This window comes from Nocardioides sp. LML1-1-1.1 (assembly GCF_040676175.1).
In the GTDB taxonomy this organism is placed as follows: Bacteria; Actinomycetota; Actinomycetes; order Propionibacteriales; family Nocardioidaceae; genus Nocardioides.
This window is the reverse complement of sequence record NZ_JBEGHK010000005.1, coordinates 221,066-334,785: the sequence shown is the minus strand read 5'-3', so window position 1 is coordinate 334,785 and position 113,720 is coordinate 221,066. Positions and strand designations below refer to the sequence as shown.

General features: G+C 72.1%; 107 protein-coding genes (2 of these 107 running past the window's edge). 34 read left to right on the top strand and 73 right to left on the bottom strand.

The genetic code is table 11. The features are described from left to right. The 15 genes in view from MRBLML1_RS18880 to MRBLML1_RS18810 are tightly spaced (at most 39 nt apart) and all read right to left on the bottom strand, a layout consistent with a single transcriptional unit that may run on beyond the window. On the bottom strand, positions 1-399 hold the 5' portion of the coding sequence (locus MRBLML1_RS18880) for a glucose 1-dehydrogenase (protein ID WP_364518852.1). It extends 357 nt beyond the left edge of the window; only the first 399 of its 756 coding nucleotides appear in the window; its start codon is at positions 397-399; the stop codon falls past the left edge of the window. Beyond that, positions 399-1,301 carry a 3-oxoacyl-ACP reductase gene (locus tag MRBLML1_RS18875; protein WP_364518850.1) on the bottom strand — a complete coding sequence of 301 codons (903 nt, stop codon included), beginning with the start codon at positions 1,299-1,301 and terminating at the stop codon, positions 399-401. The genes MRBLML1_RS18880 and MRBLML1_RS18875 overlap by 1 nt, the downstream gene beginning before the upstream one ends. Before the next feature lie 2 nt (positions 1,302-1,303). Further along, positions 1,304-1,498, bottom strand: coding sequence for a ferredoxin (locus MRBLML1_RS18870; RefSeq protein ID WP_364518848.1), 195 nt, complete (start codon positions 1,496-1,498; stop codon positions 1,304-1,306). A 10-nt stretch (positions 1,499-1,508) separates the two neighbouring features. After that, positions 1,509-1,976 (bottom strand): pyridoxamine 5'-phosphate oxidase family protein, encoded by a 468-nt coding sequence (locus MRBLML1_RS18865; protein WP_364518846.1) that lies wholly within the window; start codon positions 1,974-1,976, stop codon positions 1,509-1,511. A 2-nt stretch (positions 1,977-1,978) separates the two neighbouring features. Continuing rightward, entirely contained in the window at positions 1,979-2,971 is a 993-nt protein-coding gene (locus MRBLML1_RS18860) for an NAD(P)/FAD-dependent oxidoreductase (protein ID WP_364518843.1), read from the bottom strand. A gap of 39 nt (positions 2,972-3,010) precedes the next feature. Further along, entirely contained in the window at positions 3,011-3,865 is an 855-nt protein-coding gene (locus tag MRBLML1_RS18855; RefSeq protein ID WP_364518841.1) for a hypothetical protein, read from the bottom strand. Between the two features lie 10 nt (positions 3,866-3,875). Beyond that, complete coding sequence (locus MRBLML1_RS18850; protein WP_364518839.1) at positions 3,876-4,478, bottom strand: hypothetical protein; 603 nt, start codon at positions 4,476-4,478, stop codon at positions 3,876-3,878. Further along, positions 4,475-5,746: an MlaD family protein gene (locus tag MRBLML1_RS18845; protein WP_364518837.1), complete on the bottom strand. Its 1,272-nt coding sequence runs from the start codon at positions 5,744-5,746 to the stop codon at positions 4,475-4,477. Before MRBLML1_RS18845 ends, MRBLML1_RS18850 begins: the two co-directional genes overlap by 4 nt. Further along, on the bottom strand, positions 5,743-7,083 hold the full coding sequence (locus MRBLML1_RS18840) for an MCE family protein (RefSeq protein ID WP_364518835.1): 1,341 nt from the start codon (positions 7,081-7,083) through the stop codon (positions 5,743-5,745). The genes MRBLML1_RS18845 and MRBLML1_RS18840 overlap by 4 nt, the downstream gene beginning before the upstream one ends. Further along, positions 7,080-8,360, bottom strand: a complete 1,281-nt coding sequence (locus MRBLML1_RS18835) for an MCE family protein (RefSeq protein ID WP_364518833.1) — start codon at positions 8,358-8,360, stop codon at positions 7,080-7,082. Before MRBLML1_RS18835 ends, MRBLML1_RS18840 begins: the two co-directional genes overlap by 4 nt. A gap of 4 nt (positions 8,361-8,364) precedes the next feature. Further along, positions 8,365-9,345: an MlaD family protein gene (locus tag MRBLML1_RS18830; protein ID WP_364518831.1), complete on the bottom strand. Its 981-nt coding sequence runs from the start codon at positions 9,343-9,345 to the stop codon at positions 8,365-8,367. Beyond that, positions 9,345-10,448, bottom strand: coding sequence for an MCE family protein (locus tag MRBLML1_RS18825; RefSeq protein WP_364518829.1), 1,104 nt, complete (start codon positions 10,446-10,448; stop codon positions 9,345-9,347). Before MRBLML1_RS18825 ends, MRBLML1_RS18830 begins: the two co-directional genes overlap by 1 nt. Continuing rightward, a complete protein-coding gene (locus tag MRBLML1_RS18820; RefSeq protein ID WP_364518827.1) occupies positions 10,445-11,761 on the bottom strand; it encodes an MCE family protein in 1,317 nt (438 codons plus the stop codon). The genes MRBLML1_RS18825 and MRBLML1_RS18820 overlap by 4 nt, the downstream gene beginning before the upstream one ends. 6 nt (positions 11,762-11,767) lie before the next feature. Beyond that, positions 11,768-12,607, bottom strand: a complete 840-nt coding sequence (locus tag MRBLML1_RS18815; protein WP_364518825.1) for an MlaE family ABC transporter permease — start codon at positions 12,605-12,607, stop codon at positions 11,768-11,770. Continuing rightward, positions 12,607-13,329 (bottom strand): MlaE family ABC transporter permease, encoded by a 723-nt coding sequence (locus tag MRBLML1_RS18810; RefSeq protein WP_364518966.1) that lies wholly within the window; start codon positions 13,327-13,329, stop codon positions 12,607-12,609. The genes MRBLML1_RS18815 and MRBLML1_RS18810 overlap by 1 nt, the downstream gene beginning before the upstream one ends. Positions 13,330-13,564: 235 nt before the next feature. Between MRBLML1_RS18810 and MRBLML1_RS18805 the strand changes: the two genes are divergently transcribed. After that, complete coding sequence (locus MRBLML1_RS18805; protein ID WP_364518823.1) at positions 13,565-14,251, top strand: ion channel; 687 nt, start codon at positions 13,565-13,567, stop codon at positions 14,249-14,251. On the opposite strand, the gene MRBLML1_RS18800 is transcribed toward MRBLML1_RS18805, so the two are convergent. The 17 genes from MRBLML1_RS18800 to MRBLML1_RS18720 form a co-directional block, all read right to left on the bottom strand. Next, on the bottom strand, positions 14,232-15,554 hold the full coding sequence (locus MRBLML1_RS18800; protein WP_364518821.1) for an MFS transporter: 1,323 nt from the start codon (positions 15,552-15,554) through the stop codon (positions 14,232-14,234). The genes MRBLML1_RS18805 and MRBLML1_RS18800 overlap by 20 nt on opposite strands. A gap of 173 nt (positions 15,555-15,727) precedes the next feature. After that, on the bottom strand, positions 15,728-17,857 hold the full coding sequence (gene uvrB / locus MRBLML1_RS18795) for an excinuclease ABC subunit UvrB (protein ID WP_364518819.1): 2,130 nt from the start codon (positions 17,855-17,857) through the stop codon (positions 15,728-15,730). A 70-nt stretch (positions 17,858-17,927) separates the two neighbouring features. After that, positions 17,928-18,470, bottom strand: coding sequence for a carboxymuconolactone decarboxylase family protein (locus MRBLML1_RS18790; RefSeq protein ID WP_364518817.1), 543 nt, complete (start codon positions 18,468-18,470; stop codon positions 17,928-17,930). Then, positions 18,467-19,354 (bottom strand): SDR family oxidoreductase, encoded by an 888-nt coding sequence (locus MRBLML1_RS18785; protein ID WP_364518815.1) that lies wholly within the window; start codon positions 19,352-19,354, stop codon positions 18,467-18,469. The genes MRBLML1_RS18790 and MRBLML1_RS18785 overlap by 4 nt, the downstream gene beginning before the upstream one ends. Positions 19,355-19,365: 11 nt before the next feature. Next, the gene (locus tag MRBLML1_RS18780; RefSeq protein ID WP_364518813.1) at positions 19,366-19,965 is read right to left on the bottom strand and encodes a TetR/AcrR family transcriptional regulator; all 600 of its coding nucleotides are present in this window, start codon (positions 19,963-19,965) and stop codon (positions 19,366-19,368) included. 42 nt (positions 19,966-20,007) lie between these two features. Further along, positions 20,008-21,270, bottom strand: coding sequence for a phospholipase D-like domain-containing protein (locus MRBLML1_RS18775; protein ID WP_364518811.1), 1,263 nt, complete (start codon positions 21,268-21,270; stop codon positions 20,008-20,010). Positions 21,271-21,301: 31 nt separating this feature from the next. Further along, positions 21,302-21,907: a hypothetical protein gene (locus MRBLML1_RS18770; protein WP_364518809.1), complete on the bottom strand. Its 606-nt coding sequence runs from the start codon at positions 21,905-21,907 to the stop codon at positions 21,302-21,304. Continuing rightward, entirely contained in the window at positions 21,904-22,998 is a 1,095-nt protein-coding gene (locus tag MRBLML1_RS18765; RefSeq protein WP_364518807.1) for an MlaD family protein, read from the bottom strand. The genes MRBLML1_RS18770 and MRBLML1_RS18765 overlap by 4 nt, the downstream gene beginning before the upstream one ends. Before the next feature lies 1 nt (position 22,999). Then, complete coding sequence (locus tag MRBLML1_RS18760) at positions 23,000-24,259, bottom strand: MCE family protein (protein WP_364518805.1); 1,260 nt, start codon at positions 24,257-24,259, stop codon at positions 23,000-23,002. After that, positions 24,256-25,296, bottom strand: coding sequence for an MCE family protein (locus MRBLML1_RS18755; protein WP_364518803.1), 1,041 nt, complete (start codon positions 25,294-25,296; stop codon positions 24,256-24,258). The genes MRBLML1_RS18760 and MRBLML1_RS18755 overlap by 4 nt, the downstream gene beginning before the upstream one ends. Further along, the gene (locus MRBLML1_RS18750) at positions 25,296-26,282 is read right to left on the bottom strand and encodes an MCE family protein (protein ID WP_364518801.1); all 987 of its coding nucleotides are present in this window, start codon (positions 26,280-26,282) and stop codon (positions 25,296-25,298) included. Before MRBLML1_RS18750 ends, MRBLML1_RS18755 begins: the two co-directional genes overlap by 1 nt. After that, the gene (locus MRBLML1_RS18745) at positions 26,279-27,289 is read right to left on the bottom strand and encodes an MlaD family protein (RefSeq protein ID WP_364518799.1); all 1,011 of its coding nucleotides are present in this window, start codon (positions 27,287-27,289) and stop codon (positions 26,279-26,281) included. The genes MRBLML1_RS18750 and MRBLML1_RS18745 overlap by 4 nt, the downstream gene beginning before the upstream one ends. Then, positions 27,289-28,338, bottom strand: a complete 1,050-nt coding sequence (locus MRBLML1_RS18740) for an MlaD family protein (RefSeq protein ID WP_364518797.1) — start codon at positions 28,336-28,338, stop codon at positions 27,289-27,291. The genes MRBLML1_RS18745 and MRBLML1_RS18740 overlap by 1 nt, the downstream gene beginning before the upstream one ends. A gap of 11 nt (positions 28,339-28,349) precedes the next feature. After that, complete coding sequence (locus MRBLML1_RS18735) at positions 28,350-29,219, bottom strand: MlaE family ABC transporter permease (RefSeq protein ID WP_364518795.1); 870 nt, start codon at positions 29,217-29,219, stop codon at positions 28,350-28,352. Continuing rightward, complete coding sequence (locus MRBLML1_RS18730) at positions 29,219-30,043, bottom strand: MlaE family ABC transporter permease (protein WP_364518793.1); 825 nt, start codon at positions 30,041-30,043, stop codon at positions 29,219-29,221. Before MRBLML1_RS18730 ends, MRBLML1_RS18735 begins: the two co-directional genes overlap by 1 nt. Further along, positions 30,040-30,966, bottom strand: a complete 927-nt coding sequence (locus MRBLML1_RS18725) for an SCP2 sterol-binding domain-containing protein (protein ID WP_364518791.1) — start codon at positions 30,964-30,966, stop codon at positions 30,040-30,042. Before MRBLML1_RS18725 ends, MRBLML1_RS18730 begins: the two co-directional genes overlap by 4 nt. A gap of 90 nt (positions 30,967-31,056) precedes the next feature. Continuing rightward, positions 31,057-31,995, bottom strand: a complete 939-nt coding sequence (locus MRBLML1_RS18720; RefSeq protein WP_364518789.1) for a DNA-3-methyladenine glycosylase family protein — start codon at positions 31,993-31,995, stop codon at positions 31,057-31,059. 98 nt (positions 31,996-32,093) lie between these two features. Here MRBLML1_RS18720 and MRBLML1_RS18715 point away from each other — a divergent pair, with 98 nt between their 5' ends. The 5 genes from MRBLML1_RS18715 to MRBLML1_RS18695 all read left to right on the top strand — a co-directional run bounded on the left by MRBLML1_RS18715 (position 32,094) and on the right by MRBLML1_RS18695 (position 36,683). Then, entirely contained in the window at positions 32,094-32,702 is a 609-nt protein-coding gene (locus tag MRBLML1_RS18715; protein ID WP_364518787.1) for a TetR/AcrR family transcriptional regulator, read from the top strand. After that, positions 32,702-34,216 carry an ATP-dependent DNA ligase gene (locus MRBLML1_RS18710; RefSeq protein ID WP_364518785.1) on the top strand — a complete coding sequence of 505 codons (1,515 nt, stop codon included), beginning with the start codon at positions 32,702-32,704 and terminating at the stop codon, positions 34,214-34,216. The genes MRBLML1_RS18715 and MRBLML1_RS18710 overlap by 1 nt, the downstream gene beginning before the upstream one ends. 49 nt (positions 34,217-34,265) lie before the next feature. Continuing rightward, on the top strand, positions 34,266-34,727 hold the full coding sequence (locus tag MRBLML1_RS18705; RefSeq protein ID WP_364518783.1) for a MerR family transcriptional regulator: 462 nt from the start codon (positions 34,266-34,268) through the stop codon (positions 34,725-34,727). A gap of 100 nt (positions 34,728-34,827) precedes the next feature. Beyond that, entirely contained in the window at positions 34,828-35,868 is a 1,041-nt protein-coding gene (locus tag MRBLML1_RS18700) for an NAD(P)-dependent alcohol dehydrogenase (protein WP_364518781.1), read from the top strand. Positions 35,869-35,975: 107 nt separating this feature from the next. After that, positions 35,976-36,683: a TetR/AcrR family transcriptional regulator gene (locus MRBLML1_RS18695; protein WP_364518779.1), complete on the top strand. Its 708-nt coding sequence runs from the start codon at positions 35,976-35,978 to the stop codon at positions 36,681-36,683. Positions 36,684-36,756: 73 nt separating this feature from the next. Here the strand turns inward: MRBLML1_RS18695 and MRBLML1_RS18690 are convergent, their stop codons facing one another. Next, entirely contained in the window at positions 36,757-38,037 is a 1,281-nt protein-coding gene (locus MRBLML1_RS18690) for an acetyl-CoA C-acetyltransferase (protein ID WP_364518777.1), read from the bottom strand. 97 nt (positions 38,038-38,134) lie between these two features. Between MRBLML1_RS18690 and MRBLML1_RS18685 the strand changes: the two genes are divergently transcribed. Together MRBLML1_RS18685 and MRBLML1_RS18680 are read left to right on the top strand one after the other, a co-directional pair. Further along, entirely contained in the window at positions 38,135-39,469 is a 1,335-nt protein-coding gene (locus MRBLML1_RS18685; protein WP_364518775.1) for a 3-oxoacyl-ACP reductase, read from the top strand. A gap of 1 nt (position 39,470) precedes the next feature. Then, the gene (locus MRBLML1_RS18680) at positions 39,471-40,340 is read left to right on the top strand and encodes a MaoC family dehydratase (RefSeq protein ID WP_364518773.1); all 870 of its coding nucleotides are present in this window, start codon (positions 39,471-39,473) and stop codon (positions 40,338-40,340) included. A gap of 108 nt (positions 40,341-40,448) precedes the next feature. Here MRBLML1_RS18680 and MRBLML1_RS18675 read toward each other — a convergent pair whose 3' ends face one another. Together MRBLML1_RS18675 and MRBLML1_RS18670 are read right to left on the bottom strand one after the other, a co-directional pair. Beyond that, entirely contained in the window at positions 40,449-41,321 is an 873-nt protein-coding gene (locus MRBLML1_RS18675; RefSeq protein WP_364518771.1) for an acyl-CoA thioesterase, read from the bottom strand. After that, positions 41,314-42,267 carry a proteasome assembly chaperone family protein gene (locus MRBLML1_RS18670; RefSeq protein ID WP_364518769.1) on the bottom strand — a complete coding sequence of 318 codons (954 nt, stop codon included), beginning with the start codon at positions 42,265-42,267 and terminating at the stop codon, positions 41,314-41,316. The genes MRBLML1_RS18675 and MRBLML1_RS18670 overlap by 8 nt, the downstream gene beginning before the upstream one ends. Positions 42,268-42,436: 169 nt before the next feature. Here MRBLML1_RS18670 and MRBLML1_RS18665 point away from each other — a divergent pair, with 169 nt between their 5' ends. The 3 genes from MRBLML1_RS18665 to MRBLML1_RS18655 are packed head-to-tail and all read left to right on the top strand — an operon-like array spanning position 42,437 to position 44,850. Beyond that, positions 42,437-42,898 (top strand): OsmC family protein, encoded by a 462-nt coding sequence (locus MRBLML1_RS18665; protein ID WP_364518767.1) that lies wholly within the window; start codon positions 42,437-42,439, stop codon positions 42,896-42,898. Next, a complete protein-coding gene (locus MRBLML1_RS18660; RefSeq protein WP_364518765.1) occupies positions 42,895-44,130 on the top strand; it encodes an amidohydrolase family protein in 1,236 nt (411 codons plus the stop codon). The genes MRBLML1_RS18665 and MRBLML1_RS18660 overlap by 4 nt, the downstream gene beginning before the upstream one ends. 9 nt (positions 44,131-44,139) lie before the next feature. Next, complete coding sequence (locus MRBLML1_RS18655) at positions 44,140-44,850, top strand: GntR family transcriptional regulator (protein WP_364518762.1); 711 nt, start codon at positions 44,140-44,142, stop codon at positions 44,848-44,850. 17 nt (positions 44,851-44,867) lie between these two features. Here MRBLML1_RS18655 and MRBLML1_RS18650 read toward each other — a convergent pair whose 3' ends face one another. The 11 genes from MRBLML1_RS18650 to MRBLML1_RS18600 all read right to left on the bottom strand — a co-directional run bounded on the left by MRBLML1_RS18650 (position 44,868) and on the right by MRBLML1_RS18600 (position 60,125). After that, a complete protein-coding gene (locus MRBLML1_RS18650) occupies positions 44,868-46,364 on the bottom strand; it encodes an amino acid permease (protein ID WP_364518760.1) in 1,497 nt (498 codons plus the stop codon). 71 nt (positions 46,365-46,435) lie between these two features. Beyond that, positions 46,436-47,710, bottom strand: a complete 1,275-nt coding sequence (locus tag MRBLML1_RS18645) for a hypothetical protein (protein WP_364518758.1) — start codon at positions 47,708-47,710, stop codon at positions 46,436-46,438. Next, positions 47,691-49,601: a 1-deoxy-D-xylulose-5-phosphate synthase gene (gene dxs / locus MRBLML1_RS18640; RefSeq protein ID WP_364518756.1), complete on the bottom strand. Its 1,911-nt coding sequence runs from the start codon at positions 49,599-49,601 to the stop codon at positions 47,691-47,693. Before dxs ends, MRBLML1_RS18645 begins: the two co-directional genes overlap by 20 nt. 18 nt (positions 49,602-49,619) lie before the next feature. Next, positions 49,620-50,555 (bottom strand): SMP-30/gluconolactonase/LRE family protein, encoded by a 936-nt coding sequence (locus tag MRBLML1_RS18635; protein ID WP_364518754.1) that lies wholly within the window; start codon positions 50,553-50,555, stop codon positions 49,620-49,622. Then, positions 50,552-50,983, bottom strand: coding sequence for an NUDIX hydrolase (locus MRBLML1_RS18630; RefSeq protein ID WP_364518752.1), 432 nt, complete (start codon positions 50,981-50,983; stop codon positions 50,552-50,554). Before MRBLML1_RS18630 ends, MRBLML1_RS18635 begins: the two co-directional genes overlap by 4 nt. Beyond that, entirely contained in the window at positions 50,980-51,654 is a 675-nt protein-coding gene (locus MRBLML1_RS18625) for a DUF3105 domain-containing protein (RefSeq protein WP_364518750.1), read from the bottom strand. Before MRBLML1_RS18625 ends, MRBLML1_RS18630 begins: the two co-directional genes overlap by 4 nt. Then, positions 51,651-51,950: a thiamine-binding protein gene (locus tag MRBLML1_RS18620; protein ID WP_364518749.1), complete on the bottom strand. Its 300-nt coding sequence runs from the start codon at positions 51,948-51,950 to the stop codon at positions 51,651-51,653. Before MRBLML1_RS18620 ends, MRBLML1_RS18625 begins: the two co-directional genes overlap by 4 nt. Positions 51,951-51,976: 26 nt before the next feature. Beyond that, complete coding sequence (locus MRBLML1_RS18615; protein WP_364518747.1) at positions 51,977-54,364, bottom strand: hypothetical protein; 2,388 nt, start codon at positions 54,362-54,364, stop codon at positions 51,977-51,979. A 43-nt stretch (positions 54,365-54,407) separates the two neighbouring features. Next, the gene (locus tag MRBLML1_RS18610) at positions 54,408-55,208 is read right to left on the bottom strand and encodes a nucleotidyltransferase domain-containing protein (protein ID WP_364518745.1); all 801 of its coding nucleotides are present in this window, start codon (positions 55,206-55,208) and stop codon (positions 54,408-54,410) included. Positions 55,209-55,286: 78 nt separating this feature from the next. Then, complete coding sequence (gene acnA / locus MRBLML1_RS18605; RefSeq protein WP_364518743.1) at positions 55,287-58,109, bottom strand: aconitate hydratase AcnA; 2,823 nt, start codon at positions 58,107-58,109, stop codon at positions 55,287-55,289. A gap of 132 nt (positions 58,110-58,241) precedes the next feature. Further along, a complete protein-coding gene (locus tag MRBLML1_RS18600; protein WP_364518741.1) occupies positions 58,242-60,125 on the bottom strand; it encodes an ABC transporter ATP-binding protein in 1,884 nt (627 codons plus the stop codon). Positions 60,126-60,268: 143 nt separating this feature from the next. Between MRBLML1_RS18600 and MRBLML1_RS18595 the strand changes: the two genes are divergently transcribed. Then, the gene (locus tag MRBLML1_RS18595; RefSeq protein WP_364518739.1) at positions 60,269-60,844 is read left to right on the top strand and encodes a dihydrofolate reductase family protein; all 576 of its coding nucleotides are present in this window, start codon (positions 60,269-60,271) and stop codon (positions 60,842-60,844) included. A gap of 4 nt (positions 60,845-60,848) precedes the next feature. Here MRBLML1_RS18595 and MRBLML1_RS18590 read toward each other — a convergent pair whose 3' ends face one another. The 3 genes from MRBLML1_RS18590 to MRBLML1_RS18580 are packed head-to-tail and all read right to left on the bottom strand — an operon-like array spanning position 60,849 to position 64,164. Then, the gene (locus MRBLML1_RS18590; RefSeq protein WP_364518737.1) at positions 60,849-61,019 is read right to left on the bottom strand and encodes a hypothetical protein; all 171 of its coding nucleotides are present in this window, start codon (positions 61,017-61,019) and stop codon (positions 60,849-60,851) included. Next, complete coding sequence (locus MRBLML1_RS18585; RefSeq protein ID WP_364518735.1) at positions 61,016-62,122, bottom strand: class I SAM-dependent RNA methyltransferase; 1,107 nt, start codon at positions 62,120-62,122, stop codon at positions 61,016-61,018. Before MRBLML1_RS18585 ends, MRBLML1_RS18590 begins: the two co-directional genes overlap by 4 nt. Next, positions 62,119-64,164, bottom strand: coding sequence for an APC family permease (locus tag MRBLML1_RS18580; RefSeq protein WP_364518733.1), 2,046 nt, complete (start codon positions 64,162-64,164; stop codon positions 62,119-62,121). Before MRBLML1_RS18580 ends, MRBLML1_RS18585 begins: the two co-directional genes overlap by 4 nt. 64 nt (positions 64,165-64,228) lie before the next feature. Here MRBLML1_RS18580 and MRBLML1_RS18575 point away from each other — a divergent pair, with 64 nt between their 5' ends. Both MRBLML1_RS18575 and MRBLML1_RS18570 read left to right on the top strand, forming a co-directional pair. Then, entirely contained in the window at positions 64,229-64,894 is a 666-nt protein-coding gene (locus tag MRBLML1_RS18575; RefSeq protein WP_364518731.1) for a potassium channel family protein, read from the top strand. Positions 64,895-64,917: 23 nt separating this feature from the next. Then, positions 64,918-65,592: a potassium channel family protein gene (locus tag MRBLML1_RS18570; RefSeq protein ID WP_364518730.1), complete on the top strand. Its 675-nt coding sequence runs from the start codon at positions 64,918-64,920 to the stop codon at positions 65,590-65,592. A gap of 17 nt (positions 65,593-65,609) precedes the next feature. Here the strand turns inward: MRBLML1_RS18570 and MRBLML1_RS18565 are convergent, their stop codons facing one another. From MRBLML1_RS18565 to dut, 4 genes are read right to left on the bottom strand one after another with little or no spacing between them, the layout of a single operon-like run. Then, complete coding sequence (locus tag MRBLML1_RS18565; RefSeq protein WP_364518728.1) at positions 65,610-66,356, bottom strand: DUF3159 domain-containing protein; 747 nt, start codon at positions 66,354-66,356, stop codon at positions 65,610-65,612. Continuing rightward, positions 66,353-66,712, bottom strand: coding sequence for an OB-fold nucleic acid binding domain-containing protein (locus tag MRBLML1_RS18560; protein WP_414691272.1), 360 nt, complete (start codon positions 66,710-66,712; stop codon positions 66,353-66,355). The genes MRBLML1_RS18565 and MRBLML1_RS18560 overlap by 4 nt, the downstream gene beginning before the upstream one ends. 4 nt (positions 66,713-66,716) lie before the next feature. Continuing rightward, the gene (locus MRBLML1_RS18555) at positions 66,717-67,364 is read right to left on the bottom strand and encodes a DUF3710 domain-containing protein (protein ID WP_364518726.1); all 648 of its coding nucleotides are present in this window, start codon (positions 67,362-67,364) and stop codon (positions 66,717-66,719) included. 23 nt (positions 67,365-67,387) lie between these two features. Continuing rightward, positions 67,388-67,858: a dUTP diphosphatase gene (dut, locus tag MRBLML1_RS18550; protein ID WP_364518724.1), complete on the bottom strand. Its 471-nt coding sequence runs from the start codon at positions 67,856-67,858 to the stop codon at positions 67,388-67,390. Between the two features lie 51 nt (positions 67,859-67,909). Here dut and MRBLML1_RS18545 point away from each other — a divergent pair, with 51 nt between their 5' ends. Together MRBLML1_RS18545 and MRBLML1_RS18540 are read left to right on the top strand one after the other, a co-directional pair. After that, the gene (locus MRBLML1_RS18545; RefSeq protein ID WP_364518722.1) at positions 67,910-68,386 is read left to right on the top strand and encodes a DUF3093 domain-containing protein; all 477 of its coding nucleotides are present in this window, start codon (positions 67,910-67,912) and stop codon (positions 68,384-68,386) included. A 21-nt stretch (positions 68,387-68,407) separates the two neighbouring features. Further along, entirely contained in the window at positions 68,408-68,695 is a 288-nt protein-coding gene (locus MRBLML1_RS18540; RefSeq protein WP_364518720.1) for a DUF4235 domain-containing protein, read from the top strand. A 102-nt stretch (positions 68,696-68,797) separates the two neighbouring features. Here the strand turns inward: MRBLML1_RS18540 and MRBLML1_RS18535 are convergent, their stop codons facing one another. From MRBLML1_RS18535 to MRBLML1_RS18525, 3 genes are all read right to left on the bottom strand, one after another. Beyond that, positions 68,798-69,088, bottom strand: coding sequence for a DUF4193 domain-containing protein (locus MRBLML1_RS18535; RefSeq protein ID WP_011756350.1), 291 nt, complete (start codon positions 69,086-69,088; stop codon positions 68,798-68,800). A 138-nt stretch (positions 69,089-69,226) separates the two neighbouring features. Further along, positions 69,227-70,030: an inositol monophosphatase family protein gene (locus MRBLML1_RS18530; protein WP_364518717.1), complete on the bottom strand. Its 804-nt coding sequence runs from the start codon at positions 70,028-70,030 to the stop codon at positions 69,227-69,229. Next, positions 70,027-71,115 (bottom strand): ferrochelatase, encoded by a 1,089-nt coding sequence (locus MRBLML1_RS18525; protein WP_364518715.1) that lies wholly within the window; start codon positions 71,113-71,115, stop codon positions 70,027-70,029. The genes MRBLML1_RS18530 and MRBLML1_RS18525 overlap by 4 nt, the downstream gene beginning before the upstream one ends. Before the next feature lie 32 nt (positions 71,116-71,147). Between MRBLML1_RS18525 and MRBLML1_RS18520 the strand changes: the two genes are divergently transcribed. The 5 genes from MRBLML1_RS18520 (at position 71,148) to MRBLML1_RS18500 (ending at position 77,353) form a co-directional block, all read left to right on the top strand. Next, positions 71,148-72,350: an MFS transporter gene (locus MRBLML1_RS18520; RefSeq protein WP_364518713.1), complete on the top strand. Its 1,203-nt coding sequence runs from the start codon at positions 71,148-71,150 to the stop codon at positions 72,348-72,350. After that, positions 72,334-73,638: a D-arabinono-1,4-lactone oxidase gene (locus MRBLML1_RS18515; protein WP_364518711.1), complete on the top strand. Its 1,305-nt coding sequence runs from the start codon at positions 72,334-72,336 to the stop codon at positions 73,636-73,638. The genes MRBLML1_RS18520 and MRBLML1_RS18515 overlap by 17 nt, the downstream gene beginning before the upstream one ends. Then, positions 73,635-74,024, top strand: coding sequence for a YchJ family protein (locus tag MRBLML1_RS18510; RefSeq protein ID WP_364518709.1), 390 nt, complete (start codon positions 73,635-73,637; stop codon positions 74,022-74,024). Before MRBLML1_RS18515 ends, MRBLML1_RS18510 begins: the two co-directional genes overlap by 4 nt. Before the next feature lie 118 nt (positions 74,025-74,142). Then, positions 74,143-75,162, top strand: coding sequence for a septation protein SepH (sepH, locus tag MRBLML1_RS18505; protein WP_364518707.1), 1,020 nt, complete (start codon positions 74,143-74,145; stop codon positions 75,160-75,162). A 145-nt stretch (positions 75,163-75,307) separates the two neighbouring features. Further along, on the top strand, positions 75,308-77,353 hold the full coding sequence (locus tag MRBLML1_RS18500; RefSeq protein ID WP_364518705.1) for an SDR family oxidoreductase: 2,046 nt from the start codon (positions 75,308-75,310) through the stop codon (positions 77,351-77,353). A 4-nt stretch (positions 77,354-77,357) separates the two neighbouring features. Here the strand turns inward: MRBLML1_RS18500 and MRBLML1_RS18495 are convergent, their stop codons facing one another. Then, positions 77,358-78,179 (bottom strand): sulfurtransferase, encoded by an 822-nt coding sequence (locus tag MRBLML1_RS18495; protein WP_364518703.1) that lies wholly within the window; start codon positions 78,177-78,179, stop codon positions 77,358-77,360. A 78-nt stretch (positions 78,180-78,257) separates the two neighbouring features. Here MRBLML1_RS18495 and MRBLML1_RS18490 point away from each other — a divergent pair, with 78 nt between their 5' ends. Further along, on the top strand, positions 78,258-78,749 hold the full coding sequence (locus MRBLML1_RS18490) for a hypothetical protein (RefSeq protein WP_364518701.1): 492 nt from the start codon (positions 78,258-78,260) through the stop codon (positions 78,747-78,749). Positions 78,750-78,755: 6 nt separating this feature from the next. On the opposite strand, the gene MRBLML1_RS18485 is transcribed toward MRBLML1_RS18490, so the two are convergent. Next, complete coding sequence (locus MRBLML1_RS18485; protein WP_364518699.1) at positions 78,756-80,216, bottom strand: glutamate--cysteine ligase; 1,461 nt, start codon at positions 80,214-80,216, stop codon at positions 78,756-78,758. A gap of 24 nt (positions 80,217-80,240) precedes the next feature. After that, positions 80,241-81,233: a DUF4192 domain-containing protein gene (locus MRBLML1_RS18480; protein WP_364518697.1), complete on the bottom strand. Its 993-nt coding sequence runs from the start codon at positions 81,231-81,233 to the stop codon at positions 80,241-80,243. 132 nt (positions 81,234-81,365) lie between these two features. Here MRBLML1_RS18480 and MRBLML1_RS18475 point away from each other — a divergent pair, with 132 nt between their 5' ends. From MRBLML1_RS18475 to MRBLML1_RS18465, 3 genes are all read left to right on the top strand, one after another. Further along, positions 81,366-82,703 carry a DNA polymerase IV gene (locus MRBLML1_RS18475; RefSeq protein ID WP_364518695.1) on the top strand — a complete coding sequence of 446 codons (1,338 nt, stop codon included), beginning with the start codon at positions 81,366-81,368 and terminating at the stop codon, positions 82,701-82,703. A 10-nt stretch (positions 82,704-82,713) separates the two neighbouring features. Then, positions 82,714-84,888 (top strand): S9 family peptidase, encoded by a 2,175-nt coding sequence (locus MRBLML1_RS18470; RefSeq protein ID WP_364518692.1) that lies wholly within the window; start codon positions 82,714-82,716, stop codon positions 84,886-84,888. Between the two features lie 153 nt (positions 84,889-85,041). Then, on the top strand, positions 85,042-86,007 hold the full coding sequence (locus tag MRBLML1_RS18465; RefSeq protein ID WP_364518690.1) for a sigma-70 family RNA polymerase sigma factor: 966 nt from the start codon (positions 85,042-85,044) through the stop codon (positions 86,005-86,007). A 9-nt stretch (positions 86,008-86,016) separates the two neighbouring features. Here MRBLML1_RS18465 and coaE read toward each other — a convergent pair whose 3' ends face one another. Further along, positions 86,017-86,601: a dephospho-CoA kinase gene (gene coaE / locus MRBLML1_RS18460; protein ID WP_364518688.1), complete on the bottom strand. Its 585-nt coding sequence runs from the start codon at positions 86,599-86,601 to the stop codon at positions 86,017-86,019. Continuing rightward, complete coding sequence (locus MRBLML1_RS18455) at positions 86,598-87,137, bottom strand: DUF937 domain-containing protein (protein ID WP_364518686.1); 540 nt, start codon at positions 87,135-87,137, stop codon at positions 86,598-86,600. The genes coaE and MRBLML1_RS18455 overlap by 4 nt, the downstream gene beginning before the upstream one ends. A gap of 39 nt (positions 87,138-87,176) precedes the next feature. On the opposite strand from MRBLML1_RS18455, the gene MRBLML1_RS18450 reads away from it, so the two are divergent. Beyond that, the gene (locus MRBLML1_RS18450) at positions 87,177-88,415 is read left to right on the top strand and encodes a class I adenylate-forming enzyme family protein (RefSeq protein WP_364518684.1); all 1,239 of its coding nucleotides are present in this window, start codon (positions 87,177-87,179) and stop codon (positions 88,413-88,415) included. Between the two features lie 10 nt (positions 88,416-88,425). Here MRBLML1_RS18450 and MRBLML1_RS18445 read toward each other — a convergent pair whose 3' ends face one another. Beyond that, positions 88,426-89,274, bottom strand: coding sequence for a hypothetical protein (locus MRBLML1_RS18445; protein WP_364518682.1), 849 nt, complete (start codon positions 89,272-89,274; stop codon positions 88,426-88,428). A 38-nt stretch (positions 89,275-89,312) separates the two neighbouring features. Further along, positions 89,313-91,664 carry an AAA family ATPase gene (locus MRBLML1_RS18440; RefSeq protein ID WP_364518679.1) on the bottom strand — a complete coding sequence of 784 codons (2,352 nt, stop codon included), beginning with the start codon at positions 91,662-91,664 and terminating at the stop codon, positions 89,313-89,315. Positions 91,665-91,843: 179 nt separating this feature from the next. Between MRBLML1_RS18440 and MRBLML1_RS18435 the strand changes: the two genes are divergently transcribed. Together MRBLML1_RS18435 and MRBLML1_RS18430 are read left to right on the top strand one after the other, a co-directional pair. Further along, on the top strand, positions 91,844-92,071 hold the full coding sequence (locus MRBLML1_RS18435) for a hypothetical protein (RefSeq protein WP_364518677.1): 228 nt from the start codon (positions 91,844-91,846) through the stop codon (positions 92,069-92,071). Beyond that, complete coding sequence (locus MRBLML1_RS18430; RefSeq protein ID WP_364518675.1) at positions 92,064-92,750, top strand: GNAT family N-acetyltransferase; 687 nt, start codon at positions 92,064-92,066, stop codon at positions 92,748-92,750. Before MRBLML1_RS18435 ends, MRBLML1_RS18430 begins: the two co-directional genes overlap by 8 nt. Here the strand turns inward: MRBLML1_RS18430 and MRBLML1_RS18425 are convergent. The 4 genes from MRBLML1_RS18425 to rpsA all read right to left on the bottom strand — a co-directional run bounded on the left by MRBLML1_RS18425 (position 92,747) and on the right by rpsA (position 97,531). Next, positions 92,747-93,004, bottom strand: a complete 258-nt coding sequence (locus MRBLML1_RS18425; protein ID WP_364518673.1) for a DUF3253 domain-containing protein — start codon at positions 93,002-93,004, stop codon at positions 92,747-92,749. The genes MRBLML1_RS18430 and MRBLML1_RS18425 overlap by 4 nt on opposite strands. 1 nt (position 93,005) lies before the next feature. Continuing rightward, a complete protein-coding gene (locus MRBLML1_RS18420; RefSeq protein WP_364518671.1) occupies positions 93,006-94,796 on the bottom strand; it encodes a M1 family metallopeptidase in 1,791 nt (596 codons plus the stop codon). 24 nt (positions 94,797-94,820) lie between these two features. Next, positions 94,821-95,765, bottom strand: a complete 945-nt coding sequence (locus tag MRBLML1_RS18415; RefSeq protein ID WP_364518669.1) for a helix-turn-helix domain-containing protein — start codon at positions 95,763-95,765, stop codon at positions 94,821-94,823. Between the two features lie 287 nt (positions 95,766-96,052). Next, a complete protein-coding gene (gene rpsA / locus MRBLML1_RS18410) occupies positions 96,053-97,531 on the bottom strand; it encodes a 30S ribosomal protein S1 (protein WP_364518667.1) in 1,479 nt (492 codons plus the stop codon). 149 nt (positions 97,532-97,680) lie between these two features. Here rpsA and MRBLML1_RS18405 point away from each other — a divergent pair, with 149 nt between their 5' ends. Continuing rightward, positions 97,681-98,499 (top strand): class I SAM-dependent methyltransferase, encoded by an 819-nt coding sequence (locus MRBLML1_RS18405; RefSeq protein WP_364518665.1) that lies wholly within the window; start codon positions 97,681-97,683, stop codon positions 98,497-98,499. A gap of 30 nt (positions 98,500-98,529) precedes the next feature. On the opposite strand, the gene MRBLML1_RS18400 is transcribed toward MRBLML1_RS18405, so the two are convergent. Continuing rightward, the gene (locus MRBLML1_RS18400; RefSeq protein ID WP_364518663.1) at positions 98,530-98,826 is read right to left on the bottom strand and encodes an SRPBCC family protein; all 297 of its coding nucleotides are present in this window, start codon (positions 98,824-98,826) and stop codon (positions 98,530-98,532) included. 478 nt (positions 98,827-99,304) lie between these two features. After that, a complete protein-coding gene (locus MRBLML1_RS18395) occupies positions 99,305-100,222 on the bottom strand; it encodes a DUF3068 domain-containing protein (RefSeq protein ID WP_364518661.1) in 918 nt (305 codons plus the stop codon). A 184-nt stretch (positions 100,223-100,406) separates the two neighbouring features. Between MRBLML1_RS18395 and MRBLML1_RS18390 the strand changes: the two genes are divergently transcribed. Together MRBLML1_RS18390 and MRBLML1_RS18385 are read left to right on the top strand one after the other, a co-directional pair. Beyond that, positions 100,407-102,200 (top strand): hypothetical protein, encoded by a 1,794-nt coding sequence (locus tag MRBLML1_RS18390; RefSeq protein ID WP_364518659.1) that lies wholly within the window; start codon positions 100,407-100,409, stop codon positions 102,198-102,200. Beyond that, positions 102,197-103,405: an acyltransferase family protein gene (locus MRBLML1_RS18385; protein WP_364518657.1), complete on the top strand. Its 1,209-nt coding sequence runs from the start codon at positions 102,197-102,199 to the stop codon at positions 103,403-103,405. Before MRBLML1_RS18390 ends, MRBLML1_RS18385 begins: the two co-directional genes overlap by 4 nt. Here the strand turns inward: MRBLML1_RS18385 and MRBLML1_RS18380 are convergent. Continuing rightward, positions 103,300-107,415, bottom strand: coding sequence for an alpha-(1->3)-arabinofuranosyltransferase domain-containing protein (locus MRBLML1_RS18380; RefSeq protein WP_364518655.1), 4,116 nt, complete (start codon positions 107,413-107,415; stop codon positions 103,300-103,302). The genes MRBLML1_RS18385 and MRBLML1_RS18380 overlap by 106 nt on opposite strands. A gap of 68 nt (positions 107,416-107,483) precedes the next feature. Between MRBLML1_RS18380 and MRBLML1_RS18375 the strand changes: the two genes are divergently transcribed. Next, a complete protein-coding gene (locus MRBLML1_RS18375) occupies positions 107,484-108,656 on the top strand; it encodes a glycosyltransferase family 4 protein (protein WP_364518653.1) in 1,173 nt (390 codons plus the stop codon). Positions 108,657-108,732: 76 nt separating this feature from the next. Here MRBLML1_RS18375 and MRBLML1_RS18370 read toward each other — a convergent pair whose 3' ends face one another. Continuing rightward, positions 108,733-108,873, bottom strand: coding sequence for a hypothetical protein (locus MRBLML1_RS18370; protein WP_364518651.1), 141 nt, complete (start codon positions 108,871-108,873; stop codon positions 108,733-108,735). Positions 108,874-108,902: 29 nt separating this feature from the next. Next, positions 108,903-110,576, bottom strand: a complete 1,674-nt coding sequence (locus MRBLML1_RS18365) for a hypothetical protein (RefSeq protein WP_364518649.1) — start codon at positions 110,574-110,576, stop codon at positions 108,903-108,905. A 63-nt stretch (positions 110,577-110,639) separates the two neighbouring features. Between MRBLML1_RS18365 and MRBLML1_RS18360 the strand changes: the two genes are divergently transcribed. Then, positions 110,640-111,932 (top strand): lipopolysaccharide biosynthesis protein, encoded by a 1,293-nt coding sequence (locus MRBLML1_RS18360; protein ID WP_364518647.1) that lies wholly within the window; start codon positions 110,640-110,642, stop codon positions 111,930-111,932. 4 nt (positions 111,933-111,936) lie between these two features. On the opposite strand, the gene MRBLML1_RS18355 is transcribed toward MRBLML1_RS18360, so the two are convergent. Then, the gene (locus MRBLML1_RS18355; RefSeq protein WP_364518645.1) at positions 111,937-112,791 is read right to left on the bottom strand and encodes an alpha/beta fold hydrolase; all 855 of its coding nucleotides are present in this window, start codon (positions 112,789-112,791) and stop codon (positions 111,937-111,939) included. 85 nt (positions 112,792-112,876) lie between these two features. Here MRBLML1_RS18355 and MRBLML1_RS18350 point away from each other — a divergent pair, with 85 nt between their 5' ends. Then, positions 112,877-113,720 carry the 5' portion of a hypothetical protein gene (locus MRBLML1_RS18350; RefSeq protein ID WP_364518643.1) on the top strand. The gene runs 92 nt beyond the window's last position, so 844 of the gene's 936 nt are visible here — the first part of the coding sequence; it begins with the start codon at positions 112,877-112,879; its stop codon lies off the right edge, out of view.

Genomic DNA, 113,720 nt, shown 5'->3' with positions numbered 1-113,720 from the left:
CGAGCCGCCGCCGTTCTTCCGCATCGTGCGGGAGACGGCCTGCATCCCGAGGAAGACGCCGTTCTGGTTGACCCGCCACAGCAGCTCGGCCTCCTCCGGCGGCATCCGCTCGATGTCGCCGAAGCGGAGGATGCCGGCGTTGTTGGCGAGCACGCCGACGGCGCCGAAGCGGCTGTTGGCGTCCTCGACGAGGGTGGCCCAGGAAGCGGCGTCGCTGACGTCGTGGTGCGCGAAGTGGGCCGCGGCGCCCAGCTCGTCGGCGAGCGCCTGGCCCTGCTCCTTGGCGACGTCGGCGATGACCACCTGGGCGCCCTCGGCGACGTAGGCGCGGACGATCGCCTCGCCCTGGCCCATCGCGCCGCCGGTGACGATCGCGACCTTGCTGTCCAGACGTCCCATCACACACTCAGCCTCATGATCGAGTCGGCGGCGAAGCCGACGTGGGGGTCGCGGTCGGCGAAGAAGCCGCCGAGCTGCTTGTCGAGGTCGTCGCCGGTCCACAGGTCGCCGGCGGCGTCGAAGCGCTGCTCGACCACCGGCGCCGCGACCAGGGCCACCATGCCGCCGTAGACGACGAAGACCTGGCCGGTGATCCGCTCGGCGGCCGGCGAGGCGAGGTAGGCGACGAGCGGAGCGACGTGCTCGGCGGAGTACGGGTCGACCGCCTGGCCGGACTCGTCCTCACCGAAGACGGCGGCCGTCATCGCGGTCCGCGCGCGGGGGCAGATCGCGTTGGCGCGCACCCCGATCCTGCCCAGGCCCCGGGCCGTGGAGAGGGTGAGTGCGGCGATGCCGGCCTTCGCGGCGGCGTAGTTGGCCTGGCCCGGCGAGCCGCCGAGGAAGGCCTCGGAGGCGGTGTTGACGATGCTGCCGTAGACCTGGCCGCTCTCCGACTGCTTCGACCGCTCGCGCCAGTACGACGCGGCGTTGCGCGAGAGCAGGAAGTGCCCGCGCAGGTGGACGGCGATGACCGCGTCCCACTCCTCGTCGGAGAGGTTGAAGAGCATCCGGTCGCGGGTCATCCCGGCGTTGTTGACGACGATGTCGAGGCCGCCGAGCTGCTCGACGGCCGCGGCCACCATCGCGTCGGCGGTGGCGCGCTCGCTCACGTCCCCCGGTACGACGAGCGCCTCTCCCCCGAAGGAACGGATCTCCTCGACGGCCTCGTCCCCGGCGCCCGGCAGGTCGTTGACGACCACCCGTGCCCCGGCACGCGCCAGCGCGACGGCCTCGGCGCGGCCGAGCCCGGCACCGGCACCGGTGACGACCGCGACCTTGCCCTCCAGCGAGGTGCTCTCCACGCTCACTCCTCGACCAGCGTGATCGCGGCGCGCGGGCAGGCCGCGACGGCACGCTTGACGTTGTCGATGTTCTCGTCCGTGGTCTCCTCGGTGTGCAGCTGGAGGAAGTCGTCGTCGTCCAGCTCGAACACCTCGGGGGCCATCGCCTCGCAGAGCCCGTTGGACTCGCAGAGGTCGAAGTCGACCTTGATCTTCATGGGTGTCTCCTCAGGTCATCTTCCGGTGGTCCCAGGACGCGACCCGCTCGGGGTGGATGATCACGCCCACCCGCTTGGTCGCCTGCTTCTCGACGGTCTGCGCACCGATGTCACCGAGCGCCTCGAACGAGTCGACGCCGAACATGCGCACCGACACCGCCTTGCCGATCTCCAGGATGGTGTCGCGGTCGCGCACGATCTCGGCGCGCCCCTCGATGGAGACCCCGCGCAGCTCGAAGTAGTCGGTTCCGTCCTCGACCAGCGCGGTCACCCGGTCGTCGCGCTCGAGGTTGACGATCTTCTGGCTGCGGCCGTAGGTCCAGAACGCGATCTTGCCGTCCCGTACGACGTAGAAGAGCGTCGTGAGGTGGGGGTAGCCCTGGTGGCCGTTGGCCGCCACCTGCACCTTGACGTTCTCCTCCAGGAGGGCCTGCACCTCCTCCTCGCTCAGCTTGACCTGGTCGCGTCCGCTGCTCATGCTCAACCGCCTTCGGAGGAGTGGCCCGGGAACACGTGGGCCGTGGGATCGACGACGACGGCGGCGTTGTTGACGGCCGTGGCCGCCTCGCCGAAGCCCACCGCGATGAGGCGGACCTTGCCGTCGTACTCGGTGATGTCGCCGGCGGCGAAGACCCGCGGCAGGTTCGTGCGCATCGCGGGGTCCACGACGAGGTGACGGCGGTGCGTCTCCAGTCCCCACTGTTGCAGCGGCCCGAGGTCGGCGACGAAGCCCAGCGCCGCGACCACGGCCTGGGCCGGGCGGTCCTTGGCATCGCCCTCCACGGTGACCTCGACCTCGGCGAGCGGGCCGGTGCTGCCGCCGTCCGCGTCGCGCAGCGCGGTCACCTCGGCCCGGGTGACGATCTCGACCGAGGAGGACTCCACCTGCTCGACGGTGCGCCGGTGGGCGCGGAAGGCGTCGCGGCGGTGCACCAGCGTCACCGAACGGGCGATCGGCTCGAGGTGCAGCGCCCAGTCGAAGGCGCTGTCGCCGCCGCCGACCACCACGACGTCCTTGCCGGCGTACGGCGCGAAGCTGGGCACGAAGAACTCCACGCCACGCCCGATCCAGTCCGCGGCCGCGGGCAGCGGGCGCGGGCTGAACTTGCCGATGCCGGCGGTGATGATGAGCGCCTTGGCGGCGACCACGGTGCCGTCGTCGAGGGTGAGCTCGACACCGCTCTCCTCGTCGGCGACCAGCCCGGAGGCGGTCCGGCCGAGCAGCTGGACCGGGTCGGCGCTCAGCGCCTGGGCGACCAGGCCGTCGACCAGGTCGCGGCCCTTGACCGTCGGGAAGCCGGCGACGTCGAGGATGGCTTTCTCGGGGTACATCGCGGTGACCTGCCCGCCGAGCTCGGGCAGCGAGTCGACGAGCGCGACGCGCAGGCCCCGGAAGCCGGCGTAGTAGGTCGCGAACAGCCCGGCAGGTCCCGCGCCGACGATGGCGACGTCACAGCTGACGGAGGTGCTCACGACGCAGAACTGTAACGTGTTCTAGTGGACGGGGTGCAACTACTCACCGGTCTCCCCCTGCTCTTTCTCCTTGTCGGTGGCCAGGCCGTCGACCAGCCAGCCGTTGTCCGTGTGCACCATCGTCACCAGCACGCGGTACGGCGTCGCCACCGTCTCGGCCTTGCCGGCACGGGTGCGCTGGACGAACTGGTTGAGGAACACCAGCGCCTGCAACCGGGTGCGGCTCGCCGCGGAGACGCCCTGGGCCACCACTGTGGTCTGCACGATGGTCTTGTTGGCGACGAACGCGCTCTTGATGTCGGCGGTCGTCGCCCGGTAGCTCTCGGCGAAGCGCGCGGTCATCAGGTCCGCGGCCTTCTCCACCTCGTCGTCGAACTTCTGGTAGTCGACGGCGACGATCTCCTGAGCGGCCTTCGCCGCGGCGTCCACCCCGGCCTTGACGTCGAGGTCGTCGGCGAGCACCGGCCGGTCGGCGGGCACGCTCACCACGCCCATCTTGTCGGGCGCGTCGCTGGCCGTGCTGTCGTCGTCACCGATCTTGGCGGCCACCAGGATCGCGCACTCGAGGGTCAGCGCGAGCGCGACCAGCACGAGCGTGGCGATGAGCACCCGGGTCGTCTTGGGCCGGGCGAGCACCCCGCGCCGCGCCGGTACGTCGTCCGCCGGCTCCGGCGCGGGCGCCGCACCGCCGAGGGTCTCCTCCGCCGGTTGCTCCACCTCGGTGGCGTCGGGCTCGGTGGCGTCGGGCTCGGTGGCGTCGGGCTCGGTGGCGTCGGGCTCGGTGGTGTCGGGCGAGGCCGGTGCGGCCGGGACCGGCGCCTGCCCGGCGATCTTGCGCGGGCGCTGCGTGCCACCGCGCGAGGTGGCGGGGCGGCGGGGGGTGGGGCGGGTCATCGGTCCTTCCTCAGGCGACGAACTGGAAGTCCTTGGTGAGCCACGCGCCGTCCACGAGCACGAGCTCGACCTGGACCCGGTAGGGGTTGGCCCGCTTCTTGAACTGGGTCGTCTTGTTGGCGACCGAGCCGGTCGTGGCGGCGATGACGGTCGCGGAGTCCTTGTCGCCGGCGACGAGCGCGGTCCAGATGACCGAGCCCTCCATCGTCGACTGGGCCTGCTGGGCGAGCTTCTTCACGTCGGCCGCGGCCTTGTCGTACTGCTGGCGGAACTCACCGGTCGCCCGGGCCTGCACCGCCTTGATCGCGGCGTCGGCGTCCTTGTAGTCGAGGTTGACCATCGCCTGGACCATCGAGGTGGCGGCCTCGAGCTGGGCGGCCACCCGCTTCTGGTCGGCCTCGTCGGCCGCACCGACGGCAGTGGTGCGGCCGCTGCCCATGTCCTGTCCGGTGCGCGGCGCGGAGACCGAGCGGTCCTTCCACGGCGGCCACGCGTCCTTCTCGTTCACCACGAAGCCCATCCAGATGGCCGTGCAGCCGAGCAGCACCGTCGCGACGTAGAGGACGACGTTGAGCCGGACCCGGCCCGGGTCCTCGGTCTGCTCCGCGCTCACTTGCTGGCCACCGGCCCGATCAGCAACCACTTCCACGCATCCCCTCCCAGGACCGAGAGGTCCTCCGGCTGGTTGAGCCGCACCGGGTTGCCCTGGTCGTCGACCAGCCCCGGCACCGACCCGCTCGACGGGTCGTAGACGCCACTGTAGACGCGCGCCGGCGACGCGTTGCCCTTGCGGTTCGAGGGCGCGTACTTGCTGCCCCGCATGGCGTACGGCGGCCCCGCCGTGCAGCTCACGTCGGCCGGCTCCGTGTCGGTCAGGTCCTGCGTCGAGCGCCACTTCTCCGGCGGCACGTAGCCCTGTGTGCACGGCGGCACGCTGTAGTCGAACTGCAGGTTGACGTGGCCCCAACCGTCGGCGGTGCTGCCCGTCGGACCGCCCGCGATCAGCGCCGGGTAGGTCACCAGCAGCTGCTCCAGACCCGGCAGCTCGCTGAGGAAGACCTGGTTGGTGCTGACCAGGTCCCCGAGCAGGACCGGCAGGGTCGGCTCCAGGTCCTGCAGCAGCCCCTGGACCGCCTTGGCGGCGCCCGGGGTCTCGCTCAGCACGGTGCGCAGGTTGCCGTCCTGGCGCCGCAGCGCGCTGGTGACCGTGTCGAGGTCGCGGGCGAGCTTGCGGATGTTCTCCTTCTGCCCCTGCTGGGTGCGCAGCACGGTCAGGCTGTTGTCGAGCAGCGCGATCGTCTCGTCGGTGTGCGCGTTGGCCTCCTCGATGAAGGCCGACCCGCCGTCGAGCAGGCGCTGCAGGTCCCGGCCGGTGTCGCCGAACATGACGCCCAGCTCCTTGACGACCTTCTGCAGGCTGTCCTTGTCGACGGAGTTGACGAAGCGGCTGAGGTCGACCAGCAGGTCGCCCTCGTCGACGGGCAGCGACGACGCGTCTCCCTGGTAGCGGGCGCCGTCGGCGGCGTACGGGCCGTCCTTGCCCTCCGGGACGAAGTCGACGTACTGCTCCCCCACGGCCGACAGGTTGTGCACCGAGACCTTGGCGTCCAGCGGCAGCTTCGTGTCGTGGCGCAGGTCGAGGGTGAGGTCCACGCCCTCCTCGGTGGCGGTCATCTTGGTGACCTTGCCGATCTTCACGCCGCGGTAGGTCACCTCGCTGCCCTCGAAGGCGCCACCGGAGCCCGGCAGGCTCGCGGTCACGGTGATGTTGCGGCCGGTGACCTTGTCGACCACGCCGAGATAGCTCGCCGTGACGTAGGTGATGCCGATCGCGCTGAGGGCGACGAAGGCCATCAACCGGATCCGGACCCCGCGGCTCATGCGGTCGCTCCCAACAGCTGGTCGGTGTCGCCGTACGACGCCCCGGGCTGCACCAGCCCCTGGGTCAGCCCGGAGAGCGCGCCGTTCGGCCCGATCAGGCCGCCCTGCAGCAGCTTGCCCAGGTCGAGGCTGGGCAGCGAGGTCAGCAGCTTGCAGACGGGGCTGTTCTTGAGGTCCGGCAGCTTGCACTGGGCCTTGAGGTCCTTGAGCAGGTCCAGGCTGCTGAGCACCTTGGCGCAGGCGGTGCCGAACAGGTCACCGCTCTGCAGGCAGCGCGCCACCTGGTCGAGCACCTCGCCCACGTCGGGCAGCTGGAGCATCGGGATGCCCAGCGTTCGGAACAGGTTGGTGAAGTCGAGGTCGACGCGGGCGATGGTGTTGGCGAAGTCGCCCTTCACGATCTTGTTGGCCGACTGCGGGAACGGGAAGCTCACCAGCAGGTTGAGCCCGGGCGCCAGCTGCTCGTCGGCCTCGCGCAGCTTGCGCAGGATCGGGCTGAGGTCCTTCAGGATCCGCAGCACGTCGTCCTTGCTGGCGTTGATGACCCGGGTGCCGACCTTGCCGAGCCGGTCCAGCGCGCCGAGCATCTCGACGAGCTCGTCGTGCTGGCCGGCGAGCACCCGGACCGCCGGACCGGTGGCGTCGAGCGCGTCGCCGATCGTGTCCTTCTCCTCGTTGAGCGTGGAGGTGAGGTTGTTGAGCGACTGCAGCGCGTTGATGATCTGGACCTTCTGCTGGTCCAGGGTGCCGACGACCCCGTCGAGCGAGCCGAGCAGCGCCTTCAACCGGTCCTCGCGGCCCGACATCACCAGGTTGGCCTCGCGGGTGATCGTGCCGAGCTGGGCGACGCCGCCGCCGGTGAGCAGGAAGGACAGCGCGCCGAGCACCTCCTCGACCTCCGGGTTGCGCCCGGTGGCGGCGAGCTCGATGGTGTCGCCCTCGGACAGCCGGCCGGTCGCCGGCTGCTCGGTGGGTGCCTCCAGGGCGACGTACTTCTCACCGAGGAGGGAGACCTGGCGGATGTCGGCGATCGCGTTGTCGGGCAGCTCCACGTCCTTGCGGACCAGCAGCTTGACCTTGGCGTTCCAGCCCGAGCGCTCGACCTCGGAGACCTCGCCGACGACCACGTCGTCGACCATCACCGGCGAGCGCGGGACGACGTTCAGGACGTCGCGGAAGTAGGCCGTCACCTCGAACGCGTCGTCGCCGTCGACCTCGTGCCCGGGCAGCGGCAGGTCGTAGGCGCCGTCGAAGCTGCTGCACCCGGTCAGCACCACCAGGCCGGCCAGGAGCGCGGTCGCCCTCGTCCGCCAGCGGCGGACCGGTCGGGTGCTCATGAGCCACCTCCCAGGAGGTCCTGGACCGTCGCCCCGTCGCCGGTGGCGTAGGTCACCTGCGTGGACTGCGGCAGCTGGATGCCCTGCGAGGTGTCGGCGCCCACGCCCTGCGTCGTACCGGGGGCGCCCTGGGTCGTGCCGGAGGCGGTCTTGGGCAGGAACTGCTTGTACTCCGGCGGGAGCCACGGCAGCTTGGTCAGCACCGGCTCCAGGACCTTCTTCAGCAGGGCGCAGGTGGTGTCCTTGAGCGCGGCGGGCATGGCGGGGTTCTGCTGGATGACCGCGCAGATGAAGCCGTCGGCGTCCCAGATGTAGCCGCCGATCCCGATCCGGCTGCTCTGCGAGCCGGTGACGTGGTCGAAGCCGACCTGCAGGTTGGCCATCGCCGTCGGGGCGATCCTGATCGCGGTCTCGAGGTTGTCCTTCTCCGAGACGATCGTGTTCATCACCTCGGTGAGCTTGCGGACGTCGGTGACGAACCCGTCGCGGTTCTTGGTGACGAAGCCCTTGACGCTGCCGACCGCCGAGGCGACCGCCGCGACGGCCTTCTCCAGCTCGTCGCTCTCCTCCGAGAGCATCGCCGAGACCCCGGTCAGGTCCTGCATGAAGGCCCGGACCAGGGTGTCGTTGCGGGCCAGGGTCTGGGTGAACTTCGCCAGGTAGGTCACCGTCTCGAACAGCGGCCCGGCGCCGTCGCCGAAGGTCTCCGCGGCCTCGGCGAGGTCGCGGATCATCTGGTTGCCCTTCGCGCCCTGGCCGTCGAAGGCCTTCGTGCCCGCCTCCAGGAGGTGGTCGAGGGTGCCGTCCTTGTTGACGCCGTTGGGGCCGAGCGCCAGCGTCAGCGACTGCAGGCTCTCGTAGATCCGGTCCAGCTCGACCGGCACACCGGTCTCGGGCAGCGCGATGTCGGCGCCGTCGGCCATCACCTTGTCGCCCTCCTTCCACACCGGCGTCAGCTGGACGAAGCGGTCCGCGACGAGGGTGGGGGTGACGATGACGGCCTTCGCGTCCGCCGGGACCTGGTACGCCGCGTCGTACTCCATCTCGACCCGGACCGAGTTGCCCTCCGGGATCACCGCGGTCACCTTCCCGACGTTGACGCCGAGCACGCGCACGTCCGTGCCGGCGTACACGCTGACGGCGCGGGGGAAGTGCGCGGTCACCGTCCGCACCTCCGCGGGCGAGCGGAGGAGGTTGATCGTCACGGCGACGAGCAGGAGCACGCCGAGCACGACCAGCAGGCGCCGGTCGATGCGTTTGAGCACGGTGGTCACCATCGCCTCAGTTCACCGTCCCCGGCACGAACTCACCGGTGGGCAGCGCGAGCAGGTTGGACGCGTAGGCGTCGAACCACGGGCCGGTGCCGATGATGTTGCTGAGGATGGAGACGTAGGGGCCGAGCGCGGCCAGCGTCTCCTTGATCTTCTGCTTCTTCGACACCAGGAAGGACACCAGCCCGTCGACCTCCTGCAGCGCCGGGCCGATCTGCTTCTCGTTGTCCTTCACCAGCCCGCGCAGCTCCTGGGCCAGGGTGCGGGCGTTGACGAGCAGGTCGTGCACGGCGTCGCGGCGCTTGGTCAGCTCCTTGAAGACCAGGTCGCTGTTCTTCATCAGCGACACGATGTCCTGGCTGCGCTCGCTGAGCACCTTGCTGACCGACTTGGAGCTCTCGAAGAGGCTCTGGATCTCGGCGTCCCGCGAGGCCACGCTGCGCGAGAGGCGGGCGATGCCGTCGAAGGAGGCGCGGATCTCCGGGGCGGAGACGTCGAGGGTGTCGGCCACGGTGTCCAGCGCCGTCGAGAGCTGGTCGGTGTCGATCTGCTCGGTGGTGGTGGTCAGGTCGGTGAACACCCCGACGATGTCGTACGCCGACTCGGTGTGCTCCACCGGGATGGTGCCTCCCGAGGCGAGCTGGCCCTCGCCCTCGGGCTGGACGTCGAGGAACTTCTCCCCGAGCAGGTTGAGCACCTTGATCGAGGCCTTGCTCTCCTTGCCGAAGTCGACGTCGCCCTTGAGCTCGAACTTCACCTTCACCCGGTCCCCGGCGAGGGTCACGTCGGTGACCCGGCCGACCCGGATGCCGCCGACCTGGACGATGTTGCCCTTGTGGATGCCGCTGGCGTCGCTGAACTCGGCGTAGTACGTCGTACCGCGGAAACCGGGGAACTTGCCGAGGTTGAAGGTGGCCGCGGACACCAGCGCCATCACCACGAGGGTGATCACGCCGAGGCGGAGGATGCGGGCGTCGGTGGGGCGGGCCATCACTTCTGGCACCTCGGCGCGGTCGACTTGAACGAGAAGTTCTCGATGTACTTCGTGAGCTGCTTGAGCAGCGCCTGCTCGCCGATGATCGGCAGCTTGATGTGTGCGGAGACGCCGCACACGTAGTACTGGTACCACGAGCCGTAGGTGCCGGTCCGGGTCTGGTCGGTCATCGTCTCCGGCATCCGGTCGAGCAGCTCGGCGAGGTTCTTGCGGTTCTCCGGCTTGTTGAGCAGCTGGGACAGCTCGCGCAGCGCGGCGATGTCCTCCTTGAGCAGCGGCCGGCCGCGGCGCAGGAGGTCGGCGACGGTGACCGTGAGCTGGGAGATGTTGTCGAGCGAGGAGCCGATGGTGTCGCGGTCCTTGGCGAGGTCGGTCATCCAGTCCTTGAGCTCGACGACGAGCGTGCTGAGCTGCTGGTGGCGGGCGTCCACGGTCTTCAGCGTGGAGCTGAGGTTGGTGACGACCTGGCCGATCAGCGCGTCCCGGTCGGCGAGCGTGCTGGTCAGCGAGGCGGTGTGGGAGAGCAGGCTCTTGACGGTGCCGCCCTCGCCCTGCAGCACCTGCACCAGGTTCATGCTCAGCTCGTTGACCTGGTCGGGGGTCAGGGCCGCGAAGAGCGGCTTGAAGCCGTCGAAGAGGGTCGTCAGGTCCAGCGACGGCGAGGTGTGGTCGACCGGGATGGTGGCGCCGTCGCGCAGCGGTTCGGCCTCCTTCGCCGTGCTCCCCGGCAGCAGCGCGAGGTAGCGGTCGCCCACCAGGTTGAGGAAGCGGATCTCCGCGCGCGAGGAGGTGGTCATGTCCACCCCGGCGTCGACCTTGAAGGTCACCTTCGCCATCGACCGGCGGTAGTGCTCGACCTTCTTGACCTCGCCGACGTTGACGCCGGCCACCCGGACGTCGTCGCCCTTCTCCAGCATCGTGGCGTTGGTGAAGATCGCCTGGAACTCGTTGCGGTCACCGAAGCCGATGTTGCCCATGATCACCGCGAGCATCCCGGTCACGACGATCGAGATGACGGTGAAGATGCCGAGCTTGACCGCCGCCGCGGTGGTGGCGGCGTTGCGGCGGTTGAGCAGCTGGTGGGCGGTCGCGTTGCTCACGAGGCCGCCTTCCCGGCGCGCACGACCGGTCCGTAGAGCAGGGAGCCGAGGGCGCCGTAGGTGTCCGCCGAGCGCCCGCTCCGGCCGGCCAGCATCGCGTTGACCAGCTTCTGCTCCGCGTTGCTGCCGACCGAGCCGTCGAGGCTGGCCGGGTTGGGGTTGGGCAGCCCGGGGATCGGGAACGGCAGGTAGCCGCCCTTCTCGTCCTGGTCGGTGCCCTGGTCGAAGGTGTACTTCTTGCCCGGGACGGTGAACTTCGGCAGCCCCGCGCACCACGGACCGTGCCCCACCTCGCCGTACGTCGGCAGGTCGCGCTCGTCGTAGACGCGGTACTGCGGAGCGCCGATCTCGATGTACTGCTTCACCACGTCGCCCTCGAAGGTCTTGGACAGGATCGGCTCGTAGTTGGCGGCGCCGCGGATCAGGCAGGGGAACTCGGGCGAGTACCTCGCGAGCAGGCCGACGACAGGCGCGCTCACCTGGCCCATCCGGATCAGGTTCTGCTCGTTCGTGGCCAGCACCCGGGTGGCGGTGTCGGCCAGGCCGGTCAGGTCGGAGAAGAAGGTGTCGAGGTCGCGGGCCTTCTCGGTGATCGTCTTGCTCGTGACCGTGACGTTGTCGAGCACGTCGAGCAGGTCGGGCGCCGCGACGTCGTAGGCGTCGGCGACCTCGGCCAGCGAGATGAGGTCCTGGCGCAGGGTCGGCAGGTGCTCGCCGATCGCGCCGACGTAGGTGCCGAGCTCGTCCATCGTCCGGCCGAGCTGGTCGCCGCGCCCGTCGAGCGCGGTGGCCAGCGCGCTCAGGGTCCGGTTGAGGTCCTGGGGACGCACGGCGCGCAGCAACGGGAAGAGGTCGGCCAGCACCTGGCTGAGCTCGACGTTGGTCTCCACCCGGTCGGCGGGGATCACGTCGCCGTCGCGGAACGCGCGCGCGGGGGCGCTCTCGGGGCGGACCAGCGAGACGAACTTCTGGCCGAACAGGGTCGTCGGCAGGATCTGCACGCTGCTGTTGGAGGGGATCCGCTTCGCGGCGTCCGGCTCCAGGGCGAGCGTGATCACCGCCTGCTCGCCGTCCTGGTCGATCTTGTCGACGCGGCCCACCAGCACGCCGTGGATGCGTACGTCGCCGAACTTCGGCAGCTGCAGGCCGGCCCGGTCCGCCTTGACCGTCACGGTCGTCGTGGAGTCGAAGGCCTTGTTGTAGAGCGAGATCGACAGCCACACCAGCAGGGCGAGCACGGTCAGGAACGCGACACCGGCCACGAGCAGCCGGTTGTGCTCACGCGCGTTGTCGTGGTGGATGTTGACGAGCATCGGCGGCTACCCCGTGATCCGCACGGTGGTCGTGGAGCCCCAGATGGCGAAGCTGAGGAAGAAGTCGGCGACCACGATGGTCACGATGCTGGTCCGGATCGCGGTGCCGACCGCGCGGCCGACCCCGGCCGGTCCGCCCGAGGCGGTGTAGCCGTAGTAGCAGTGGATGAGGATCACCGCCACGGCGAGGAAGAGCAGCTTGAAGAAGGACCACAGGATGTCGATGGGCGGCAGGAACTGCAGGAAGTAGTGGTCGTAGGTGCCCGGCGACTGGCCGTAGATGTAGACCACGATCAGCCGGGGCGAGAGGTACGACGCGCACAGCGCCACGATGTAGAGCGGGATCACCGCGAGGAACGCCGCGATCATCCGGGTGGTCACCAGGAAGGGCAGCGACGGGATGCCCATCACCTCGAGCGCGTCGATCTCCTCCGAGATCCGCATCGCGCCCAGGCGCGCGGTGTAGCCGCAGCCCACGGTCGCGGCGAGCGCGATCGCGGAGACCAGCGGGGCGACCTCGCGGGTGTTGAAGTAGGCGGAGATGAAGGCGCTGAACTTGGCCACGCCGATCTGGCTCACCGAGGCGTAGCCCTGGATGCCGACCTCGGTGCCGGCGAAGAAGGCCATGAAGGCGATGACGCCCGCGGAGCCCGCGATGAGGCTGAGCCCGCCCGCGCCGAAGGCGACCTCGGCGAGGGTGTTGGTGATCTCGCGGCGGTAGCGTCGCACGGCGCGCGGCGCCCAGGCGATCGCCTTGACGTAGAAGAGCAGCTGGTCGCCGTACCCCTCGAGGGTGGCGCGCCCGGACTTGACGGTGCTGGAGGCCAGCTCGGAGACGACGGACATCACAACCCCACCGGCGGAGCGATCTGGAAGTAGATCGCGGTGATCACGGCGTTGAGGAAGAACAGCGCCATGAAGGCGACGATGACCGACTCGTTGACGGCCCGGCCCACGCCGCTGGGGCCGCCGCCGGCGTTGAGGCCCTTGTAGGAGCCGATGATCGCCGCCAGCCAGCCGAAGATCGCGGCCTTGACCATCGCGATGTAGAGGTCGGGCAGCGAGGCGAGGGCGGTGAAGGTGGACAGGAAGGCGCCCGCCGAGCCGCCCTTGACGATGACGGTGAAGAAGTAGCCGCCGCCGATGCCGGTGCCGATCACGATGCCGTTGATCATCACCGCGACGAACATGGTGGCGACCACCCGCGGCGCCACCAGGCGTTCGAGGGGGTCGATGCCGAGCACCTCCATGGCGTCGATCTCCTCGCGGATCTTGCGCGCGCCGAGGTCGGAGCAGATGGCGGAGCCCGCGGCGCCGGCGATGATCATCGCCGCGGCCATCGGCGCCGCCTCACGCACGGTCGCGAGCACCGCGGTGGCGCCGGCGAAGGACTCCGCGCCGAGCTGGCCGGTGAGGTTGGCGACCTGGAGCGAGATGACCGCCCCGAACGGGATGGAGACCATGATCGTCGGCATCAGCGTCACGCTGGTGACGAACCAGGCCTGCTCCAGGAACTCCCGGAGCTGGAAGGGGCGGGTGAAGATCCGCTTGGTCACCTCGACGACCATCAGCGCGATCTCGCCGGGGCCGCGCACGACCGACTGGGCGTTGAACGCCACGACCCCTCCTTCTCCCGCTCCCGTTGCCGGGAATAGTAGAACACGTTCTCGTTTGTGACCAACGCGACACCCAGGACGTGGACCACATCGGATACCGCACTGGGTCAACGCACCCTGCTCCGAACGGGTCACGCTAGGCCATCGCATTCACAGGTTCAGCCGTTCCGGTGCCTAGGATCAGGGCGTGCAGCAGCCCGCGTCCCGCCTCCCGGCGCCCGTGCAGGCGATCGTGGCGCACCCCTCGGCGGTGCTGCTCGTCGCCCAGCTCGTGCTCGTGCTCGCCTACCCGGGCCTGCAGGACTCGACCGTGGGCCGGGCCTTCGCCGGGGTCGCCCAGATGGTGGTCGTGCTGAGCGCGGTGTGGGCCGTGCGCCGTACCGAGGTGCTGACCTGGGTCGCGCTGCTCCTCGGGACACCGGCCGTCGTCCTCGCGGTGGCCGAGGCGGTGCAGCCCGACGTCGGGTGGATCGTGGTCGCCTCGGCGGCCTTCCACGTGCCCTTCTACTTCTTCGTCTCCTACGCGCTGATCCGCTACCTCTTCCACGACGACAAGGTCACCCGTGACGAGCTCTTCGCCACCGGCGCCGCCTTCACCGTGGTCGCCTGGGGCTTCGCCTACCTGTACGCCGCCGCCCAGGTCGTGTGGCCCGGCTCCTTCGTCGGCTACGCCAGCCCCGACGGCTCCGACGCCCTGCCCTGGTTCGAGCTGCTCTACCTCTCCTTCACCACGCTGACCAGCGTCGGGCTCTCCGACGTCTACCCGGTGCTCGCGCACGCGCGCTCGCTGGTGATGATCGAGCAGGTGGCGGGCGTCTTCTACGTGGCGCTCGTGGTGGCGCGGCTCGTGGGGCTCACCGCGAGGCGGGGCTGAACACGACCATGCTGGAGCCGCCGGCGACCTGGTCGCGGGTGGTCAGGGCGCGGATCCGGCGGCGGTAGCGCACGATCTGCGACGCGCCGAGGCCCCAGAGCAGGTACTGCACGGCCATCGCCCAGCGGAACGCCTCCGGTCCGTAGGAGCCGGTGGAGCCGCTCGACAGGGCGTCCAGCACGACGCCGACCGCGACGATCACGATCAGCGAGGCGGTGAAGCCGCCGACGTTGATGATGCCGCTCGCGCTCGCCGTACGGTGGTCGGGGTTGCTGGTGCGGGCCACGTCGAAGCCGACCATCGAGCCCGGTCCCCCGGCGCCGACGACGACCACGAGCACCACGAGCAGCCACAGCGGGGCGTCGCCCGGCCACAGCAGCACGGCACCCCACACCGTCGCCATCGCGGCGACGATGGTCAGCCCGATCGTCGAGCGGTGCCACGGGTGACGGCCGACCAGCCAGCCCATCAGCGGGCCGTAGAACAGGTTGGTCACGAACAGCAGCGAGATCAACGCGCCCGCCGTCGCCTCCGAGCGGTGCTCGGCGCTGACGAGGAACGGGAAGCCCCACAGCAGCCCGAGCAGGGCCGGGCTGAACGGCGTGGAGAAGTGGATCCACAGGCCCAGCCGGGTGCCCGGTTGCTCCCAGGAGGCGGCCAGGCTGGTGGCGAGCGCGCGGGCGCTCATCGGCACGCCGCGCAGGTGGGCCCGGTCCGGCGCGTCGTTCAGCACCAGCCGGAGCACCACCAGCATGACCAGGCCGGCCACCGCGCCCGCGAGGTAGGACCGGGTCCAGCCGAGCTGCCCCAGCGCCCAGGTCATCGGAGCCGCTGCCGCGAGCGCGCCGAGCTGGCCGAGGTTGCCGGTGAGCTGGCTGACCAGCGGCACCTGCCCGCGCGGGAACCACGAGGTGACCAGGCGCAGCACGCAGATGAAGGTCATCGCGTCACCGACCCCGACCAACGCGCGAGCCGCCAGTGCCGTCGGGTAGTCGTGCGCGAAGGCGAAGCCCGCCTGTCCCAGGCTCACCACGGCTACCGCCACCGTCAGCACGGTCCGGGAGCCGTAGCGGTCGACCATCAGGCCGACGGGGATCTGCATGGCGGCGTACACCAGCAGCTGGAGCATCGTGAACGACGCCAGCTGGCTCGCCGAGATGCCGAACCGCTCGGTCGCCGCGAGACCGGCGACGGCCAGGCTGCTGCGGTGGAAGACGGCGAGCGCGTAGACGGTGAGGCCGACGGCCCACACGATCCAGCGCCTCGACGGGGCCGAGCTGCTGCTCGCCGCGTCGCCTGTCACCTGAGCAGGCTAGACCTGCTGCGCCGGACTCACCGAGGCGGTGCGGGAGTGGACTTGCTCACGCTCGCGACGGGCTCCTCACTTCGTCGCTGGCGCTCACTTCGCTCGCGCTGCTCCCGCGCTCGTCGGCCGCGCCGCCCGTGCCTCGTTCCTCGGCACGCGGCGCGGCCTCCTCACTTGGTCGCTTCCATCATCTGGCGGAGCTCCTTCTTGAGCTCGCTGATCTCGTCGCGCAGGCGCGCGGCCAGCTCGAACTGGAGCTCCCCGGCCGCCGCCTTCATCTGCTCGGTGAGGTCCTGGATCAGCTGGGCCAGGTCGGCGCTCGGCATCCCGGCGAGCTCGGCCGCGTGGCCGCCGACGTCGGTGGAGCGCAGCTGCGGGGTCGGCGACTTCTTCGGCTTCACCCCGCCGGCGCGGCCCTTGATGCCGGCATCGGCCCAGGTCTGCAGCAGCTCCTGGGTGGTCTCGTCCTCGCGGGCGAGCATCTCGGTGATGTCGGCGATCTTCTTGCGCAGCGGCTGGGGGTCGATGCCGTGCTCGGTGTTGTAGGCGACCTGGCGCTCGCGCCGCCGGTTGGTCTCCTCGATCGCCGACTCCATCGAGGGGGTGATCTTGTCGGCGTACATGTGCACCTCGCCGGACACGTTGCGCGCCGCGCGGCCGATGGTCTGGATGAGCGACTTGTCCGAGCGCAGGAAGCCCTCCTTGTCGGCGTCCAGGATCGCGACCAGGGACACCTCCGGCAGGTCGAGGCCCTCACGGAGCAGGTTGATGCCGACCAGCACGTCGTAGAGCCCCAGGCGGAGGTCGCGCAGCAGCTCGATCCGCTTGAGCGTGTCGACCTCGGAGTGCAGGTAGCGGGTGCGGATGCCGGCGTCGAGGAGGTAGTCGGTGAGGTCCTCGGACATCTTCTTCGTCAACGTCGTGACGAGGACCCGCTCCTCCTTCTCCGCCCGCAGCCGGATCTCGTGGATCAGGTCGTCGATCTGGCCCTTGGTCGGCTTCACCACGACCTCGGGGTCGACCAGGCCGGTCGGCCGGATGATCTGCTCGACGACGTCGCCCTGCACCTTGTCGAGCTCGTAGTCGCCCGGGGTCGCGGACAGGTAGACGGTCTGCCCGATCCGGTCGAGGAACTCCTCCCAGCGCAGCGGCCGGTTGTCCATCGCGCTCGGCAGCCGGAAGCCGTGCTCGACCAGGTTGCGCTTGCGGGACATGTCGCCCTCGTACATGCCACCGATCTGCGGCACCGCCACGTGCGACTCGTCGACGACGAGCAGGAAGTCCTCGGGGAAGTAGTCGAGCAGCGTGTTGGGGGCGCTGCCGCGGGAGCGGCCGTCCATGTGCATCGAGTAGTTCTCGATGCCCGAGCAGGAGCCGACCTGGCGCATCATCTCGATGTCGTACGTCGTGCGCATCCGCAGTCGCTGCGCCTCGAGCATCTTGCCCTGCCGCTCGAAGGTCTCCAGCTGCTCGGCGAGCTCGGCCTCGATGCCGCGGATCGCCCGCTCCATCCGCTCCGGGCCGGCGATGTAGTGGCTGGCGGGGAAGACGTAGAGCTCGGTGTCCTCGGTGAGCACCTCGCCGGTGACCGGGTGGAGGGTCATCAGCCGCTCGATCTCGTCACCGAAGAACTCGATCCGCACGGCCATCTCCTCGTAGACCGGGAAGATCTCCAGCGTGTCCCCGCGCACCCGGAAGGTGCCGCGGGTGAAGGCGAGGTCGTTGCGGGTGTACTGGATCTCGACCAGGCGTCGCAGCACCGAGTCGCGGTCGTGCTCCTCCCCCACCCGCAGCCGGATCATCCGGTCGACGTACTCCTGCGGGGTGCCGAGACCGTAGATGCACGACACCGTCGAGACCACGATGACGTCGCGTCGGGTCAGCAGGCTGTTGGTGGCCGAGTGCCGCAGCCGCTCGACCTCCTCGTTGATGGAGGAGTCCTTCTCGATGTAGGTGTCGGTCTGCGGGACGTAGGCCTCGGGCTGGTAGTAGTCGTAGTAGGACACGAAGTACTCGACGGCGTTGTCCGGGAACAGCTGGCGCAGCTCGTTGGCGAACTGCGCGGCCAGCGTCTTGTTCGGCTGGAGCACCAGCACCGGACGCTGCACCTGCTCGGCCACCCACGCCACGGTCGCGGTCTTGCCCGTCCCGGTGGCGCCGAGGAGCACGACGTCCTGCACCCCGTCGTCCAGCCGCTTCGAGATCTCCTTGATGGCGGCCGGCTGGTCGCCGGACGGGGAGTACTCGGACTGGACGTGGAAGGGCGCGACGCGACGTTCGAGATCGGTGACCGGACGCATGGTTCCAGCGTACGAGGCAGCGCCGACAGTGCTCCTCGCCCTGGGGTTCTCGACCACTTCTACCCGCGCCTCAGCGCGGGCGGTCAGGCTCCACGCGCAGCACGTGCAGCGCGGTCGCGAGCATCGCGTAGTGCCCGGCGAGCATCACGACCTCGATCCGCTCGCGGTCGTCGAAGTGCTCCCCCAGCGCCGCCCAGAGATCGTCGGCGAGGTCCTGCTCGGCGACCAGCGCGTCGCTGGCGCGCAGCAGCAGCCGCTCCCGCTCGCTCAGGCTCGGCGCGTCGACCGTGCCCGCCTCGATGGCGGCGATCTCCTCCCGGCTCAGGCCCGCCCGGCGGCCCAGCCGCCGGTGCTGCGTCAGCTCGTACGACGAGCCACGGAGCGCCGCGACCCGCAGGATCACCAGCTCCGACTCCCGCCGGGACAGCCGGCCGCCGGGCATCAGCCGCCCGGCGAAGTGCAGCCACCCCCAGAACAGCCGGCGGTGCCGCCCGAGGGTGAGGAAGACCGCCGGCGGTTCCGTGCCCTGGACCCGTCCGGCGAGCCGCGCGAAGAGCGCGACGAAGGGGCCGACCTCGCGCCAGGTGCCGGGCCGGATCCGTGCGCCGCTCACGGGAGCTCCGGGCGCCGGGCCTGCTCGACGGCCGGGAGGACCCGGTTGGCGCCGTAGCTGAAGGCGCGCATGGCCAGCGCGTAGCCGGGCGGGAACCACCGCTGGAGCAGGTGGGCCAGCCGGATGTCGGCGGAGGTGTAGACCCAGTAGCGGTTGCGCAGCGCGCCCCGCCAGATCGCGGCCGCGGCCTGCTCGGGTGAGACCGCGCGCTGCTGGAAGTGCTTGCGCGCCCGCACGAAGGAGCGGCTCTGCTGGTCGATGCCGGCGATCCGGATCGTCTCGACCAGGCCGGTGTCCACCCCACCGGGGCAGACCAGGCTGACCCCGATCCGGTGCCGCCGCAGGTCGTAGCGCAGCACCTCGGAGACGCCACGCACGCCGAACTTCGTGGCGCTGTAGGCCGCGTGCCAGGGCATCGCGATGATCCCGGCCGCCGAGGAGACGTTGACCAGCTGTCCGCCCCGGCCGCCGTCGATCATCGGCGGCACGAACTCCTCGATCACGTGGATCGGGCCCATCAGGTTGACGTCGACCAGGCGCTGCCAGTGCTGGGGCTCCAGGCTGCGGACCGTGCCCCAGATCGCGATGCCGGCGACGTTGAGGACCACGTCCATCGGGCCGTGCCGCTCGGTGACGAGACGGGCCAGGCGTCGTACCTGCTGGTGGTCGGAGACGTCGGCGGCCTCGGCGGTGGCGACCTGACCGCCGCGAGCGCGGATGCCGGCGGCCACCTCGGCGAGCAGCTCGCCCTGCAGGTCGGTGAGGTGCAGGACCGCACCCTGCTCGGCGGCCTGCTCGGCGACCGCGCGGCCGATGCCGCTGGCGGCGCCGGTGACGAGCACCTGCTTGCCGGCCAGGTCGCGGACGGGGGCACGGAACCACATGGCGGTTCTCCTCATCGGTCGGGGAAGAGGGACGCCGCGAACGCGACGAGCCGGGGATGGAGGGCGGCCAGGCCGGCCGGCTCGTCGAGGACGACCTGGGCGGTGACCAGCTGGACGACGGCCGCGAGCAGCGCCTCGCAGGCGAAGCGGTCCTGCTCGTCGCGGGCGCCGAGCACCTCGGCGAGGGCCACGGCCGCCTCGTGCTGCACCGCGAGCCGCCGGCGCAGCACGTCGGCGCCGGCCGCCCAGGTCTCGACGAGGAACAGCCGGGACCGGCTCGGGTCCTCGGCGAGCGCGTCGAGGTAGGTGCGCAGCAGGGTGGCGAAGCGCTCCAGCGGGGCGCCCTCGGCGGCCAGGCCCGCGGCGAAGCCGGTGCGCAGCGCATCGGTGGCCCAGTCGTACGCCGCGAGGAAGCAGTGCTGCTTGGAGTCGAACTGCTGGTAGAAGGTCTCTCGCGAGACGCCCGCCCGGCGCAGGACCTCGGCGACCGGGGTCTCGACGTAGCCCCGCTCGGCCATCGCCTCGGCCATCGCAGTGAAGATCCGCTCCCGCTGGGCCGCCTCGACCTCGGCACGGCTCAGCCCATGGCGGCCTCGCGGCAGGGTCGGCATGGCTGCGAGAGTTTCACGAACACGAGTGTTCGTCAATGGGCGTCAGAGCAGTGGGCGCAGCGGGGCCAGGACCAGCTCGGTGAACTTGCGGTGCATGTCCCGCGCCTCCCACTCCCCGATGGTCAGCTCCAGGCAGTGCGATTGGTCGACCTCGAAGATCGCCTCCAGCTCGCGGGCGAACTCCTCGTCGATCACCTCGACGTTGATCTCGAAGTTGCCCGAGAGGCTGAGCCGGTCGATGTTGGCGGTGCCGACGGTGGCCCAGTTGCCGTCCACGGTGGCGGTCTTGGCGTGCACCATCGCGTCGCGGTAGCGCAGGATGCGCACCCCGGCATCGAGCAGCTGGCTGAAGTAACCACGCGAGATCCAGTCGGCCACGATGTGGTTCGACTTCAACGGCAGCAGCAGGCGGACGTCCACACCGCGCCGCGCCGCGTCCTTGACCGCGGCGATGAAGTCCTCGTCGGGCAGGAAGTAGGCCTGGGTCAGCCACACGTTGCGGCTGGCCCGGGTGATCGCCTCGATGTACATCGCCCGGATCGGGAACATCCACAGCCGCGGCACGTTGCGCTGGACCCGCACCCGCGGCTCCCAGGTCGAGGCGGTCTCCAGCAGCAGCGGCCGTTCGGAGCCGCGCAGCCGCCGGCGGCGGTTGAGGTTCCAGAAGTCGGCGAAGGCCCGCTTGAGGTCCCACACCGCCGGCCCGGTGATCCGGACGTGGGTGTCGCGCCACTCGGTCTCGTACGCCGAGCCGATGTTGTAGCCGCCGACGAAGCCGACGCTGTCGTCGACCACCAGGATCTTGCGGTGGTCGCGGCCGTAGCGGCGCAGGTCGAAGAACCGCCAGCCGGCGGAGTAGACCGGGTAGCGCAGCACCTTCACGTGCGAGGGGAAGTGCTGGAACGCCGGCGAGACGACCAGGTTCGCGAAGGCGTCGTAGATGCAGTAGACCTCCACGCCCCGGTCCGCCGCGGCGATGAGCGCCCTCTTGAACCGCTCCCCCGTCGCGTCGCCCTTCCAGATGTAGGTCTCGAAGAGGATCTGGCGCTGGGCGCCGTCGATCGCGGCGAGCATGTCGTCGTACAGGTCGCGGCCGTAGGTGTACGTCGTCATCTCGCCGTCGCCCACCGCCACCGTCCGCGGCTCCCGGGTCGGGAACGGCTTGGGGCGCTTGCCGCGCCGGCGGTAGGAGTCGACGAGCGACATCGCGATCGCGACCACGAAGGGCACGCCGACCGCCGCGAGCAGGAACCGGCGCAGGAACGTCCTCAGCCCGGCCAGCGGGTCGGAATCGGGGTGCGCCACGGGAGCCAATCTAGTGGCCCGCCGGCGCGGGTCAGGCGCCGACCTTGTTGAGGAAGGTCAGCGTGTCGACCCGCCACTTGCCGTCGACCGACTTCATGACCAGCCGGATGGCCGACTCCTCGACGCTGATCTTGCCGCTCGGGTCGGTGATCGCCTGGTCGACGAAGGCCAGCACCTCGACCTGGGAGGCGTCGACGACGCGGCCCATCGCGTCGACGACCTCGCCCTTCGCGGAGGTCTTGCTCGCCACGATGGCCTTCTGCAGGTCGGCGGAGCGCTGCTCGAGCTGGGTGCGCACCTTCTCGTTGAGCAGCTCCTCGACCCAGGCGAAGTCGTGCTGGCCCGGCTGGAAGGAGTACGTCGTCACCTTGGTCACGAACGCCTTGGCCGCCGAGACCGCCTCCTGGTCGGCCTTCTTCTCCGCGCGGAGCTCGTCGATGACCTTCGCCCGGTCGTGGGCCGCCTTGACGTCGGCGTCCTTGTCGCGGTTGAGCTTGACCAGCCAGCCGCAGCCGACCAGCGCCACCAGCAGCAGCGCGACCAGTGCGATCACGAGCGTGCTCGGGCCGGAGCCGGACCGGCCGGACTTGGCGTCCGGGCCCTTGCTCGTCACGCTCGGCGTACCGTCGCCGCTCATCGGACCGGTCCCGGAGCCTTGTCGGCACCCCGCTGCAGGAAGTCCGCCGAGCAGTGCCGGTCGCGCACCAGCGGCTTGCGCTCGTTGATCCGCGGGTCCAGCGCGATGGCCGAGACCGGGTTGGCGTAGGAGCAGTGCTTGTAGTCGTCGGTGATGATCTTGATCCGCAGCACACCGCCCTGCACCTTCTGCAGCAGCGAGCGCAGGCCCGGCGAGTAGTGCTGGAGCAGGGCGCGCAGGTGCGGCTCGTAGGACAGGAACATGTCGGTGAAAGTTACCCCTGTGGACAAGAAGCCCGGGAGCACCTTGTCCGCGTCGTTGACGAGCTTGATCAGCTCGTTGATCTGGCCCGGGCCGCGCTGGAGCAGCCGGCGCAGCTCCGGGTCGTAGTCACGGAGGAACTCCGCGAGCTGCTTGGACGACGTCGCGAGCTGACGCAGCGAGTCGGCGTTGTCGTTGGGGATCGCGAGCACCGTGCCGGCGTTGCTGATGATCCGGTCGGTCTGCGGCCACACCGCGTCGAGGGTCTCCAGGATCGCGGTGCCCTGGTCGAGGATCTGGCCGAGGTCGTCGCCGGTGCCCTTGAGGCCTGTGCTCAGCTCGCTCAGCACGATCCGCAGCTTCTTGTCGTCGATCTGGCGCAGCACGTTGTTGACCGCGATCACCGTGGAGCTGAGGCTCTTGGGCAGGTCGGTCGACTCGGCCGGGACGACGTCGCCCGTCGCGAGGAACGGACCACCCGACTTGGGCGGCTGGAAGTCGAGGTACTGCTCGCCCACCGGCGAGAGGCTGCGCACCTTGGCCAGCGAGCTCTTCGGGATCTTGGTGCCCGAGGTGATCGCGACGGTCGCCTCCACGCCGTCCTTCGACGGCACGATCTCGCGGACCTTGCCCACCTTGACGCCGCGGTAGGTCACCGCGGAGCCCTCGAAGAGGCCACCGGTCTGGGCGAGCTCGATCTTCACCTCCACCGGACGCGAGGTCAGCGGCTGGTCGAGGACCTGCGCGAAGACGTAGGCCACCGCGAAGATCAGCACCATGATCACGCCGATCAGGCTGAGGTAGAGCTTGTCGGTGAGGATGTTCCTCATGTCAGCGTCCCCCTCCGAGCAGGCCGTTCAGGAGTGATGCGAGCCCCAGCGGGTCGGACCCGGTGGTCGCCGTTCCCGGGGTCGTGCCGGTGCCGGTCTTCGTGCCGGGCGCGCTGCCGGACGTGAGGCCGGAGCGGGTGCCGCTGGTGGTGGTGCGGTTGCCGCCGGTCAGGCCACCGAGCAGACCGCCCAGCCCGAGCGCGTCGAGCAGGTCGCGCACCGGGGTGCCCGGCTTGAGACCGAGCAGGTTGATCAGCCCCTTCAGGGTGCTGCCCACCAGGTCGCCGACCTCGATCCCGTCGAGGTGCAGCGTCAGGCCGATGTTGAGGTAGTCGGTCGCGACGACCTCGTCGGCCGCCGCCGCGGCGGCGATCACCTTCTGCATCGAGGTCTCGAACACGCCGTTGTTCTTGGCGAACTCGGCGAGCACCGGCTCGACCTCCTTCAGGAGGGTGAGCAGCTGCGACCGGGTGGCGTTGACCGTGCCGTTGGCCGTCTGGGCGAACTTCTCGATCTCGGCGAGCAGCGCGGTGAAGTCCGGGGTCTTCTCCCGCAGCACCTTCGCCGCCGGCGCGATCTCGCGCACCGCCCGGTTGATGGTGTCCTTGCGGCCGTTGAGCGTCTTGGACAGCGAGTTCAGCGAGGTGAGCACCGCGTCGATGCTCGAGCTCGTCGCATTCGCCTGGGTGAGGAAGACCGTCGCCCGGTCGAGCAGCGTGCGGTAGTCCGCCTCGTTGCCGTTGAGCGCGGAGTTCAGCTCCTCGGTGACCGTCTGCAGCTGGGCCAGCCCACCACCGTTGATGAGCAGCGAGGCCTGGGCCAGCGCGTTCTCGACGGTCGGCGCGGTGGCGGTGTCCTTCAGCTCCAGCTTCGCACCGTCGCCGAGCACCTTGCCGTCGGCCGGGTTCGTCACGTCGACGAAGAGCTCGCCGAGCGGCGTGGTGTAGCGCAGCCGGGCCCGGGCGCCCTCGCGCAGCTCGGCGTCCGACTTGAGCGTCAAGGTGGCCTCGGCGGTGAAGTCGTCGACCGTGATCTCCTTGACCCGGCCCATGTCGACACCGTTGACCTTGACCGGCGCGCCCTGGGCGAGGTTGAGCGCCTCGGCGAACTCGGCCTTGACCTCGATGGTGTCGCCGGAGACCCCGGTGCCGGGGATCGGCAGGTCGCGCATCGTCGTACCGCAGCCGGTCATGACGCCCAGCGCGAGCGTCAGGACAGCAGCCAGCACGGCCCGTGTCGTCGTCCGCATCGTCGTGCTCATCGGCCGATCCCCGTCCCGTTGAGGAGGTCGCAGATCGGCTTGATCACCGGGCTCGAGCCGCACAGCGGCGTGAGGATGTTGCCGAGCGGCAGGATGTTCAGCGGGTTGAGCCGGACCGGCAGGGCGTTGCCCGGCATCAGCTCGAGGTTCTGCAGGGTGACCGGCAGCGTGCGGAGCAGCTCGGTGAGCTGGTTCTGCTTGCTGAGCAAGGTCTTCATCAGCTGGGTCGTGCCGTTGACGCCCTTGACGATCTCCTCGCGGTTGTCGACCGCGAACTTCGCCACCGTGGTCACCGCAGCGTCGAGCGCGCGGAGCGTGGTCTTGAAGTTCTCCCGCTCGTCGGCGAGCAGCGTCGAGGCCCGGGACACCTGCTGGATGAAGGTGCGCGCGGTGCCCTGGTTGGCGGCGATCGTGGAGAGCAGCACGTCGAGGGACTTCATCGTCGCCGCGACGTTCTCCCGCTGGGCGGCGATCCCGTCGACGCCGTCGGCGAGCGAGTGGATCGTCTGGTTGAAGAGTGGGCCGCGGCCCTGCAGCGCCTTGGTGCCGGCGTCGATGAAACGCTGGACGGCCTTGGTCGTCTCCTTGTTGCCGCCGATGCCGGTGGCGAACTCGTTGAGCGCGGCCAGCACCTGGTCGAAGTCGACCGGTGTCTGCGTCTTCTCGAGGCCGATCGTGGCGCCGTCGGCCATCTTCTTCTCGCCGTCGTGGTAGACCGGCGTCAGCTCGACGTAGCGGTCGGTGGCCACGGAGCGGGCTACCACGACGGCACCGGCGTCGGCCGGCACCGGCTGGTCGCCGTCGATCTCCATGGTCACGAGCACCTTGTCGCCCTTGGGCTCGATCGAGGTGATCTCACCGACGGTGACGCCGAGGATGCCGACGTCGTTGCCGACGAAGAGTCCGGCCGAGTCGGACAGGTAGGCCTTGACCGTCGTCTTGTCCGCGGTGGGGAGCGCCCCGCACCCGGAGGTCAGCAGCACCATGGCGACGGCGACGAGGAGCCCCACCGAGCGGAGCGCGTTGCGGGTACTCATCAGCAGACCCCCAGGAACTTGAGCGCACAGTCGTCCGGCAGCAGGCCGGGTCCGTGCCGGTCGTCGATGTAGAGCGGGATGAACGGGCCGCTGCCCGTGGCGTTCGCGAGGTAGCGCAGCGCCGGTGCCATCACGTCGAGCACGTGCGTGAGCTGCTTGCTCTGCCCGTTCAGCGTGGCGATCACGGTGTTGAGGTTGCGCAGGGCCGGGTTGATCTTGCCCTCCGTCGACTTCACCACGGCGTTGAGCGACTGGGCCAGGTCGGTCGTCGCGAGCAGCAGGCGGTGGATCGCCTCGCGGCGCGCGGTGATCTCGCTGATCACCAGGTTGGTCTGCTTCATCAGCCCGACGATGTCCTGGCTGCTGGCGGACAGCTGGTCGGTCACCTTGCGGGCCGAGGCGAGCAGGTCGCCGACCTGGTCGGAGCGGCGCGAGATGACCTCGGAGAGGCGGGCGACGCCCTGCAGCGCCGGGCCGATCTCCTGCTCGCTCGCCCCGAGGGTGCCGGCCATGGTGGTCAGCGCCTTGGCCAGCAGGTCCGGGTCGAGCTCCTCGATCGCGTCGGTGCCCTCCTCGAGCACGTCCTGGAGGTTGTAGGGCACCGAGGTGCGCTCCATCGGGATCCGGTCGTCGGCCAGGCTGCCGGTGCCGTGCGGGTCGACCTCCAGGTAGTGGGTGCCGAGCAGCGTCGCCACCTTCACCTTGGCGCTGCTGCGCGAGCCGAGGTCGATGCCGGAGTCGAGGGCGAAGGTGACCAGCACGTGGTCGTCCTGCAGCTCGATCCCGGTCACCTTGCCGGACTCCACGCCGTGCACCTGGACGCTCTCACCCTTGCGCAGGCCCGCGGTGTGCTCGAGCTCGGCGGTGTAGGTCTTGGTGCCGAAGTTGGCCACGCTGAGCACCACGACCGCGGCACCGATCAGGCCGATGACGATGATGGTGATGATGCCGATCTTGAGAGGATCGCGCTCGTTCATGGGCTTCATCGGCAGACCTCCCGCCAAGGACCGCCACTCGCCTTGCCGGACAGGTTGAGACCCAGCGGCTGGATGGTCAGCGTGCAGACGTAGACGTTGAGCGCGTTCTCGTACGACGTCGCGCGGCCCAGCGACTCGAAGATGGTGCCGAACGCCGGGATGGTCTTGACCAGCAGGTTGCGCGAGCGCGCGAACATGTCGGCGACCGTCACCAGCCGGTCCGTCGCGTTGACCAGGGGCACCTTGACCTCCTTGAACAGGGAGCTGGTCACGCCGACGAGGCGGCTGACGCCGTCGATCGAGGCGCCGATGGACTTGCGGTCCGCGGCGAGCCCGGTCATCAGCAGCTTGAGCTCGCGGATCGTGTTGGTGATCTGTGCGTCCTGGCCGGAGAGGTTCTCCAGCACCGGCTTGAGGTTGGTCATCACGTCGCCGATGACGCCGTCACGGTCGGCGAGGAAGTTGGTGAGCTGTGCGGTCTGCCCGAGCAGCTGCTCGATGTTGCCGCCCTCGCCCTGGAGCACCTTGACCAGCGAGCTGGCCAGGGTGTTGACGTCGCCGGGCTGCAGCACCTTGAACAGCGGCTTGAAGCCGTTGAGCAGCTCGGTGAGGTCGAAGCCCGGGTCGGTGCGGGCGATCGGGATCTTCGCCTCGTCCGGGAGCTCCTTGCCCCGGGTGGCGGGCTGGACCAGGCCGATGTAGCGCTGGCCGAGCAGGTTCTGGTAGCGCATGACCAGCTTGGTGTTGTCGAGCAGCGGCTGGTCCTTCAGCACGGCGATGGTGATCTCGGCACCGTCGTCGGTGGCCTCGATGTCCTTGACCTGGCCGACCCGGACGCCGGCGGCCTTGACGTCGTCCCCCTTGCGCAGGCCGTTGACGTCGGTGAACTCCGCCTTGTAGGTCTGCGTGTCACCACCCACGCCGTTCTGCATGGTGTTGATGAGCAGGATGCCGAGCAGGCCGCTGACGATGGCGAAGGCGACGAACTTGAGCGCGATCTGACGCAGGCCGGTCATCACTCACCCCCCAGCGCGCCGAAGCCGGCGGGGCTGGTGCCGGACGGCCGGAACCGCGGCGGCGAGGTGTAGTAGTCCGGCGGCGTCAGCGACAGGTTGCCTTCCGACTTCACGAATCCCTCTTTGATGGCCGTCGGCAGGGTGGTGCCGAGCGCGATGTTGATCGCGAAGGCGTCGGTGATGCCCGCCTTGCGGTTGTCGTAGACGGCGTCGAGCAGCGCGGCCGATCCGTTGATGAACCGCACCAGGTTGGCCTGGTTCTTCGCGAGGAAGACCCGGCTGGTCCGCGCGAGGTTCGTGCCGCCGGCGATCAGCGCCGAGAACGACGCCTGCTGGGTCACGATCGTGTTCATCGTGACCAGCACACCGTCGGTCGCGTCGAGCAGGTCCGGCGCGATGTCGTTGACGAGCCTGGTCGTGCGCGCCAGCGCCTGCAGGTCCGAGCGGACCTGCGGCATCCGCGGGTTGATCCGGTCGAGGTAGGAGTTCAGCGTCTTGACCGTCTTGCCGATCCGGTTGCCGCGGCCGTCGAGGGCCTCGGCCGCCGACCCGATCGCGGAGGCCAGCTCGGCCGGGCCGAGGGCGTCGACGAGCCGGTCGATGTCGTCGAGCGCCTGCTGCAGCTCCAGGGTCCCCTGGGAGGAGTCGGGCTTCACCTCGTCGCCGGCCTCGAGCGTGCCGGTCGGCGCACCGTGCACGACCAGGTCCACGAAGGTCGTGCCGAACACCGTGGCCGGCAGGATCCGGGCGACCACGTTGGCCGGGACCGAGTCGAGGTCGGAGGAGGACATCGCCATGTCGACGGTGACGTGCCGCTTGTCGTCGGAACGACGGATGTCGGACACCTTGCCGACGATGACGCCGTTCATCTTGACGTCCGAGCCGGCCCGCAGCGAGCCGCCGGCGTTGGCGACGTCGGCGCTCACGTGCGGCTGGGAGCCGAACGTGCCGTTGCTGCGCAGGGTCACGAAGGCGCCGATGACCGCGAGGGCCACCAGGGTGATCAGGCCCCGGCGGGCGAGCTGGTTGCGAGAGATCTCTCGTGCCATGTCGTCCTCCCCTAGCCCGAGATCCGGAAGCCGGGGTCGCCGCCCCAGAAGATGAGTGTGAGCACCATGTCGAGCACGACGATCGAGACGATGCTCGCGCGGATACCGGTGCCGGTCGCCTCGCCGACGGCCTGCGGACCGCCCGAGACCCGCATGCCGTACCAGCTGTGGATCAAGGCCACGGTCAGCGCGAACACCAGGATCTTGATGACCGAGAAGAAGATGTCGCGGCCTTGGATGAAGGTCGAGAAGTAGTGGTCGTACTGCCCGGGTGACTGCCCGAACAGGATCACGACGGAGGCCTGCGAGGCGACGTAGGAGCCGATCAGGCCGATCATGTAGAGCGGCAGGATCGCGACCATGCAGGCGATGACGCGGGTCGTCACGACGTACCGCATCGCGCTGACCGCCATCACCTCGAGGGCGTCGACCTCCTCGTGCAGCTTCATCGAGCCGATCTGCGCGGTGAACCGGCAGCCCACCTGGGCACCGAGCGCGAGCGCGGCGATCAGCGGCGCCAGCTCACGGGTGTTGGCGCTGGCGGAGATGAAGCCGGTCAGCGGCGCGAGACCGACGATCTCCAGGCCGTTGAAGCCCTCGATGCCGATGGACGTGCCGGCGGCCACCGAGAGCAGGATCATCACGCCGACCGTGCCGCCGCCGACCAGGATCGCGCCGCTGCCCCAGGCGATGTCCTTGATCTGGCGCAGCGTCTCCTTGGGGTAGAGCGTGAGCGTCGCCGGCACCTCGCGGAACACCTTGAGGGCGAAGGAGACGAAGTCGCCGAGGACGGCGAGGTTCTTCATCACCGTGTCGGCGACACCGACCAGGACGTCGGAGAGCCGGGCACCGACGCCGCGTCCGAGCTGGACCTGGGACATCAGGCACCTCCGGGGAAGAGCATGACGTAGGCCTGGGTCAGGCCGACGTTGATCACGGCGAGCAGGATCACGCTGAGGACGACCGCCTGGTTGACCGCGTCCGCGACCCCCTTGGGGCCGCCCCGCGCGGTGAGGCCCTTGTGCGCGGCCACGATGGTGGCGACGAACCCGAAGATGAATGCCTTGAACTCGGCGAGCACGAAGTCAGCGGGTTGCGCGAGGCCGACGAAGGAGTCCATGTAGGTGCCGGAGGAGATCTGGCCCTGGCCGACCACGATGATGAAGGCCGTGGTCATGGCGGTCATCGCGACGATCACGGTCAGCAGGACCGAGACGAGCAGCGCGGCGAGGATCCGCGGCGCCACCAGGCGCTGGATCGGCGAGATGCCCATCACCTTGAGGGCGTCGATCTCCTCCCGGACCGTGCGGGCGCCGAGGTCGGAGCAGATGGCCGAGCCGACCGCGCCCGCGACCATCAGCGAGGTCACCAGCGGCGCGCCCTGGCGCAGCACGCCGATCCCGTTGACCGCACCGATGAACGACTGCGCGCCGATCTGGTTGGCGGCGGCACCGATCTGGACCGAGGTGATGATGCCGAACGGGATCGAGACCAGGATCGTCGGCAGCAGCGCGACCCGGGTCATGAACCAGCACTGCAGCAGGAACTCGCTCCAGGAGAAGCGTCGCGCCACGATGTCGGAGAAGCCCCACTGGATGGACTCCACGGCGAGCTTGATCAGCTCACCGGTGGTGATCACCCCGGCCTTGAACCGGTCGGTGAGGTTGTCGACGATGCCGCGCCCGGCGGACAGGGCCGTGCTCATCCCGCCACCGCCTTCGGTACGTCGAACGCGGAGTTGACCCGCAGCGCCGCCAGCTTGTCGCCGCTGACCCGCAGCTGCCCGCGCAGGAGACCCGAGACGGCACTGAGGTGCCCGGTCACCAGCCGCAGGAAGTCCGCCGCCTCGCAGGTCACGGTCGCCTGGCAGTCCTCGGGACGCACGGCACCGGCCGCCTCGCCCGCGAGGACGGTCGCCTGACCGTCTCTGAGTCGGAGCACGTAACGGTCCACCTCTCCGTCGGGGCGCCCGGTCAGCAGGAAGCCGACCGTGACCTGGACGCCGGCGGCCTTGCGGCCGTTCACGTAGGACGGCATGCGCGCGAAGATCTCGTCGAGCACGACCGGCCGGAAGTCCGACGCCAGCACCGACCGGAGGTGGTCGACGCTGACATCGGTGAGGACCCGGGAGACGTCCACCGGGTCGATGTCGCGGACGTCGACCGGCGTACCCGTGACCGGGGCGGCGCCGTCGACGGCGAAGAGGGCGGCGAGAGCCAGGGCGAGGTCGCTCGCACCGTGGAACCGGATCTGATCACCGAGGTAGGCGACCGCCACGTCGAGCTGGCCGGCGACGAGCCGCAGCAGCTGGCGCGCGCTGCCCTGCACCACCACGTCCGGCGTGCCGCCGGGCGTGCCCGGGTGCAGGTCGACGGTGTGCGCGGCTCCGGACGGCAGCTCCCAGCGCACCCGGCCGTGCGTGCGGGCCAGCTGGCCGGGGACGGCGAGGTCGCCGACACGGCGCAGCACGCCCTCCACCAGCGCCCGCTCCCGCTCGGCGTCGGCCGTGAGCGCGTCGATCTCCGCGTCGGAGGCGCCGCGGAGCGCGGTCACCAGGGCGACCGCATCGGCGTCGTCCAGCAGGGTCGCGAGGTCGTCGGAGGTCGCCGCCCCGAGGGCAGCCAGCATCACCGCCACCATGCCTCACCTCTGTCATTCCCGCCGGGAGCCCACCCGGGGCAGCCTCGACCGGCTGCCTGTTCCACGGTGTAACAGATATCACGCCAATAGGTCACGCGTCCGCAGATGTTCACGCGGTGACATCCGTGGACCCCTCCTCGGGCGGTGCAGTCCGGCCGCCGCGACCAGGAAGGGAACCCGCCCACGGTGCCCCCGCCACGGCTCGAGGTACGACGCCAGGCGGGCGTCGTCGAACGGCTCCCCCGTCAGCGCCCAGCCCACGTCCTTGGCCACGTGGTAGTCGCCGAAGGAGACGGCGTCCGGGTCGCCGAGCGCGCGCTGGCGCACCTCGGCGGCCGTCCAGACGCCGATCCCCGGCAGGCTGCGCAGTCGTACGTCGGCATCGGATCCGGTCACGCCCACGATCCGTTCGAGCGCGTCGGCGTGGCGCGCCGCCGTCACGACCGCCCGCGAGCGGGCCGGGTCGACGTGCAGGCGCAGCCACTCCCAGGACGGGACCGCGCGCAGCGTGGCGGCGTCGGGCGGCACCATCAGCCGGACCCGGGGGCCGGGGCCGGGCGCGGGCTCGCCGTGGCGTCGTACGAGCGCCCGGAACCCGGCGAAGGCCTCCTGGCCGGTCACCTTCTGCTCGATGATCGCCGGCACGATCGCCTCCAGCACCCGGCCGGTGCGGCCCAGGCGCAGGTGCGGGTGGTGCCGCCGGGCCTCGGCGAGGACGGGATGGCGCGGCTCGAAGCCGGACCAGTCGTCCTCCTCGCCGAGCAGCGCCGGCAGCTGGTCGAGCGCCCATCCGGCGCCCGGCCCCCAGGCCTCGGCGAGGACCTCGCCGGCGGCGTCGGGGTTGCGGACGGCGAGCGTGACCGGGCCCTCCGGGGTCCGGCTGGCGCGCCAGTGGCGGCCCTCGACGTCGAGGCGGTGGGTCGGGTCACCGGCGCCGCGGCGGTGCTGGCGCAGCAGCGCGGCGACGGGGACGGGACGGCCGGGCCGCCAGCGTCGTACGCCGTCCGGGGTGCTCACGTCCTCCAGCCTAGGCTCGGGCGCCGACGGTCGCAGTGGACTAGGCTCTGTCGTGCAGGTACGAAGGACTTTCACCACTCCTCGCTCCCGGAGGGCAGTTGACCATCGACTCCACGCGCGTCCGGCGCGGTCGCCTCGACCAGGAGGCCGTGCTGCAGGCCGCCGAGGCCCTCGTCGACCGGGACGGCTACGACGCCCTCACCATGACCTCGCTCGCCGCCGAGCTCGAGGCCCGGGTCTCCTCGCTCTACAACCACGTCGCGAACCTGGAGGACCTGCGCGCGCTGGTCCAGGTCCGCGCCATGCGGATGCTCGGCGAGCACGTCCGGGCGGCCGCGATGGGCCACGCCGGCACCGACGGCCTGCGTGCGCTGAGCCGTGAGCTGCGGGTCTTCGCCCGCACCCACCCGCAGCGCTACGCCGCCCTCACCCGGCCCCCGATCGACCGCGAGGGCTTCTACGCCGCCGCACTGGAGGCGATCGAGGCGCTCGCGGTGATGGTGCGCTCCGCCGGGCTGCCCGAGGAGCGCCTCCTGCAGACCGCGATGGCGCTCTTCGCCTCGCTGCACGGCTTCGTCTCGCTGGAGGTCGCAGGCTACTTCGGCGACCTCGCCGGCACCGGCGCCCAGGTGCTCGACCTCGACGAGGTCTACGAGCAGGTGATCGACGGCGCGGTCAGCGCAGCGGTGCTCGAAGCGACGCACTGATGCTGCTGCGCGAGCTCGTCGACACCTCCGCGGCCGTCGCCGCCACCCGCTCGCGCAAGGAGAAGGTGCGGCTGATCGCCGGACTGCTCTCCGCCGCCGAGCCCGCCGAGCGCTCGCTGGTCGCCCACCTGCTCAGCGGCAAGCTGCGGCAGCGGCGGACCGGGCTGGGCTACCGCTCCCTCGCCACCCTGCCCTCCCCCGCCGACGACGCGTCGCTGTCGGTCGTCGAGGTGGACGCCGCCTTCGCGGCCATGGCCCGGCTGGCGGGACCGGGATCGGCCGGCGCCCGGACGGCCGCGGTGACCGAGCTGTTCGGCCGGGCCACCGCCCCCGAGCAGGCCTGGCTGCGCTCGGTCGCGGTCGGCGAGGTGCGCCAGGGCGCGCTGGAGGCGGTCACCACGGAGGCGCTGGCACAGGCGGCCGACGTCCCCCTGGCCGTCGTACGACGGGCGGCGATGCTGGCCGGCGGGACGACGTACGTCGTGGACGCGGCCTTCGCTGGCGCCGACGCCCTCGCCGAGGTCGGCCTCACCGTCGGCCGCCCGATCCTGCCGATGCTCGCCTCCTCCGCGCCCGACGTCGCCGCCGCCGTCGCCAAGGCCGCCGGTCCCGACGGCCTGGTCGGCGTCGACGCCAAGCTCGACGGGATCCGGGTCCAGGTGCACCGCCACGGCGACGAGGTCGTCGTCGCCACCCGCAGCCTCGACGACGTCACCGCGCGGCTGCCCGAGGTGGTCGCCGTCGCGCGGTCGCTGCCCGTCTCCTCGGTGGTGCTCGACGGCGAGGCCCTCGCCCTCACCGCCGACGGCCGGCCCCGGCCCTTCCAGGAGACCGCCTCGCGCACCTCCTCCGGCGCGGGCGAGGCCGTCGTCGCGCCGTACTTCTTCGACCTGCTGCACGTCGACGGCGAGGACCTCCTCGACGTCCCCGCCGCCGAGCGCTGGGCCCGCCTGGAGGCACTCGTCCCGCCCGAGCACCGGGTCCGGCGCTGGGTCGGCACGTCGGTCGAGGAGGCGTCGGCCTTCGCCGACGCCGCGCTCGCCGAGGGCCACGAGGGCGTCGTGGTGAAGTCCGCCGGGGCGTCGTACGACGCGGGCAGGCGGGGCTCGGCCTGGGTCAAGGTCAAGCCGGTGCACACCCTCGACCTCGTCGTGCTCGCCGTGGAGCACGGCTCCGGGCGGCGGCGCGGGTGGCTGTCGAACATCCACCTCGGTGCGCGCGACGACTCCTCCCCGACGGGCTTCGTGATGCTCGGCAAGACGTTCAAGGGGATGACCGACGAGATGCTCGCCTGGCAGACCTCACGCTTCCGGGACCTGGAGGTCACCGACGACGGGTGGGTCGTCACGGTGCGCCCCGAGCAGGTCGTGGAGATCGCCTTCGACGGGCTGCAGCGCTCGACGCGCTACCCGGGCGGGCTGGCGCTGCGGTTCGCGCGGGTCGTGCGCTACCGGGACGACAAGGGCGCCGACGAGGCCGACACGATCGAGACGGTGCGCGGTCTCGTCCTGTGACGCACCCGACCTTTGACTTCGAGCACTTGAAGTTCCTAACGTCGATGACGTGACCACCTCGACCGCCCGGCGCAGCTACACGATCAAGGAGGTCGCAGCCCTCACCGGCCTCCCGGCCAGCACGCTGCGCTACTACGAGTCGATCGGGGTCATCTCCCCGATCAGCCGGGGCGCCAGCAGCAAGCACCGGGTCTACGACGAGGACGACCTCGACCAGCTGATGTGGGTCGCGTGCCTCGCGGCCACCGGCCTGTCCGTGGCCGACATGCGCACCTACGTCGCCAACGGGCGGTGCGGCCCCGAGGCGGCCGCCGACCAGGTGACGCTGCTGACCGCGCAGCAGGCACGGCTGCGGGCCGAGGCCGAGCACCTCGCCCTGCGGCAGCGCTACGTCGCACTGAAGATCGACTACTGGCGCGCGGTCGAGGCCGGCGCCACCGACCGGGCCCAGGAGATCTCGGTCGAGGCCGACCGGCTCGCCGACGAGCTGCGGCGCGGCCGCACCGACTGATCGCCTGACCACCCAACCGACGAGCGGACGCACCCGTCCGCGAAACCGGCGCGCCCTCGTGCGCCGTGCCACGAGTCCCACCCCACCCACAGGAGGAACCATGAAGGTCGACGCCTACGCCGCACCCGCCGCGGGCGAGCCGCTCGCGCTCACCACCATCGAGCGCCGCGACGTCGGGGCCAACGACGTGCTCATCACGATCGAGTACGCCGGCATCTGCCACTCCGACATCCACACCGTCAACGGCGACTGGGGACCGCAGCCCTTCCCCGTCGTACCGGGCCACGAGATCGTGGGCACCGTCGCCGAGGTCGGCGCCGAGGTCACCCGGCACCGCGTCGGCGACCGCGTCGGCGTGGGCTGCATGGTCAACGCCTGCCGGGAGTGCGAGAGCTGCCTGCGCGGCGACGAGCAGTACTGCCGCAACGGCATGATCGGCACCTACGCCGCCACGGACCGCGACGGCACCACCACCCAGGGCGGCTACTCCACGCACGTGGTCGTGGACGCCGACTTCGTGCTCTCGATCCCCGAGGGCCTGGACCCGGCGGCCGCCGCTCCCCTGCTCTGCGCGGGGATCACGACGTACACCCCGCTCAAGCACTGGGACGCCGGCCCCGGCACCCGGGTCGCGGTCGTCGGCCTCGGCGGCCTGGGCCACATGGCGGTCAAGATCGCGCACGCCCTCGGCGCCGAGGTGACCGTGCTCTCGCAGTCGCTGAAGAAGCAGGAGGACGGGCTCCGGCTCGGCGCGGACCACTACCACGCGACGTCCGACCCGGACACCTTCACCGCCCTCGCCAGCAGCTTCGACCTGATCATCAACACGGTCAGCGCCGGGATCGACGTCAACGCCTACCTCGGCCTGCTGGCGGTGGACGGCACGCTCGTCAACGTCGGCGCCCCGCCGGAGCCGCTGCCGGTGCACGCGATGGCGCTGATCGGTGCCCGCCGCTCGTTCGCGGGCTCGATGATCGGCGGCATCGCGATCACCCAGGAGATGCTCGACTTCTGCGCCGAGCACGGCATCGCCTCCGAGATCGAGGTGATCTCCGCCGACCAGGTCAACGAGGCGTACGAGCGGGTGCTGGCCTCCGACGTGCGCTACCGCTTCGTCATCGACGCGGCGACGATCGGCTGACCCGGGCGGCCCGGCGGAGACCGGCGGCTCGGCCGCCGGTCTCCGTCCGGTGAAGATTCCGTCACAGATGTTGCAACTCGGAGTTGCACGAGCCGTACACTTCTCCCATGGCGACCAACGCACCCGCGGGCAAGGCCCCGGCGACGGACGGGCGGCGCAAGGCCGCGGCCGCGCGCCGGCGGGCCCGCCAGGCCGACATCATCGCGGCGACGCGCCAGATCTTCGACTCCAAGGGCGTCCGCGACGTGCAGATCGAGGAGGTCGCGAGCGCCGTCGGCATCAACCGGGCGATCGTCTACCGGCACTTCACCGGCAAGGAGGAGCTCTTCGCGCTCACCCTGGTGGGCTACCTGGAGGAGCTGCACGCGGCCATGTCCGCGGCTGCCGAGGCGACCGACGTTCCGGGTGAGCAGCTGGAGGCGATCGTGGGCGCCTTCGTCGACTACGGCGTCGCGCACCCGGCCTTCGTCGACTGCGCCCAGGCGCTCATGGTCCGCCCGGGCGAGGAGCTGCTGGACGAGATCGCCGAGGGCCCCCTGTTCCGGCTCGGGCGCGGGATCACGTCGTGCCTCACGGTCCTCTCCGACGCCCTCGCCGGCGGGGTCGAGAAGGGCGCGTTCACGCTCAGCGACGACCCGGTGCTGCTGGCGAACGCGCTCTACGCCTCCGGCCTCGGCGCGCTGCAGCTCGCCCGGCTCGGGATCCTCGTCAGCGAGCTGGCCCCCGGCATCCCCACGGTCGGCGAGATCTCCGCGGCTCAGGTGCGCAACTACATGGTGACCTCCGCGCTGGCGCTGGTGACCCGCCAGCCCTGAGCACCACCCCCGTACGACGAAGCGGCCCGCCCCGGTCTCGGGGCGGGCCGCTGTCGTTGCGGAGCGAGGAGGCTCAGGCCTCCAGGATGGCGACGACGCCCTGGCCACCGGCCGCGCACACCGAGATCAGGGTGCGCCCGCCGCCGTTGGCCTTGAGGACCTTCGCCGCGTTGGCGACGATCCGGCCGCCGGTCGCGGCGAACGGGTGGCCCGCGGCGAGCGAGGAGCCCTTGACGTTGAGCTTGCTGCGGTCGATCGAGCCCAGCGGCGCGTCCAGACCCAGGCGCTCCTTGCAGAACACCGGGCTCTCCCACGCGGCGAGCGTGGAGAGCACCTGCGAGGCGAAGGCCTCGTGGATCTCGTAGTAGTCGAAGTCCTGCAGGGTGAGGCCGTTGCGCTCCAGCATCCGCGGCACGGCGTAGGCGGGGGCCATCAGCAGGCCCTCCTTGCCGTTGACGAAGTCGACGGCCGCGACCTCGGAGTCGACGAAGTAGGCGAGCACCTCGAGGCCGTGCTCGGCGGCCCACTCGTCGGTGCCGAGCAGCACCGCGGAGGCGCCGTCGGTGAGCGGGGTGGAGTTCGCGGCGGTCATCGTCGCGGCCTCGCCCTTGCCGAAGACCGGCTTGAGCTTGGCGAGCTTCTCCAGCGAGGAGTCGGCGCGCAGGTTGTTGTCGCGCTCCAGGCCACGGAACGGCGAGACCAGGTCGTCCTGCCAGCCCTCGTCGTACGACGCGGCGAGGTTGTGGTGCGAGGTGACGGCCAGCTCGTCCTGCGCCTCGCGGGTGATCTGCCACTCCAGCGCGGTCAGCGCTTGGTGCTCGCCCATGGAGAGCTTGGTGCGCGGCTCGCCGTTGGAGGGGATCGCCAGGCCGATGTCGCCGGGGCGGATGGTGGCGAGGATCGCCAGGCGGTCCTTGTTGCTGCGCGCGTTGTTGAGCTGGATGAGCTTCTTGCGCAGCTTCTCCCCGATCGCGATCGGGGCGTCCGAGGTGGTGTCCACGCCGCCGCCGATGCCGGAGTCGATCTGGCCGAGCTTGATCTTGTTGGCGATGTAGTTGATCGCCTGCAGGCCGGTGCCGCACGCCTGCTGCAGGTCGACGGCCGGCGTCTCCGGGGCGAGCCGGGTGCTGAGCACGGACTCGCGCACGAGGTTGAAGTCGCGGCTGTGCTTGAGCACGGCGCCACCGGCGACCTCGCCGAGGCGCTCGCCCTCCAGCCCGAAGCGGGCCACGAGGCCGTCGAGGGCGGCGGTCAGCATCTCCTGGTTGGAGGCGGTGGCGTAGGCCCCGTTGGAGCGGGCGAACGGAATCCGGTTACCGCCGAGTACGGCGGCGCGGCGAACAGTCTCGGTCATGGATCAATCCTCACTCAGCAGCGCCCGCGGGAGAACCCTTTGAGGGCGAGATCACGAAATGTGGACTCAGAGTTACACATCTAGTTACATGGTGCACATGACTGACAAGTACCAGGGCTTTGTGAGCTCCCCGATCGGCAAGCTCCTCGTCAAGAATCTGGGGCTGCCCAACCCGACCAAGCTGGACCGCTACTCCGCCGGTGACCCGCTGGTCGACGGCACCGTGCTCGTCGGCGGCCGCGGCCGCCTGATCGAGTCCCTGCCCGGTCTGCTCGACGTCCTCGGCATCGCCTCGGCGAGCGCCCAGGAGGACGGCGAGAAGTACAAGGGCCTGGTCTTCGACGCCACCGGCATCGGCACGGTCGAGGAGCTCGTCGAGCTCCAGGCGTTCTTCACCCCCGTGCTGCGCAGCCTCAAGAGCTGCGCCCGGGTCGTCGTCATCGGCACGCCGCCGCAGCTGACCGAGGGCAGCGCCCGGATCGCGCAGCGCGCGCTCGAGGGCTTCACCCGCAGCCTCGGCAAGGAGATCGGCAAGGGCGGCACCGTCCAGCTCGTCTACGTCGCCGACGGCTACGAGGACTCCGTGCTCTCGACCCTCGGCTTCCTGCTCAGCCCGAAGTCGGCCTACGTCTCGGGCCAGGTCGTCCGGATCGGCGCCCACGAGGAGAAGCACGGCTCCGCGCTCACCGACTGGACCGCCCCGCTGGCGGGCAAGATCGCCTTCGTCACCGGCGCGAGCCGCGGCATCGGCGAGGAGATCGCCCGGGTGCTGCACCGTGACGGCGCCACCATCGTCGGCCTCGACGTACCGCAGGCCGCCGACGACCTGGTCAAGGTGATGAAGGAGCTGGACGGCGACTGGCTGACCCTCGACATCACCGCGCCGGACGCCCCGCAGCGCATCGCGCACCACCTCAAGGAGAAGCACGGCGGCATCGACATCGTCGTGCACAACGCGGGCGTCACGCTCGACAAGAAGCTCGCCAACCAGACGCCGGAGCGCTTCGGCAAGGTGCTGCAGATCAACCTGGAGGCTCCCGAGCGGATCACCGCCGAGCTGCTCGACCAGGGCGTCATCAACGCCAACGGCCGGATCATCGGCGTCGCCTCGATCGCCGGCATCGCGGGCAACCTGGGCCAGACGTCGTACGCCGCCTCGAAGGCCGGCGTCATCGGCTTCGTCGACTCGCTGACCGAGAAGCTGAAGGACGGCATCACGATCAACGCCGTCGCCCCCGGCTTCATCATCACCCAGATGACCGCGGCCGTGCCGTTCGCGACCCGCGAGGTCGGCCAGCGCCTCAACGCGATGTCGCAGGGCGGACTGCCGGTCGACGTCGCCGAGACCATCGCCTGGTACGCCTCCCCCGCCTCGACCGCCGTCAACGGCAACGTCGTGCGGGTCTGCGGCCAGATGATGCTGGGCGCCTGACATGGTCGTCACGAAGACCCTCGACGGCAGCTCCGGCGTCGGCGACCTGGTCCGGGCCGCGCTGCCCGCGATCCCGGTCCTCGGCTCGCTGCCGGGCATCGCCAAGGTCGGCGGGTACGACGGGTTCGTGTTCACCCGTCCCCCGGTGACCATCACCCGGGAGATGGTCGAGCCCTTCGCGGAGGTCTGCGGCTTCGAGCTCAAGGACACCGTCCCGCTGCCCTACCCGCACATGCTCTCGTTCCCGCTGCAGCTCAAGGCGCTGGCCGACCGCAGCTTCCCGGTGCCCGCGATGGGCATGGTGCACCTGGACAACGCGATCACCCAGCACCGGCGGCTCGCCTTCGGCGAGACGCTGAGCGTCGAGATGAGCGTCGGCGAGGGTGTCCCGCACCCGGCCGGCACGATCTTCCTGTTCAACACGGCCGGCACCGTCGGTGACGAGCTCGTCTGGGAGGAGACCTCGGCGTACCTCAGCCGCGGCCGCCGCAACCCGGACGCCGAGTGGCCCGACACCTACGAGCGGGTGCCCGCCGGTCCGGTCACCTGGCGGCTGCCGGCCAACCTCGGCCGCAAGTACGGCGCCGTGTCGGGTGACATCAACCCGATCCACCTCAGCGCCCCGACGGCCAAGGCGCTCGGCTTCAAGCGCCAGATCGCGCACGGCTACTGGACGATGGCCCGCAGTGTCGCCGCCATCGACAACCGCCTGCCGAGCGCGGTGAAGGTGGAGGCGTCCTTCCGCAAGCCGACCTTCCTGCCCTCCACGGTGGCCTTCGGCTACCAGGAGACCGAGGGCGGCTCGGCGTTCTCCCTCACCAAGGCCGGGTCGGACACGATCCACCTGCTGGGGCGCACCACCACCCTCTAGGCCGAGTGGGGGTTTCCGACCAGCGAGTGGGTGGTTCCGGCCACCGCTCGCGCCGGAAACCCCCACTCGCGGAGCGGAAACCCCCACTCGCGGAGCGGAGGTCCCCAGTCAACGGCGGGGGCGGATCAGGCCCTCCTGCGCGACCGTGGCGACCAGGGTCCCGTCCTGGGTGAAGATCCGGCCCAGCGCGAGCCCGCGCGCGCCGCTGGCCGAGGGCGACCACTGGTCGTAGAGCCACCACTCGTCGGCGCGGAAGGGCCGGTGGAACCAGATGGTGTGGTCGAGCGAGGCCATCTGGACCTTGTCCGGGCCGTCCTCGGGGTGCGCGGCCAGGGTGGCGCCGAGCAGGGAGACGTCGCTGGCGTAGGTGAAGGTCGCCAGGTGCTCCATCGGGTCGTCGGTGAGCCGGCCGTCGACCCGGATCCAGACCTGCGTCTTCGAGGGGTGCATCGGGTCGGGGTCCAGGCCGTAGGCGGAGTTGCCGATCCAGCGCACGTCGAGCGCCGCCCACTCCTTGGAGAGCCCGTCGTCGGAGCCGCGCTCGGTCATCAGCTCCATCAGGTCCAGGCCCTCCTCGGGCGGCTTGACCTCGGGCATGACGTCCTGGTGCTCCAGGCCCTCCTCGGGACGCTGGAAGTTGACCGTCTGGTAGTAGATCGGGCGGCCGTGCTGGCGTGCGAGCACCCGGCGGGTGGTGAAGGACCGGCCGTCGCGGATCCGCTCGACGTCGTAGATGATCGGGATCGTGTAGTCGCCGGGCAGCAGGAAGTACGAGTGCAGCGAGTGCACCTGGAAGCCCTCCTCGACCGTGCGCGAGGCCGCGATCAGCGCCTGCGCGGCGACCTGGCCGCCGTAGACCCGCTGCCGGATGGTCTCCGGCTGCTGGCCCCGGTAGAGGTCGGTGTCGAGACGCTCCAGGTCGAGCAGGTCCACCAGCCGCTGGGTGGCCTCCCCCATCACGCGTCCACCCTCGTCACTCACGTGCGCCTCCGTTGTCGTCCGGGTCGTCCAGGCCGGCCAGGAACTGCTCGAACTGCCGGCCGATCTCCTCGCCGGTCGGCAGCGGCTCGTCCTCGGCGAGCAGGCTGCTGCCCTCGGCCTCGGCCCGGGCGAAGGTGTCGTACTGCTGCTCCAGCGCGGTGACGACCTCCTGCACCTCGTCGTTGGCGGCGAGGTAGCGACCGATCTCCTCCTCGCGGTCCACCGCGAGCTCACCGAGCGCGCTGAGGTCCACGGTCAGCCGGGCCGCGAGCTCGACCTGCTCCAGCAGGGACTGCGAGGCGCGCGGGTAGTCGAGCTGGGCCAGGTAGTGCGGCACGTGGGCGACGAAGCCCTGCGCGTCGTGGCCCCACTCCCCCAGCCGCACCTCCAGCAGCGCCTGCGCGCTGCTCGGCACCCGTAGCTCACCGCGCCAGGGGCTGGTGCCGGTGAGCAGCTCGGCGTTGTTGGCGTGGTGGGTGATCGCGATCGGCCGGGTGTGCGGCACCGCCATCGGCACCGAGCCCATCGACACCACCAGCCGGACCCGGAACCGCTCGACGACCTCCAGCACGGCCCGGCAGAAGGCCTCCCAGTGGATGTCGGGCTCCGGCCCGTGCAGCAGCAGGTACGGCGCGCCGCCGTGGTCGTGCAGCAGCCGTACGACGAGGCGCGGGGCGTCGTAGCCCTCGTAGTGGTCGCGCGCGAAGGTCATCGGGGGCCGCCGCGCGCGGTAGTCGTGCAGCTCGTCGACGTCGAAGGTCGCCACCACCACCCCACCGCCATCGGGCGCCGAGGCGCCGGTGCGGACCAGGTGGCGGGCGGCGAGCGCCCCGGCGTTGCCGGCGTCGAGGAAGCCGTCCAGGGCCACCACCATCGGCAGTGTCTCGATGTCGGCCAGCTCGGGCACCTCGTCGACGATGTGGACGAGGCGGGTCGGCGAGGTCACGGGACAAGCCTATTCCCCAGCGGTTCCGGCGCGCGGGCGCCCGGCCTGTGACCTCTGCCCCCTGCCTCCGCGCGCCCCGGCACCGATTTTCGGCAGACTTCGCCAGTGGCACCTGTCAGACAAGTGAGATACAACCTGTCTGACAGGCAGTCGAGCCAAGGGAGAGACCATGACCGAGCAGAACCTCGCCTCCGCCAACCGGGACGTCGTCGTGCACAGCCTGCAGAACTTCGCCTCGCTGGCCGTGATCGGCGGCGAGCACACCGTGGTGATCGACGAGCCGCGCGAGTTCGAGGGCGACGGGGTGGCGCCGAACCCGTTCGGCCTGGTCCTGTCAGCACTCGGTGGCTGCATCGCCGGGACGCTGCGCGGTGTCGCGCGGCAGCACGACTTCGCCTACGAGCGCGCGACCGTCCGCCTCTCGCTGCGGGTCAACCGGCCCACCGCCGGCCCGCTCGACCCGGGCGAGCGGGACCTGCGGATCGCCCGGATCATCGTGCGGGTGACCGTGCACGGCCCGCTCAACGCCGAGCAGCGGCAGCTCCTCGTCCACGGCGTCGAGACCTGCCCGGTCGGCAACACCCTGCGCCGCGCGGTCAACCTCGACGAGTCGGTGGAGTTCGCGGCGTGAGCGGCCTCGACCTCGTCGTCGACAACGCCCGGCTCGTGGACGGGCGCGTCGTCACCCTCGGCATCCGCGACGGTCGCTACGCCCTCGTCGGCGAGACCAGCGCGGCGGAGGCGGCGACCCGGATCGACGCGGCCGGCCGGCTCGTCACGGAGTCCTTCGTCAACGGGCACATGCACCTCGACAAGGTCTACACGCTGCCGCTGGCCGGCGACGGAGCCCTGACGGCGTACACCTCCGACGACATGGGCGCGGCGATGCGCTCGATCGTGGAGGACGCCTCGGCCGTGAAGCGGCAGTACGACCGGGCCTGGATCGTCCCCAACGTCCGCCGGGCGCTCGACCGGGCGGTGACCAACGGGGTCCTGCACGTGCAGGCCTTCGTCGACGTCGACACCACGGCCGGCCTGGAAGGCATGGAGGCGGTGCTCGCCGTCCGCGAGGAGTACCGCGGCCTGGTCGACCTCCAGGTGGTCGCCTTCCCCCAGGACGGACTGCTGCGCGACGACGGCGCGGCGCGGCTGTGCGAGGAGGCGCTCGGCCTGGGCGCCGACGTGGTCGGCGGCATCCCGTGGATCGAGGCGAGCGACCGCGACGCGCTCCGGCACGTGGAGTGGGCGTGCGCCCTCGCCGCCCGCACCGGCGCCCGGGTCGCGATGCTCGTCGACGATGCCGGCGACCCGTCGCTGCGCACCACGGCGATGCTGGCCGAGGCGATGGTCGAGCACGGCCTGCGTGGCCGCGGGGTCGCCTGCCACGGCCGCGCCATCGGCACCTATCCCCTGCCGTCGGTCATTCGCCTGGTCGACCTGGCCCGCGCCGCCGGGCTGGGCTTCGTGTCCGACCCGCACACCGGCCCCCTGCACCTCCCCGTACGACGCTTTCTCGACGACGGCCTGCCGGTCGCCCTCGGGCAGGACGACATCGAGGACGCCTACTACCCGTTCGGGCGCCACAACCTGCTGGAGATCGCCTTCCTGGCCGCGCACACGCTCGGGTTCCTCACCGACGCCGACCAGGCACGCCTGCTCGACATGGTCACCGTCCGGGCTGCGCGCGTCCTCGGCATCGAGGGTCACGCGATCGCGGAGGGCAACGTGGCGAACCTGTGCGTCCACCACGACGAGCGCCTGGTCGACGTCCTGCGCGAGCACGCGCCGCCACGCTGGGTCGTCCGGGCCGGCCGGGTGGTGGCCGAGTCCGAGGTGACCAGCCGCATCCTGCGACCGCACTAGGGTCGGCACGTGTCCGCTCCCCTCGAACCCTCCCTCGACGACCGCCTGCACCAGGTCTGGCTCGACGCGGCCCGCCACGGCACCACGATGCCGAGCGAGCCCTCCCTCGCGGCCAGCCTCGCCACCAGCCGGCCCGCCGTGCGCGAGGCCCTGGTCCGGCTCGAGGAGCGGGGCTACATCCACCGCCGCAAGGGAGCCGGCACGGTCGTCAACGCCAGCCTGCTGGACATCCCGGCCCGCTTCGACCAGCGGATCGACATCTCGGACCTGATCGCCTCGATGGGGCACACCCCGCGCCTCGACGTGCTCGGGGTGGAGCGCTCGGCGATCACCCTGGACGAGGCCCAGCAGCACGAGCTCGCCCCGGGGACGACGGTCCTGCGCATCCACAAGCGCTGGTCCGCCGACGACCGCCCGGTGACGCTGGCCCGCGACGTCGTACCCGTGCTGGGGACCGACGCCGAGGTGGACCCGACCCGTCCGATGGTCGAGGTCGCGCTCGCGCTCACCGGCGAACGGGTCGGCTGGGAGGTCGTGTGGCCGGGTGCGGACGCGCTCACCACGCAGGACGCCCGGCTCGCCGCCCGCCCCGCCGGGGAGCCGGTGCTCACCTTGGACGTGACCGGCGTGAGCCTCACCGGACGGGTCGTCTACTGGACCTCGGAGGTCCACCTCCGCGGTGCGTTCCGCTACGCGATGGTGCGCCGCGCGGACTGGTAGGCGCCCCGCCACGCGGGTCAGGCGTCCGTGCGCGCGGCCGGCTCCTCGGCGCGGCCCAGGCGGCTGTGCCGCCGGCCGTAGAGGGCGTAGACCACCACGCCGAGCGCCATCCAGACCACGAACCGGATCCAGGTGTCCCCGGTCAGGTTGAGCATCAGGTAGACGCACATCAGCACCGACACGGTCGCCACCACCGGCGCGAGCGGGGTGCGGAAGCCGCGCGGCAGGTCCGGCCGGCTGCGCCGCAGCACGACCACGCCGATGCTGACCAGGGTGAAGGCGAACAGGGTGCCGATGTTGACCAGGTGGGCGAGCGTGCTCAGGTCGACGAAGCCGGCGAGCGCGGCGACCGCGATGCCGGTGATGATCGTGATCCGGTACGGCGTGCCGTAGGTCGGGTGCACCTTGGCCAGCTGGCGCGGGAGCAGCCCGTCGCGGGCCATCGCGAAGGCGACCCGGGACTGCCCGAGCATGAGGATCATCGCCACCACGACGAGGCCGATGCAGGCGCCGATCGAGATCAGGTCGGGCATCCAGTCCACCCCCGCGCCCTTGAAGGCGTCGGCCAGCGGCGCCGCGCTCTCCGGGTCGATGTCCTTGTAGGAGCGCAGGCCGGTGACGACCAGGCTGACCGCGGCGTAGAGGACGGTGACGATCGCCAGCGAGCCGAGGATGCCGATCGGGACGTCGCGCTGGGGGTTCTTGGTCTCCTCCGCGGTGGTGGCGACGATGTCGAAGCCGATGAAGGCGAAGAACACGATCGCCGCACCGGAGATGACGCCGGCGATGCCGAAGACCGCGGGCTCGAGGCCGAGCAGGCTGGTGATCAGGGGCACGTCGGCGAAGCCGCCGCCGGAGTCGGGCGTGGGCTGGGCGTCGGGGATGAAGGGGGTCCAGTTGCTGACGTCGATGTGCGCGATGCCGACGATGATCACGGCCGCGACGACGACCAGCTTGAGCGCGACGACGACCTGGTTGACGCGGCTGGAGAACTTGGTGCCACGGATCAGCATCCAGGTCACCAGCAGCGCGATCACCACGGCCGGGAGGTCGATGAAGCCGCCCGCCGCGGAGCTGATCTGGGCCGGCAGGGTGACCCCGACGATGTCGAGCACTTCCTGCAGGTAGGCCGAGAAGCCGGTCGAGAGCGCCGCCGCGCCGACCGTGAACTCCAGCACCAGGTCCCACCCGATGATCCACGCCACCAGCTCGCCGAGCGTGGCGTAGCTGAAGGTGTAGGCACTCCCGGCGACCGGGACGGTCGAGGCGAGCTCGGCGTAGCACAGCGCCGCGAGCCCGCAGGCGACCGCCGCGATCACGAAGCTCAGCGCCAGCGCGGGCCCGGCGTTGCTCGCCGCGACCGTGCCGGTGAGCACGAAGATGCCGGCGCCGATGATCACCCCGACGCCGAAGACGGTCAGGTCGAGCGCGGACAGGTCCTTGCGCAGCCGGTGGTCCGGCTCGTCGGTGTCCGCGATGGACTGCTCGACGGACTTGGTGCGGAAGAGACTCATCGGTCCTCCTTGCTGATCAGGCGCGAGCGCCCCGAGCACCCGCCCGCCGGACATTACCCGGCGGCCCCGATTCAACCGCGGTAGGTCGTCGTCATCAGCGCGACGCCGCGCTGGACGAGCTGCGGGCCGCTGAGGCCGAGCACCTCCTGGAGCGCCTCGGCCTGGTCGGCGCCACCGGCGAGCCGGTCGAGCAGGGTGAGCAGCACGTCCTCGCCGTAGGTCTTGGCGACGTACTCGCACGCCCACCAGGACACGGCGTACCAGGCCTCGGCGTCGCTGCCGGCGAACTCCGCCTCGCCGGGCAGGTCGGTCGCGCCGCTGCCGACGTCGAGAGCACGCGCGGGCAGCCGGCGCTGGCCCGGGGACATCGGGCGGACCGAGACGTACTCGGCCAGGCCCTCGCTGAGCCACAGCGGGGCACCGCGCCCCCGCGGGCCGAGCAGCGCATGGGTGAGCTCGTGGCGCACCAGCCGGCCGACGACCGAGGACGGCTCGCCGAGCACCCGCGGGTTGACGAAGATCCGGTACGACGCCGCGCCCTTGCCCGGCGTACGGGCGTCCGCCGGCACGGCGATGGTCAGCCCGTCGGCCCGGTCGGGGTCACCGACGGTCTGCCCGGCGAGCCCGTCGAGGAAGGTCGGGTCCTGCACGGAGTAGACGACGACGCCGCTCGTCGCGCCGTTGCCGTCGCCGACCACCGCGCGCACGTCGGAGCGTCCGTTGCTCGCCGCGTCGAGCACGGTGCCGGCGTCGTCGACGGTCCAGCCGTCGAAGATCCCGAGCACGCCCGGCGCTTCGCGCACCCGGATCGCACCCAGGTCCCAGGGCTGGGTGTTGCCCGGGTGGTCGGACTCCCAGTCGTGGTCGGTGGTCGAGCCGACCACCAGCCGCTGGTCCTCGGTCGGCACGAAGAGGTAGCGGTCGCGGGTTCGCACCACCGTGCTGTCGAAGCCCTGCAGCCGCAGGCCGACCACCACCTCGGCCCAGTACTCCTCACCGCCGGCGCCGAGGTCGCTGCCCTCGACCGGGGTGATCGTCTCCTTGTCGACCTTGATCCACAGCTTGCCGACGGGCAGCGCGGAGAGGTTGTCGAAGTAGGTCTGCTGGCTCTCCAGCAGGCCGGCGTCGGAGCGATCGAGGGTACGCCGGAAGCGAGCCGGGTCGTGCCGGGTGAGGGCGGCCGCGCGTTGGGACAGGGTGCGCTGCATGAGGGTGGCGACGTCGTCGTAGGCGCCACCGGAGTAGGTGGGCGGGGGCGGGTCGTCCGAGCACGCCGCGAGGGGCAGGGCGGCCGCGCAGAGCAACGCGGCCAGGGTCGTCCTCAGCTCAGCGGGTCCCGTCCACATCGAGCAGCGACCGGCCCTCCGGCGCCGGCTCCGCGGTGACGTCGTGGACCGCCTGCAGCGCGATCGAGGCGGCCGAGAGCCCGATCCGGTCGAGGATGGCCGCACGCTTGGCGTGGTCGAGGAACTCCTGCGGGATGCCGTGCAGGCGCACCGGGGTGTGCACGCCGGCCTCGGCGAGGGTCTGCAGCAGCACCGCGCCGACGCCGCCGACGACGCCGTTGTCCTCGATCGTGACGACCCGGCGGTGGGTGCGGGCCAGCTCGACGAGCGCGGGGTCGACCGGCTTGACCCAGCGCGGGTCGACGACGGTCACGCCGATGCCCTGGGCGACCAGGCGGGAGGCCACGTCCACCGCGACCGGCGCCATCGCGCCGACCGAGACGACGAGCACGTCACGCTCACCCTCGCGGACCAGCACGTCGCAGCCGCCGGCCGTGCCGACGGCCTCGACGTCCTCGGGCGGCGGGCCCTTGGGGAAGCGCACGACGGTCGGTGCGTCGGCGACCTCGACGGCCTCGTCGAGCAGCTCGCGCATCCGGGTGACGTCGCGGGGCGCGGCCAGGCGCAGGCCCGGCACGACCTGAAGGATCGACATGTCCCACATGCCGTTGTGGCTGGCGCCGTCGTCGCCGGTGACCCCGGAGCGGTCGAGCACGAAGGTCACGCCGCACTTGTGCAGGGCCACGTCCATCAGCACCTGGTCGAAGGCCCGGTTGAGGAAGGTCGCGTAGACCGCGAAGACGGGGTGCAGGCCGCCGAGCGCGAGCCCGGCCGCCGAGGTCGCGGCGTGCTGCTCGGCGATGCCGACGTCGAAGGTCCGCTCGGGGAAGCGCTCCTGGAACCGGTCGAGCCCGACCGGGTGCATCATCGCGGCGGTGATCGCCACGACGTCGGGGCGCCGCTCGCCGATGCGCACGACGTGGTCGGCGAAGTGGTCGGTCCAGATCCGGCCCTTGGGCTTCTCCGCACCGGTCTGCACGTCGAAGGGCCCGGGCGCGTGGAACTGGTCGGCCTCGTGCCGCTCCGCGGGGTCGTAGCCGAAGCCCTTGCGGGTGATGGCGTGCACGATCACCGGACCCCCGAAGCGCTTGGCCTGGGACAGCGCCTGCTCCATGGCGCCGCGGTCGTGACCGTCCACCGGGCCGACGTACTTGAGGCCGAGGTCCTCGAACAGGCCCTGCGGGGCGAGCGCGTCCTTGAGGCCCTTCTTCATGGCGTGCAGGGCGTCGTACGCCGCCGCGCCGACCCCGGGCACCGCGTTGAGCCGGCGCCGCACGATGTCGAGGACGGTCTCGTAGCGCGGGTTGGTGCGCAGGCTCGTCAGCGCGGTCGCGAGGCCGCCGATGGTCGGCGTGTAGGACCGGCCGTTGTCGTTGACGACGATGACCAGCCTGCTGTCGTGCTGGATCGCGATGTTGTTGAGCGCCTCCCAGGCCATCCCGCCGGTGAGCGCGCCGTCGCCGATCACGGCGACCGTGTGCCGGTCCTCGCCGCGCACGGCGTAGGCCTTGGCGAGCCCGTCGGCATAGCTCAGCGCGGTGGAGGCGTGGGAGTTCTCCACGATGTCGTGCTCGGACTCGGCCTGGCTCGGGTAGCCGCTCAGCCCGCCCTCGCGGCGCAGCGTGCCGAAGTCGCCGGCGCGGCCGGTCACGAGCTTGTGCACGTAGGACTGGTGGCCGGTGTCGAAGACGATCTTGTCGCGCGGGGAGTCGAAGACCCGGTGGATCGCCAGGGTCAGCTCGACCACGCCGAGGTTGGGCCCCAGGTGCCCCGAGTTGGTCGCCACGGTCCGGATCATCAGGTCCCGGATCTCGGCCGCCAGCCGGGTGAGCTCGTCCTCGGAGAGGGCCCGCAGGTCGCGCGGCTGGGAGATCTGGTCGAGCACGGACATGGAGCCGAGTCTAGGCCGTCACAGGTCGTACACCGCGATCGCCGGCTCGTGGAGGCTGCCCATCCACAACCGGCCCTCGTGCTCCCGCACACCCGTCACCATGTGGTACGACGCGCCGTGCTCCTCCGGGCGCAGGTCGATGTCGTGCACCAGGCTCCCCCGGTCGTCGTAGGCGACGACGCGGACGGTCTGCTTCGGCTTGGGCTGGAGCGCCTCGGGGAGCTTCGTGGCCAGCTTGCGCAGCAGCAGCGGGCCGGTCTGCAGCCGCTCGACGAGCGGGTCGGTCGGGCTGGCGATGGTGACCCAGATCAGCCCGTCGGAGCCGCGGGCGATGTTGTCGGGATAGCCCGGCAGGTCGCTCGCGAGCAGGTCGCGGGAGCCCGCCCGCTCGCCGGTGGTCCAGTGCCGCACGACAGTGCGCGCGCCGGTCTCGGCGACCGCCACGAAGTCGCCGCCCTGCGAGAGCGCCACGCCGTTGGCGAAGGCCAGCCCGTCGAGGACGACCGTGACCGTGCCGTCGGGGTCGCGGCGCATCAGCCGGCCGGTGCGGGTGTGCTGGACGAAGTCGTCCTTCCACCGCTCGATGCCGAAGCGCGTCGAGGAGTCGGACCACCAGATCGTGCCGTCGGGGGCGATGGCGGCGTTGTTGCAGAACACCATCGCCGTGCCCTCCACCTCGGCCGTGATCAGCTCCACGGCGCCGGTGGCGGGGTCGACCCAGAGCAGCCCGCGCTTGGCGTCGCACACGAGGAGGCGGCCGTCCTCGGCGTGCTCGATGCCGAGCGGGCGCCCACCGGTCTGCGCGACCAGGTCGACCCGCGCGCCGTCCGGGCTGACCCGGAAGATCGAGCCGTCCTCGGTGCCGGTGAAGACCGACCCGGCGTCGGGACCGGAGGTGGCGACGACGACGTCCTCGGCGCCGGGGCCGGGGACGGGGATCACGGTGAAGGTCATCGGAGCAGCTCCTGGTAGCGGTCGGAGGCGAGGAACACCGGCAGGATCTCACCCGCGGCGCGGGTCAGCGGCAGGTCGCCCAGGGTGGCGGGGTCGACGAACACGATCCGCCGGCCCTCCCCGAGCACGATGTCGGCGTCGGTGGCGGTGGTCGCCGCGGCGTGCACGTGGACCGGGTCGTGGGTGCCGTAGGCCGCGTGGAAGACGGTGAACTCCCGCCACTCCGGCAGCCCGGGAGGCGCGATGCGCAGGCCGGTCTCCTCGGTCAGCTCGCGGTAGGCCGCGGCGCCCGGCTCCTCGCCGTCGTCCACGTGCCCGCCGACGAAGCCCCAGCACTCGGGGTCGATCGCGGGGTGCTCGTCGCGCTCCTGGAGGAGCAGCCAGCCACGCCCGTCGACGAGGATCACCGAGGCGAAGGAGTGGCTCACGCGGCGACCCCGGAGTCGGGCACCTGCTCGGGCCGGACTCCCCCGTTGCAGGAGGCGAACGGCTCGGGCGCGGTGTCCCCGGCGCCGTACTCGTCGATGAAGAGCTGGATCCGCGGGTCGTCGGCGCCCTCCAGCGCGAGCTGGCGGCCCCAGACCGTGATCACGACCGGCGCCTCCTGGTCCGGGTATGGCGACAGCAGCCCGTTCGCGGGCAGCAGGCCCTCCAGCCGCTCGACCCCGTCTGCGTCGACGTCGTCGGGGCGGTAGGTCAGCCAGGTGGTGCCGTGCTCGAGGTCGTGCACGACGTTGACCTCCGGCAGCGGCTCGTCGTAGGCGCCGCACTCGATCCAGACCGGCGCGTGGTCACCGCCCACCGGCGGGCTCTGCGGGTAGTCGAGGTCCTCGCCCAGCGGGACGTGCTTGTTGGTCAGGCCGTCGTACGACTTCACGGCGGCCAGGTCGCTCTGCTCGCCGCCGGGCCTGTCGTCGTCGCGGGTGAGCAGCAGCGGCACCAGCACCGCTGCCGTGACCAGCACGAGCGCCACCACCACGGCGAGCACCACGGGCAGCACCCGGCGCCGGCGCGGAGCCGGGGGCGGGAACGACGGGGGGAACGGCGGCGGCGCGAAGGGCGGCGGGGGCGGGAACGGCGGCGGGGGCGGCTGGGTCACCGCTCGAGCGCCCTCTCCACCCGCTCCACCTTCGCCGTCAGCTCGCCGGTGAAGCCGGGCCGGATGTCGGCCTTAAGCACGAGCGAGACCCGCGGCGAGGTGGCGGCGACGACGTCGACGGCCTGCTTGACCACGGCCATCACCTCGTCCCACTCCCCCTCGATCGTGGTGAACATGGCGTCGGTGCGGTTCGGCAGCCCCGAGTCGCGGACCACCCGGACCGCGGCGGCGACCGCCTCGGACACCCCACCGGTGTCGTCGGAGGTGGCGGGGCTGATGCTGAACGCGACGAGCATGCCCCCACCGTAGCCAGGGGCCCGGCTCAGGCGATGGCCACCGTAGACGCCGACGTCTTGGCGGTGGTCAGGTAGCCCGCCAGCGACCGGGTCACCACGACCTTGATCGTCTTGCCCTTGTCGAGCGAGGTGAGCTTGTAGGTCGAGGCCGTGGCGCCGCTGACGAGGACACCCGAGCGGTACCACTTGTAGGTCGTCCCGCTCGGCGTCGGCGACCAGGTGCCGGGCACGGCGGTGAGGGTGGAACCGACCTTCTTCGTGCCGGAGACGGTGGGCACCGGCGCGGTGGTGAACACCTTCAGGACCGCGCTGGTCGCTGCCGAGGTGACGGCCTTGGTGACGTAGCCCGCCTTGGTGCCGGTCACCTTCACCGTGATCGTCTTGCCGGCGTCGGTCGAGGTGAGCTTGTACGTCGACGCGGTGGCCCCCGAGATCGCCGCACCCGAGCGGTACCACTGGTAGGCCGTCGTCGTCGGCACCGGCGACCAGGTCCCGGCCGCCGCGGTGAGCGTGTACCCCACGGCCTTGGTGCCGCTGATCGCCGGCGCCGGCGCGGTGAAGACGCCCTGCACGGCCGCGGTGGCGGCGGAGGTCTTGGCGAGGTCGGTGTAGCCGGTCTTCTTGCCGGTCACCCTCACCGAGATCGCCTTGCCCTGGTCGGCCGCCACGAGCGGGTACGTCGCCGCGGTCGCGCCGGTGATCGCGGTCCCGGACCGCAGCCACTGGTAGGTGAAGGTCGTGCCGGTGGTCCAGGTGCCGGTGCTGGCGGTCAGCGTCGAGCCGACGGCCGTCGTACCGGCGATGGTCGGCGTGGCGCCGGTGAGCGTCGCGGGCACGGTGACCGAGACCCGGTTGAAGTACTCGTTGTCGCCGTGCTCCCAGTCGTAGGCGGTCAGTCGCGCCTCGAGCTTCTTGCCCTGCATCTGCGCGGTGACGGTGATGCTCTCGTTCCAGCCGTCGGCGACCGGCCGGCCGTCGAGGAACCACTGCCAGCTGGTGCTGGTGCTCGCCGGGGTGAACGTGCCGGCCTTCGCGGTCGCGGTCGAGCCCACGGTGAGGGGGCCGGTGATCGACAGGCTGCCGGTCATCGTCGGTGCGGTGCCGCCGACGGTGTTGACGCCCCACGCCTGGACCGCGGGGGCGTAGCCCGGCGCGGTGCCGGTGATGAAGGCGACCGGACGCTTCCCGGTCAGGTCCGCCGTCGGGGTGTACGTCGGAGAGGTGGCCCCGGCGATCGCGACCCACTGCGTGCCGTCCCAGTACTTCCACTGCCACGCCAGGGTGGTCTCCGCGGGGCTCCACGTGCCCGGGTCGACCGTGATCGGCGTACCGACCGCGGTGACGCCGGTGCCGGTCGTCCAGGGGTTGCCCGGCTGCATCGCCTTGCCGGCGACGGGCAGCGAGATGTCCTGCTTGAGCTTGGGCTCGCCCGCGGCGGGCTTCCACACGGTCGCGCCGGCGAGGTCCGGCGAGCCGCCGAGGCAGCGGGTGGCGTAGCGGTCCGGCCGGGTCGGGCCCTCGGGACCGTAGTCGTCGTCGTAGAAGCAGGCGGTGTACTCGCGGTCGTCACGGATCGGGTGCGACATCCGGCCGTCGGCGCCGGTCGCGAGCGGGCCGTACTGCAGCCCGTCGTCCCACGCGCCGCCACCCGCGGGCCGGGAGAAGACGTTCCAGCGCACCTTGTCCAGCGGCGCTCCGCTCGCGTCGACCGCGCGCAGGTAGAAGCCCCGCCAGTCCTGCACCGCCAGGTCGACGTTCGCCGTCTGTCCGGGGGCCACCGTGAAGGTCTGGCCCGGCACGACGGTCAGGAAGCCCTCCTCGCCGTACGGCTCGTTGCCGTTGATCGTGATCGAGCCGGGGGCGACCTTGTCGATCGTGAAGGTGCCGTCGGCGGCGGTGCTCACGCCGGGCCAGCTGCTCCAGTAGTCGCGGGCGTCGTTGTCGGCCGTGATCTGGGCGGTCGTCCAGGCCGTCGCGACCCCGTTCTTCCTGACCGTGCCGTTGATCTTCCCCCACCGGTCGAGGCTCGCGTTCAGCGTCGTCGCCGTGGTGATGCTCCGGGTGACCGGCACCTCCGGGGCGTAGACGTCGGCGCACGCGTAGTCACCCCAGCACTCGATGCTGATCTCGTAGTCCCCAGTCGCGGGGATCGTGATCGAGTAGGTCCCGTCGGCCGCGGTGTAGTCGTAGGCCCGTGGGTCCAGGGTGTTGCCGTTGGTCTGGTTGACCTCGACGAACACGTCCTCGACGGGCACGCTCACTCCGTTGGCGTCGAGCCCGGTGATCTTCCCGCTCAGCACGACCGACACCGCCTGGGCCGGTCCCGCGAGCACGGGGACGGTCGCCAGCGCGAGCAGGGCGCCGAGGAGGACGGTGAGCAGGGCAGCCGGGCGAGACCCCGAGACGAGACGCATGAGCGCCATGCTCTCCCGCTGAAGCCGAGTCAAACCCGAGTTCTCAACCGGGTGCCCATCGCGCGAGCAGTGCTTGGAACCCGGCTTCCGCCTCCGCCCGCAGCCGGGGCGAGCGCGGTACCGACAGGTCGGGTTCGGCGGCGAAGATCCCGTCGACCCAGCGCGCGACGGCCGGGGGCACCGGGGCGCTGCCCAGCTCTCGGGTCCGCGCCTTGCGCTCGCGCAGCTCCCCCACCTCCTCGCGTACGTCGCTGGGGACGTCGGCCTGATCCAACAGCTCGTCGAGGCTCATCGGCGGCACGCCGGCGTGATCGTCGAGCCAACGCAGCGTCACCGCTGGGCGCACCGCGTAGAAGACCCGCTTGAGCACGACCGTGGCCGGACCGTCGGCCGCTCGGTGCCACTGAGCGCGACCCACGTGCAGGTAGTGGCGGCGCAGCCGGGCCGGGTCGACGACGCGGTCCACGAGCGCCAGCAGCTCATCGCGGAAGGCGGGGTCGCCGTCGTAAACCCATGGAGAACGCAGCCACTCGCCCACCGTGGCGTTGCCCGCGGTGGCGAGCCGGATCGCCTTGCCGAGGTCCCAGCCGTTGACGTCAAGGAGGCCTTCCAGTGGCGTCTCGATCACGTCACGAGCCGGCCAGAGCGCCGAGTAGGCAGCCACGGGACGGACGAAGAAGAACCGGCAGTCGTAGTCGCTGTCCGGCGAGGCGAAGCCCCATGCCCGGCTGCCGCTCTCGATCGCCCAGGGCACCCGCACACCGTGGTCGGCCGCCACCCCCGCCAGTCGCGCGTCGATCGCGGCGACCGCGGCGGGGTCGAAGCTGGGCGGGATGGCGCGCATGAGCGGAACCGTACGACAGACGACGAACGGCCCGCCTCTCCGTTTCCGGAGGGACGGGCCGTTCGGGTGGAGCAGGTGTCAGCCGCGCAGCAGGTTGCGCAGGACGTACTGCATGATGCCGCCGTTGCGGTAGTAGTTCGCCTCACCGGGGGTGTCGATGCGGACGACCGCGTCGAACTCCACGCCGGAGTCGGTGGTGACCTTGACCGTCGAGGGCGTGGTGCCGTCGTTGAGGGCGGTGATGCCGGTGATGGAGAAGGTCTCCTCACCGGTCAGGCCCAGCGAGTCGGCGTTCTGGCCCTCGGGGAACTGCAGCGGGATGACGCCCATGCCGATGAGGTTGGAGCGGTGGATCCGCTCGTAGCTCTCGGCGATGACCGCCTTGACGCCCAGCAGCGAGGTGCCCTTGGCCGCCCAGTCGCGCGACGAGCCGGAGCCGTACTCCTTGCCGGCCAGGACGACCAGCGGGGTGCCGGCGGCCTGGTAGTTGACGGAGGCGTCGTAGACGAAGGTCACCGGGCCGTCGGCCTGGGTGAAGTCGCGGGTGAAGCCGCCCTCGGTGCCCGGCGCGATCTGGTTGCGCAGGCGGATGTTGGCGAACGTGCCGCGGATCATGACCTCGTGGTTGCCCCGGCGCGAGCCGTAGGAGTTGAAGTCACGCTGCTCGACGCCGTTCTCGGTGAGGTAGGCACCCGCGGGCGAGTCCTTCTTGATCGCACCGGCCGGCGAGATGTGGTCGGTGGTGACCGAGTCGCCGAGCTTGAGCAGGACGCGGGCACCGTCGATGTCGGTGACCGGGGCCGGCTCGTCGGGCATCCCGTCGAAGTACGGCGCCTTGCGGACGTACGTCGAGCTCTCGTCCCACGTGAAGGTGTTGCCCTCCGGCGTGGGGAGCGAGCGCCAGCGCTCGTCGCCCTTGAAGACGTCGGCGTAGGAGGAGGCGAACATGTCGGAGTTGATCGCCCCGGCGATGGTCTCCTCGACCTCGGACGGCGAGGGCCAGATGTCCTTGAGGAAGACGTCGTTGCCGTCGGTGTCCTGGCCCAGCGGGTCGTTGAACAGGTCGACGTCCATCGAGCCGGCCAGCGCGTACGCGACGACCAGCGGCGGGGAGGCCAGGTAGTTCATCTTGATGTCGGGGCTGATCCGGCCCTCGAAGTTCCGGTTGCCCGACAGCACCGAGACGACCGCGAGGTCGTGCTCGTTGACCGCGGCGGAGACCTCGGGGATGAGCGGGCCGGAGTTGCCGATGCAGGTGACGCAGCCGTAGCCGACGAGGTTGAAGCCCAGCTTGTCGAGGTACGGCGTGAGGCCGGCCTTGTCGTAGTAGTCGCTCACGACCTGCGAGCCCGGCGCCAGCGTGGTCTTGACCCACGGCTTGCGGACCAGGCCCTTCTCGACGGCCTTCTTGGCCAGCAGCGCGGCACCGATCATCACCGACGGGTTGGACGTGTTGGTGCAGGAGGTGATCGAGGCGATCGTCACCGCACCGTGGTCCAGGGTGAAGGTGGTGCCGTCCTCGAGGGTGACCTCGACCGGCTTCGACGTGCGCCCACCGTCGGCCGGAGCCGCCGAGAGGTGCTGCGCGGCCGGGGCGGCCTCGCCGTTGGACTGCGCCGGGTCGTGCGAGGGGGCGTCGGAGCCCGGGAAGGACTCCTCGACGGCCTCGTCGTAGCCGGTGGTCTGCTGGTCGTCGCCGGCGTAGTCGACCAGCGCGGTGCGGAAGGACTCCTTGGCCTCGGAGACCAGCACGCGGTCCTGCGGGCGCTTCGGCCCCGCGATGGACGGTACGACGGTCGCGAGGTCGAGCTCGAGCTTCTCCGAGTAGCGCGGCTCGGCGGCCGGGTCGAGCCAGAGGCCCTGCTCCTTGGCGTACTTCTCGACGAGCGCGATCTGCTCCTCGGAGCGGCCCGTGAGGCGCAGGTAGGTCGTGGTCTCCTCATCGATCGGGAAGACCGCGATGGTCGAGCCGAACTCAGGCGACATGTTGCCGATGGTGGCGCGGTTGGCCAGCGGCAGGGCCGCGACACCGGGACCGTAGAACTCGACGAACTTGCCGACGACGCCGTGCTTGCGCACCATCTCGGTGATCGTGAGCACCAGGTCGGTGGCGGTGGAGCCCTCGGGCAGCTCGCCGGAGAGCTTGAAGCCGACGACCCGCGGGATCAGCATGGAGACCGGCTGGCCGAGCATCGCGGCCTCGGCCTCGATGCCGCCGACGCCCCAGCCGACGACGCCGATGCCGTTGACCATGGTGGTGTGCGAGTCGGTGCCGACGCAGGTGTCGGGGTAGGCCAGCAGCTCGCCGTCGACCTCACGGGTGAAGACGGTGCGCGCGAGGTGCTCGATGTTGACCTGGTGGACGATGCCGGTGCCCGGCGGGACGACCTTGAAGTCGTCGAAGGCGCCCTGGCCCCAGCGCAGGAACTGGTAGCGCTCGCGGTTGCGCTCGTACTCGATCTCGACGTTCTTCTGGAACGCCTCGGGCGAGCCGAAGACGTCGGCCATGACGGAGTGGTCGATGACCATCTCGGCCGGGGCGAGCGGGTTGATCTTGGTGGCGTCGCCGCCGAGCTCGGCCATCGCCTCGCGCATGGTGGCGAGGTCGACGACGCAGGGCACGCCGGTGAAGTCCTGCATGATCACGCGCGCCGGCGTGAACTGGATCTCCTTGTCGGGCTGGGCGTTCTCGTCCCAGCCGGCGAGGGCCTTGATGTCCTCGGCCGTGATGTCCGCGCCGTCCTCGGCACGGAGCAGGTTCTCGAGCAGCACCTTCAGCGAGAACGGCAGGCTCTCGACGTCCAGGCCCTCCCCGGTGACCGCGTCGAGGCGGAAGATCTCGTAGGACTTGCCGTCCACGTCCAGGGTGCTCTTGGCGCCGAAGCTGTTCTTGCTGGCCATCGCGTCTCCGTCCTCATCGACTTCGTCGTTGTCGGTAGGTCTCTCCGGCCATCCTGCCGCCGGTACGCGACGTACGGATAGTGAGGCTGACCTAAGTTGGCAGAGTCTTCGGGGATCCGATATCTCTTGACGTCAAGATACACGATCCGACGGCAGATCACCAGCGAATTGCGTCGTGTAGAGCTCGGCGTAGCGGCCGCCGGCCGCGAGCAGCTCGGCGTGCGTGCCGCGCTCGACGATCCGGCCGTCCTCGACGACCGCGATCAGGTCCGCCGCGCGGATCGTGGAGAGCCGGTGCGCGATCACCAGCGCGGTCCGTCCGGCCAGCGCCTCGGCCAGCGCGGCCTGCACCGCCGCCTCCGAGGTCGAGTCCAGCGAGGCGGTCGCCTCGTCGAGGATCACCACCCGCGGCTGCTTGAGCAGCAGGCGGGCGATCGTGAGCCGCTGCCGCTCTCCGCCGGAGAGCCGGTAGCCGCGCTCCCCCACCACCGTGTCGAGCGCGTCCGGCAGCGAACGGACGAAGTCGGCGAGCCGGGCCCGGGTCAGCGCGTCCCAGAGCTCCTGCTCGTCGGCATCGGGCCGGGCGAGCAGCAGGTTGCCGCGGATCGTGTCGTGGAAGAGGTGGCCGTCCTGGGTGACCATGCCGACCGCGTCGCGGATCGCGGTCGCCGTCAGGTCCCGTACGTCGACGCCGGCCAGCCGCACCGCGCCGGTGTCCACGTCGTAGAGCCGGGAGACGAGCTGGGCCAGCGTGGACTTGCCCGCACCCGAGGAGCCCACCAGCGCGACCACCTGGCCCGGCTCCGCGCGCAACGAGACACCGTGCAGCACCTCCTCGCCACCGCGGGCGTCCAGCACCGCGACCGCCTCCAGCGAGGCGAGCGAGACCTTGTCGGCCGCCGGGTACGAGAAGTGCACGTCGTCCAGCTCGACCGCCACCGGACCCTCCGGCAGCGGGCCGGCTCCCGGGCGCTCCTTGATGAGCGGCTCCAGGTCGAGCACCTCGAAGACCCGTTCGAACGACACCAGCGCGCTCATCACGTCGACGCGGGCGCTTGCCAGGGAGGTGAGCGGGGCGTAGAGCCGGGTCAGCAGCAGGGAGAGCGCGACCACGTCGCCGGCATCGAGGCTGCCGCGGATGGCGGCGAGCCCGCCCACGCCGTAGACGACCGCGACGGCGAGCGCCGAGACCAGGGTGAGCGCGGTGACGAAGGTGGTCTGCACCATCGCCGTACGGACCCCGATCTGGGCGACCCGCTGCGCCCGCGCCGAGAACTCAGCCGACTCCTGGTCGGGGCGGCCGAAGAGCTTGACCAGCGTGGCGCCGGGCGCGGAGAAGCGCTCGGTCATCTGGTTGCCCATCGCGGCGTTGTGGTCGGCGGCCTCGCGCTGGATGCCGGCCAGCCGGCGTCCCATCCGCCGCGCCGGTACGACGAACACCGGCAGCAGCACGAGCGCCAGCAGGGTCACCTGCCAGGAGATCCCCAGCATCACCACGAGCGTCAGGGTGAGCGTGACGAGGTTGCCGACGACCCCGGAGAGGGTCGTGCTGAAGGCCCGCTGGGCACCGATCACGTCGTTGTTGAGCCGGCTGACCAGCGCGCCGGTGCGGGTGCGGTTGAAGAACGCGACCGGCATCCGCTGCACGTGGTCGAAGACCGAGGTGCGCAGGTCGAGGATCAGCCCCTCGCCGATCCGGGCGGAGAGCCAGCGCGCGAGCAGCCCGAACGCCGCGTCGGCGACGGCGAGGCCGGCGATGGCGAGGGCGAGGGTCGTCACCACGTGCTCGCGGCCGCCCTCGACGATCGCGTTCACCACCCGGCCGGCCAGCACCGGCGTGGCCACCGCCAGCGCGGCGGTCACCACGCTGAGCACGACGAAGCCGACCAGCTCACCCCGGTGCGGGCGGGCGAAGGAGAGGATCCGGCGCGCGGTGGCCGTGCTGAACGCACGCTCCTCGTCGGGACCGTGCATGCCCCGGTAGACCTGGTTCCACGCGACCTGTTCCATGCTCATGGCGCGACCGTAGAACCTCAAGTCGGGTTGAGGACAAGCCAGTCTGCCCTCACCTGAGGAAAATCTCCGGCGGGTTGTCGTACGGGGCCCGGGCCGTTCGTGGAGAGGATGAGAAGCACCCCAACCCGACCTCGGAGGTCACCATGCGCACCCTGATCTACACCGCTTTCGTCTCCCTCGACGGCGTCGTCCAGGCCCCCGGCCCGGAGGCCGACTACCCCAACGGCGGCTGGACCTTCCAGGACATCGAGTTCCGCGAGGAGGTCTACGAGCTCAAGGCCCGCGAGCAGGAGGAGGCCAGCGCGATGCTGCTCGGCCGGGTGAGCTACCAGGGCTTCGCGCCGGTGTGGCCCTCGATGACCGAGGAGTTCCCGCGCTACAACGCGATGCCGAAGTTCGTCCTGTCGACCACGCTGCAGGAGGCGGACCTCGTCGACAACTGGGGCGAGACCACGATCCTGCGCTCCCTCGACGACGTCGCCGCGCTCAAGGAGACCGAGGGCGGGCCGATCTCGATCCACGGCTCGGCCAGCCTGGCGCGCAACCTCGCCGACGCGGGCCTGCTCGACCGCTACCACCTGCTGGTCTTCCCGTGGGTGCTCGGCGCGGGCACCCGGATGTGGAGCGAGACGCCCAAGGACCGGCAGAAGCTGGACCTCGTCGAGAGCGAGAGCTACGCCAACGGCGTGCAGAAGCTCTGCTACGCCGTCGTGCGCTGAGCGGCTACAGCTTCATCATCGGGAACGGCCGGGCCGGGTGGCGCACGGCGTGGGCGAGCCGGCCGCCGAGGATCTGGCGGTGGAAGCCGGCGTACGGCGGAGCCTCGCTGTCACCCAGGTCGGCGGCGCAGCGGTCGAGGACGGCGTCGACGACGGGATGCGCGGTGACGGTCACGGTTTCCTCTCGAGCAGGGCGACGCACTCCACGTGGTGGGTCATCGGGAACAGGTCGAAGGCCCGCAGCGAGGTCAGCGCGTAGCCGTGCTCGGCGAAGATGGCCAGGTCCCGGGCCAGCGCCGAGGGGTCGCAGGCGACGTAGGCGAGGGCCCGGGGCGTACGACGCACGACCTGCTCCACGACCGCCCGTCTGGCGCCCACCCGCGGCGGGTCGAGCACGACCAGGTCGACCGGCTCGGGCAGGTCCTCGGCGAGCACCGTGCCGACGTCGCCGGCCCGCACCACGACGCCCGGGCAGTTGCGCGCCGACAGCGCGGAGGCGGCCGCGTCGCCCTCGACCGCGGCGACCCGGCCGTCCGGGCCGACCGCTTCGGCCAGGAACCGGCTGAACAGGCCGACCCCGGCGTAGAGGTCGAGCACCGACTCCCCCGGCCGCGGCCCGAGCGCGGCGAGGACGGCGTCGACCAGGGCCTCGGGGGCACCGGGGTGCACCTGCCAGAAACCGCCGTCGGCGACCTCGAAGAGGTGCCCGTGGACGTCGTACGACGGCCCGGTGGGCGCCTCCAGCAGGCACTCCTCGACCGGGACCACCTCGTGCGAGCGGTGCTTGCGCATCCCCCGGCGGCCGTCCGGCAGCGCGACGTAGCGCTGGCGGGTGCGCCAGCGCAGGCCGTCCACGTCACCGGGCACCGCCTCGACCACGACGTCCACGTCGAGACGGGCGACCCGGCGCAGCTGCTCGCGCACGACGTCGGCCTTGAGCCGGCGCTGGGCGGCGAGGTCGACGTGCTGGAAGTCGCAGCCGCCGCAGAGCCCGGGGCCGGCGTAGGGGCAGGGGGCGGGGACCCGCTCGGGCGCGGCGCCGAGGATCTCCACGGCGTCGGCGCGCCAGAACTTGTCGCCCTCCGACCCGTCGGTGACCTCGACGACCACCCGCTCCCCGGGCAGCGCGTGGCGCACGAAGACGACCCGGTCCTCGGCACGGGCGACGAAGTGACCGCCGTGCGCGACCGGCCCGACCTCGACCTCGAGGCGCCGGCCGACCGCTGAGGCACCGCGCGCCTTGCGGGCGCGGGGGCGTCGTCCGGACGGGCGGCTCACCGCTGGATCTGCCCGGACGGGCGCTCGTCGTCGACCCGGCCCCGGCGCAGGTCGCCGGGCCGCACCCGGTGCTCCTCGCGCTCCTCGCGCTCCAGGGCGATGCCGGAGGAGCGCAGCTGGTAGGGCACCGAGGTGACCATGACGCCGGGTGTGAAGAGCAGGCGGCCCTTGAGCCGCAGGGCGGTCTGGTTGTGCAGCAGCTGCTCCCACCAGCGCCCGACGACGTACTCGGGGATGTAGACCGCGACGACGGCGCGCGGGTTGGCACCGCGGATGGCCGTGGCGTACTCGATGATCGGCCGCACCACCTCGCGGTACGGCGAGTGCAGGACCTTGAGCGGGACGCCGGTGTTGCGCTCGTCCCACTCGGTGAGCAGGCGGGCGGTGTCCTTCTCGTCGACCGAGACGTAGACGCCCTCCAGCGAGTTGGGCCGGGTGGCCTTGGCGAAGGCCAGCGCCCGCAGCGTCGGCTTGTGCAGCTTGGAGACGAGCACGATGGCGTGCACCCGGGTCGGGAGCGCCTTGTCGGTCTCGTCGGCGGCCAGCTCGCGCTCGACGTTGTCGTAGTGCTTCTTGATGCCCTTCATGACCGCGAAGAAGAAGGCCATCGCGAGGATCGTGATCCAGGCACCGGCGAGGAACTTCGTCAGCAGCACCACGACGAGGACCACGGCGGTGAACGACAGGCCGACGGCGTTGATCGTGCGCGAGCGCACCATCCGCCGTCGCTCGGCCGGGTCGCGCTCGGTCGCCAGGTGGCGGGTCCAGTGCCGGATCATGCCGAGCTGGCTGAGGTTGAAGGAGACGAAGACCCCGACGATGTAGAGCTGGATCAGCTTCGTGGTCTCGGCGTCGAAGGCGATGATCAGCACGATCGCCATCAGCGCGAGGAACACGATGCCGTTGCTGTAGGCGAGCCGGTCGCCGCGGGCGCCCAGCGCGCGCGGCGCGAGGCCGTCCTTGGCGAGGATCGAGCCGAGCACCGGGAAGCCGTTGAAGGCGGTGTTGGCGGCGAGCACCAGGATGATGCCGGTGACCGTCACGACGAAGTAGAAGCCCGGGCTGAAGTCGTGGAAGACCGCCTGGGCGATCTGCGCGATCACCGCGTGCTGGTCGTAGCCGTCGGGCAACGGCCGGCCGTCGAGCGTGAGCCGCTCCAGCTCGTGCGGGTCGACGTACTTGAGGCCCATCTGCTTGGCCAGCACGATGACGCTGAGCATCATCGAGATCGCGATCAGGCCGAGCAGCAGCAGCGTGGTGGCGGCGTTCTTGCTCTTGGGCCGCTTGAACGCCGGCACGCCGTTGGAGATCGCCTCGACCCCGGTCAGCGCCGCACAGCCGGAGGAGAACGCCCGGGCGAGCAGCACGATCAGCCCGAAGGTGGTCAGCGGGTCCTCCCAGCCGTCCTTCGGGGTGATGTCGAGCTCGGAGCTCTCCGCCATGGGCAGATCACCGAGGGTCATCTCGAAGAAGCCGTAGGCGCACATGCCGAGGATCGCGAACATGAACAGGTACGTCGGCACCGCGAAGAAGGAGCCCGACTCCCGGATCCCGCGCAGGTTCATCGCCATCAGCAGCAGCACCATGACGATCGCGACGCTCGCCTCGTGGTCCTGGAAGACGGGGATCGCCGAGGAGGCGTAGTTGGCGCCGGAGGAGATCGACACCGCCACGGTCAGCACGTAGTCGACCAGCAGCGCGCTGGCGACCGTCATGCCCGCCGTACGGCCCAGGTTGACGGTGGCCACCTCGTAGTCGCCGCCGCCGGAGGGGTAGGCGTGCACGGTCTGGCGGTAGGACGCGATGACCGCCGCCATGACGATGGCGACCGCGATCGCGATCTTCCACGACCAGACGTACTGCGACGCGCCGGCGATGGCCAGCATGATGAAGACCTCGTCGGGGGCGTAGGCCACCGAGGAGAGGGCGTCGCTGGCGAAAACGGGAAGCGCGATGCGCTTGGGGAGCAGCGTCTCCCCCAGTTGTGCGCTGCGTAGCTTGCGTCCGAGCAGGATCCGCTTCGAGACGTCACCGACACCCACGAGCGACAACGGTAGGGCATCGGGAACGCTGCCCCGTGATCTGCGGTGCTATAGCGTTTCCGTCGTGCACGTCGTGATCATGGGATGCGGTCGAGTCGGCTCGACCCTGGCCCGCAGCCTCGAGGACCGCAACCACACGGTGTCGGTCATCGACTCCGAGCCCGACGCCTTCCGGCGTCTCGGGCCGGGCTTCAACGGGGACAAGATCCCCGGGATGGGCTTCGACCAGGAGGTGCTGGAGAAGGCCGGCATCCGCCGAGCCGACGCCTTCGCCGCCGTCTCGAGCGGCGACAACTCCAACATCATCGCCGCCCGGGTGGCGCGCGAGACCTTCGGGATCCAGCAGGTCGTGGCCCGGATCTACGACCCCGGCCGGGCCGAGGTCTACCAGCGGCTCGGGATCACCACCGTCGCCACCGTGAAGTGGACCGCGGACCAGGTGCTGCGCCGGATCCTGCCGGCCGGCGCCGAGCCCGACTTCCGCGACCCCTCCGGCACCATCCGGGTCGACCACGTGCCCGCCCCCGAGGTCTGGGTGGGTGCCCGGGTGGGCCAGCTGCAGGAGCAGGGCCGCTGCCGGGTGGCCTGGATCGACCGGCTCGGCGAGGGCGTGCTGCCCGACCGCGACAGCGTGATCCAGGAGGGCGACATGCTGCACCTGATCACCCGCGAGGAGACCGCGGAGCTTTCGTACGACGTGCTGGGCCGCGGCCCCGAGCACGGCGATTGAGCAGCCTGAGGAGACGACAGGACATGAGAGTCGCTATCGCCGGTGCCGGCGCCGTGGGTCGCTCGATCGCCCGGGAGCTGATCGAGAACGGCCACGAGGTGCTCCTCATCGACAAGTCCCCCGGATCGATCCGCCCCGAGCGGGTCCCGGACGCGGAGTGGCTGCTGGCCGACTCCTGCGAGCTGTCCTCGCTGGAGGAGGCCCGCCTCGACAAGTGCGACGTGGTCATCGCCGCCACCGGCGACGACAAGGCCAACCTGGTCACCTCGCTGCTGGCGAAGACCGAGTTCGGCGTGCCGCGCACGGTCGGCCGGGTCAACCACCCCAACAACGAGTGGCTGTTCACCGAGGCCTGGGGCGTCGACGTCAACGTGTCGACCCCGCGGATCATGTCCGCGCTGGTCGAGGAGGCGGTGACCGTCGGCGACCTGGTCCGGCTGTTCACCTTCCGCCAGGGCAACGCCAACCTGGTCGAGATGACCCTGCCCGCCGACTCGCCGTACGTCGGCAAGGCCTCCGGCCTGATCCCGCTGCCGGACAACTGCGCGCTGGTGACCATCCTGCGCGACAGCCAGGTCTACGCCCCGACGCCGGAGCAGCCGGTGGAGGCGGGCGACGAGCTGCTGTTCGTCGTGCCGGCCGAGGCGGAGGACGCCCTGGAGCGCCTGCTGGCGCCCGGCTCGCACCCGGAGAAGTAGCCCGGAGAACAGCCGGGCTACGCCGCCTCGGGCTCGGCCTCGAGCGGCGTGGCGTTGCGGGCGAGCAGCCAGATCATCAGCGCCCAGGAGCCGATGCGCAGCACCCACCCCAGGCCGGTCCGCAACGCGAAGATGAGGACCACCGCGAGGTTGGTGCTGATCACCCCGCGGTCCCCCATCAGCCAGATCGGGCCCTGGATGAGCACCCCGACCGCGCCCGGCAGCAGCATCACCCAGGTGAGCCGGCTGCACAGCCGGACGACCTGGCGGTTGGCGTGCCAGCCGATCGGGTCCTCGGCGACCGCGCCGAGCATGAACCCCAGCGCCGGCCAGCCCGCGAGGCAGGACCCGCCGAGCACGACCGTGTAGGCGAGGCTGATCAGGATGCCGGGCAGGAAGAAGGCGAGCTTCTTCTCGTCCTCGGTCGCGCCCGCGCTGTCGGCCCACTGCACGAACACCCAGCCGATCCCGATGCCGAAGATGGCGTTGAAGACGTACTGCATGGTGCTGCGCTGCAGCGCCCGCAGGAGCAGGGCGATGCCGGCCACGCCGAGGCTCGCGATGAGCGCCCAGCGCAGGTTGTCCGTGGGCAGCCACACGGCCGTGAACACCAGCCCCGGTACGGCGGCCTCGACCATCCCGCGCCGGCCACCGAGCGCCGCGGCCAGCTGGTGGCGCACCAGCGCCTCGACGGTGTCGACGCCGATCCGCTTGCCGGCATCGGCGGAGAGGGTGTGCTCCTCGTGCTCGTCGGTGCCGCTCACAGCAGCTCGTAACGCGGGTTGTAGAGGATCCGGCCGTCCTCGTGCAGCCCGATCCGGCCGCTGACCTCGATCGCCCGGCCCGGGCCGATCCCGGCGATCCGCCGGCGGCCCAGCCAGATCACGGTGATGGTGCCGGTGCCGTCGTACAGCTCGGCCTCGAGGGCGGGCACCCCGCCCCGCGGGCGCAGGGTCACCGTGCGCAGCGTGCCGCGCAGCCGGACCGGCTCCCGGTCGGGCGCCTCGGCGATGCTGACGACGCCCTCACGGGTGAACGTCTTGCGCAGCTCGCGCGCGTCCGCCTCGGCGTTGTTCGCCCACTTGCTGATGGTCCGCCGCAGGCGGCTCTTGGTGGCCACGGGCTCAGTCCGCGGTGGGCCTCGGCTGCGCCCCGTCGGGGAGGTTCAGCGGCAGCTGCTCGCCCACCGGCATCGCGTGGTTGCCGCGGCGCACCGCGAGCTGCGCGATGGCGGCCTCCCACTCGGCGGCCGCCTCCGGCTCACGGGCCGGCTCGCCGAGGAAGGTCGCCCGCAGCAGCCAGCGCGGGCCGTTGACGCCGATCACGCGGGAGGTCTGGGTGCCGGTCTGGCCGTCGGGCCGCGCCAGCTGCACCTCGCACACCAGCTCGGTGCCGAACCGGCCCTCGCGCTCGGTGGCGGTGCCACCCCGGCGGGCCGCGTCGGCGGCGATCTGCGGGCGGATGTCGCTCCACAGGTCACCGTGCCGCGGGGCCGCGAAGGCGCGCAGCTCCAGCGCGCCCTCCTCGGTCGCCAGCAGCACCGCGCGCACCTCGCCGGACTGCTCGTCCACCTGCACCCGCAGCTCACGGTCCGGCAGCGGCGCCACCAGCAGCGAGCCCAGGTCCAGACGGGGGACGTCGTCCTCGGGCAGCTCGTCGACGTCGTAGGGCCCCTCCGCCGCCGCCTCGGCGTCGGTCCGGTCCTCCCCTGCGGTCTCGTCCGTGGTGACCTCGTCGGTCTCCTCGGGCGCGCCCTTGCGCCGCAACCTCACGTTGCTCTCCTCCTCAGGGCTCGTCAGCGAGCCAGCTCGTCGGGGTTCGAGAACCCACCGGTAGAACCGTAGCCGCCACTGCCACGCACGCTCTCCGGAAGGCTCGCGACGGGGACGAAGGCGGCCCGCTCGTAGCGCTGCACCACCAGCTGGGCGACCCGGTCGCCCCGCTTCAAGGTGATCGGCTCGACCGGGTCGTGGTTGATCAGCAGCACCTTGATCTCGCCACGGTAGCCCGAGTCGACCGTGCCGGGGGTGTTGACGATGGACAGGCCGTGGCGCGCCGCCAGGCCCGAGCGCGGGTGCACCAGGGCGACGTACCCCTCCGGCAGGGCGATCGCGATCCCGGTCGGCACCAGGGCCCGCTCCCCCGGCGCCAGGCTCACGTCGACCGTGGTGAGCAGGTCGGCGCCCGCGTCACCCGGGTGGGCGTACGCCGGCAGGGGCAGGTCGGGGTCGAGCTGCTGGACGGCGATCTCGAGGTCGGCAGGCACGGGGAGACCCTAGGGGATGGCCGGAAAGGGTGAGGTGGGATCATCCTCCGCGTGACATCGTCGAAGCCCGCCTACGCCGAGCGGCTGCGCGTCCCGCTGCGCTGGTGGGCCCAGGGCACGATGTTCATCGCCACCTTCTGGCTGGCCATGATCGTGGCCCTCGTCGAGAAGGCGCCGCTCCTGCCGTGGGCGATCACCGGGCTCCTGCTGGCCGGCCTCGCGCTCTTCCTGCGCTCCTACGGCGGCGCCCGGCTCGTCCTCGACGACGACTGGTTCCTCGCCGGCCGGGCCCGGATCGAGCTGGAGCACCTCGGGCCCGCCGAGGCGCTCGACGCCGACGCCACCCGCCACGTCTCCGGCCCCGGGGCCGACGCCCGTGCCTACCTGCTGCTGCGGCCCTACCTCAAGCAGTCGGTCAAGGTCGCCATCACCGACCCGGCCGACCCGGCGCCGTACTGGCTCCTCAGCTCGCGGCACCCCCAGGCGCTCGCCGGGGCGCTGAACGCCGCCCGGAACGCGCCCAGGTAGCCCTCCCGCTAGGCTCGGTCCATGGCAAAGGACAGCTCGAAGGTCTGGTCGGCGTTCTCGCTCGTCGCCGCGCTCGGCGCGGCCTCGGTGGCGAAGAAGGCACTCGACGCCGGCTGGAAGGCCGCGACCGGCAAGCAGCCGCCCGCCAACCCCGCCGATCCGGACGTCGAGTTCCGCGAGGCGGTCGCGTGGGCCGCGATCAGCGGCACGCTCGTCGCGCTGGCCAAGATGTTCGCCCAGCGCCGGGCCGCCGGCTACTACCTGAAGTCCACCGGCGAGCTGCCGCCGCCGCTGCGCAAGGACGCCTGAGCGCCCCGCACGAAAAGGCGACGCCCGGACCCGGTCTCCCTCAGGAGCCCGGTCCGGGCGTAGTCGCACCGGTCGGCCGGCCGCGATGGCCGGCTGTCGCGCTCAGGCGCAGTCGCGGCAGATCATCTTCTTCGGGTCCGCCAGCTGGCTGCGGTGGTGGACCAGGAAGCAGCTCATGCAGGTGAACTCGTCGTCCTGCTTGGGCTTCACCTCGACAGCGAGCTCCTCGTGCGAGAGGTCCGCACCCGGCAGCTCGAACGACTCGGCAGCCTCCGCCTCGTCCTCGTCGACCTTGCCCGAGTTCTTGTCGTGGCGGCGCGCCTTGAGCTCTTCGATGCTCTCCTCGGACTGCTCGTCCTCGTTCTTGCGCGGTGCGTCGTAGTCAGTCGCCATGACGTGTCCTCTCCCCTGAAGTGAACCGGCCCCCCAGCACGTGGTTCGTACTGATCAGCGCGGCAGATTGTGCACCATCGGTGTCGGTTTGCGACACCCGGGTGGATGCGAGCCGCCACAACGGCGGCCCGGTACCCGTTATTCCCCGGTGAAACCGGCGTCACGTACGGCGGCGAGAAGCTCCCCGAAGCCGTGATCGGGACCACACACGACGAGGTCCTTGCCACCCGCCCCGGGGAGGTGCTCCAGGCGGGCCCCGGCGCGACGGGCGACCAGTCCCGCGGCGGCGTGGTCCCACAGCTCGACGCCCTCCTCGACGTACCCGTCGAGGGAGCCGGCGGCGACCCGGCACAGGTCGAGCGCGCACGATCCCGAGCGGCGGATGTCGCGGACCTGGGGCAGCAGCCGGGCGACCGCGGCTCCCTGGACCGCGCGCACCTCGCGGACGTAGCTGAACCCGGTCGCGACCAGCCGCTGGCCGAGCGGGGCCGGGCCGCGGACCGACAGCGGGCGACCGTCGCGGGTGGCGGGGCCGTCGGCGGTGGCGGCGTACACCTCGCCAGCGGCGACGGCCACCACGACGCCGGCCACCACCTCGCCGTCGACCTCCGCCGCCAGCGAGACGGCGTGCTCGGGCAGGCCGTAGAGGAAGTTCACGGTGCCGTCGATCGGGTCGGCGATCCAGCGCACCCCGGACGTCCCGGCGACGTCGTCGCCCTCCTCACCGAGGAAGGCGTCGTCGGGCCGGGCCGCCAGGATCCGGGCCCGGATCAGCTCCTCCGAGGCCCGGTCGGCGGCGGTGACGACGTCGATGTCGCTGGACTTGGTGGCCGCCACCTCGACGGTGCCGGCGCCGCGCTCGCGGACCAGCGCGGCGGCCTCCTGGGCCACGTCGAGGGCGAGCTCGAGCAGCGCGGCCGATGTCGCAGCGGCGGTGCTCACCGGCGCGCCGCCAGCCGGTCCTCCTGGCCCTCGCCGAGGCAGCAGCCCATCGGGCACCGGTCGTGGGAGGGCCCGCGCACGCCGAGCGCGGGCCGGTCCACCTCCTCGCCCCGCGCGGCGGCCGCCCGCTCCACGACGAGCTCGCGGATCGCGCTGACGAAGGACGGGGCGACACCGGCCGAGGCGGCGCGACGGGCGGGCAGGCCGAGCTTCTCCGCCGTCGCGAGGGCCTCGGTGTCGAGGTCGTAGACGACCTCCATGTGGTCGGAGACGAAGCCCACCGGGATCAGCACGACGCCGGCCGCGCCCTCCCCGGCCAGCTCCTCCAGCCGGTCGTTGACGTCCGGCTCCAGCCAGGGCGTGCGGGGCGAGCCCGAGCGCGAGCAGTAGACGAGCTCGTGGGCCCGCTCGACCCCGGTCGCGTCCCTGACGGCGTCCGCGACGACCTGGGCGACGTCGAGGTGCTGGGCGACGTAGGCACCGCCCTCGGGCCCGCTGCTGTCGCTCATGGCGGTGGGGATCGAGTGGGTGACGAACACCAGCCGGGCGTCGTCGCGGACCTCCGCGGGCAGGTCGGCCAGCGCGGCGAGCACGCCGTCGACGTTCGCGGCGACGAAGCCGGGGTGGTTGAAGTACGCCCGCACCTTCTCGCACCTCGGCCGCTCCAGGTCCGCGGGCAGCGCGTCGAGGGCGTCGGTGAGGTTCTCGCGGTACTGCCGGCAGCTCGACCAGGAGGAGTACGCCGACGTGAGCACGCACACCACGTGTCGTACCCCGTCGCGTGCCATCTGCTCGACCGTGTCGGTGAGGTAGGGCGCCCAGTTGCGGTTGCCCCAGTAGACCGGCAGGTCGACGCCGTGCTCGGCGAGCTCGGTCTCGAGCGCGGCGATCAGCGCCTTGTTCTGGTCGTTGATCGGCGACTTCCCCCCGAACAGGAAGTAGTGCTCGCCGACCTGCTCCAGGCGCTCGCGCGGGATCCCGCGGCCACGGGTCACGTTCTCGAGGAAGGGAACGACGTCCTCCGGCTTCTCGGGGCCACCGAAGGAGACGAGGAGCAGGGCGTCGTAGGGATCGCAATTGGGCACGCCTCCATCGTAGGGAGCAGGATGACGCCGCCATGTTGCAGACCTACCGCCAGATCTTCACGCCGGCCACGGCACTGTTCAGCCTGACCGGCCTGGTGGCGCGCCTGCCCATCTCGATGGTGGGCCTCGGGATCGTCCTGCTCGCCGAGCACGAGACCGGCTCCTACGGCTTCGCGGGCTCGGTCTCGGCCGTCGCGCTGATCGCCAACGCGCTCTTCGCGATCCCTCAGGGCCGGCTGATCGACCGGCTCGGGCAGGGCCGCGTGCTCTCCGTGGTGATCACCGTGTGGGGCCTCGGCCTGGCGGCGGCGATGGGCTCGCTGGACTGGGGCTGGCCGCGCTGGTCGACCTACCTGCTGGCGGCGGTCGCGGGAGCGGCGCTGCCCTCGGTCGGCACCTGCGTGCGGGCCCGCTGGTCGCACACCCTGGCCGCGCACCCGGACCGGTTGCACACGGCGTTCTCGTTCGAGGCGGTCGCTGACGAGACGGTCTTCCTCGTCGGGCCGATCGCGGTCACCATGCTCGCCACGGCCGTGCACCCGGTGGCCGGGCTGACGGCGGCGCTGGTGGCCGGCACCGTCGGCACCTACGTCTTCGCCGCCCAGCGCGGCACCGAGCCGCCCGTGCACCCACCGGTGGCCGCGGAGGGCTTCCGCCCGCCGATCCCGTGGTCCGCCATCGCGCCGCTGACCGTCGTCGCGGCCGCGCTCGGCGTGCTCTTCGGTGCCGCCGAGGTGGTCACCGTCGCCTTCGCCGAGGAGGAGGGGCACAAGGGCGCCGCCGGCTTCCTGCTCGCGATCTGGGCCCTCGGCAGCCTGCTGGCCGGGCTCGTGTCGGGCGCGATCGCCTGGCGGCGCGGCCCGCTCTTCCGGCTCCGGGTCGGTGCGCTCGGCATGCTGGTGGCGATGGCGCCGCTGCCGCTGGTGCCCTCGCTGCCCGTGATGGGCGCGGTGCTGCTCGTCGGCGGCCTGGCCATCTCCCCCACCCTCATCGCGGCGATGTCCCTGGCCGAGCAGGTCCTGCCGGCCGCCCGGCTGACCGAGGGGATGGCCTTCATCCAGACCGGGCTCGCGGCCGGGCTGGCCCCCGGTGCGGCCGTCGCGGGGGTGGTCATCGACGCGCACGGCGCCTCGCCGGCGTACCTGGTCTGCGCGGCGGGTGGGCTGCTCGCCCTGGCCGGCGCGCTCGCCACCCGGGCGCCCGCTACCCTCGCGCAGCATGAGCAGCTGGCGTAACTGGTCGGGCCTGGAGTCGGCGAGCGGCCTGCGGACCGTCACCCCCAGGGACGCCGCCGAGGTGGTCGAGGTCGTCACCGCCGCCCGTGCGGCCGGCCAGACCGTCAAGGCCGCCGGCACCGGGCACAGCTTCACCGGGATCGCCACGCCCCGGCACGTCCACCTGCTGCCGGAGCGGATGCGCGGCATCCTCGCCGTCGACCGCGAGGCGATGACCGTCACCGCGCGGGCCGGCACCCAGCTCAAGGTGTTCAACGCCGAGCTGGAGCGGCTCGGGCTGAGCCTGCACAACATGGGCGACATCGCCGAGCAGACCCTGGCCGGAGCCGTCTCGACCGGCACCCACGGCACCGGCGGCCGCGCCGCCGGGCTGGCCGCGCAGGTGGTCGGCTTCGAGCTGGTCACCGGCACCGGCGAGGTCGTGCGCGCCTCGGCCACCGAGGACGCCGACCTGCTCGCCCTCGGCCGCGCCGGGCTCGGCGCGCTCGGTGTGCTGACCACCCTCACCTTCGCGGTGGAGCCGCTCTTCCTGCTCCGCGCCGAGGAGCGGCCGATGTCCTGGGCCGACGCGCTCGCGGCCTTCGACGACCTGACCGCGTCCCACGACCACGTCGACATGTACTGGTTCCCGCACGCCGACCGGATGCTCACCAAGCGCAACACCCGGGTCGGCACCGACCTCTCGGCCGCCGAGCCGCTCCCCCGCTGGCGGGGCTGGCTCGACGACGACCTGCTGTCCAACACCGTCTTCGGCACGCAGACCGCGCTGCTCAACCGGGTGCCCCGGGCGATCCCGGCCGCCAACCGGTTCGCCTCGCGCCTGCTCGGCCCCCGCACCTACACCGACGTCGCGCACCGCGTCTTCACCACCGAGCGCCGCGTGGTCTTCCGGGAGATGGAGTACGCCGTGCCCCGCGCCGCCGGTCTCGACGTGCTCCGGGAGTGCCGCACCGCGTTCGAGCGCTCCGGGCTGCGGGTCTCCTTCCCGGTCGAGATCCGGGTCGCGCCGGCCGACGACGTGGCGCTGTCGACGTCGTACGGCCGGGACTCGTTCTACCTCGCCTTCCACACCCACCGCGACGCCGACCACACCGCCTACTTCGCGCTGATGGAGGCGATCGTGCGCGACCACGACGGCCGGCCGCACTGGGGCAAGCTGCACCACCTCGACGCCGGCGACCTGGCCGCGCGCTACCCCCGCTTCGGCGACTTCGTCGCGCTGCGCGACCGGCTCGACCCGGACCGGGTCCTCACCAACCCCTACCTCGACCGCGTGCTCGGCGCGTGAGCCGTGGCGCCTGCCCCTGCGGCTCCGGGTCGTCGTACGACGGCTGCTGCGGGCGCCTGCACCGCGGCCTCGGCGCGGCGGCGACCGCCGAGGAGCTGATGCGCTCGCGGTACACCGCGTTCGCGACCGGCGACGCGGCATACCTGCTCGCGACGTGGCACCCCGCCACCCGGCCCGGCTCCCTCGACCTCGACGCCACGGTGCGCTGGACCGGGCTGGAGGTGCTGGCCACCGAGGCGGGCGGACCGGCGGACCGGCGCGGCGTCGTGGAGTTCCGGGCGTCGTTCGTCGAGGACGGCCGGGCGCGGTCGCTGCACGAGGTGAGCCGGTTCCGGCGTGACGCCGAGGGCTGGCAGTACGTGCGCGGGAAGGCGACCTGGTCGTGAGCTGGGCGTGAGCGAAATGTCGACAGATCACCCACACGCCGCGCGGCCAACCCGATCCGGGGCGCCCGCGGGCGTAGGCTCGGCGCACCGGAGCAGGCAGGACAGGACCGAGGACCACGTGAGCGAGACCGAGGACGCGGGGACGGCGCAGGACGCCGCGCCCGCCGCGCTCTCCTTCACCGGCACGTCCCCGGACCGTCGCCGCCTGCTGCTGGTGGACGACCAGGGCGCCGAGTTCACCCTCGACATCACCCCTGACCTGCGCGCCGCGGTGCGCGGGGAGACCACCCGACTCGGCCAGCAGTTGGAGATCAAGATGAGCAGCAGCATCCGTCCGCGCGAGATCCAGACCCGCATCCGGGCCGGCGAGACCGCCGAGGCCGTCGCGACCGCCGCCGGGACGACCGTGGACGCGATCATGCCCTACGTCGCGCCGGTCCTCGCCGAGCGCGAGCACGTGGCCGAGCGCGCGCTCAAGGCGTCGCTGCGTCGTACGCCCGGCGAGGGCACCGCCGCGCACACCCAGAGCCGCGTGCTCGGCGACGCCGTCGCCGCCCACCTGCGCGCCCAGGACGCCGACCCGGCCGAGGTCGCCTGGGACGCCTACCGGCGCGAGACCGGCCGCTGGGTGCTCACCGGTGCCTACACCGCCGCCGGCCGCGCCGGCACCGCCCGGTTCACCTACGACGCACCGGGCAACTACGCGCTCTCCGACAACGACGACGCCCGCTGGCTGGTCGGCGACGTGCTCCCGGAGCCCGCCTCCCCCGCCCGCGACGACCTGCAGCAGGTGCGCGAGCGCCGCCTGGCCGCCGTACCGGCCGACGAGCTGCCGCTGGGCGGGGACGCGCCCGAGGAGCTCCCGCTGGGCGACTCCTTCGACCAGGCGCTCGGCCTGGTCGCCGGCGAGGCCGCCGAGACCCTGGTCGACGTCCCCGAGCCGCGCGCGCCCCGGGAGCCCGCGGCGCAGCCGACGCTCGACGAGCCGATCCGCGCGACCGCGGAGGAGACGTCCGCCGAGGACGCCGCCGCCGAGGAGGAGCGGGCCAAGCACCGCCGGCCGGTGCAGAAGAAGCGCGGCCGGGCGTCCGTCCCGAGCTGGGACGAGATCATGTTCGGCGGCTCGGACCAAGCCTGATGGGCCGAGCGCGTCTCCGGCGGCATGAGCGCTCAGCAAGCTGCCGTCGAGCCGCCTCCCGCCGCGCTGCCGGCCTGATCGAGCGCGCTGATCCGAGGGTGGTCAACCCGGGCCGCTGACCCCGGTTTGGGCGTAGCCTTCGCGCATGGCCTACTTCGTGACCGGCGCCACAGGCTTCATCGGGCGTCACCTCATCACTGAGCTCGTCGACCACCGCGACGGTCCGATCTACGTCCTGTGCCGGGCGTCCTCGCTCGGGCGGATGGAGGCGCTGGTGCGCCAGTGGGGCTCGGACCGGGTCCAGCCGGTCGTCGGCGACCTGAGCCAGCCGGCGCTCGGGGTCGACGCGGAGTGGGTCGCCGAGCACACCGGGGAGATCGCGCACTTCTTCCACCTCGCCGCGATCTACGACATCACCGCCGACGACGCGACCAACGACGCGATGAACATCGAGGGCACCCGCAACGCGCTCGCGCTCGGCGAGGCGCTGCAGGTCGGCACGTTCCACCAGGTCTCCTCGGTCGCGGCGGCCGGTGACTACCGGGGCCGGTTCGACGAGACCATGTTCGAGGAGGGCCAGCCGTTGCCCTCGCCGTACCACCGCACCAAGTACGAATCGGAGAAGATCGTCCGCGACGAGGCGACCGTGCCGTGGCGGGTCTACCGGCCGGCGATCGTGGTGGGCCACTCCGAGACCGGCGCGATGGACAAGATCGACGGTCCCTACTACTTCTTCCCGCTCATCAAGCGGCTGCGCGACAACCTGCCGTCGTGGCTGCCGCTGGTCGGCGTCGACCTCGGCGACACCAACCTGGTGCCGGTCGACTACGTCGCCAAGGCGATGGACCACCTCGGCCACCTGCCCGACCGCGACGGCGAGGCCTTCCACCTGGTCAACCCCGAGCCGCAGCCGGTCGTGGAGATGATCAACGCCTTCTGTGCCGCCGCCGGGGCGCCGCGCTTCGCGACGCCGGTCAACCGCGCGGTCACCACCGCCGGCCCGCTCGGCCTGATCCCGCGGGCGCTGCGCCCGATCAACCTGATGACGGCCGTCGTCCGGTCCACCCCGGCGCAGCTGGTGCTCGACCAGACCATCGGCCGGCTGGGCATCCCGGCGGAGGTGCTCGCGCACAGCTCGTTCCCGTCGGTCTTCGACTCGCGGATCACCGAGAAGGCGCTCTCCGGCTCCGGCATCAGCGTGCCCCCGCTGGAGACCTACGTCCGCTCGCTGTGGTCGTACTGGGAGGAGAACCTCGACAACACCGTCGGCCGCGACCCCAAGGCCCGCGCCGCGCTCAAGGACAAGACGGTCGTGATCACCGGCGCCTCCTCCGGCATCGGCAAGGTCGTCGCGCTCAAGGTCGCCCAGGCCGGTGGCATCCCCGTGCTCGTCGCGCGCGGGAAGGAGAAGCTCGAGGAGACCAAGGCCGACATCGAGGCCCGCGGCGGCCAGGCCCACGTCTTCCCGTGCGACCTCTCCGACCTGACCGCGATCGACCGGCTGTGCGAGCAGCTGGTCGCCGAGCTGCCGAGCGTCGACTACGTCATCAACAACGCCGGCCGCTCCATCCGCCGCTCGTTGAAGCTCTCCCAGGACCGCTTCCACGACTTCGAGCGCACCATGCAGCTCAACTACTTCGGCGCGATCCGGCTGGTCATGGGCCTCATGCCGCAGCTGCACGACCAGCGCTCCGGGCACATCGTCAACATCTCCTCGATCGGCGTGCAGACGAACCCGCCGCGCTTCTCGGCGTACGTCGCCTCGAAGGCCGCCCTCGACGCCTGGAGCAACGTGGTCTCCTCCGAGGTCGTCGGCCACGGGATCACCTTCACCAACGTGCACATGCCGCTGGTGCGGACGCCGATGATCGCCCCGACCAAGATCTACGACAAGTTCCCCACCATCTCCCCCGCGCAGGCCGCGGACGTGGTGATCAAGGCGATGGTCGACAAGCCGCACGAGATCAACACCGCCCTCGGCACGGCGGGCGAGCTGGCCCACACGATCGCCCCGCGCACCGCCTTCCGGGTGCTCAACCTGGCCTACCAGGTCTTCCCCGACTCGGCCGCCGCCAAGGGCCAGAAGCCCGCCTCGCAGGCCGCCGCGGCCGCCGAGGAGGCGCCCGCCGCCAACCGCCGGGAGACCGAGCAGATGCTGCTCGCCCAGCTGTTCCGCGGCGTGCACTGGTGAGGCGCTAGCGCTCGCCCGTCTCGACCGGGCGGGCCGGGTCGGCGACCCACTCGCTCCAGCTGCCCGGGTAGAGCGCCGCGCGCACCCCGGCGAGCTCCAGCGCCAGCAGGTCGTGGGCCGCGGTGACCCCGGAGCCGCAGTAGACCGCGACGTCGGCCCCCGGCACCGCCCCCACCGCGGCGTAGACCGCGGCCAGCTCCTCGGCCCCGCGGAAGCGGCCCTCGGCGTCCAGGTTGAGCGAGGTCGGCACGTTGCGCGCGCCCGGGACGTGGCCGGCGACCGGGTCGATCGGCTCCACCTCGCCGCGGTAGCGCTCGGCGGCCCGGGCGTCGACCAGCACCTCCACCCCGCTCACGGCGTCCACCCCGACCACGGGCGTCGCGGGCTCCGCCGTCGCAGTGAAGTCGCCCGGGTCCGGCCTGGTGCCCGCACCCTCCTCCACCGGGAGACCCGCTGTCCGCCAGGCCGGCCAGGCCCCGTCGAGGACCCGCACGTCGCGGTGGCCGTGGTGGCGCAGCAGCCACCAGCAGCGCGCCGCCGCGTGCCCGGACCAGTCGTCGTAGACCACCACGGGCCGCGCGTCGCTCACCCCGGCGGCGCGCATCGCCGCGACGAAGTCGCCCACCTCCGGCAGCGGGTGGCGCCCCCGCGGCCCGGGTGCGGCGGCCAGCGCCGTCCCCAGGTCGACGTACGACGCTCCGGGGACGTGCCCCGCCGCGAACTCCTCGAGCCCGCCGGGCCCGCCCATCCGGTAGCGCACGTCCAGCACGGTCACGTCGGCAAGCCGCTGCGCCAGCTCCGCGACGGCGATCAGGGGCGAGGTCATGCGGGCAACCTATCCACCTGCGCCCCGGGCCTGTGGAGGACGGCTCCGGCCGGCGCCGGAATCGGGCAGGCTGCTGGCATGACGGTCGGCCCGGGTCTCAACGAGCCGCTCCCGCTGCTGTTGCGGCGGGTGCTGCGCGGTGCCGTGCAGGAGCACGCCCGGACCGAGCGGCGCCGCAGCTTTCCGGCGGTGCTCCACGTCGGCATCCCCGGCGGCCCCGAGCGCACCTTCGAGATCGTCCCCGAGGAGGAGCTCGACCACGCCCTGCGGGTGGAGATCGTCGAGGCGATGGCCCGGCACAGCCTCGGCAACGGCGCGGTGCCGCTGGTGTGGCTGACCCGGATGGCGCGCGGCGCGGATGCCGAGGACCTGGCCTGGTCCGCCGCCGTCGGGCACGCCGCCGGTGAGCTCGGCGTACGCCTGGACCTGGTCGTGATCACCCGGCGGGCCTGGCGCGACCCGCGCTCGGGGGCCGGCCGGTCCTGGGCGCGGGTGCGCCCGCCCCGTCCGGCCGCACCGGTCGGCCCAGCCGAGGCGAGCGAGCCGTCGGCACCACCCGGGTCCGGCTGAGCCTGCTCACCAGCGGTGGACGGGCTCGTTCTCGTGCATCCGCGTGCGGTACTCCCCCAGCACGGCGCGCAGCGCGTCGTACCGGTCCTCGTCGTGGCGCTGCTGCATCTGCCGGGCGAACCAGTCCGCGCCGTTGGTGTGGTGCAGGCAGCGCTGCTCGATCACGTCGAGGTAGCGGCTCGCCTCGTCGGCGCCGACACCCCAGGCGGCGAGCCCCTCGTGCGCGAGCGGCAGCAGCCGTCGTACGACGAGCTCGGTCGCCTGCACCCGCCCCAGCCCCGGCCAGTAGACCTCCGCGTCGATGCCGTGCTGGGCCGCGGCGTGGAAGTTCTCCTCGGCCGCGCTGAAGGACATCTGCGACCACAGGGGGCGGTCGTTCTCCGCCAGCGCCCGCACCAGGCCGAAGTAGAACGCGGCGTTGGCGACGGTGTCGACCACGGTCGGTCCGGCGGCCAGGATCCGGTTCTCCACGCGCAGGTGGGGCAGGCCTCCGGCGACGTCGTAGACCGGCCGGTTCCAGCGGTAGATCGTGCCGTTGTGCAGCCGCAGCTCGGACAGGTTCGGCGTGCCACCCGCCTCCAGGACCGTGAGCGGGTCCTCCTCGTCGATGACCGGCAGCAGCGGCGGGAAGTAGCGAACGTTCTCCTCGAACAGGTCGAAGACCGAGGTGATCCAGCGCTCTCCGAACCACACCCGCGGCCGGACGCCCTGCACCTTCAGCTCCTCACCGCGGGTGTCGGTCGCCTGCTCGAACAGCGGGATCCGGGTCTCGGCCCACAGGTGCTTGCCCAACAGGTACGGCGCGTTGGCGCCCACCGCGATCTGCACCCCCGCGATCGCCTGCGAGGCGTTCCAGTACGACGCGAACCGCTCCGGGCTGACCTGGACGTGGAACTGCGTGCTGGTGCACGCCGCCTCCGGCATGATCGTGTCGACCGTCGTGCGCAGCCGCTCGACGCCGTGGATGTCGATCGTGATGTCCTCGCCGCGGGCCCCGAGGATCTGCTCGCTGAGCAGCCGGTAGCGCGGGTTGGCACTGATCGCCTCGTCGGTGAGGTGCTCGGGCGCCAGCGTGGGCAGGATCCCGATCATCACCTGGTGCGCGCCCAGCGCGGCGGACCGCTCCTCGGCGGCGTTCAGGCTCTCCCGCAGCCGCTCCTCGCAGGCGATCAGGCCGCCGTCGGCGAGCGGGCCCGGGGGGAGGTTGAGCTCGATGTTGAACTGTCCGAGCTCGGTCTGGAAGCCGGGGTCGTCGATCGCGTCGAGCACCTCGTCGTTGCGCAGCGCCGGATCGCCCGCCTCGTCGACGAGGTTGAGCTCGACCTCGATGCCGGTCCACGGGTCGTCGGTGTCGAAGGCGGACTCGCGCAGCATCCGCTCGAAGACGTCGAGACAGCGCCGGACCTTCTCGCGGTAGCGCGTCCGGTCGGCAGGCGTGAATTCCTGTGCGGCGACCTCATCACCCATGTCCCGACACTAGTGGGAACCTCGTCATGGCAGGCCGAGCGTCCAGTCGAAGCCGCCGGCCCACACCTCCGGCGGCACCGCGTGGCGCAGCAGGAGGGCGAGGTCGCCGGCCAGCGGGTACGCCGGGTCGGCCCGCTCGCACCGCGACAGCGCCGCCCAGGCGAGCGCCCCGTCGCCGCGTTGCCACGCCGCCCAGCCGAGGACGGTCGCGGGCGCGGCGGCGAGCTCGTCGGGCGTGCCGCGCAGCACCGCCGTCCAGAGCCGGACGTGCGCGTCCGCGCTGTCGCGGTCGAGCAGCGCCCACGCGGCGTCGCGGACCCGCGGCACCTGCATCGTCCAGACCAGCCGGGCCACCTCGGTGGGGCCGGGCGGCGCACCTCCGCGGATCGCCCGCGCGACCGTCGCGGCCACCCAGGTGCCCTGGGCGCGCACGGCCCGGGGCCCGGTCGGCAGCCCCGTCGCCGCGTGGCCGGCGTCGGCGAGCGCGACAAGGACGGCGTCGAGCGAGGCCGGGTCGGGCTCGAGCGAGGCGAGCAGGTCGTCGCGGGTGGCGTGGGCGAGCCGCCCGGTGGCGAGGGCCTCGACGACGAACGGGTGCGCGGTGGCGGCGTAGGGCACCGGCGGCCCGGGGCCGTCGGGGCCGTCGAGGTCGGCGTGCTGCTCGCCGTCGGTGACGCACGCCAGCGCGACCCGGAGCCCGGCCCGGTCGCACGCGGAGCGCAGGAGCGTGTGGGTCGCGGTGGCCGCGTCCGGGTCGGCGGTGAAGTAGAGCAGCACCACGGCGTGGGCGCCGTGGCGGACGGCGGGCCGGACCAGGGCGTCGTCGAGGAGGCGCGCCGTGGAGGAGGCCAGCCTCGGCGGCGACGGCAGGTCGAGCCGGCCGTGGAAGGGACGCGGTGCGCCGAGGGTGAGCATGACGATCGACTCGCGTGGCCAGAAGCCGAGCAGGACCGGGGCGAGGGCCAGCAGGTCCTCGCGGGAGTGGACGGTGAGCTGAGGAGGGGCGGTGGTGGTCATGGCCCGAGGCTCGTGGGAGGGGCCGACGGTGGGAGGGGAGGCTGCGCAGGCCTGTGGAGGACGGGCGGAGCGGGCCGGCCTGTGGAGACGGGGTGGACGGTCCTGGGGGTGGTGAGGACTAACGTGACGCCGGTGCGTGCCCGGGCCTCGATCCTCCACCTGGATCTCGACGCCTTCTTCGCGGCGGTCGAGCAGCGCGACAAGCCGTCGCTGCGCGGCAAGCCGGTCGTCGTCGGCGGGACCGGCGGGCGCGGGGTGGTCTCGACGGCGTCGTACGAGGCCCGGGTGTTCGGGGTCCGCTCGGCGATGTCCACCCGGGAGGCGCGGGCCCGCTGCCCGCACGCGGCGTACCTGTCCGGGCGCTTCGAGGCCTACCGCGCGACCAGCGCCGCGGTGATGGGGCTGCTGCGCTCCTGCTCGCCGCTGGTCGAGCCGCTGTCGCTCGACGAGGCCTTCGTCGACCTGGAGCAGGCGGGCCTGCCCGACCTGGAGGTCGCCACGGTGACCGCCTTCGCCGAGGACCTGCGCGCCCGGGTGCACGAGGTCACCGGTGGACTGACCGCGTCGGTCGGCCTGGCCAGCTCGAAGTTCCTCGCCAAGATCGCCAGCGACCTCGACAAGCCGGCCGGGCTCGTCGTGGTCGCGCCGGGCACGGAGCGGGAGCTGCTGCGCCCGATGCACGTCAAGGTGATCCCCGGCGTCGGCCCCGCGACGGTCGAGCGACTGCGGCGCGCCGGCATCCACACCGTCGCGGAGCTGGAACGGGTCACCGAGGAGGAGCTGGTGCGCCAGGTCGGCAAGGCGCTGGGCACGGCGCTGTTCCAGCTCGCGCGCGCGGAGGACGACCGGGCCGTCGTACCGGACCGCGAGACGAAGTCGGTGAGCGTCGAGGGCACCTACGAGCACGACCTCACCGACCGCCGGCAGATGGAGTCGATCGTGAGCCGCCAGGCGGGCGAGGTCGCCAAGCGGATGAAGGCCGGTGGGCTGTCGGGGCGCACGATCACGCTCAAGGTGCGGATGTACGACTTCACCACGCTGAGCCGCTCCGCGACCCTGCCGGCGCCGACCGAGCACGCCGGCACGATCGCCCGGCTCGCCCGCCAGCTGTTGGCCGACCTCGACACCTCCGGCGGCGTCCGCCTGCTCGGGGTGGGGGTCTCCGGGCTCGCCGACTGGGTCCAGGAGGACCTCTTCGCCGAGGAGGGCGAGGAGGAGCCGGGACCGGAGGAGGCCGAGCGGCCCGAGGAGGCCGGCGCCCGACCGCGCGGCGCGACCTGGGCGCCGGGGATGGACGTGGTGCACGACGAGCACGGCCGCGGCTGGGTGTGGGGGGCCGGGCGCGGCGTGGTCACGGTCCGGTTCGAGACCGCCGAGACCCCGCCCGGGCCGGTGCGCTCCTTCCCCGCCGACGACCCGGCGCTGCAGCGGTGGCGACCGCCCGCGCCGGAGCAACCGGCCGAGCAGTAGCGTTCGCGGCATGTCCGACGTACAGCCGCCGCGCGCCGACCGCCGTCCCGTCACGACCGCGCCGCACGGGCGCACCCGCACCGACGAGTACGACTGGCTGCGGGCCAAGGACGACCCCGCGGTGATCGCCCACCTGGAGGCGGAGAACGCCTGGACCCAGCACCGCACGGCGCACCTGGCCGGCCTGCGCGGACGGATCTACGACGAGATCAAGGCCCGCACCCTGGAGACCGACCTGTCGGTGCCGACCCGGGTGCGCGGCCACTGGTACTACGGCCGCTCCTTCGAGGGCCGCCAGTACGGCGCCACCTGCCGGGTCCCGGTGAGCGACCCCGACGACTGGACGCCCCCGCAGCCCGCCGCCGACGCCACGCCGGACCAGCCCGCGCTGCCCGGCGAGGAGGTGCTGCTCGACCTCGACGAGCTGGCCGAGGGCCACGAGTTCTTCTCCCTCGGCGGCTCCTCGGTGAGCCCCGACGACCTGCTGCTCGCCTACGCCGTCGACGTGGTCGGCGACGAGCGCTACACCGTGCGGGTGCTCGACCTGCGCACCCGCACGCTGCTCGACGACGAGCTGACCGGCGTCATGGGCGGTGTCACCTGGGGCGACAGCACCGACTCGGGAGGGCCGGGCCACTTCTACTACACGACCGTCGACGAGGCCTGGCGCCCCGACAAGGTCTGGCGGCACCGGCTGGGCACGGCGCAGGCCGACGACGAGCTGGTCTTCCACGAGCCCGACGGGCGCTACTTCGTCGGGGTCGGCCGCACCCGCAGCCGCCGGTACGTCGTGGTGGCCGCGAGCTCGAAGACCACCTCGGAGTACCACGTCCTCGACGCCACCGACCCGGCCGCGCGGCCGGTGCGGTTCGCCGAGCGCACCGACGGCGTGGAGTACTCCCTGGAGCACGCCGTCCTCGGCGGCCGCGACCACTTCCTGGTGCTCCACAACGCCAGCGGCCCGGAGTTCGAGCTGGCGATCGCGCCCGCCGAGCCGACCCCGCCGTCCGGCTGGCGCCCACTGCTCCCCCACGACCCCGCGGTCCGGCTCGAGGACGTCGACGCCTTCGCCGGTCACCTCGTCGTGCAGCAGCGCAGCGCCGGCACCAGCCAGGTGCGCGTCCTCACCCTCGGCGAGGACCCCGCGGCCCCGGTCGCCGCCGACCGCCTGGTGGAGTTCCCCGGCGAGCTGGCGACGGTCGGCGCGGGCAGCAACCCGGCCTGGGAGCAGCCCACCATCCGGGTCGGGATGACCAGCCTCGCCCGGCCCTCGGCGGTCTACGACCACGACCTGCGCACCGGCGAGCTGGTGCTGCGCAAGGAGGCGCCCGTGCTCGGCGGCTACGACGCCGACGACTACGAGGAGCACCGGCTCTGGGCGACCTCGACCGGCGGCGCGCAGGTGCCGATCTCACTGGTCGTGCGCAAGGGCGTGCGCGGCCAGGCCGGCACCGACCCGGTCCCCGTGCACCTCTACGGCTACGGCGCCTACGAGGCCTCGATCGACCCGTACTTCTCCGTCGCCCGGCTCTCCCTCGTCGACCGCGGCGCGGCCTTCGCGATCGCCCACGTGCGGGGCGGCGGCGAGATGGGCCGGCACTGGTACGACGACGGCAAGCTCGAGCACAAGCAGCACACCTTCGACGACTTCGCCGCCGCGGCCCGCCACCTGGTGGAGGCCGGCTGGACCACCCCCGACCGGATCGTCGCCGAGGGCGCCAGCGCCGGTGGGCTGCTCATCGGGGCGGTCGCCAACCAGGCGCCGGAGGCGTTCGGCGGCTTCGTCGCCGGCGTACCTTTCGTCGACACGCTGACCACCATGCTCGACCCCAGCCTGCCGCTGACCGTCCCCGAGTACGACGAGTGGGGCAACCCGACCGACGACCCGGAGGCCTACGACCGGATCGCGGGCTACGCGCCGTACGAGAACGTGGCCGACCTGCCCTACCCCCCGATCCTCGCCGAGACGTCGCTGAACGACACCCGGGTGCTCTACGTGGAGCCCGCGAAGTGGGTGGCCCGGCTGCGCGAGCGGGCGCCGCGGGCCGAGGTCCTGCTGCGCACCGAGATGGCTGCCGGGCACGGCGGCGTGTCGGGCCGTTACCGCGCCTGGGAGGACAGGGCTTTCACGCTGGCATGGATCCTGGATCGCCTGGGCCTCGCGGAGGTCGACCTCCGAAGTTGAGAAGTGGCTGAGATTCCCTTTTTCTCGCAACTTCCAGGGGATGCCGCACGTCATTGCGGATAGAGGAACACCAAGGCCCGGGAATCCGGGCCCCACCCCTGGTGTTGGGAACCATGTGCGGAAGCCCCGTCCGCACGACGAAGGAGGGACGCGATGGCCACGGCAACTGCGAACAGGACGCGCAACACCGGTCGGGAGATCGAGGGACGCGACAGCGTCGGCCTGTACCTCGACGAGATCGCGCGCACCCCTCTGCTCGACGCGGCGCGCGAGGTCGAGCTCGCCAAGACCATCGAGGCCGGCCTGCTGGCCGAGCACCTCCTCGCCGAGGGCCGCGTGGGCCGCAAGAAGGGCGGGGCCCCCAAGCAGGCCTCCCAGGCCGAGCTGGAGTGGCTCGCCGAGGAGGGCCGCAAGGCGGTCACCGAGTTCATCAACGCCAACCTCCGGCTCGTCGTGTCCATCGCGCGCAAGTACGGCCGTGCGCAGATGCCGATGCTCGACCTGATCCAGGAGGGCAACACGGGCCTGATCCGCGCGGTCGAGAAGTTCGACTACGCGAAGGGCTACAAGTTCTCGACGTACGCCACCTGGTGGGTGCGCCAGGCGATCACCCGCGGCATCGCGCAGCAGGCCCGCGTCGTCCGGCTCCCCGTGCACGTGGTCGAGGAGCTCAACCAGGTGGGCGGCGCGCGCCGCACCCTCGAGCGGCAGCTGGGGCGCGACCCGGAGCCCGAGGAGATCGCGGCCGAGCTCGGCATCGAGGTCGACCGGGTCCTGGACCTGATGGCCTGGGGCCGTGAGCACGTCAGCCTCGACACCCCGGTCGACGAGGACGGCGACACCTCGCTCGGCGACCTGATGGCGCAGGAGACCGCGCCCGGTCCGGACCTGACCGTCCTCGACGTGGAGGCCCGCGACCGGCTCAACAGCCTGGTCGACCAGCTCGACGCACGGGCCGCGGACATCATCCGCTCCCGCTACGGGCTCACCGACGGTCGCCAGCACAAGCTCGCCGACATCGGCGTCAAGCACGGCATCTCCGCCGAGCGGGTGCGCCAGCTGGAGCGCGAGGCGCTGCAGAAGCTGCGCCGTCTCGGCGACCCGGACCTGGCGGCCTGATCGGGGGTTTCAGCCCGCCAGTCGCTCGAAGACCTCCGTCACACGCTGGCGGAGGTCTTCGCGCGTCCCGGTGTTGACGATGAGGTACGTCGCCACGGCCCGCCGGTCCTCGGCGCTCGCCTGGGCGGCGATCCGGGCCCGGCTCTCCTCCTCGGTCCAGCCACGGTCGCGCACCATCCGCTCCACCTGGACGTCCTCGGGCGCCTCGACGACGATCACCGCGTCGAACTCGCTCGCCCGCCCGGACTCGACCAGGAGCGGGATGTCGTGGACGACGATCCCGTCGGTGGGCGCGGAGGCCTCCAGCTCGGCGTACCGCTCGAAGACCAGGGGGTGCACGATCGCCTCCAGCCGGCGGCGCAGCGTCTCGTCGCCGAACACCAGGGTGCCCATCCTCGGGCGGTCCAGCTCACCGTCCGCGGTGAGGATCTCGGGCCCGAACGCCTCGACGACCGCGGCGAGGCCGGGGGTGCCCTTCGCGACCACCTCGCGAGCGAGCTGGTCGGCGTCGATGACGACGGCGCCGAGCTCACGCAGGACGGCGGAGACGGTGCTCTTGCCCGACGCGATGCCGCCGGTCAGGCCGACCCTCACCGGCGCCCGCCACCGAGCAGGCCGCCGAGGAGGTCACCCAGGATGTTGCCGCCACCGGAGCTCTTGCCGCCCTTGTCGCCGCCCAGCGCACCCTTGAGGACCTCCTGCAGGATCGTCGCGCCGATGCCGCCGCCCTTCGCGCCGATCTTGCCGGTGAGGTAGGACAGCACCAGCGGGGCGAGCAGCGCCAGCAGCTTGCGGGTCAGGTCGGGGCTCAGCCCGGCGGCCTGGGGCGCGCCGGCGAGCTGGTCGACCACCGCGTCGGTGTTGCCCCCGAAGACGTGGCCCACGATCTTCTCGCCGTCGCCGGTGTCGACCTGGCCCAGGTCGACCGTGCCCCGCAGCGGCGCGTGCTGGCCCAGGGCCTGCTCGATGGAGGAGGCGCCCGCATCGTCCTCGGCGTTGGCGGCGAGACCGTGCAGCAGGGCCGGGAGCGCCTGCGCGGAGGCCGCGCGGGCCTGGTCCGGGCTCACGCCGAGCTGGTCGGCGATCTGGTCGAACGGGAGCTGGGCGAGGAGGTCGTCGAGGTCGGACATGGGCGTGCCTTCCGGATGGGCCTGCGATGATGCCGCTCGATGAACGACGAGCACACCCTACGTCCCGGCGACCGGGTCGCCCTGCTGGTGCCCGGCTCCCTCGACTACCTCGATGCCGTCCACCGGCTGCTCACCGCGGGCGTCTTCCCGATCCCGCTCGACCCCCGGTTGACCGACTCCGAGCGCGAGCGGATCCTGGCCGGGCTGGCACCGACGGCCACGATCACCACCGAGACGGCGCTCGCCGGGCTGCGGGCCACGCTGCCGGCGCCGGGCCTGCCGCTCGGGCGGCCGATGCACTGCACGAGCGGCACGACCGGCGTACCGAAGGGGGTGTGGTCGGGCCTGCTCTCCCCCGCCGACGCCCGGGCGTTGTGGGACGAGGAGGGCGCGCTGTGGGGCTTCGCTCCCGACGACGTCAACCTGGTGCTCAGCCCGCTCTACCACTCGGCCCCGCTGCGCTTCGCGCTCGGCACCCTGCTCGCGGGCGGACGCGTCGTCGTCCCGGGACCGTTCGACCCGGCCGCCGTCACCGCCGCCATCGAGCGCGAGCGGCCGACCACGATGTTCTGCGTGCCGACCCACCTGCAGCGGCTCTTCGCGTGGTGGGACGAGCACGGTGCGCCGGACCTGTCCTGCTTCCGGCTCGTCGCCCACGCCGGCGCGCCCTGCCCGGTCGAGGTCAAGCACCGGCTGATGGCGGACTTCCCCGAGGGCTCGACGTGGGAGTTCTACGGCTCCACCGAGGGCCAGTTCACCGCCTGCCGCTCCGAGGAGTGGCTCGCGCGCCCCGGCACCGTCGGTCGCGCCCGGCCCGGACGCGCGATGTCCGCCGCCCCGGACGGGACGCTGTGGTGCACGGTCCCCGACTTCGCCCGCTTCACCTACTACGGCGCGCCGGAGAAGACCGCCGCCGCGTGGCGGGGCTCGGCGTTCACCGTCGGCGACCACGGCCGGATCGACGCCGACGGCTACGTCTACCTCGACGGACGGCGGGAGGACCTGATCATCAGCGGCGGCGTGAACGTCTACCCCACCGAGGTGGAGCAGGTCCTCGGCACCTGCCCCGGCGTCGTCGAGATCGCGGTGTACGGCGTGCCGGACCCGGAGTGGGGGCAGCGGGTCTGCGCCTCCGTCGTCGGGCCGGTGCCGGAGGAGGCGTTGGTCGCGTTCGCCAAGGAGCACCTGGCACCGCCGAAGCGCCCGAAGACCTGGACCTTCGTCGACACGCTGCCGCGGACGCTCACGGGGAAGGTGCTTCGCGGCGAGCTCGCCTGAGTTCGTCCGCTCAGATGCCGTCCGGGGCGTTCTGGGCAATCATCTGGCGCGCCATCTCCGAGTACGGCTGGTCAGGCTCGGCGAGCTCGTAGAGCGCGTTGATCTCATGAGCGACGAGGTCCCTCAGGGTCAGTTCGATGTGGTCGGCGAGACCGCCGGCCGCAATCAGATCGGCGAGCCCGGTGATGGTCACTAGGCGCTGCTCGATGAGGCGGGCGACGCCCAACCGCTCGAAGGCCAGCTCGGAGCGATTTAGGGCATAGACCCGTATCGACTCGCGGCCCTTCTCGCTGCCCGCGGTCGGGTGCACGGTGCCATCGCTCCGGAAAGTCAGGTGTGCCGCGGGGTCATCGCGCGTCGGGTCGAGGATCAGGGCATCGTCCTCGGCCGGATCGGGGACCTCACTGGTCGGAGGCTTCATCCGAACACCATCGCGGACCGGGAACTGGCTGCCCTTGCCCTGCAACTCGACGGCCTGGCTCACCCCGTCGGTCTGGGTACGGGGACGGTTGCAGTCGATGCACGACGGCAGGAGGTTCGACCAGGTAGAGGCGAGCCAGTGGTAGCCCTGAAGCCTGGTCTTTACGCCCGTGGCGTCGTACTCGAGGACCTCGCCTTTCGGACGCCAGTGCTCGACGTCCATCGGCTGGGTGCCGGAGTACCGCGACTCGCAGTAGGCGCACTTGCCACCGAACAGCTGATGCAGCGCGAGCTTCACGTCAGCGTTGGAGTAGACCTCGTAGGAGAAGGTGAAGTCGACCGGGTCCTTCCCGGACGCACAGTGCGCGGCATACTCCTCGAGGACGCGGTCGCGTTCGCTCTTTCCGGTGTGCTTGCCCCACGTGGCCCGCCGGGTCAACGACGCAGGCTCCTGAACCTGCCCTCGATCCACCCGGATCATCGGCCTTCGCCGTCCAGCCGCTGGCGGGCGACCACACTCCAGATGTCCGCGACCCTGGCCAAGGTGCTGCGGCGCTCGATAGCCCTGTCCTCCGATGACATCTCGACGCCACGGGCGAGGAACTGGTCGATCGCCTCGTAGACGAGCTGGTCCCGCGCGGTGTAGCCGAGGACGCCGTGGTGGGAGAGCTCGAGCCGCAGCCGCGCACGTTCGGCGGCCTCGTCGGGGTCGTCGCGACGGATCATGGCGTAGTAGCGCTGGAACTGCTCGTCCACCGACGGATCGATGGCTGTGTCGAGACCGAAGAACTCCGACGTGAGCAGTTGGTCGACCCTCAGGCGACTCGGCGACTGCTCGATCCGGTCGAACTCGGCACGCCAGCCCGGTGCCCGGATCGCGGACGACGGGCGGACGCCGATCACCTCGCCCGCGAAGAGGCCACGCAGGCAGAGCGGCTCGTGGGTGGTGACGATGAACTGAAGGGAGGGGAAGACCTCACGTAGCGTCCGCGTGATCCTCATCTTCCAACGTGGATGCAGGTGGGAGCCGAGCTCGTCGAGGAGGACGATGCCGCTGGCGTTCCTCATGTCGGAGAGTCCCTCGCCGGCACCATCCATGAGTGCGCAGGCCAGCGCGATCATCGAACGGTACCCATCACTCAACATCCGGAGGGGATGCTCGCCGACGTGGACCCTGCCGTCGACCCTTCGGATGAGTCGGCTCTGCGTGGGCAATCGAGGGTCGGTCAGCTCGTCATCTCGATCCAGAAGGCGCGCGAGCGTCACCGCGACCGCGTTGAACTGCGCGTCCGACAGATGCTCGGTCAGCCAGCGTTCCGCGTGGACGACCGGCGCCCGCGCGTCGTAGAGGTTCTCCAGGCGCACATGACTGTTGTGCGACGGGCTGTCATCGTCGGCCAGCCTCGTCGCGCCGAATCCGCGGATGAACGTCTGCATCCGGTGCGGGCGACCGACGTACCGGCCGCCGTTCCGGTCGAACTCCAATTTGACGACGATGCCGCCGGTGAACTCCACGGCCACGAAGCCCCGCTCCGTGCCGGTCCGGAGCAGATCGCTCCACCGCAGCCCACAGCGCTCGACCAGATCGCCCAACGAGTCACCCGCGAGCGCGAGCCCGATGGCCTTGAGCACCGAGCTCTTGCCGACTCCGTTCTCCCCCAAGAACATCGCCCACGGCCTGCCCTCCACCAGGCGATCGGAGGTGGCGGAACTCGCTGCCGGACGTGCTGGATCAGCCTCGGCCGCCCGGGTCGGGATGTCGATCTCGAGATCCGCGATTGCTTGGAAGTTGGAGATCGCGACACGAGTGATCCCCGCGGTGCGTGGAATCACGATGACGTCTGGTTGCGACGGCACCGCGCTCGCTTCCGACGCCGGACTCACCGATCGCGGCCGGTGCCGTGCCGCAATGGCGGCACGTTCGAGGATGTGGTGCAGTCGGCCCTCCGTGACCGGCAATGCACGGAGGACCTCCTCGAAGACCGACGGTCGGTGCTCCATCTCGTCGGCCGCGAGGAGCGGCACCAGCTCGGGTGCAAGCAGCGTCGCCGCATCCCCGAGCGTGGCGGGACGGCCACGCAGGATCCGCTGGGCCAGGACCTGACGGATCGCCCCGACGTGGGGCAAGGACGGATCGACCGCCTCTTCGGTCACGCGACCGAAGGCGCGGTGTGATGCGACTGCCCGATCGATGGCGATCAGGCGTGATTCGACGAGCGAGGGCGAGTTGAGGTCGAGGAGCTCGATCGTGCCCTGCCCGTGAAGCGCGCTCCATGCCAGCCAGGGCGACCAGTCATCCGACCACGGTGAGACTCGGCCGTCGGCGCCGAAGCGGAGGTGCAGCAGGGGTTGGTCGCGACACGGGTCGAGGAGCAACCCGCGATCCAGGTGTCGATCAGGCCGGGCGACAGGAAGTTCGCCGCGCCCGTCAGGCGGAGTAGCACGTGGACCGACGACCGGGAAGTTGTTGCGCTTGAGCGCTGCCACCTCCTCACTCGCGACGTACCAGTTCCCGTGCCACATCGCCGTCCACCAGTAGTGGTCGGCCTCGATGTCGCGCACGGGATCGTAGGCGTCGGCCTCCGGCCGGTGCAGCTCCAGGCGGGGCTCGATCGGAACCTCGGTGTAGGCACACTTGCCCTGGAAGGTCCGGTACGCATGGTCGACCACGCTGTCGTAGAACGGCCCGAGCGCGTCCCCCAGACTGAGGACTTCCTGCGAGGAGCGAACGCCACCTTCGGCGCGGAACCGTTCGTAGTCGTAGCGCCGGAAGAGGAAGTCGCTGTCCTGAGTGAAGGCCGGCCGCGCCCGGCGCCTGACCTTTCTCATCCCATGCCCTCGCGGCGGTTCGCGATCCGGGGCGTCGTTGGAGTGCTCATCCCATCCCTGAAGTCGGCGTGTCCTTTCCCAGCAAAGACTGACACAGCCAGCGGGCGATCATTGTCGGTTGTGCCAGAATGCGTGGCGCCGTGTCCGCGCGCTCGCCGACGGCCAGGCACAATGGCGTCGTGGCCGCCCCCACCCGCACCCAGCACTGGTTCCGCCAACGGCCGGTCGTGGCCGGCCGGCTGATGGTGCCCGTGGTGCTGGGCGCCGGCGGACTCGCGGCCCCCGTCGCCGACGCCCTCGACCTGCCGTGGGCTCTGTGGATGGTGCTGCTCGCGCTCTTCCTGGTCGCCGGCGTCGCGCTCAGCCGGCTGCTGGTCGGGCTCCTGATGGGACCGGACGTTGAGTGACACCGACGCCGGCCTGGACCATCCCGTCCACGCGGCGCTGACCTCCCGGCACGCGGGCCTCGCGCGGAGCAAGGGCCGTGCGCTGTCGTACGACGCGCAGGTCGCGACCTTCTCCGCCCTCCCGCCCGAGCCGGAGCCCGAGGACTGGACCGACCTGGCGGCGCTGCTCGGGCCGGGCGCGTTCGCCGACCTGTTCAGCTCCCCGCACGAGCCGCCCGCCGGCTGGGAGCAGGTCTTCACCCTCGACGGTCTCCAGCTGGTGCTCGACGTGCTCCCACCGCGTGCGGACCTCGACGTCGTCCCGCTCGGCGCGGGCGACTCCCCCGCGATGCGCGCCCTCGTCGAGCGCACCCGGCCCGGGCCGTTCTGGGAACGCACCCACGAGATGGGCCGGTACGTCGGCGTCCGCGACGGGGACCGACTGGTCGCGATGGCCGGCGAGCGGCTCCGGCCGCCGGGCGCGACCGAGATCAGCGCGGTCTGCACGGCACCCGAGGCGCGCGGGCGCGGCCTGGCCGCGGCGCTGGTCACCGACGCCGCGCACGCGATCGCCGAGCGCGGCGAGCAGCCGTTCCTGCACGTGGCGGCGAGCAACACCGGCGCGATCGCGCTCTACGAGCGGCTCGGCTTCCGGGTCCGGCGGGCCGTGGTCTTCCGCGGCTACCGCACGCCCGGCTAGTCCGTGACCCGGCGGATCCGGATCGGTCCGCGGGCGGTCGCCGGGTCGACCACCTCGCCGCCCTGGGTCACCTCGACGATCCCGTCGGCGACCAGGCCGCGGGTGGCCGCGCGCACCGGCTCCATCAGGGGCCGCCACGCGCCGTCGCCGGCCGCGGCGCGCGCCGCGTCGGAGGGGCAGATGGTCGCGCCGGGGAGGCGCTGGTCGAGCAGGTCGAGGATGACCCGCGCCAGCTCCGCCTCGGTCGCGGCCACGTCAGGGACGCCCGACGATCCGGTCCACGACGCCCTGCGACACCGGGTGGTACGTCGGCCGGGCGGTCGCGTAGATCTCCCGGGCCCGGGCCAGGCCCTGCTCGGAGGAGGCCAGCGCCTCGTAGACGCGGCGGACGTAGAGCGCCCGTCCGTGGCGGGTGAGGAAGTCCGCGAGCCCCTCGTCGACGGTGGGGGTGGTGAAGACGTAGCCCGAGCGGGCGACCAGCTCCAGCCAGGCGGTGGCGATCTCGAGGTTGCCGCTCGCGGTGAACCCGAAGGCCGTGTCGACCGCCGCCAGCACGTCGTAGGAGATGTCCACGGGCAGCGCACGGACGAAGTGCACCCACTGCTGGCTCACCCAGCCGGTGGTGTCGAGCGCGTCCGGGGCGGAGCCGGCGAGCAGCGCGGCGACCTGGGCGTCTACGCGGTCGAAGGCGTCGGAGGCGAACTCCGGCGCGTTGCCGGGCACGCCGGGCCCGTGCACCCAGGCCTCGACCTGGAGCTCCTCGGCGGTGACGCCGGCGGGCTCGAGGAGCTCGCTCGTCAGGTGCGCGAGGAAGGTGGCGGTGTCCATCGACTCGAAGGCGAAGCGGTCGAAGTAGTCACGCAGGAAGGCGTCGAAGCGCTCCCGGCCGACCGCGGCCTCGATCGTGCGCAGGAAGAGCGAGCCCTTCTCGTAGGGGATCTTGGCCGGCCCGTCCTCGGGGTCGCGCTCGGCCAGGTCGAGCTCCAGCCAGGTGTCGCGGGGCGCCTCGTCGGCGACCGCGCGGGCCAGCTCCTGGCGGCCCAGGCGCAGCAGCATGCTGGCGTACGGCGCGCCGTAGAGCTCCTCGTCGATGCGGGTCTCGAAGTAGACCGTGAAGCCCTCGTTGAGCCAGATGTCGTTCCACGTCGAGTTGGTGACCAGGTTGCCGGACCACGAGTGCGCCAGCTCGTGCGCGATCAGGGTGACCAGCGACCGGTCGCCGGCCAGCACGGTCGGTGTGGCGAAGGTGAGCCGCGGGTTCTCCATGCCGCCGTAGGGGAAGCTCGGCGGGAGCACGAGGATGTCGTAGCGCCCCCAGCGGTAGGGCCCGTAGCGCCGCTCGGCGGCCTCGATCATCCGCTCGGTGTCGGCGAACTCCCACGCGGCGCCCTCGACCACCGACGGCTCGGCGTAGACCCCGCTGCGCTCGCCGATCGCCCGGAACTCCAGGTCGCCGACCGCCAGCGCGATGAGGTACGCCGGCACGGGCTGCGGCATCGTGAACCGGTAGCGGCCGTCGGCGGAGCGTTCGGTGGGGTTCTCCGCGCTCATCACGGCGAGCAGCTCCGCGGGGACCTGCACCGCGGCGTCGTAGGTGACCCGGACGGCGGGGCTGTCCTGGCAGGGGATCCAGGTGCGGGCCAGGATCGGCTGCGACTGGGTGAACAGGAAGGCCTTGCCGGAGGCGGTCTGCGCGGGCTCCAGCCACTGCAGGGCGCGCGCCTCGGGGCTGGTCGCGTAGTGCACGACCACCTGGTCCGTCGTACCGACCTCGATGCGCAGGGCGCTCCCGAGCACCGGGTCCTCCTCGCCGAGGGTGAACGGCAGCGCCGAGCCGTCGCCCGCGGTGACCTGCTCGACGCTCAGCCGCCACGTGTCGAGCACGAGGACGCTCGCGGTCGGGTCGCGGTGCTCGAGGTCGAGGCGCGCGCTGCCGACCAGGCGGCGGGCGTCGAGGTCGACGCTCAGGTCGAGGGCGACGTGGCGCACGACGACCTCGTTGGGGCGGGCGTGCGAGTGCGGGTCAGGGGTGTAGGGCCGGGACACCCGACCAAACCTAGTCGGCGAGGCTCAGCAGGCGAACTGGCGGCGGTAGTTCTGCGGGCTCACCCCGCGCACGCGCACGAAGTGGTGGCGCAGGGTGGCGGCGTTGCCGAAGCCCACCGCGCCCGCGATCCGCTCGACCGGCTGGTCGGTGCGCTCCAGCAGCTCCTCCGCGGCGGCGACCCGCTGCCGGGTGATCCAGGTGTGCGGCGTCGTACCGACCTCGTCGCGGAAGCGGCGGGCGAACGTGCGGGGGGACATCAGCGCGCGCTGCGCGAGCGCCTCGACACCGTGGTCCTCGGCGAGGTTCTCCACGATCCAGGTGAGCAGCGGGGCGAGGGTGTCGGCGTCGCAGTCGGGGACCGCGCGGGCGATGTACTGCGCCTGCCCGCCGTCGCGGTACGGCGGCACGACGGCCCGCCGGGCCACCACGTTGGCGACGGCGGCGCCGTGCTCCTGGCGCCAGATGTGCAGCGCGGCGTCCATCCCGGCGGCGCTGCCGGCACTGGTGACGACCTGGCCGGCGTCGACGTAGAGGACCTCGGGGACGACCTTCGCCGCGGGGAACATCCGCTGCAGGCGCTCGGTGTGCATCCAGTGCGTGGTGCACTCCCGGCCGTCGAGCAGCCCGGCCTGACCGAGGATGAACGAGCCGCTGCAGACCGACATCAGCCGGGCCCCGCGGTCGTACGCCGCGCGGATGGCCTCGATCACCGCCGGCGAGGCGTCGACCTCCTTGATCGCGGGGATGCCGATCAGGTCGGCCTCGGCGAGCCGGTCCAGGCCGTGCTCGGCCTGAAGGGTGAATCCCATCGAGGAGCGCATCGGGCGGTCGTCCTCGGCGCACACCGCGAAGTCGATGGGCGGCACCCCGTCCTCGGTGCGGTCGAGACCGAAGGCCTCGCAGAGGATGCCGAGCTCGAAGGGGGCGACGCCCTCGAAGGCGAGGACGGCGACGTTGGTCAGGCTCACCGGGACAGCCTCGCACCGCGATGGCAGGAAATCAACGGAGTCCGGCTTTTCTGCCACTGGTGGCAGGATCCGCACGAGAGCATGATTTCTGCCATGACCACCGCACTCCTCCTGCTCCTGCTGATCGCGGTCCTCGGCGCGCTCGTCGCCTGGACCCGCCACGACGGCTTCGCCGCCCGACGTCGCGCCGCCTGGTTCGACTGACCCGCTCCCCCGCTCCCGAAAAGCCCGAAGGCCCCGACCGTGCGGTCGGGGCCTTCGTGCTGTGCTGCTGGCTGATCAGGTGATCAGTTGCCGCCGGTCAGCTTCTCGCGGAGCGCCTGCAGCGCCTCGTCGGAAGCGAGCGAGCCACCACCCGTGGTGTCCTCGGCCGGAGCGGAGGAGTACGAGTTGGCCTCGCCGGCCTCGATCTCGGCCTGCTTGGCCTCGGCCTGCTGCTTGACGTGCGCCTCCCAGCGGGCGTGCGCCTTGGCGTACTGGTCCTCCCAGACCGCACGCTGCTCGTCGAAGCCCTCGAGCCACTCGCCGGTCTCCGGGTCGAAGCCCTCGGGGTAGACGTAGTTGCCCTGCTCGTCGTACGTCGCCGGCATGCCGTAGAGCGTGGGGTCGAACTCCTCCACGTCGGCCGCGGTGGCCGTCTCGTTGGCCTGCTTGAGCGACAGCGAGATCCGGCGCCGCTCGAGGTCGATGTCGATGATCTTGACCATGACGTCGTCGTTGACCTGGACGACCTGCTCGGGGATCTCCACGTGGCGCTCGGCCAGCTCGGAGATGTGCACCAAGCCCTCGATGCCCTCCTCGACCCGCACGAACGAGCCGAAGGGAACGAGCTTGGTGACCTTGCCGGGCACGATCTGACCGATCTGGTGGGTCCGCGCGAAGTGCTGCCACGGGTCCTCCTGCGTCGCCTTCAGCGACAGGGAGACACGCTCGCGGTCCATGTCCACGTCGAGGACCTCGACGGTGACCTCGTCACCGACGGTGACGACCTCGGACGGGTGGTCGATGTGCTTCCAGGACAGCTCCGAGACGTGGACGAGACCGTCGACGCCGCCGAGGTCCACGAACGCACCGAAGTTGACGATCGAGGACACGACGCCCTTGCGGATCTGGCCCTTCTGGAGCTGGGTGAGGAAGCCGTGGCGCACCTCGGACTGGGTCTGCTCGAGCCAGGCGCGGCGCGAGAGGACCACGTTGTTGCGGTTCTTGTCGAGCTCGATGATCTTCGCCTCGAGCGTCTGGCCGACGTAGGGCTGCAGGTCGCGGACCCGGCGCATCTCGACGAGCGACGCCGGGAGGAAGCCCCGGAGGCCGATGTCGATGATGAGGCCGCCCTTGACGACCTCGATGACGGTGCCCTCGACGACGCCGTCGGCCTCCTTGATCTCCTCGATCGTGCCCCAGGCGCGCTCGTACTGCGCGCGCTTCTTGGACAGGATCAGGCGACCCTCCTTGTCCTCCTTCTGGAGGACGAGAGCCTCGACCTTGTCGCCCACCTGGACGACCTCGGACGGGTCGACGTCGTGCTTGATCGACAGCTCGCGCGAGGGGATGACGCCCTCGGTCTTGTAGCCGATGTCGAGCAGGACCTCGTCACGGTCCACCTTGACGATGGTGCCGTCGACGATGTCGCCGTCGTTGAAGTACTTGATGGTCTGGTCGATGGCGGCCAGGAAGTCCGCCTCGGAGCCGATGTCGTTGATCGCGACCTGGGGCGCGTTGTCGTCGTAGTGGCTCGAGAGCGGGGTCGAGAGGGTGCTGGTCATAGAGAAGGACAGTCCTTGGATGGGCAGATGTAGAGGGGCCGCGCCGCCCCGGATGGGCGCACGGGTCAGCGACCTGTCAGGACGCAGACATGCCAGGGTACCTGTCCCGGTGCTCACGGGTCCAACTCGCGGCACTACGCTCGGGGACCGTGCAGGAATGGCCGCAGCGCCCGGTCACGGCCCACCGCCGTGACGCCGACGAGACCGAGTCCCGCGGTGCCAACGGCGCCGACTGGGACCGGTACGCCGACGAGTACCAGGCCACCCACGGCGAGTTCCTCGGTGACGTCGGTTTCCTGTGGGGACCCGAGGGGCTGACCGAGGCCACCGCCGGGATCCTCGGGCCGCTCGCGGACCGCGACGTGCTGGAGGTCGGCTCCGGCGCCGGGCAGTGCTCGCGGTGGATCCGCAGCCAGGGCGGACGCTCCTTCGGCCTCGACCTCTCCCACCGCCAGCTGCAGCACTCGCGCCGTATCGACGAGATGACCGGTGTCGTCGTCCCCAGCGTCCGGGGCACCGCGACCCACCTGCCCTTCGCCGACGACTCCTTCGACGTCGTGTTCTCCTCCTTCGGCGCGCTGCAGTTCGTCGCCGACATCGAGCGCGCGGTCGCCGAGACCGCCCGGGTGCTGCGCCCCGGCGGCCGGTTCGCCTTCTCGATCACCCACCCGACACGGTGGATGTTCCCCGACGACCCGACCGAGGCCGGGCTGACCGCGTCGCAGTCCTATTGGGACCGCACGCCGTACGTCGAGGTAGACGACGAGACCGGCACCACGTCGTACGTCGAGCACCACCGCACCCTCGGCGATTGGGTCGCGCTCCTCGCCGGCCACGACTTCCGCCTCACCACGCTGCTCGAGCCGCAGTGGCCGGCCGACCACGAGCGGCTCTGGGGCGGCTGGTCGCGGGTGCGCGGCGTGCTCACGCCCGGCACGGCGATCTTCGGCGCCGACCTGGCCGGCTGAACCGGCGACGGGCCGACCCGGCGGCCGGGCTCAGCCCTCGAGGGTCGTGCGCAGCCAGGCGTTGCGCTGCTCGACCAACCGCTGCAGGTAGCGCGCCAGCACGGCGGCGTCGACGGCACGGCCGAGCCTGCCCAGCGGCGAGCGGAAGCTGATCACGTCGCTCATCAGCGTCCCCCCGGCCACCAGCGGCTCGAAGAGGTGCTCGTGGTGCCAGTGGCCGAAGGGGCCGCGGACCTGCTCGTCGACGAAGCGGTGCGGGGCGTCGTACGCCGTGATGGCGACCGTCATCCGGAACGGCAGCCCGAAGTGGGTGGCCCGCCAGGTCACCGTCTCGCCGAGCGCGAGACGCCCCGACGTCCGGCCGGCGACCGCCCTCTCCCCCGAGTCGCCCAGCGACGCGGTGGGGCCTCGACGGTGAGGGACAACGCGAAGCACTCCGCCGGCGGCGCGGCGATGCGCGTGCGGAGGAGCAGGTCGGGCACCGCCCGATCCTAGGCGCCACCCACGGCGAGTCCCTTGTAACTACGTGTTCAGACCTCCACCAGGGTGGTCTACCACCCTGGTAGTAGCCACAACGCCCGGGTAGATGCCGCGCACGCCGTCGCCGTGCCGGCGGACCGTGGACGGCGACCCGCAGCTGGCGCCGTGAGCGCGGTGGCCCATCTACCCGGGTGTTCGTGTATCTACCAGGGTGGTAGACCACCCTGGTAGATACACGAACACGTAGTTACAAGGGCGGCGAGGCGCGAAAACGAGGCCGGCCCCGCAAGGGGCTCGCGGGGCCGGGGTCTCGGGTGCTGCAGGGTCAGGCGCTGACCAGCGGCCGATCAGCGTCCTCGCGCTTGCGCGCACCGGACTGACGGCGGGCCAGCAGGAGGCCGGCGGCGACGAGGACGACGCCACCGATCAACCCGACGAGCGGGACCACCGTGGTGATCAGCGTCAGGCTGCGGCCGTTGCTCTTGGCGTCGGCGACGTTGTTCTTGACCTGGTCGTCGGTGAACCCGATCTTCAGGTCGAGCACCTGGGTGCCGTCGGTGAGCCAGCGCTGCTGCTCCTCGGTCTGGTTGATGATCGAACCGGTGGCCGGGTCGACGTAGATCTCCTTGAGGTCGCTGTAGGTGCCGGCGATGTCGTTGCCCATGTCGATCGCCGCCTCGGAGACCTCGACCCGGAAGACGTAGGTCTCGTGGCCGCGCACCTTCTCGACGCGGTCGAACTTCGCGTCGACGCCCTGGCCGGTCGTGCCGTCCCAGTAGGTGTAGTCCTTCTTCTTCGTGTCGAAGGGGAACTTGTTGACGATGCCCTCGGTGGTGATGCCACCGGCCGTGACGACGTCCTTCGGCAGGTCCTTGGCCGGCAGGCCCTCGGCGCTGACCCGGTCGGTGCCGAAGATGTCGGAGCTCGCGGTGACGACCTCATCCTTGGGGACGATCACCGTGTTGGGGTCGTCCTTGGCGAAGCAGTGGCCGCCGGTCCCGAACGCCACGCAGGAGTTCTGGTTCCACACCGCCGTGTCGTCGGTGGACTCCTCGGAGTCGACGCGGGTGACGTTCTCGGCGTAGATCGGCTTGGTGACCATCTCCCCCGCGGCGTCGATCTTGGCCGCCTCACCGGTCAGCAGCGTCGTCGTGTTGACGTCCAGCGGGGTCTTCTTGACGGCCCCAGGGGCCCAGACCATCGCGAGGATGCCGGCGATCAGCAGGAATGCTCCGATTCCCACCAGTGCCGGCGCAAAAGATTTGCGCATAGCGGTTTTCCCCTCCCAAGGAAACCGGCCACCCCTCCCTCAGCGTGACCTTGTCCGCATTATGGCACGCGTCACACCTGTTCGCCGACTCTTCACCAACACGTCGCCGAACCCCGCGCGTGCGTCCCCACCCCACGACGCGTGCGATAGTCCTGCCGTGCCGACCCCGACCAGCCCCGCGCCGCACCGGCGGTACGTCGCCGTGGCCCTCGCGATGGTCGCGGCGCACGTCGCGTTCCGGGCCTGGGTGGTGCTCGGGGCGTGGTTCTACGTCGACGACTACCGGCTCGTCGACGAGGCCGGCACGGCGTCGCTGGCCGACCGCCTCCTCGCGCCGTACGACGCGCAGCTGATGCCCTGGGGCCGGCTGCTCGCCTGGGTCGGCGCCCAGCCGGAGACGCTGAGCTGGCCGCTGCTCGCGCTGACCTCGCTGCTCACCGCCACCGTCGCAGCCCTGGCCTGCCTGTGGTGCCTGGTCACCCTCTTCGGCTGGCGGCGGCGGACCCTCGCCGTGCTCGCGCTGTACCTGACGACGGCGATGACCGTGCCGGCTTACGTGTGGTGGGCCGCGGCGCTCAACCAGGTCCCGCTGCAGGCGGTGTTCTTCGTCGCGGTCGCGGCGTGGGTGCGCTACCTGCGCGGCGAGGGCCGGCGCTGGCTGGCGGTGGTGGCGCTCTCACTGGCGTTCGGGCTGTGCTGCTACGTCAAGGCACTGCTGGTGTTCCCGACCCTGGCGTTCGTCGCGGTGGCCTTCTTCGCGACCGGTGGCCCGGTGCGGCGGGTGGTCACGATCGTGCGCCGGCACTGGCCGGTCGTCGTGGTGGCGGTCGCCGGCGGCGCGGGCTACCTCGCCTACTACCTCGCGAACGTCCCGCAGATCTCCGACAGCGGCGCCCCCGAAGCCGCCGGTGACCTGGCCCAGGAGATGGTCGGCTCGACCTTCGCCTCCGGTCTGCTGGGCGGGCCGTGGCGCTGGGACGAGCAGATCGCACCGGTCGCCCAGGCGGACCCGCCCCAGGCGTTGGTCACCCTGTGCTGGGTCGTCGTCGCGCTGGTCGTCGGCTACCTGGCGCTGCGCCGCGAGCGCACCTTGCGTGCCTGGCTCTTCCTGACGGCGTACGTCGGCGCGGACTACCTCCTGCTGCTCACCACCCGCGCCCAGGTGGTCGGCGCGATCAGCGGCAACGAGTACCGCTACCTGACCGACGCGATGTGCGCCGTCGTCCTCGCGCTGGGGCTGGCCACGATGGAGCTGCGCGGCGCCGAGGAGTCCAGCCGCGAACGCGACGAGCCGTTGCTGACCCGGCGGATCGGCACGGTGCCGGTGGCGGTCGCGCTGCTCGTGGTGTGCGCGGGCGGGGTGTGGAGCACGGCGTCGTACGCCCGGGTCTGGCACGACCGCAACCCGGGCAAGGAGTTCTTCACGACCGCCCTCGCCGACCTCGAGGGCCAGGACCGGGTGGACCTCGCCAACCAGATGCTCTCGCAGCGGGTCACCGGCGCGCTCGACCCGGTCTACGGCAGCTCGCGCGGGACGCTGCCGCTGCTGAGCGAGGCCGCCCGCTTCCCCGACGTCAGCGACGACCTGCACGTGCTCGCCCCGGACGGCTCCGTCGTGCCCGCCTCCGTCGACCCGACGACGACCACCACGCCGGGCCCGCTCGCCGGGTGCGGCTGGTCGCTGCCGAAGGAGCACACCCTCCCGCTGGAGGCGCGCACCTTCGAGCGTGACTGGTGGCTGCGCGTGGACTACCTGGCCTCGGCGGACTCGGGGCTCAGCGTCACGGCCGGGGACACGACCCGGGTCGCGAACCTGCGGCGCGGCCTCCACCAGGTCTACGTCAGGGTGGACGGGACGTTCGACGAGATCGAGGTCGGCGGCACCGACGACGGCGTCACGGTCTGCATCGACCGGGTCGTCGTCGGCACGGTGCAGGAGGAGGGACAGTGAGCGAGCAGGGCCAGGTCGAGGTGGCGCCACGCTTCCCGGTGCTCGACGCGCTCCGCGCGGTCGGCGCGCTGGCGGTGCTGACGACCCACGTCGGCTTCTACGCCGGGCTCTACGACGGGCACGGCACCTGGGGGCACCTGCTCGCCCGGCTCGACGTCGGCGTGGCGCTCTTCTTCGTGCTCTCCGGCTTCCTGCTCTCCCGCCCCTACCTGGCCCGTGCCGCCCTCGGCTGCCCCCACCCCGCGACCGGTCACTACCTGTGGAAGCGCTTCTTGCGGATCTTCCCGGTCTACGTCGTCGCGGTGGTCCTCGCACTGCTCCTGCTCGACGAGAACGCCGGCCTTGGGCTCCGCGACTGGCTGGTCACCCTCGTGCTCGGCAACACCTTCGTCGACCCGCTGCCACCGGCCGGCCTGAGCCAGATGTGGAGCCTGGGCGTGGAGGTGACCTTCTACCTCGTGCTGCCGCTGCTCATGCTCGCCGCGACCGGGCGGGGACCGGGCCTGAGCCCGCGCCGGGTGGTCGCCGTGCTGGTCGCGATGACCGCGGTCTCCGTGTGGTGGCACCTCGACGGCGCCGGCCGCGCCGACGGCTGGAGCGACGGCCCGGCGCTGCAGTGGCTGCCGGCGTACCTGGGCTGGTTCGCGGTGGGCATCGCCCTGGCCCTGGCCCACGTGGTGCAGCAGACCGCCTGCCCGTCGCGGCTGGCGGAGCGGGTGCTCGCGCTCGGCCGTGAGCCGGGCGTGTGCTGGACGCTCGTGGCCGCCCTCATGCTCGCCGCGACGACCCCGTTGGCGGGGCCGGTGGAGCTGGCGCCGCCGACGGCCGGTGAGTCCCTGACCAAGAGCCTGCTGTACGCCGCCGTGGGCGGCCTGGTCGTGCTCACCGGGCTCTCCGCCGACCCGGCCTCCCGCTTCGGCAAGGTGCTCGGCAGCGCGCCGGCGCGACACCTGGGACTGACGTCGTACAGCCTGTTCTGCCTGCACCTGCTGCTGCTCGACCTGATCGCCCCGGCGCTCGGGTTCGAGCTGTTCGGCGGCCACTTCTGGACGCTGTGGCTGCTCACGGTCGCCGCCTCGCTGGCGGCCGCGGAGGTGGCCTACCGCTTGGTCGAGCGGCCGGCGATGCGGCTGAAGCGCACCTTCCCGCTGCGCGAGGCGAGGGCCGCGACCGGCAGTGCGACGAGCGGCACCAGCGACAGGTAGCCCACCCAGGCGAGGTTGCCGGCCCAGCCGTCCGGGCTCGCCCACGGCCGGAGGGCGTAGGCCAGTCCGGCCACCAGGACCGGCGCGGCCAGCAGCCACGGCAGCGGCTCCTCCAGGCGCGGCACTCGCCGGGCGGCGAGCGTCCCCACGACGACGACCACCCCGAGCACCAGGCCGAGCGTGCCGGCGCTGAGGGCCGCGACCGCCAACGCCACCGGGACACCGAGGAACGGCGGCAGAGCGCGGTCGCCGACCGGGTCCGCGTCGTCGGTGCCCCGCATCCGGACCAGCGCGCCGAGCAGCACGAGCACCAGCAGCAGGCCGGCCAGCAGGCCCGCGCGGTAGGCCGTGTCCGGGGCGAAGCGCACCTCGACCGGGTCGTCACCGGCGCTGACGAAGGCCTGCTGCCAGCCGTCGAGAACGACCGGGTCGAGCGTCGTGCCGCCCTGCTCGGCGGCCCAGCCGCGGTTGGCGCTCTCGCGAAGGACCGCGGTCTCGCCGTCGGCGCTGCCGGTGAGCGTACGACGGACCGAGCCGTCGGCGGCGAGGTCCGCTCCCCGCACCGCGGGCTCGCCCGGGTCGTCGGTGGCGGTGAGCACCACCGTGCCGGGCACGAAGGCGTCCGTGGGCTCCGCGGTGACGTCGGTGCGGCCCCTGCTGAGGTCGACGGTCGCCTCGCCGCACACGGTGGCGGGCACCGCGGCACCGGTCGCGAGACGGGCGGGCGAGGCGGTGACCGCGGTGCGCAGCCGCCGCTCCCCCACGATGACGTCGGGGCCGGAGCCGCACGGCAGCGCGACCGCGGCGGTGGGCAGCGTGGCCGGCAGGTAGGGCACGCCCGTCAGCGTGACCTCCCCGATCCCGACCGGTACGTCGGCGAAGGTCCCCCCACGCCGCAGGTCGCTCACGTCGTCCTCGGCCGCCACCACGCCGACCTCGACCCGCTCGGCCCGCACCGGCGCGAACCTGGCACTGCCGTCGTCGTCGAGGTCGACCCGGCGCTGGGTGCTCGCCGCGCCGTTCCAGAAGGTCAGCACCACCTCGGTCGGCCGGCGGGCGGCGGTGCCGTCGGCCAGGTCCAGGTCGATGCCGCGGACGGTGCGCACACCCAGCCAGGACAGCGAGACCGTGGGCCGCTCGTCGTCAGTCGCGGCGAGCCACGCGGTGGTGCCGTCGCCGTCGACGGCGGCGGTCGCGCCGGCCCGCGGGTCGGCCACGGCGGTCGAGGAGACCTGCGCCGACGCGGCCTGGCCGCGCAGCAGCAGCGCGTCGAGGGCGGCACCCGGGCGGGGCACGGCGGTGACCGAGACGTCGTAGGCCCGGTCGCCGGGGAGCGCGAACGAGCGGCGCAGGGTGGTGCCGTCCTCGCCGGTGCGCGCGGTGCCGGAGGCGCAGCGCGCGGTGCCGGCCACGACCACGCACCCGGTCCGGCCGTCGCGGTCGGCACGCAGGGCGACCACGTCCGGACTGCCCCAGGACGTCGGCAGCGCGGGCAGGTCGAGCACCCGGCGCACGGAGACGCCCGGCACCTCGACGTCGGCGAGCGCCAGCACGGTCCCCGGGGCGGGGTCGACGGCCTCCACCCGGACCCAGGTGGTCGTGCCGTCGGCGGGGACGGTGACCTGGCGGCTGCCACCGGGGCTCAGCTCGACGGCCGCGGACGCACCGGCCGCGGTCACCACCCGCAAACCCTGGGTGCCCGCGTCGGCCGCGGCGGTGATCCCGACCCGGGTCACCCGCTGGGCGCCGTCGAGCCCGACGCGCCACCAGGGCGCGGGATCCGCCGGGCCCGAGGCCCATGCGGTGGTCGCGTCGTCGTCGACCGCGGCGTACGGCAGCCGGCCGCGGTCGCTGCCGCCGAGCGCGTCCGCGTCGGACGCCGAGGAGGAGGCGGAGAGCGTGGCGGCGCCCTCCAGCCGTGCCGTCGTCGACCAGCGGTCGTCGTCGTTCGCGCCGAGGGTGAGGTCGCGGACCGGCCCGGAGGTGCGTCGTACTTCGCCCGGCGTGAGGGTCGCCGAGGATCCGTCGTGCATCCGGGCGAACTGCCGCTCGCGGGCCCGCAGCCCGTCGGTCAGCACCACCCGCCGCGGTCGGACGGCGTCGTCGGCCGGGTCGGCGTCGGCGGCGAGCCGGACCGGCGCGGGTCCCAGCACGCCCGCGTCGACCAGGTCGGCGAGGTCCTCGGGACCGGCGGCGACCAGGCTCGGGTCCGTCGTGGTGACCGCGTCGTCGACGCCGGGGACGGTGAACACCTCCACCGCCGGGTACGACGCCTGACGGCCTCCGTCGCGCACGGTGCGCCGACCGCCGTCGTCCTCCCAGGCCGAGCCACCGACGTCCGGCCCGAAGGTCGCGACCCGCTCCAGCCCGGGCGACTGCGCGATCGCCTGGTGCACGAGCGCGGGGTCCGGCACGTCGTCACTGGCCCGCAGGTCGTTGCGCACGACGAGCTGCTCGACGCCCGCACGGCGCAGCGCCGCGGTGAGACCGGTCGAGCCGTGCCCCTCCGCGAACCGCCGCTCCAGGCCCTCCAGCATCCGGATCTGCCCCGGCTCGGCGAGGATCCCCGCGTTGCGCACGCCCCAGCGCGAGCCCGCCAGCCACTGCATCGGCTCGTCCTGCGGGTCGCCCCACAGGTACTCCGCGAACGCCGAGCCGGGCACCAGCAGCGTCGTGCCGCCCCGGGAGCGGGCGGCCACGTCGTCGGCAGCCTGCCGCCAGTAGTCCGGCACACCCAGCATCGCGCCGCCCGCCTCCGCGCGACCGGCGACCGCGGGCGTCGCGGCGCCGACCACACCGAGCACCACCGCGCCGACGAGGATGCCAGCGTTGAGCCGCTCGCGGTCGGCCCGGCGCCACGCCGCGACGGCGCGGTCGAGCACCACGGCCAGCCCGAGCACCAGCGGCACCCGCAGCACGGGGTCGAACTTGTGCACGTTGCGCAGCGGCGCCAGCACCCCGTCGAGCTGCGCGGCGACGTCGCCGGCGAACCAGCCCTGCACCGCGCCGTGGTGGCCCGCGGTGACCAGCACGACGCCGGAGAGCAGGCCCAGCACGAGGAACGTGCGGTGCGGCGTACGACGGTCCAGGAGCCCCACCAGCCCGACGACCACCACGACGGCGGTGTTGACGGCGAGCCAGGAGGTGCGGATCAGCTCGTTGCCGGCACGCGAGCCGGCGTCGACGTACGGGACCCAGTGGGAGGTGCCGCGCAGGGTGTCGAAGAGCGTCGTCGGGAAGGTGGTGATCGCGCTGGTCTCGGTGAAGTCGAGGAACGGCGGGCTGTAGGCACCCATCACCAGCAGCGGCACGATCCACCACAGCGTGGCCAGGGCCGCGAACACCGGCCACCACAGCATCAGCGCACGCCGTCGCGGGCCGGGCGTGCGGGTCAGGATCCACACCACCGCGAGCGGTACGACGGCGAAGGACGCCGCCGCGTTGACGCCGCCGACCATCGCCACGGCCAGCCCGGACAGCGCGGCCGACCGGCGCGGCGAGCCGCGCTCGGCGCCGGCCACCAGCGGCAGCAGCACCCACGGCGCGAGCGCGCTGGGCCACACCTCGATCGAGATCGGGCCGAGCGAGGTGAGCAGCCGCGGCGAGAGCGCGTAGGCGAAGCCGGCGACCAGGCAGGCGAGGTCGGAGCGGACACCGAACGCGCGGGCGAGCTTCGCCGTACCGGCCATCGCGACGCACAGCACGAGCGCCTGCCACAGCCGCTGCACCACCCAGCCGGGCAGGCCGATCGTGTGCAGCAGCCAGAAGAACGGGCCCATCGGCCACAGGTAGCCGTGCGCCTGGTTCTGCACCTGGCCGAAGCCGCCCTGGGCGTCCCACACGTGCAGCGCGCGCGCCAGCCAGTCCGCGGGCGCGGCGACGAGGTCGAACTTGGTGTCCGGCACGAGCAGGCCGGGGTCCTGGACCAGGGCCAGGCCGACGAGCAGCGCACAGCAGGCGACCAGCCGGGAACGGCGGACCGCGGGCAGTGCTGGGGACCCGGCGCTCACTCGCCCTCGCGGGCCGTGTTCTCGCGAAGTCCCAGCACGCGGCGACCCTACAGGTAGCATGTCCTGCTATGGAGGTTTGGGAGGACCTCCAGGGGAGGGACGTCGTCTGCCTCAGCTGGCGCGATATGCGCAATCCTGAGGGTGGCGGTGCGGAGCTTTACCTGGAGAAGGTCACAGCAGGACTGGTCGCTCGTGGAGCGCGGGTCACGGTGTTCACCGCTGCCTACGAGGGCGCGCCGGCGGACGAGGTCGTCGACGGGGTGCGCTACGTGCGCCGCGGCACCAAGCTCACGGTCTACCTCGAGGGCATGCGCGCACTGCGGCGCGGCGACCTCGGCGACCCCGACGTGGTGGTCGACGTGCAGAACGGCCTGCCGTTCTTCACCCGGCTGGTCACCCGCAAGCCGGTGGTGGTGCTCGTGCACCACGTCCACCGCGAGCAGTGGCCGGTCGTCTACCCCGGTCTGACCGGGCGCGTCGGCTGGTGGCTGGAGAGCCGGCTCGCGCCGTGGCTCTACCGCCGCAGCCGCTACGTCGCGGTCTCCGAGGCCACCCGTGGCGAGCTCGCCGAGCTGGGGGTCGACCCCGCGCGGGTCACCGTGGTGCACAACGGCACCGAGCCCGCGCCGCTCACCGCGCCGGGCAAGGCCGAGGCGCCGACCGTCGCGGTGGTGGGCCGGCTGGTGCCCCACAAGCAGGTCGAGCACGCGATCGACGCCGTGCTCGCGGCGCGGCTGGTCCACCCGGACCTGACCCTCGAGGTCGTCGGCGACGGCTGGTGGCGCGATGAGCTGCACGCCTACGCCGCCGCGCGCGGGGCGGGCGACGCGGTCCGCTTCCTCGGCCACGTCGACGAGGACGCCAAGCACGAGGCCTACGAGCGCGCCTGGCTGCTGCTCCTGCCCTCCCTCAAGGAGGGCTGGGGCCTGGTCATCGGCGAGGCCGGCATGCACAGCACGCCGGCGATCGCCTACCGCTCGGCCGGCGGCACCCGTGAGTCGATCGACGACGGCGTGTCCGGCGTGCTGGTCGACGACAAGGTCGGCTTCACCGCCGCCCTGATGGACCTGCTCGGTGACGAGCGCCAGCGCCGCGAGCTCGGCAAGGAGGCGCTGTCGATGAGCTACGCCTACTCCTGGGACCGCGCCCAGGCGGCCTTCGCCGCGGTGGTCGGCGAGGCCGCCGGTCGCCGCCGGTTCCGGCTGCTGCCGCAGCGCGGGGAGAAGGCCCTGACCCGCTGACCGCGGTCTGGAAAAGCACGGACGCCCGGGAGCATCGCTCCCGGGCGTCTGACGTTCGTCCGCGTCGCGGAACGGCTCAGTTGGAGCCGTAGTTGATCCCGACGTCGCTGACGCTGACCGGCGACTTGTCCGGCGTCTGCGTCTGCGTCTGGACGACACCGACGATCGTGGCTGCGGCGACCGCGCCACCGACGATGATGCTGACGATGGTTCCCATCATTCCCCTCCCTCAAGGTTGGGGACAGCCTAGCAGCGCCGCCGCCTCCGCACGGTGTTCCGGACGACCCCGGCCAAGCCCGTGACCAGAACCGAGACGTACGCCGCCCACCCCAGCCCGGTCGCCAGCGTGCTCCCCCAGCCCGCGGCGCTCACCGTGGGCTCGCCGTCGAGGGTGAGCACGGTGAGCCCGCCGGTGCCGGCGAGCGGCGTCCCCGCGATCTCGGGCACCTCGGTGGCGCCCGGCGCCTCGCCGTCGACGACGACGGCGCCGATGCCCGCGGCGAGCAGCCGCTCGGCACGCGCCTGCGGCGTCGGAGCCGCCAGCGCCTCGGCCGCGGCAGCCACCCGCGGGTCCTCCCCTGCGACCGGCCGGCCGGAGACGACGAGGACGTCGCTGGCGACGTAGGGATGGGCGAGGTAGCGCCCGAGCGGGTCGAAGACGGTGCGCCCGTGGTTCCACACCGGCTGCCGGAACGCCGTGAGCGGCAGCACCAGCAGGTCGCCCTCGACGTCGGCACCGGCCAGGGCGGTGCGGGCCTGGCGCCACGAGTCCGGGTACGTCGCCGGGTCGATCCGCCCGCCCACGCCCAACGCGGCGTCGGGCAGCAGCGCGACCGGCAGCAGGAGCGCGACGAGCAGCGCCGCCGCGGCCGCGACCCGGGCGCGCGCGGCGAGCTCGGCGAGGCCGTGGCCGACCAGGACGGCGAGCAGCGGCGCGCACAGCCCGAGCACCCGGCCGCCGTCGCGCAGGACCCCGAGACCGGGGACGGTCTCGCCGAGCCAGCCCACCGCGCCCGGGGCCACCCAGGTCGCGCTCGCGAGCACCCAGCCGACGGCCCAGCACACCAGCAGGTCGCGGTGCTCGTCGTCGCGCCACCAGCGGCGGGCACCCGCCACGCACAGGGCGCCCAGGGCGACAAGGGTGACCCAGCCGAGCGCGCCGGTGCGCGAGTCCGGCACGACCTCGGCGTTCCAGATGCCGCCGAGGGTGAGCGCCGCGAGCGGACCGGGCACCGGGCCCTCGTCGTGCAGGGCGAAGGCGTGCGCGCCGGCCGGGTCGGTCGTCGCCGTCGAGGCGTGCGCGAGGCCCGCGACCAGCCAGGGCGCGTTCGCGGCGGCGAGCAGCAGGACCAGCAGCCGCCGGCGACCGCTCCCCCGGGCAGAGGCGACCAGCGCGACCGCGGTGACCAGGCCCGCCGAGGCGGACAGGCTGGCGAACGGCAGCGCCACGAGCAGCGGCATCGGCAGCCGCCCGTCGGCGCGCCAGCGACGCCCGAGCAGCAGCACCCAGGGCAGCAGGGCGTAGCCGACCAGCACCGGCCAGTGCCCGACCAGCAGCCGCTCGACGACGAAGGCGTTCCACTCGAAGATGCCGGCGGCGGCCACCCGGGCGAGGGCCGGGCCGCGGACGAGCCGCGCGGCGCCGTACCCGGCGAGGACGAGCAGGCCCAGCAGGACGACCTTCTGCAGGAGGATCCCGGGGACCAGCTCGTCGAGCACCGCGACGACCGCGTCCGAGGGCACCGCGCGCGGCAGCCCGGTGCCGAGGCCGAGCACGTCACGGTGCAGCGCGAGGTCCGGCACCCAGACCATGTCGTAGGTCAGCACCGGGCCGTCGCCCAGCGCCGGGCCGAGCAGCACGACGGCCAGCACGACGCACCACAGCGCGATCCAGCGCTCGCCGCGTGTGACCACCTGCACCCCGTCCCTCTCCTCGTCGTGCCGGGTCTCATCATTGCGTCCGGCCCGCATAGGCTCGGGGACGTGGTGCCCACGAATCCCGAGTCCCGGACCCTCACCGCGTCCGGCACCCCCGGTCGCAGCACGAGCCGGGTGCTCGACCTGCTGCGCAGCACAGCCGGCATCGCCATCGCGATGGCCGCCACGAACGTCGGCACCTACGCCTTCCAGATGGTCGCGGCGCGGCTGCTCGGCCCCAGCCAGTACGGCGAGGTCGCCAGCCTCATGGCGCTGCTCATGGTGCTCACCGTGGTCCAGCTCGGGCTCCAGGCCACCGCTGCCCGCCGGATCTCCGCCGAGCCCGACGACGTGGCCGCCATCGAGGAGACCGTGCTGCGCACGACCTGGGGCAGCGCGCTGATCCTCGGCGCGATCACCCTCGCCGCCACCCCCGCCGTGTGGCACCTGCTGCGCCTCGACGGCCCCCTGCCGGCGATCCTGCTGGCCCTGTGCGTCGTGCCCACCACGATCATGGGCGGCCAGGCCGGCGTGCTGCAGGGCGAGCGGCGCTGGCTCCAGCTCAGCCTGGTCTACCTCGCCGTCGGCGTGCCGCGGGTGGTGCTCGGCGGCGCCTTCCTGCTCGTGTGGGACACCGAGACCAGCGCGATGCTCGGCGTGCTGATCGCGTCCTGCCTGCCCGTCGCCATCGGTCACTGGGCGCTGCGCCAGCGCGCCAGCGGCCCGGACCAGTCGCACGACCACCACGTGCGTCGCGACGTGATCCGCGAGACGGCCGGCAGCTCGGTCGCCCTGCTCGCCTTCCTCGCCCTCTCCAACCTCGACGTCGTCGTCGCCCGCAGCGTCCTCGACGAGCACGACGCCGGGCTGTACGCCGGCGGGCTCATCGTCACCAAGGCGGTGCTCTTCCTGCCGCAGTTCGCCGTGGTGATCCTGTTCCCGTCGATGTCCACCGCGGGCGAGAGCCGCGCGGCGGTCCTCAAGGGCCTCGGCTTCCTGGCCGGCCTCGGTGCGGCCTGCGCCGCGGCGACGTACGTGCTCTCGGGGCTGGCGCTGGTCTTCATCGGCGGCCAGGACTACGCCGCCGTGCAGGACCAGCTCTGGCTCTTCGCGGTCCTCGGCGGCCTGCTCTCGGTCCTCCAGCTGCTCGTCTACGCCGGTCTCGCCAAGCGCGGGCGCGCCACCAAGTACCTCATCGCCACCGGCGTCGTGGTCCTCGTCGTCGCCGGCGCGCAGGCCGAGAGCGTGCGCGGGCTCGCGGTGACGGTCGCGGCCGTCGACGCCTTCGTGGTGGCGCTGCTGATCGCGCTGCAGATGTTCCGGCACAAGCGGGAGGCCGTGCCGCAGCCGGCCGCCTGACCGGCTAGCCCTCGGCGGCCAGCCAGTCCACCAGGGCGCGGGTCACGGCCGAGGTCGCCTCGACCGGGGCGAGGTGACCGACCTGGTCGAGCAGCACCACGGGTGGGCTCCCCGGGAGGAGGTCGCGCAGCCGCGTCGCCTGCTCGACCGGGATCCAGGGGTCCTGCTCGCCCCAGCCGATGCGCACCGGGCAGCGCACCTGCGCCAGGCGCTCCTCGATCGGACGGGTGTGCTCGGGCCGGAGCGCGGCGATCTGCCGGTAGAAGGCCGGCTGCCCCGCCTCCCCCAGCCACGGCCGGACCAGCCGGTCGGCCCACGCGGGGCTCAGCGGGTGCCGGGCCGCGCCGGCGACGTACTCCCGGACCAGGGCGGCGTGCAGCGCGGCGGGCAGCCGGGCGAAGACGTCGGCGTGCTCGGCGACCAGGCGGAAGAACGGCGACCCCCACGGGTCGAGGGTCACCACGTCCCAGAGGAACAGGCCGTCGTACTCGCGCCCGTGCAGGAGGTGGGCGCCGAGCGCCACCGCGCCACCGATGTCGTGCGCGCCGACCCGCGGCCGGTCCAACCCCCAGTGCTCCAGCAGGTGCGCGAACCGGGCCATCTGGGAGGCGAGGTCGACCGGCACCACCGGGTCCTGCGGCGAGGCGCCGTAGCCGGGCATGTCCCACAGGAACACCCGGTGGCCGGTGCTCAGGGCACGCCCGGCCTCGGCCCACACCTGCGCCGACCACGGCGTGCCGTGGCAGAGCACCACGTCGCCCCGGGGCGCGCCCTCGGGCGTCAGGACGTACGTCGCCACCTCGACCCCGTCGACGGTGACCTGCTCCGGGTCCGGCAGCAGCGACTCCCCTGTGCTCACGCGACGACGCTAGAGCGTGCGGCCAAGCAGTCGGGGTGTCGTGGATCTCTTGACATCGCTCGACGACCGACGGCTACCGTGACGCATGGACACCGCCACCGACACCCACGCCGCGGCACTGCGCGCGTTGACCCGGGTCTCGGTCGCCTCCGCGGTGTGGCTGGGGCTGGTGGGGCTCCTCGGGCTGGGCTACGTCGCCACGCTGGGCACGAGTCGCGACGACCAGGTGCGTGTCGTGGGGCTCGGCGTCGGGTCGGGCTTCGTGCTGCTCGCGGTCGTCCTCCTCGTCGCGCTGGTGCGAGCCGGGCGACGCGACCTGCGCGCGGCTCCGCTCGTGGCCGGCGACCGCCCCGAGCTGGCCAGCGGCGGGCCCAGCGCGTTCTACGAGTGCTACGTCCCGCTGACGGGCGTCCTGCTGGCCGTCGCCCTCGTCGTCTTCGGCGTCGTGCTCGTCCCGCGCGCCGCCGACGGCGCGGCGTGGGGCTGGATCACCCCGGTGCTCATGGGCGTCGTGGCCTTCAGCTGCGGGCTGGCGGTGCGCTGGCGCGGCAACGAGTACGTCGGCGTCCACGCCGACGGGATCAGGATGGTCCGTCGCGGCGTGCTCACGACCGCGCCCTGGCACCGCGTGCTGCACTTCGAGAGCGGCCAGGTCGGCATCGAGGGCAGCCCTGACCGGGCCGGGGTGAGCGGTGAGCTGGAGGAGCGGGTGCGCGAGCTGGCCGTCGCGGCGGGGCTCGCCACCTTCGAGGAGCGGCTGCGCGCGGGAGAGTCGGTCGACCTCGGCGCGGTCACCCTGCGGCCGACCGCCCTCGTCGTCGAGGGGGAGCCGATCCGCTGGGACGAGATCGACACGGTGACCTCCGAGCACGACTCCGAGAACGGCTGGACCCACGTGGTGGTGCGCGGCCGGAAGCGCCGGCAGCGGG

Coding starts and splice junctions, on each gene's coding strand:
- MRBLML1_RS18870 (WP_364518848.1), bottom strand. CDS start 1,498: ATGAAGATCAAGGTCGACTTCGACCTCTGCGAGTCCAACGGGCTCTGC.
- MRBLML1_RS18865 (WP_364518846.1), bottom strand. CDS start 1,976: ATGAGCAGCGGACGCGACCAGGTCAAGCTGAGCGAGGAGGAGGTGCAG.
- MRBLML1_RS18855 (WP_364518841.1), bottom strand. CDS start 3,865: ATGACCCGCCCCACCCCCCGCCGCCCCGCCACCTCGCGCGGTGGCACG.
- MRBLML1_RS18845 (WP_364518837.1), bottom strand. CDS start 5,746: ATGAGCCGCGGGGTCCGGATCCGGTTGATGGCCTTCGTCGCCCTCAGC.
- MRBLML1_RS18840 (WP_364518835.1), bottom strand. CDS start 7,083: ATGAGCACCCGACCGGTCCGCCGCTGGCGGACGAGGGCGACCGCGCTC.
- MRBLML1_RS18835 (WP_364518833.1), bottom strand. CDS start 8,360: ATGGTGACCACCGTGCTCAAACGCATCGACCGGCGCCTGCTGGTCGTG.
- MRBLML1_RS18830 (WP_364518831.1), bottom strand. CDS start 9,345: ATGGCCCGCCCCACCGACGCCCGCATCCTCCGCCTCGGCGTGATCACC.
- MRBLML1_RS18820 (WP_364518827.1), bottom strand. CDS start 11,761: ATGCTCGTCAACATCCACCACGACAACGCGCGTGAGCACAACCGGCTG.
- MRBLML1_RS18815 (WP_364518825.1), bottom strand. CDS start 12,607: ATGTCCGTCGTCTCCGAGCTGGCCTCCAGCACCGTCAAGTCCGGGCGC.
- MRBLML1_RS18810 (WP_364518966.1), bottom strand. CDS start 13,329: ATGGTCGTCGAGGTGACCAAGCGGATCTTCACCCGCCCCTTCCAGCTC.
- uvrB (WP_364518819.1), bottom strand. CDS start 17,857: ATGCGTCCGGTCACCGATCTCGAACGTCGCGTCGCGCCCTTCCACGTC.
- MRBLML1_RS18785 (WP_364518815.1), bottom strand. CDS start 19,354: ATGTGGTTCCGTGCCCCCGTCCGCGACCTGGCCGGCAAGCAGGTGCTC.
- MRBLML1_RS18780 (WP_364518813.1), bottom strand. CDS start 19,965: ATGCCGACCCTGCCGCGAGGCCGCCATGGGCTGAGCCGTGCCGAGGTC.
- MRBLML1_RS18770 (WP_364518809.1), bottom strand. CDS start 21,907: ATGAGCGGCGACGGTACGCCGAGCGTGACGAGCAAGGGCCCGGACGCC.
- MRBLML1_RS18765 (WP_364518807.1), bottom strand. CDS start 22,998: ATGAGGAACATCCTCACCGACAAGCTCTACCTCAGCCTGATCGGCGTG.
- MRBLML1_RS18760 (WP_364518805.1), bottom strand. CDS start 24,259: ATGAGCACGACGATGCGGACGACGACACGGGCCGTGCTGGCTGCTGTC.
- MRBLML1_RS18755 (WP_364518803.1), bottom strand. CDS start 25,296: ATGAGTACCCGCAACGCGCTCCGCTCGGTGGGGCTCCTCGTCGCCGTC.
- MRBLML1_RS18750 (WP_364518801.1), bottom strand. CDS start 26,282: ATGAAGCCCATGAACGAGCGCGATCCTCTCAAGATCGGCATCATCACC.
- MRBLML1_RS18745 (WP_364518799.1), bottom strand. CDS start 27,289: ATGACCGGCCTGCGTCAGATCGCGCTCAAGTTCGTCGCCTTCGCCATC.
- MRBLML1_RS18740 (WP_364518797.1), bottom strand. CDS start 28,338: ATGGCACGAGAGATCTCTCGCAACCAGCTCGCCCGCCGGGGCCTGATC.
- MRBLML1_RS18735 (WP_364518795.1), bottom strand. CDS start 29,219: ATGTCCCAGGTCCAGCTCGGACGCGGCGTCGGTGCCCGGCTCTCCGAC.
- MRBLML1_RS18730 (WP_364518793.1), bottom strand. CDS start 30,043: ATGAGCACGGCCCTGTCCGCCGGGCGCGGCATCGTCGACAACCTCACC.
- MRBLML1_RS18725 (WP_364518791.1), bottom strand. CDS start 30,966: ATGCTGGCTGCCCTCGGGGCGGCGACCTCCGACGACCTCGCGACCCTG.
- MRBLML1_RS18710 (WP_364518785.1), top strand. CDS start 32,702: ATGCTGCTGCGCGAGCTCGTCGACACCTCCGCGGCCGTCGCCGCCACC.
- MRBLML1_RS18700 (WP_364518781.1), top strand. CDS start 34,828: ATGAAGGTCGACGCCTACGCCGCACCCGCCGCGGGCGAGCCGCTCGCG.
- MRBLML1_RS18695 (WP_364518779.1), top strand. CDS start 35,976: ATGGCGACCAACGCACCCGCGGGCAAGGCCCCGGCGACGGACGGGCGG.
- MRBLML1_RS18690 (WP_364518777.1), bottom strand. CDS start 38,037: ATGACCGAGACTGTTCGCCGCGCCGCCGTACTCGGCGGTAACCGGATT.
- MRBLML1_RS18685 (WP_364518775.1), top strand. CDS start 38,135: ATGACTGACAAGTACCAGGGCTTTGTGAGCTCCCCGATCGGCAAGCTC.
- MRBLML1_RS18680 (WP_364518773.1), top strand. CDS start 39,471: ATGGTCGTCACGAAGACCCTCGACGGCAGCTCCGGCGTCGGCGACCTG.
- MRBLML1_RS18665 (WP_364518767.1), top strand. CDS start 42,437: ATGACCGAGCAGAACCTCGCCTCCGCCAACCGGGACGTCGTCGTGCAC.
- MRBLML1_RS18650 (WP_364518760.1), bottom strand. CDS start 46,364: ATGAGTCTCTTCCGCACCAAGTCCGTCGAGCAGTCCATCGCGGACACC.
- MRBLML1_RS18645 (WP_364518758.1), bottom strand. CDS start 47,710: ATGTGGACGGGACCCGCTGAGCTGAGGACGACCCTGGCCGCGTTGCTC.
- dxs (WP_364518756.1), bottom strand. CDS start 49,601: ATGTCCGTGCTCGACCAGATCTCCCAGCCGCGCGACCTGCGGGCCCTC.
- MRBLML1_RS18635 (WP_364518754.1), bottom strand. CDS start 50,555: ATGACCTTCACCGTGATCCCCGTCCCCGGCCCCGGCGCCGAGGACGTC.
- MRBLML1_RS18620 (WP_364518749.1), bottom strand. CDS start 51,950: ATGCTCGTCGCGTTCAGCATCAGCCCCGCCACCTCCGACGACACCGGT.
- MRBLML1_RS18615 (WP_364518747.1), bottom strand. CDS start 54,364: ATGCGTCTCGTCTCGGGGTCTCGCCCGGCTGCCCTGCTCACCGTCCTC.
- MRBLML1_RS18610 (WP_364518745.1), bottom strand. CDS start 55,208: ATGCGCGCCATCCCGCCCAGCTTCGACCCCGCCGCGGTCGCCGCGATC.
- acnA (WP_364518743.1), bottom strand. CDS start 58,109: ATGGCCAGCAAGAACAGCTTCGGCGCCAAGAGCACCCTGGACGTGGAC.
- MRBLML1_RS18600 (WP_364518741.1), bottom strand. CDS start 60,125: ATGAGCATGGAACAGGTCGCGTGGAACCAGGTCTACCGGGGCATGCAC.
- MRBLML1_RS18595 (WP_364518739.1), top strand. CDS start 60,269: ATGCGCACCCTGATCTACACCGCTTTCGTCTCCCTCGACGGCGTCGTC.
- MRBLML1_RS18570 (WP_364518730.1), top strand. CDS start 64,918: ATGAGAGTCGCTATCGCCGGTGCCGGCGCCGTGGGTCGCTCGATCGCC.
- MRBLML1_RS18540 (WP_364518720.1), top strand. CDS start 68,408: ATGGCAAAGGACAGCTCGAAGGTCTGGTCGGCGTTCTCGCTCGTCGCC.
- MRBLML1_RS18535 (WP_011756350.1), bottom strand. CDS start 69,088: ATGGCGACTGACTACGACGCACCGCGCAAGAACGAGGACGAGCAGTCC.
- MRBLML1_RS18520 (WP_364518713.1), top strand. CDS start 71,148: ATGTTGCAGACCTACCGCCAGATCTTCACGCCGGCCACGGCACTGTTC.
- MRBLML1_RS18515 (WP_364518711.1), top strand. CDS start 72,334: ATGAGCAGCTGGCGTAACTGGTCGGGCCTGGAGTCGGCGAGCGGCCTG.
- MRBLML1_RS18500 (WP_364518705.1), top strand. CDS start 75,308: ATGGCCTACTTCGTGACCGGCGCCACAGGCTTCATCGGGCGTCACCTC.
- MRBLML1_RS18495 (WP_364518703.1), bottom strand. CDS start 78,179: ATGACCTCGCCCCTGATCGCCGTCGCGGAGCTGGCGCAGCGGCTTGCC.
- MRBLML1_RS18490 (WP_364518701.1), top strand. CDS start 78,258: ATGACGGTCGGCCCGGGTCTCAACGAGCCGCTCCCGCTGCTGTTGCGG.
- MRBLML1_RS18485 (WP_364518699.1), bottom strand. CDS start 80,216: ATGGGTGATGAGGTCGCCGCACAGGAATTCACGCCTGCCGACCGGACG.
- MRBLML1_RS18480 (WP_364518697.1), bottom strand. CDS start 81,233: ATGACCACCACCGCCCCTCCTCAGCTCACCGTCCACTCCCGCGAGGAC.
- MRBLML1_RS18470 (WP_364518692.1), top strand. CDS start 82,714: ATGTCCGACGTACAGCCGCCGCGCGCCGACCGCCGTCCCGTCACGACC.
- MRBLML1_RS18465 (WP_364518690.1), top strand. CDS start 85,042: ATGGCCACGGCAACTGCGAACAGGACGCGCAACACCGGTCGGGAGATC.
- MRBLML1_RS18455 (WP_364518686.1), bottom strand. CDS start 87,137: ATGTCCGACCTCGACGACCTCCTCGCCCAGCTCCCGTTCGACCAGATC.
- MRBLML1_RS18450 (WP_364518684.1), top strand. CDS start 87,177: ATGAACGACGAGCACACCCTACGTCCCGGCGACCGGGTCGCCCTGCTG.
- MRBLML1_RS18440 (WP_364518679.1), bottom strand. CDS start 91,664: ATGAGAAAGGTCAGGCGCCGGGCGCGGCCGGCCTTCACTCAGGACAGC.
- rpsA (WP_364518667.1), bottom strand. CDS start 97,531: ATGACCAGCACCCTCTCGACCCCGCTCTCGAGCCACTACGACGACAAC.
- MRBLML1_RS18375 (WP_364518653.1), top strand. CDS start 107,484: ATGGAGGTTTGGGAGGACCTCCAGGGGAGGGACGTCGTCTGCCTCAGC.
- MRBLML1_RS18370 (WP_364518651.1), bottom strand. CDS start 108,873: ATGGGAACCATCGTCAGCATCATCGTCGGTGGCGCGGTCGCCGCAGCC.